Genomic DNA, 115,343 nt, shown 5'->3' on the forward strand with positions numbered 1-115,343 from the left:
ACCGGATGCCAGTGCATTGCTCTCGACCTTCAGCACGTCTTCAGGCGCAATCAGCAGCTTCACCGGCGCAGCTGCCTTGGCCTCCGTTGCCGCCGGTTTGGCAGCACTGGCCGAAGTGCTCGCAGAGGTACTGGCGCTGCTGGCTTGTTGATTCTTATCGGTATCTTTGCTGCAGGCCGTGATCGCAAAGACCGAGACGATAGCGAGGGCCAGATATTTTTGAGTGAGCATAATAGGTCTCTTGCACTGGTGAAATAAAGGGGGGCGACAGGGATGCTGCAGTATTCCTAAATCGTGCAACTGAGACAAGTGACAAGGATTTAAGTTGCAGTTTTGGTAGGATGAAATGCGTATTTCAGGGCATGAAACGCAGCCGGCTGGACGAGTCTACCTGAAAAATGATATCAATGTTGCAATTTATTTATCAGGACTCCGCCTGTGCAATCTGTGGCTGGCGTTGCCATCGGTGACAGCCGACCGGCAGGCTTTACAGTGCGTCAGGCATGTTCCTGCAAGCTGGCCAGCAGGCCTTCGGCAGCATCCTCGATGTAGTCCAGTACGGTATCAAAACCGCGGGCACCGCCATAGTAGGGATCAGGAACTTCCTCTGCTGGCGTGTTGCGTGCATAGTGCATGAACAGGTGCAGTTTGTGCCGGTAAGCGGCCGGACAGGCGGCTTCCAGCAGTTGCAGATTATTTTTGTCCATCGCCAGCACCAGATCAAACCGGATGAAGTCTTCCGCCCTGACCTGACGTGCTTTTTGTGATGACAGATCGAAACCACGCTTAATCGCAAACACATGCGAACGCGCATCCGGCGCCTCGCCCACATGGTAGGCATGGGTGCCGGCAGAATCAATCACCAGCTGATCCAGCAGGCCGGCTGCTTTTGCTTTGGCACGGAATACCCCCTCTGCGGTGGGAGAGCGGCAGATATTTCCCATACACACAAACAGGATAGAGCTGACTTTGGAACTGCACATCGTCGTCGTGGGCAAAATAAATAAGCGGAAACCAGAGTCGCGATGTTAGCACTGATGTGCCGCCATAAACCTGATCAGCACGGTCTGTAAATGTCAAACATGTATAAATCAAATTCAGCGGATTTGCGCTACCGGCAGCAAGCCACGCAACACCGCTGCCGCGCTCTGGCTGGCTGACTTGGCCGTATCCGATACGGCAAAAAAACGAAGGAAAAAATTTCTCTTATTTACATTTACTCACATATTTCGTGTCAACAGAATGCAGAAGCACCGCGTTCTTGGCTTACGTAGACTGACTACGCAAGGCAAGCAAAACCAACTTACTCAAGAACAGGACTCATCATGAAAACGATTATCTCCGCTATCATCGCAACGACATTCGCTATGGGTACAGCGTTCGCCCAGACACCAGCAGCACAGTCGGCACCAGCCGCTCCGGCAGCAACCGCCGCCAAAATGGCTGCACCGGCCGCAGCAGCGCCTGCTACCGCAGCAGATACCAAGGCAGCGACACCAGCACCAGCAAAAAAAGCAAAACATAAAAAGCACGCTAAAAAAGCAGCCAGCGCTGACGCAAGCAGCGATGCAGCAAAAACAGCACCTGCAAAATAAGCGTATTTTTATCAGGGAAGTCACTGACTTCCGGAAAAAGGCACCGTCGAGAGACCGGTGCTTTTTTTTATATTTTTTCCGGCCACGATTCCCGGAATACCTGTCCGGCAGCAGGTGAATGAGGCCGCATGGTATGCATGAGAACGCAGTTTGCCTAGAACGGCAGCCTGATTCGGTTGACATCAAAACGCACCGGCTTAGTCGTATAGAACAAATCTCCTAAACCGGTCGTTTTCAGAAAAACTGCGTCAACACAAGTATGCGGCATCGCGTTCTTGGCTTACGTAGACTGACTACGCAACGTAAGCAAAACCAACTCACTCAAGAACAGGACTCATCATGAAAACGATTATCTCCGCTATCATCGCAACGACATTCGCTATGGGTACAGCGTTCGCCCAGACACCAGCAACAACCACGACAACAGCAGTAACAGCCGCAGCGCCAACTGCCGAAGTCAAAGCAGCCGCAGCGTCTGCCGCAGCCAGCACCGAACATAAAATGCATCAGCACCATGCCGCGATGCATGCCAAAAAAGAGGCTGCAGAACAAAAAGCTGAAGCGAAAACAGAAGTGAAAGCCGATGTGAAAACTGAAGTAAAAGCAGATAAAAAAGCGGAAGCAAAAGCAGCAGTCAAGACTGATGTAAAAGCAGACAACAAAGCAGCACCAGCGAAATAATCGCTGATCATTTCCCAGTCGCCTGTTTCATTCGCGGAACAGGCAAAAAAAAACCGGCGTCGAAGATGACGCCGGTTTTTTTATTTTTACAGTATGGGTCAGAAGCGCTGCATGCACTTCAGCACTTCTTCATCAATCAGGTTTCCATTTTTTTGGCAACTTCGGAGTGGCTTCTTTGTTCCCGTTTCGTTCACAGCGATTTTGACCGGCTGCAGCCACTCACCGGTTTTCGGACGGAAATATCCGTTGGCGGGATTCCAGAAGCGGAAAGGTAATGCCACAATGTGATTATCCTGATTGATCTGTACGACAAAATGCAAGTGAGGCGCACTGGAATAGCCGCTGTTACCAGATAAACCAATTGGTGATCCGGTAGCAATGCGCTGACCTGGTTTGAGTTGAGAAGAGTATTGTTTTAAATGTGCATAGCTCGCCCATGTACCGTCGCCATGCAGGACGATGACATGATTATCTTTCCCCAGAAAACTTTTTTCCAGTCGACCATCATCCGGAAAGTGATTTACATTGGCGATGACGATTCCTTCACGACTCGCCATGATCGGTGTGTCGATCGGCATCAGAATATCCAGTGCATAGTGACTCGCGATATCATTGTGGGTGGATGCAGCACTACCTTCCGCCTGACTTACATATCGCGCCTCCGGCCAGAAAAAAGGCGGCAGATATTTAGCCTGCATATCTGGCCGGGCAGATGGATTTCCAATTCGCAAATCAAACTGATAATGATAAAAAAATGGTTGGCGTGGATTATCTGCCCACAGTTCATTCAATAACACCGTGGAATAAGGGTGAATCAGACGCTTTACTGGCCACGGTAAGCTTGCGGCGGTATTGGTCGATTGCGTAAGTCGGATGTCGATGGTTTGTGCAATTGCACCGCCATTTTTCACGATCAGCCGGTCGCGGCCTTGATATTTTTCAACCTCTACGCTGATCAGCGATGATTGAGCAATACCTGACCCGGGCAGCAAGATTAGTAAGCTAGCTAAAATTTTTTTCACTAATAAAGAATTCATCACTGTTATCAGTTTCTAATTTTCAAATACAGTAATCGAGTCGGAATTTTTTATAACATTCTGGTTCATTCCTGTCACTGACAATGCGATATTTTATTTGTGTTTCCGCATGTAAATCACCCGCGGGCAGGGAATGGCAGCAGATATTTGCGGGCACCAGAACGATACCGTGACTGACCATTTTCGGCAGGAAATTTCCATCAGATCGGGACGGTCGCCCATCCCCAGATTGCAGGTGGATTCCAAAGCGCGGTCTATGCTGTTTCCCTGAAAAAATCCGTAGCCGCTGATTTTGCGCAGCGCATCGGCGGCTTTGTCCGGTGCCACACTGCCTGGGCGCACGATCAGCTCGCGTTCTTTCAGCGCAACGCTGGTTTCGGTCTCGGTGGCATCGCAACGCCATTGACGGCCATCCCGCCCGCACTGCGCCACGTAGTACAGTGGCCTGCCTTGCAATTGTGCGTGCGGACGGCATCTGACATCCGCAAAATGCGCCTGACCATTGGCTTCAAACGCCTGTGCATCAATCGCCGCCACAGCCAGGCCATAGCGTTCACCGCAGACCATTTGTTCGAGTTGTAAGCGTTCCTGACGCGACAGTTTTGCCGGATAAGTGGTTTCTGCCTGCGCCAGTGCAGTTCCGCACAGCAACGCAGACCACATCAGTGCCACAGAAAAGAGAAAATCAGCTCGGTGCATTATCAGTCGACACCATGCCAGTGCAGAGTCAAAGTCAGGTGAATGATTGTAAAACCAATCGTGATGACATAAACAGGATGCAGGCGAAAAGAAAGCAGAAGGGGGAGGTGATTCGCCCGGTGATGCACAGGCTGCATCCGGTATCAGAAAAAACGCAATACTGAACCGTATATCGCGTGGCAAGAACAGTGATGCAACAGCATCGTGGACAGCCACTGACCAGCGATCAGTGACTGCACGCAGATCAGCGGTAAAACGCCTCGACCACGCCCTTGACCTTGATCATCATCGGATTGCCTTTGCGGTCGCGGGTCTTGCCTGCCTGCACGCTGACCCAGCCTTCGCTGATGCAGTATTCCTCGACGTCGGTGCGTTCTTTGCCGTTGATTTTGATCCCGATATCGTGCTGAAACACGTCAGCATTGTAAAACGGGCTGCGCGGATCGATGGACAAACGATCCGGTAATGGGGGGAGTTGTGATGTCGTATTCATGGGGCAGAATTATCCATCAGATAGCCGCCGGGTTCAATGGCTGAATCGGCAAGCCGGAATCACAGTGCGGCAGCTTGCGCCATCAGCGCGCGCAGACGCTGGTGTGCCGCATCTTCATGATCAATTTTCCATTGCTGCTTGGCGCACAGATAATGTCCGGTGAACACATCCAGATAGGCTTCCAGCGTCTGCGCCGCCAGCGTTTCGCCCGCCAGCGCCAGGCACAGCGCGGCGACCTCCGAGGTACACAGATGATCGTCGCGGCGCGAACGGCGCAACTGGTAGCGCGATACCTGCTCCGGTTCCAGACTCAATACCGGAAACGGTAACAGGTAAGGGCTTTTTTTAAAAATCTTCCGGGCTTCCGGCCAGGTGGCATCGAGCAGGATAAATAGCGGACGTTTTGCCGTACCGGACAATGCAGCACCGGCATCACTACCCGCACTGGAAACGGCTGCCGGTATCGCTGGCAGCAATTGCGTAATCACCCGCTCCGGCGCGACAAATTCGCCCGGAAAAACGACGTAAGGTTGCCATTGCGGGTCTGCCAGCAGCGCCAGTAAAGCCGGATCGGTTTCCGTACGCGCCCAGCCAAAGGCCATCGTATCCGGCACCACATCGGCGATCAGCCAGCCGGTATTGCTCGGTTTTAAAGTTTCATGTTCCGCCATCAACAGGCAAAAACCGACATGCGTCGGCACCACACTACGCAGATGGCACAAACAATGACTGAGAATCAGACGGCAACCACCGCAACGCTCACCGTGCGGGCCGCCACGTGCCAGAAATGGTCGCGTACTGCGCGCCAGCCGGGCGGTACGCAGACGGGACACGGCATGAGGAGAATGAATAACAGATGACATCAAAAAAACGGGAAAACGAAACAATCAATCAGCCAATGCAGCAAAGCGTTGTGACGCAGAAAACACCTGACCATGTGTGACAAGGCCATACAAAAAACCACCTGCATGATAGCAGGTGGTCTGCGTAAAAACCGGTGAGTAGCGCCGCTGTTTTATTTCGCAAATTGGGCGTAATACGCCTGCACTGCCGGCAGCGCCGCAATGCGCTCCATATGCGCATTCAGCGCCGGAGCGACCTGCTGTACCAGATCTGTCGGCACATGATCCAGACGACCGGAATTCAGCGCGCGGATATCCACAAATACTTTCAAGTCAGCCACCGTCAGACGGCCATCGGCGAAGTATTCCCCGCCATGAGCGAGCAACTGCTTTTCCAGCCAGCGCAGATACACCGGCATCGACCCATTCACCAGCGTCAGCCGCGCCGCTTTTTGTTCATCACCTGTCATGCGGAAAGTTGGTCCGATTTTAATGCCTGCTTCTTCCACCACGAAACTGACTTCATCGCAGTACAAAGCCTGCAAAGGGTCCGCCGGATATAAGCCTGCCAGCTTACCCGCATAACGCAGCATCGCATCACACTGCGTCACTTTCACACCATCCACCTCCAGCACCGGCACCTGCCCGAACGGCGCAGTTTGCCGCACATCGGCAAATTCCGGATACGCAAAGCGGTGATCCTCAAACGCCACCCCGCCAATCGCCAACGCCAGCCGCACCGGCTCGCCACGACCACCGTGAAAATCGAAATAGGTCAGTTTAAGTTGAGGCATGTTTTCTCCTGAAAGCTTTGATAGATAAAGGCAGACACTCACATGTCTGTGGCGCGAGAATCATAGCATGCGTTATAAACAGAAGTAGATCAGAGACTGGTTTTACTATTAGAAGTCATGCTTGGTAATGGTGCGTATAGATTTTATCGATATGACTATGTGGATAGCAGAATATTTATTTAAATTAATCGGTGTGTATATCTTAAAAAACACATGAACGTTCATGTTCCTGAGTAAGCGTTTTTAAACCAGATTCAAATAATGAGACTTATCGTCCGTAGACCTATAAGTCACATCTCTTCATGATTGCTTACCTGATAACGCGAGGTTAAGCGATGGAGAATCGAGAATTAATTCAATTTGGGCTGCACCTAAAAAAATTAAGAATGGAGAGGGGATTAAGCCAAGAGCAACTTGGATTAATTGCGGAACTTGATCGAACCTATATCAGCGGAATAGAGCGTGGAATACGAAATGTCGGCTTAATCAATATATTTCGAATCGCAAGAGCATTGAATATATTGCCTGCTCAGTTATTCTCAATAGAAGAGAAATAGTCATGTCAAATCGAGCGTTTTATGCTGAGAGTTTGACAGCGTTCATAGCAGAGTCGCCGGATGCGATTGTCGGCAAAATCACACAAAACCATACCCAAGAATTGGTATATCAACAAACTGGCGCGTGGATTACTCAGATCGAAATTTTACAAACGGCTCTACGTGGTTTGGGTGAAGGATATTTATTTTTTGAATTTCAAATACCACGTATGGGTAAACGTGCCGATGTCCTTTTGATATACAAAAACCTTATTTTCATTTTAGAATTTAAAGTTGGTGCACAAGATTACGCAGCGCAAGACATGCGCCAAGCCCATGGCTATGCGATCGATCTGCATCATTTTCATGAAGGTAGTCATGAAAAAATTCTCATACCAATTTTGGTTGCAACCGGAGCGCCACCTAAGAATAATACTTTGACAGACGGCGCTGACGGTGTGTATGAACCACTGCGTGCCAATAGCAATAATATGGCGAGCGTAATTCAGTATTGTGTTGATGAAATCGATCAGCCACCAGTTATCGAATTGCAAGCTTGGCTAAATTCTTCCTATAAACCAACGCCAACCATTATTGAAGCAGCGCAAGCGCTATACGCCGATCACGATGTTAATGATATTGCTCGCAATGATGCGGGTGCGCAGAATCTGCATGTGACATCGCAAGCATTGCAAGAAATCATTCACCAAGCACGGTTGCAACGACGCAAAACTATCTGCTTTGTCACAGGAGTTCCCGGAGCGGGTAAGACCTTAGTCGGATTAAATATTGCCACTAATGTTGGTTCAGATAAAGAAGAGCAAGCGGTTTTTTTATCCGGTAACGGCCCGTTGGTAGAAGTATTAACCGAAGCGTTAGCGCGTGACTCAGTACAACGACATGCACACAAGAACAAAGCCACCGCACTTCGCGCGGCATCTGCATCGATTCAAAATATTCATAAATTCCGTGATGAATACATCAAAGACTTGTCGGCGCCAAACGAGCATGTTGTGATTTTTGATGAAGCACAACGCGCATGGGATCAAGAGAACACGTCAAAGTTCATGATGACCAAACGTGGTCAAAAAAACTTCGCACAATCTGAGCCCGAGTTTCTCATTAGTGTCATGGATAGGCACGAGGATTGGTGCGTGATCATTGCCCTTATCGGCGGCGGGCAAGAAATCAACACCGGCGAGGCAGGCTTACAAGGATGGGCGGATGCGCTGGAGCTACATTTTCCAAATTGGGATGTGTACTACTCAGATAAACTCACCCAAGTTGAATACGCTGGGCGCGATGTGAGTTTTGATCAGGTCTCTAATGCGCAAGCTGTATCTAGTTTGCATTTGGCGATATCGATGCGTTCCTTCCGTGCGGAGAAACTTTCGCACATGGTGCATCACGTCATTCACAATAATCCGCAAGCGGCGATTGAAATTTATCAGTCGTTTAAAGACAAATTTCCTATCGTCGTCACTCGCGATTTACAAGCAGCTAAGGCTTGGATCAAACAACGTAGTCGTGCGAACGAAACCAAAGGCGTCATCGCATCTTCAGGTGCAGTACGTCTCAAACCCGAAGGTATCTTCGTTAAAAATCGACTATCCGCGGCAGATTGGTTTTTGAATGAGCAAGACGATATACGCTCATGCCATTTTTTAGAAGATGTGGCGACTGAATTTGATATTCAGGGGCTAGAGCTTGATTGGTGTTTAGTCGGCTGGGACGCAGATTATCGTTACATCAATGGACAATTTGAACATTGGAAATTCACAGGCACAACATGGAAGCGCCGGCAGCAAGAAGAACAACAACGTTATCTTGAAAATGCTTACCGTGTTTTGCTCACCCGAGCACGACAAGGTATGGTGATTTTTGTACCGCGAGGGGACGCACAAGATGGCACACGCTTACCTCGATTCTTCGACCAGAGTTATGATTATTTATCGAGTTGTGGGATCAATTCCATATATTTAAATAAAGATAAGACACGCATTATTTAATCTATTTTTTATTTATAAATATCTTTGGAAGCGCAAAAAAAGCCCAACAAGCTGTTGGGCATTTTTTTTACTAAATTAAATCAAACGTCAATATTCCCTGCCCTTAACGCATTGCTTTCGATGAAAGCACGGCGGGGTTCTACGTCGTCGCCCATCAATGTCGTAAAGATCTGGTCGGCGGCGATCGCGTCTTCGATTTGTACTTTCAGCAGGCGGCGTACGGTTGGGTCCATGGTGGTTTCCCACAGCTGTTCCGGATTCATTTCACCCAGACCTTTATAGCGCTGTTTGGAGACGCCGCGTTCGGCTTCGTCGCGCAGCCACAGCATGGCGTTGTGGAAGTCCTGCACGGCGATTTCTTTGGCTTTTTCACCTTCGCCGCGACGGATGAAGGCGCCTTCGCCGATCAGGCCTTTAAAGGTGTTGGCGGCATTTTCCAGTACTTTGTAGTCGATACCATCGACAAAATCGGCGTCGATGTTGCTGACCTTGATATTGCCGTGGTGCAGGCGTTCGACGCGCAGGCTGAATGCGCCGGACAATTCGTCGCTGCGCACGACGGCTTTGACGGACTGGTCGCCGATGGCGGCGGTCATGGCGTCGGCAGAGGCCTGTGCATTTTCAGCGCTGTCGAGTTTCAGCGTCACGCCGGTCATGATGGCGGTCAGCGCGGCGCGGTCGATCAGACGGGATAAGCGGGTCATGACTGCGTTGGCCAGGTTGTACTGGCGTACCAGTTCACCCAGTGCTTCGCCCGTGATGGCGTCGGCCCCGGTGGCCGGGATCAGCGCTGCGCCGGTCAGGGCGACGGTCATCATGTATTGTGCTTCTTCGGCATCGTCTTTCAGATAGCGTTCATCGCGGCCGGCTTTGACTTTATACAGCGGTGGCTGGGCGATGTAGATGTGGCCGCGTTCCACCAGTTGCGGCATCTGGCGGTAGAACAGGGTCAGCAGCAATGTGCGGATGTGGGCGCCGTCGACGTCGGCATCGGTCATGATGATGATGCGGTGGTAGCGCAGTTTATCGACGTTGAATTCGTCTGGGCCTATGCTGGTGCCGAGTGTGGCGATCAGGGTGGTGATCTGTTCGGATGACAGCATTTTTTCGAAACGTGCTTTTTCGACGTTCAGCACTTTACCGCGCAGTGGCAGAATCGCCTGGAATTTACGGTCGCGACCTTGTTTGGCCGAGCCGCCCGCAGAGTCACCCTCGACGATGTAGAGTTCGCACAGCGCCGGGTCTTTTTCCTGGCAGTCAGCCAGTTTAGACGACAGACCCAGGCCATCCATCACGCCTTTGCGGCGCGTCAGTTCGCGGGCTTTACGGGCGGCTTCGCGCGCGCGTGAGGCTTCCACGATTTTGCCGCAGATGATTTTGGCGTCGTTCGGTTTTTCCATCAGGAAGTCGGTCAGGGTTTTGGCGACGATTTCTTCTACCGGGCCGCGCACTTCAGACGACACCAGCTTGTCTTTGGTCTGCGAGCTGAATTTCGGCTCCGGTACTTTGACGGACAGCACGCAGGTCAGGCCCTCGCGCATGTCGTCGCCGGTGACTTCGACCTTGGCTTTTTTGGCGTATTCGTGTTCTTCGATGTATTTGTTGATGACGCGTGTCATCGCAGCGCGCAGGCCGGTCAGATGGGTGCCGCCGTCGCGCTGGGGAATATTATTGGTGAAGCAGAGTACCTGTTCGTTGTAGGCATCATTCCATTGCATGGAGACGTCAACGGTGATGTTGGTGCCCTGGTCGGACATGCGTTCGCCGGTAGCTTGGAATATGGTTGGATGCAGCACGCTTTTCGCTTTGTTGATGTATTCCACAAAACCGCGGGTGCCGCCTTCGAACGCAAACAATTCTTCTTTGCCGGTGCGGTGGTCATTCAGTTTGATGCGCACGCCATTGTTCAGGAACGACAATTCGCGGATACGCTTGGACAAAATTTCGTAGTGGAATTCGACGTGATTGAAGATTTCTTCATCCGCCCAGAAATGCACTTCGGTACCGCGTTTATCGGTCTCGCCGGTGACTTTGATGGGGGAGGTGACGACACCATCCACGGTTTCAATTTCACGGTTTTGCACTACGCCTCTGGCAAATTCCATCTGATGCACTTTGCCATCGCGGCGGATGGTCAGCTTCAGCAATTTGGACAGCGCATTCACGCAGGACACGCCCACGCCATGCAAACCGCCGGAAACTTTATACGAGTTCTGATCAAACTTGCCGCCGGCATGCAGCTCGGTCATCACGATTTCAGCGGCGCTGCGCTTAGGATCGTTTTTGTCGTCCCATTTAATGCCAGTCGGAATACCGCGGCCATTGTCGGTAATCGAAATCGAGTTATCCGAATGAATCGTGACATTGATTTCGGTACAGTGGCCCGCTAAGGATTCGTCAATCGAGTTATCCAGCACTTCAAATACCAGATGATGCAAACCGGTGCCGTCTGATGTATCGCCAATGTACATGCCGGGGCGCTTACGCACGGCTTCCAGGCCTTCCAGAATCTGGATGGAGGACGCGCCGTAAGATTGATTTGGCTGCGCTGGAGTGTTGTCTTGGGTGTGATCGGACATGGCTACCTTCTGTTATTTGGTATTACTGGTTCTAACTGATCTGGGGTTCCGGCGCCCTCTTACGTTGACGGCAGAGGGCGGGGAGAGGGGCTGGCGCTTGCAGCTGAAATAAACTGACCAGATTGCATACGCTGATCCAGCACCGGAGACTGGCTGCTGGCGTTGACGCCCCTCGCGGCGCACCTCTGCCGCTGGCAAAAGAGGTGCGCTCAGGCTTCATCAGGCTTAAATGCGCATAGGCATCACGACATATTTAAAGTCAGTGTTGTCTGGAATCGTGATCAGCGCTGACGAATTGGAGTCGCCCAGCGAGATACTGACCTGATCGCATTTCAGGTTGTTCAGCACATCCAGCAGATAGCTGACATTGAAACCAATGTCCACGCTGTCGCCGCCGTAATCGATTTCGATTTCTTCCATCGCCTCTTCCTGATCGGCATTGGTCGATAAAATCTGCATGCTGCCCGGCGTGATGACACAGCGCACGCCTTTGAACTTATCCGAAGTCATGATCGCGGCACGCTGCAAGGAGCGCAGCAATTGCTCACGGCCCAGCGTAAAGCTGTTTTTATAGCCTTTCGGGATCACGCGGTTAAAGTCGGGGAATTTACCTTCGACCAGTTTGGAAATCAGCTCGATATCGGCGAATGTGAGTTTGACCTGATTATTCGCTATGTCGATCTGCACCGGGTCGTCTTTGTCTTCCAGCAGGCGCTGCAATTCGAGAATGGTTTTGCGCGGAATGATGACTTCGTGGCGCGGGAATTCCTGTTCGACCTCAATCTGGCAAAACGCCAGACGATGGCCGTCGGTGGCAACGGCGATCACATTTTTGCCATCCACCACCAGCAGCAAGCCGTTCAGGTAGTAGCGGATATCCTGTTGCGCCATGGAGAAATGCACCATGTTGAACAGATGCTTCAGGGTTTTTTGCGGCAGGCTGACGCTGGCATTGAAATGTTCGGCCTGTGCCACCGTCGGGAATTCTTCTGCCGCCAGTGTCTGCAGCGAAAACCGCGACTTGCCGGACTGCACGCTCATGCGCTTGTTGTCCAGCTTCAGCACCACATCCTGATCATCGGGCAGGGCGCGCAGAATATCGAGCAGTTTGCGCGCCGCGACGGTCGTGGCGATGTTGTCACCACCCGAGCCGATTTCTGCTTTGGTCGTGATTTGCACTTCGATGTCTGTAGAGAGGAAAGATACCTGTTCACCGTCTTTGCGGATGAGAATATTGGCCAGAATCGGCAAAGTGTGCCGACGCTCGACAATACCACTCACAATTTGCAAAGGCCGGAGCAGGGTATCCCGGTGGGTTTTAACCAATTGCATTTGAAATCCTCGCTGTGGTTGTCATTGATCAATGATGCTTTTTGTACTGCTTAATTTCGTACTTCTTAATACTGAACGCTTACTGCCTGCTGTAATGCCGGGTTGCCGGAAATACCTTGTGCGTTGTCAAGAGAATAAAGGCAGGCTTCATTCTGGCACGGCGGTCATTCTGGCAACCTGTTTGCTTCATACCGGTTAACCTTTGAGTGTCTGTTCCAGCACATGCAGCTCGTGATTGCACTCCGGGTTTTTGGTGCGGTCCGCCGCAATCTTGCGGACTGCATGCAAGACCGTGGTGTGATCGCGCCCGCCGAACAGCTCGCCGATTTCCGGCAAACTTTTCTGCGTCAGTTCTTTTGCCAGATACATCGCAATCTGGCGCGGTCTGGCGATATTGGCCGGACGTTTTTTCGAATACATATCCGCGACTTTGATGTTGAAAAAGTCAGCCACGGTTTTCTGGATATTTTCTACCGAGATCTGGCGGTTCTGCACCGACAGCAAATCTTTCAGCGCTTCCTTGACGACATCAATCGTGATGTCTTTGCCGTGGAAACGGGAATACGCCAGAATCTTGCGCAATGCGCCTTCGAGTTCACGTACGTTTGAGCGCAGATGTTTGGCAACGAAAAACGCGACGTCATCCGAAAAATGCACGCCTTCGGAATGGGCTTTTTTGAGCAGAATGGCAACCCGCATTTCCAGTTCCGGCGGCTCGATCGCGACCGTCAGGCCCGAGTCGAAACGCGAAATCAGACGGTCATCCATGCCGGTGATTTCTTTCGGATAAGTATCGCTGGTGATGATGATCTGTTTTTTTGCCGCGATCAGCGCTTCAAAGGCATAGAAAAATTCTTCCTGCGTCCGGCTCTTGCCGCCGAAAAACTGAATATCATCAATCAGCAACAGATCGAGCGAGTGGTAGTAGCGTTTGAATTCGTCGAAACCTTTGCGCTGGTAGGCGGTGACTACGTCGCGCACATACTGTTCGGCGTGGATGTAGCGGATTTTGGCATTGGGGTTATCGACCAGAATCTGGTTGCCGATCGCGTGGATCAGGTGAGTCTTGCCGAGTCCGACGCCGCCATACAGAAACAGTGGGTTATAGGACACACCCGGATTATTCGCCACCTGGATGGCCGCCGCGCGTGCGAGTTGATTCGCCTTACCGGTCACAAAACTGTCGAATGTCAGTTCGACGTTGATGCGGCTCAGGTCGCGCCGCGGCGAGACTTCGGGTGTGCTGCTTTCATTGACAATTTCGACAGAAGCCGTGCCCGGCTCTGTATCCTGGGCGCCATGGCGGACTGTCGCCGGTGCCGGGGCGGCCGCTGGCTTCTTTCCGCCGCGCGGGTCCAGCACGAACTGCACCTCAACCGCATCGTCCCAGTACTGATTGGCCAGCTCGCTGATGCGATTGGCGAATTGCGCCTTGACCCAATCCAGCTTGAAGCGGTTGGGCGCGGCAATGCGCAGCTTGCCGTTCTCGAAATCAAGCGGGACAAGCGGTTTGATCCAGGCGCTGAATTGTTGCGAAGGAAGCTCTTGCTCTAGTTGTGACGAACAGGCTTGCCAGAAATTTTCCATGAATAACTTTACTGTATTAAATGCAAATGCGCGGTCCGCATCTATTCAAACCGTACAGAACCTGGGCAAGTACCGGGAAGCAACCCGGAAGGCAGGATCCGCAACAGTTCTTTAACCTGTCCGGGCAATGATCGAATTTGCCCGGAAAGTTGCCTGAAAGGCATAAACCGGTGCCGCGCTAATCCTCTATTTTAACCGCGACTGACCGAGTTATCCACAGCCGCCGCATTAAATTTATTCTGTGCGCTGCAGCAGCCGGGAAATATGAGGATGATTAAAATTTGCGCTAAGTGATTGACACGTAAGCTAAAAATGGTGTCTAATTCAGGGTTCCCTACCCTCTTTTATTGGATAGTGCATTGCCTCTACGTCTGTATGGGTACTGCAGCAGCCATGAGCAGCGGTTTTGGGGCAGTAAAGGCGAAAGGCCTGACGAAATGCGTGAGCCGAAGTCGTACGCACGACAGCCTTTATCCGTAATTCCGATTTTTTTTATTGCTCAAATAGCGAGACCAACATGAAACGTACTTACCAACCTTCCGTCGTTCGCCGCAAGCGCACTCACGGTTTCCGCGCACGTATGGCAACCCGCGGTGGCCGCGCTGTTCTGAATGCACGCCGTGCCAAAGGCCGTAAACGCCTGGCAGCCTGATTATCAATGTTGGTCTGCGGCGGCCCAGGCTGAAAACGCATGATCAATTATTCAGCTGATTCAGTTCAGGCTGGTGCAGGCAATGCAGATTTTGCCCGTATCCGGCGTATCGTTAAAACGGATGAGTTTTCATCCGTTTTTCGTTTGCGCCCCGTGTTCAGGACATCGCACTTTGTCCTGTATGCCAGAACGAACGATTTATCGCATGCCCGCCTGGGCGTTGTGGCTGCCAAGCGGTTTGCGCCGCGCGCAGTCACGCGCAACACGATCAAACGTGTCACGCGTGAGATTTTCAGGTGCGCTGCGCTGAAAAACGTTGATTGCATCGTGCGCCTGTCCCGGCCGGTCAATAGTAAAGACGGCCCTGCCACGACTGCCCGCCTCAGGCGGGAGTTGAGGGCGGAGATTTTGCGCCTGTTCGCGGCGCCAGCTTGCCAGCAAACGGGTTGATATGAAAACGCTGCTGCTCCTGTTATTGCGCTTTTACAAGTATGCAATCAGCCCTATGCTGGGGCAGAACTGCCGTTTTTATCCCAGTTGTTCCGAATATGCGGCCGAAGCAATCCGGTTGCATGGCGCCGCCAGAGGCAGCTATCTGGCGGGCCGGCGTTTGTGCAAATGCCATCCCTGGCATCCGGGCGGTGTCGATCATGTTCCGCCTGCTGCTGAAAAAACAGAAACCATCCCCACATCCGGCAAGTGTCACCATGAACATCCTGGTGATGCTGGTCATTCTTCACATCTTTCCTGACATAAAAAATGGATATCAAACGTACCGTCCTGTGGGTTATTTTTTCCATGTCGTTGCTGCTGTTATGGGATAACTGGATGCGCCATAACGGCAAATCCTCGATGTTTTTCCCGGCAGCCAGCACACAGCAGGCTAAGCCGGCTGCGGCCTCTGCGACAGGCGCTGCTGGCGTCGCTGCTCCTGCAGTCAATTCCGGCAGTGTTGCCGCCAGTGCTGCGGACACCACTGCGGTTGCCGCCAAAACTGAACTGATCACGATCACGACGGATGTGATTAAGGTGGATATTGATACGCTGGGCGGCGAGGTCAGACGGCTGGAATTGCTGAAATATAAGGATCATCCGGCACCGGAACATTTTTATCTGCCATTCCTGGAAGCGGTCGGCCTGAAAGAAAAAGCTAAAACGGAACGGAATGTGGTGTTGTTTGATGCCGGTGAAACCCGTACTTATCTGGCGCAAACAGGCCTGGCGAATGCAGCTTTGCCGAATCACAAGTCCGTGTTTACCGCCTTGCCGGGCAAGCGCAGTCTTGACGGCGCTGACAGCGTGCAGCTGGTGCTGGAATCGCAGCAGGGCGGTGTGAAACTGACCAAAACGTTGACCTTCAAAAAAGGTGATTATGCGATTGGCGTCAAACACACGGTGACCAATAACACGGCAGCGCCGATTACGCCGGCACTGTACCTGCAACTGATTCATGACGGCACCAAGCCTGCCGGCGGTTCTATGTTTACCGGCCCGAGCGAGTTTTACGCACCGGCAATTTATACTGAGTCAGAGAAATTCCAGAAGCTCGATTTTGAAAAAATCCACAAGGCCGAGCAGGAACAGCCTGGCAGCAGCAATAACAGTCATGTGAAATCGGCAGATAATGGCTGGGTTGCCGTGATTCAGCATTTCTTTGTATCGGCATTTGTGCCTCAGGACAAAGGACCGCGTGAATTCCGTACCGAGAAGGTTCGCGATAACGTGTATTCCGTCAGCACCATTCTGCAGCTGGGTACGATTGCACCGGGTGCGGCTAAAGACAGCGACGCTGTGCTGTATTCCGGCCCGCAATCGACCGCGACGCTGGAGAAAATTGCGCCGGGTCTGGAGCTGGTGAAGGATTACGGTATTCTCGCCATCATCGCCAAGCCTTTGTTCTGGCTGATGGAGCTGATTCATGGCCTGATCGGTAACTGGGGCTGGACGATTGTTGTGTTTACGATCTCGATCAAACTGGCACTGTTCCCGCTGTCGGCTGCCGGTTATCGCAGCATGGCAAAAATGAAGGTCGTCACACCGAAGATGCAGGCAGTGCGCGAACGTTATAAAAACGATCCGCAAAAAATGAATCAGGCCATGATGGAGTTGTACAAAACCGAGAAAATCAATCCTCTTGGCGGCTGTTTCCCTATCCTGATCCAGATGCCGGTGTTCCTGGCGCTGTACTGGGTCTTGCAGGCCAGCGTGGAAATGCGCGGCGCACCTTGGACCGGCTGGATTACCGACCTGACTTCGCCGGATCCGCTGTTTATTTTGCCGCTGATTTATGCAATTTCGATGTTCATCACGACCAAGCTCAATCCGGCGCCGGCTGATCCGGTGCAGGCGAAGATGATGATGTTCATGCCGCTGATTTTCTCGGTCATGTTCTTCTTCTTCCCGTCCGGTCTGGTGCTGTACTGGGTTGTGAACAACATCCTGTCGATTGGCCAGCAATGGGTGATTAACAATAAGCTGATCCCGCCTGAACATAAGGCGTAACAGCCAGCCAAAAAAGCCCGCTGACTGCGGGCTTTTTTGTTTCGGGCACGGTCTCATTCGCAGTCTGTCTGAGACGGCATGAGACATTCAGGGCGGCATCCTGTATATCTGTGGCATTTGCGTCACAGCACCGGTTAAAATTCCGCACCTCCGGAGTGCGGGCAACGATAAAATTTCATCATGATTTACGATCCTGTTCCCATTGCCGCCATCGCTACCGCACCCGGACGCGGCGGCATCGGCGTCGTCCGCATTTCTGGCAGAAATCTGGCACCCATTATCCGCACTTTGTTTGGTGATACGGCGTTGAAACCGCGCCATGCCAGCTATCTGCCATTCCGGCACGCTGACGGCAGCATCATCGATCAGGGGATTGTGCTGTATTTCAACGCCCCGCATTCATACACCGGCGAGGAAGTGCTCGAATTACAGGGGCACGGCGGCCCGGTGGTGATGCAGATGCTGCTGAGCCGCTGCCTGGAGGCCGGTAAAGATGCCGGTTTGCGGCTGGCGCAGCCGGGTGAATTCACCCAGCGCGCTTTTCTGAACGACAAGCTCGATCTGGCGCAGGCGGAAGCGGTGTCTGATCTGATCGAAGCCTCTACCGAAGCGGCTGCCAAGTCCGCATCACAATCCTTGTCCGGTGTGTTTTCCAAAGTGATTCACGAACTGGTCGACAAGGTCGTGCACCTGCGCATGCTGGTCGAAGCGACGCTGGATTTTCCGGAAGAAGAAATCGATTTCCTGGAAAAATCCGATGCGCGCGGCCAGCTCTCGGCAATACAGGCTGCGCTGCAAAAAGTATTCGACCAGGCCGCACAGGGCGCTTTGTTGCGCGCCGGCCTGAATGTGGTGCTTGCTGGTCAGCCGAATGTCGGCAAGTCGTCTTTGCTGAATGCGCTGGCCGGTGACGATGTCGCGATTGTCACGCCGATTGCCGGCACCACCCGCGACAAAGTGACCGAAACGATCCACATCGAAGGCATACCGCTGAATATCATCGATACGGCTGGTATCCGCCATGAACACGATGATGCGGAACCAGGCGGTATCGTCAATGCGATTGATACGGTCGAGCGGATCGGCATCGAACGTACCTGGGCGGAAGTGGAAAAAGCCGATGTGATTCTGCATCTGCTGGACGCCAGCCGGGGGCCGACCCGGGCTGATGAAGCGATTGTGGCGCGCTTTCCCGACGGTGTGCCGGTGATCCGCGTGTGGAATAAAATCGATCTGTCCGGTCATCATCCCAGCGTCGACCGGATGAATGATGCAACGCATATTTACTTGTCAGCCCAGGATCATGCCGGTATTGATTTATTGCGCCAGGAATTGCTGCGCATCGCAGGCTGGGAGCAGACCGGCGAATCACTTTACCTCGCGCGTGAACGCCACCTGATCGCCCTGAAACACGCGCATGAGCATTTGCAAAGCGCTGCGGAATATGCCGCTCAGAACGACCAGTCGCTGGATCTGTTTGCTGAAGAACTGCGCCTGACGCAAGACCGTCTGAACAGCATCACCGGTGAATTCAGTTCCGATGATTTGCTGGGCGTGATTTTTTCCCGTTTCTGCATCGGGAAATAGGAGGTCGCTCAGGGTTTGCTAAGTTGAACAAGCAGATTTTAATTTCTACTATGAGAAATGCAGGTTGTTTGCTTAGTTTGGCTATGGTTATGCGGAGAAGTTGCGCGTGTCTGGGGCTACTTACCAAAATCGAGGGAGGACTTTCCTCCCAAGGAATCGATGTGAAGACCCAACGACCGGCGGAGACCGGCGAGTAGCAGACGATCATGGTAAGTCAAGGATTTAAATGAATAAAATAGTTCTTCAATTTCTATTTTTTGTGGGCAGCATACTTGTCACGGGCGCTGCGCTGGCCGAACGAACGCTTGTGGAAGCAGAGATTCAAATTGACGGGCTGCAGCGACGTTACTACCACTTGCAAGACGTCACGTTAGATGAAAAACCAACACCAATTCTGCTAATCAGCGGTTCAGGCTGTCGCGATTTCGGGCACCGAATCCCGGGTTTTTTTGAACGATATCCCGCACCGGTCAATGTCTACTTCCTTGAAAAGATTGGTATCAACAAGGGAGACGATGGAGAACACTGTTCTGAGATCTACAATTACGCAGATTATTTGGAGCGGCGGGTAAGTGATACCTTAACCTTTATCAAAACTGAACCCTATCTGAAATCGCTTGAGCAGCATAGCTTGGCGATACTAGGCTTCTCCGAAGGCGGTGTTGTTGCCCCAATTGTTGCCTCGCAGAGCGAGAAAATCGGTTGGCTTTCAACTGGTGGCAGCGGCGGATTATCGCAAAGTGATGAGTTTCTGATCTTTAGCGCACGCAAAGTTGAACCTTATGCGAGTTTATATTCCCGTAAGCAATTGCGCGAAATTTACGATGCTATCAAGGCTGATCCGAACAATCTGACCAAGGAGTTTTTTGGCCACCCATACCGCTACTGGAGTTCACATCTGTTTTACGATCCGCTACCAACATACGCGCAACTGAACATCCCAATTGTGGCCGCGATGGGAGAACAGGATGAAAGTGTGCCTATCGAATCGGGCCGAAAGTTACGAGAATATTTTGCCTCACACCCTGATAAGAATTTTACATATATCGAGTATCAGGGTGCTGGGCATGCGCTGCAGGCACCTGATAGAAACCACCTCCTAGACTACATAGCGGGTCTTGCCCAATGGTTCAAAGGCAAACCATTTCAAAAAGCGAATGGGGCCGTAGCAAATTAAGTTAGTTAGCGCTAGTGTTTGAAATAGGATGTGCTTGGAAATAAGTGCGACGGTCGGCAAAGAGGCGAATACTCCAGCAAGATGGCCGGCTACAATCGACCAAATAGCCGACATCAAGGATTCCCTTCAGACAAATGTTCTCTCACCGTGCAGGAATTAACTCATGACACTTGACGAAAAAATCTCCACACGCATCGATGAACTAATTGAACTTGGGCAACAAGTCCTGGCCACGCGAAAACATCCATCGCCAGGCCATATCACGAGTGACTTTGTTGATGTTCAAATCATGAACCGGTGGCTTACTAGTTGTCTTAGTCTGGTGGGACGCGTATTTGGTGAATCAAGTCCGCACTATTTACGACTGCAAGATCAATTCCCCAACTATCCAAAGTGGCCTAATGCGGAACAGGCCTTCGGTGTACTGCTCTCAGTGAAGGATGATTTTGAATCTGGTAGCCTTTTCTCCCTGAGGCGATTAGTTGAAGCAGAATTGTTTGACGAATTTCTTGAGCAAGCTGAGCATTTGCTAGAGGCGGGCTATTTTCATCCATCTGCTATCGTTACTGGGAGTGTGTTGGAAGATGGGCTCCGAAAGCTTTGTGTGGCTAACGATGTATCATTGCCAGTTAAGCCGAAATTGGATTGGATGAACAGTGAACTCGCCAAGAAGGCGATTTACTCGAAATTGGTTCAAAAAAAAATTACCACAATAGCTGACCTACGAAATAGCGCTGCTCATGGGAAATGGGACGAATTCGACGCGTCGGATGTGCGGTCAATGCTCAGGGACGTGCGCGACATCATGACCAAGCATTTCTCTTGACATTCAAGCGAGCGCGCCGTGCATCGTTGGTTCCTACCTGTCTAATATTGTGGAGAAATTCTTTCAGCGAAAGAAATCGCAGGTCCGCTTTGGGGGGAAATCGGACGAGGTGAGTCAGATCAAGTATGAATTACGACTGACTGAGAATGAAGGAGGGGTGGCTAAGTAACCTATAAATAAGCGGTTACATAGCATTAAAGAGAGTCACATCAGTTTTTTAGTACACAAGTTAGTACACAAAATTGAATCATATTTTCAAAACCCTTACTGAGATTAGCTTTTAAGACTCTCTCTAGCTTCTGCATCGAAACTGCCTTCTGTCAATCTTACAGCGTGTTGCTCAGACTGGTATGTACTGATCCGGAAATGCCTTTGACCAGTGCAGAATTTCAACGCTGGCACGCAGACCATGTTGCCAGAATGGGTCAGTGGCGATCAGTGCGCTGACCGCTGATTTGCTGTCTGCCTCGACGATCCAGCAGGCTCCCAGGGGCGCCTGCTCCGGCTCGGTACGCAGTGATCCGGCAACCCGGATTTGTTGCTGATGCTGGCTGAGCCAGTCAAGATGAGCGGCCATGTGTTGCTGACGTATCGCCAGTTTATCCTGGTGGTCGTGAAATAGCAGAATGAAGAGCATCAAAATCCCCGTGCAGGTCAGGACAGCATTTGACCATAAAAAAGTTTGCGTATGTTAAGGTATGCAGATACCGATTTTTCTGTGTGCATCATGTGTCAATTACTAGGAATGAATTGCAATACGCCGACCGACATCGTGTTCAGTTTCACGGGGTTTGCGACGCGTGGCGGGCTGACGGACGAGCATAAAGACGGCTGGGGCATTGCTTTTTTTGAGGGCAGCGGCGTCCGTTTGTTCGTCGATCATCAGCCGGCAATCAGCTCGCCGGTGGCGGAACTGATCAAGCATTATCCGATCAAGTCAAAAAATGTGATTGCACACATCCGCAAGGCAACGCAGGGCGAGGTGACGCTGGAAAACTGCCATCCGTTCGTGCGCGAATGCTGGGGGCGTTACTGGGTCTTTGCGCATAATGGCGACCTGAAAGATTTTGCACTGGTGCTGGACGGCAGCTTTTTACCGGTTGGCAGCACCGACAGTGAACTGGCGTTCTGTTATCTGTTGCAATGTCTGCGTAAACGGTTTGGCACCAGTTTGCCGGATACGGCGGAACTGGCACCGTTTCTGCAGACCATTTGTGCAGAGATTGCGGCTTACGGTACTTTCAATATGATGCTCTCGAACGGTGAAGCGATGTTCGTGCATTGCTCCACCAAGCTGCACTACATCGTGCGCCAGTATCCTTTTCCTACGGCCAGTCTGTCAGATGAGCAGGTCACAGTCGATTTTTCCGAGGTGACGACCCCGAATGACAAGGTGGCGGTGATCGTTACCGAACCGCTGACCCATAATGAACGCTGGACACAGTTTGCGCCCGGAGAATTCCGGGTGTTTACCGATGGCGATATGCTGACTGCGGAGGCGCTATGAGTCAGCGTCCGGCCGATCAGCTCGATACCAATCTGCTGCGTGTGCTGCATACTTTGCTGACGGAACGCAGCGTTACGCGCACGGCGATGAAACTCGGCCAGTCGCAGCCGGCGGTGTCCAATATGCTCAAGCGTCTGCGCGACATCACCGGTGATGCGATTCTGGTGCGCGGTAAAAACGGCATGACGCCGACCGAACGCGGCAACGAATTGCTGCTGCTTGCCAGACAGGGATTGCAGACGCTGGAGAGCATTGCCAGCCCGCCACCGGCGTTTGTTGCCGCCAGCAGTCAGCGGGTATTTCATCTCGGCGCGCCGGATTATCTGAGTGTTTTGCTGATTCCGCGGGTGATGGAAAAAGTCCGTGAACTGGCGCCGCAGGCGGGGCTGGTGGTGCATGCCCTGAGTGCTGGTTTTGATTACGCTGCCGCATTGGAAAGCGGCGAGCTGGACTGCGTGATCGGTAACTGGCCGGATGCGCCGCAGCATCTGCATATTGCACAATTGTCGGAGGATGAGATTGTGTGCATGGTCAACCGCAAGCATCCGGTGGTCAGCAAAGGACTGTCGCTGCGCTATTACCTGGATATGCCGCATCTGGCACCGACTCCCTACATGATGGGACACCGCAGCATCATTGACAGCACGCTGGCAGAGCAGGGCCTGAAGCGGCGGATACAGATGACGATTCCGTATTTTGGCATGGTGCCGTATGTGCTATCAAAGACCGATCTGATTTTTACGACCAGCCGCAGTTTTGCGTTGCAATGTGCGAAGGACTGGCCGATAGAAATTTTACCGGTGCCATTGGCAATGCCATGTATGCAGTTCTTCATGTTGTGGCATGAACGGGTGCATGCGGCGGCGGAGGTGCAGTGGTTCCGGCGGCTCATTGCCGAGGCCGCGGGCGAGGTGTTTTCGGGTACGGGCCAATAACGCTGAAAACCATGCCGGGCATGAAAAAACACCGCATTTCCTGACGGAGCATGCGGTGTTTTTCTGAAGCGCAATGATGCCGGATCAGCTGGGTATTTTGCCTTCCACGCCTTCGACGTAGAATTTGATTTCATGCAGGAATTTGTCGTCGGCGACAGCATCCTTCCCCAGGACTTCCTTGCCGGTATTGTCCCTGATCGGGCCTTTCCAGATCGGTGCGGTGCCGTCGATCACACCCTGACGGCGTTCAGCGATGAGCTTTTTCACATCATCCGACAGCGTGGCGTTGAAAGCCTTCAGATCAATCATGTTTTCTTTCAGACCCCACCAGGTTGAGCCGGATTTCCAGCTGCCATCCATGACTTCGCCGATGCGCTTGATGTAGTAGCCGCTCCAGTCGATGGTCGAGGCAGCAACGTGTGCTTTCGGACCGAATTTGGTCATGTCGCTGTCCCAGCCAAACGCCAGCACACCTTTCTCTTCTGCGGTCTGCACCACGGCAGCGGAATCGGTATTTTGCATCAGGACATCCACACCCTGGCCAACCAGCGTGATCGCCGCTTCGCGTTCCTTGCCCGGATCAAACCATTTGTTGACCCAGACCACTTTCGTGCTGGCTTTCGGATTCACGGAGCGGGCGCCGAGTGTGAAGGAGTTGATGTTGCGCAGCACTTCAGGAATCGGTACCGAGGCTACGACGCCGAGCTTGCCGGATTTGCTCAGTTTACCGGCGGCGACGCCTGCCAGATACGCGCCTTCATAGGTGCGGACATCGTATTGCGCCAGATTGTCGGCAGTCTTGTAGCCGGTGGCATGTTCAAATTTCACATCAGGAAAATCCTTGGCGACTTTCAGCATGGCTTCCATGTAGCCAAAGGTCGTGCCAAAAATAATCTTGTTGCCCTGGGTTGCCAGATCGCGGATCACCCGTTCTGCATCGGCGGCGCTCTCCGGCACATTTTCGACGAAGGTGGTTTTCACCTTGTCGCCGAATTTCGCTTCCACCAGCTTGCGGGCGGCATCGTGAGCATAAGTCCAGCCTGCATCGCCGACCGGGCCGACGTAGATAAAGCCGACCTTCAGCGGTTCGGCACTGGCAGCGCTGACGCCGGCTGCTGCTGCGGGAGCTTCGGTTTTCGCTTCTTCCTTTTTACCGCAGGCGGCAAGGCCAAAGACGGCCAGCGACAGCACGGCTGCCATGGTTTTTCTGCGAGAAATTTTCATATCGGATTTCCTTCTGTGAACAAAATGATTGAAACGGCACGCGGACAACGCTCTATCAGGGGCGGAACGACTTGCCCAGTGAGGCGGGCATATTCAGGCGTATCCAGTCCGGATTGCGCGAAATCAGCACCAGCACCAGTATCGTTGCCGCATAAGGCAGCATCGACAATATCTGGGATGGAATCGCCAGCCCGATTGCCTGAAAGTGAAATTGCAAAATCGTGACGCTGCCAAACAGCAAGGCACCCAGCAACACCCGTGCCGGACGCCATGTCGCAAATGTTGTCAGTGCGAGTGCGATCCAGCCGCGCCCTGACACCAGTCCCTCCACCCACATCGGCGTGTACACCACCGACAGATACGCGCCGGCCATGCCGCAGCAGGCGCCGCTGAACAGCAGTGCCGCATAGCGGATACTGCGTACCGGATAGCCCAGCGCGTGCGCCGATTCGGGTGATTCGCCCACGGCACGCAATACCAGTCCGGAACGGGTGCGGTACAGGAACCAGATCAGCGCAGCACACAGCAACAGGCTGAAATACACCATCCAGTGCTGGTCAAACAGTGCTTTGCCGACGAAGGGCAGATTCGCCAGCCCCGGAATGCCGTGGCTGCCAGCCACCAGGGACTGTCCTACAAAAGACTGGCCGATAAACGCGGATAAGCCGCTGCCAAAAATCGACAGGGCCAGTCCGGTGGCAACCTGATTGGTCGCGAGCACCAGCACGAACCAGGCAAACAGGCTGGCCATCAGCATTCCGGCGATGGCGCCAGCGAGAAAACCGAGTTCCGGGATATGGGTTTGATGCGCCACGGCAAAACCGATGATGGCAGCAACCAGCATCATGCCTTCCGCACCCAGATTCAGCACGCCGGCGCGTTCGTTGATCAGCAGCCCCAGCGCGGCAATCAGCAGCGGCGTGCCGGAATTGATGGAGGCGGCAATCAGAGCAGCAAAATTTTCCATAGTCTTATTGTTTCCAGCGCAGGCGGTAATGGATCAGCGTATCGCAGGCAAGCAGCATGAACAGCAGCATGCCCTGAAACAGGCCCGTCATGGCGGAAGGCAGGCCAAGACGGGATTGCGCCATTTCTCCGCCGAGATAAAACAGCGATAGCACCATGCCGCCGAAAATCGCGCCGACAGGGTTTAAGCGGCCGATAAAGGCAACGATGATCGCCGCAAAACCATAACCGGGAGAAATCGACGGCAGCACCTGACCAATCGGCCCGGTGACTTCAAAGGCGCCTGCCATGCCAGCCAGTCCGCCGGAAATCAGCAGCGACAGCCACAAAGCCTTGCGGCTCGAAAAGCCGGCATAGCGTGCAGCGAGCGGCGCCAGCCCGCCGACAGTCAGGCGGTAACCGGCAAAGCTGCGGTAAATGAAGACAGTCATGCCTGCTGCCGCAATCAGCATCACGATAAAGCCGATATGCAGGCGGCTGTGGAACAGGTGAGACAGCAGAAACTCACTGGAAAAGACCTTGGACTGCGGAAAGTTCATGCCGTCCGGATCTTTCAGCGGGCCGTTGACGGCATACATCAGCAACAGTTGTGCAATGTACGTCAACATCAGCGACACCAGGATTTCATTGGCATGAAAACGGTCCCGCAGCCAGGCTGTGATAGATGCCCAGAATGCGCCGCCTGCCACGCCGGCCACGGTTGCCAGCACCAGTACCGCAGCGCCGGACAAGGTTGCGTCCGGGTGATCGAAAGCCAGCACGGTGGCACCGGCCGCCAGTCCGCCAGCGATTAACTGGCCTTCCGCGCCGATGTTCCAGACGTTGGCGCGATAGCAGACTGATAAGCCCAGTGCGCACAACACCAGTGGCGTGGTTTTCAGCAGCAGCTCGGTAATGGCGGTCTGGCTGCGCAGCGGCTCCAGCAAAAATACCTGTAAGCCAGTCAACGGGTTTTTCCCCAGAGTCAGGAACAGCAATGCACCAAAAAAGACAGTCAGCAGCAATGCCAGCAGCGGCGAAAAATACGCCATCCAGCGTGAGGAAGCCGGGCGTAATTCAAGCTTAAGCATGTGCGTTCTCCGGTTCGGCGGCAGATGCCGGAGCACCGTTCTGATCCCATAATCCACTCATCCACAATCCTATCTGTTCCCGGCTGACCGTTTCTGTCCTGACGGCAGGAGACAGGCGGCCTTTGGCGATCACATGCAGCCGGTCGCATAATTCAAACAATTCATCCAGCTCTTCGGAAATCACCAGCACCGCGCAGCCGCGGTTCCTCAGCTGGCGTATTTCGGCATGAATCTGCGCGGCGGCACCGATATCCACGCCCCAGGTCGGCTGCGCCACGATGAAAATTTCCGGCTCGTGCAGAATTTCACGGCCGACGATAAATTTTTGCAGGTTGCCGCCCGACAGACTGCGTGCCAGCGCGGCTGGTCCGGAGGCTTTGACGCGGAAACGGGTAATGATGTCGCTGGCGGCCTGCATCGTCTGCTGAAAATTGATCATGCCCCGCTGCACAAAGGGAGGCTTTTGCTGTGACAGCAGCATGTTATCGGTCAGGCTCAGCTCCGGTACTGCGCCGCGTCCCAGGCGTTCTTCCGGCACCAGGCTTTGTTTCAGCGCGCGGCGGGCAGCCGGGCCGCTGTCTCCTACCGGGACATCGTTAATCCGGATCATGTCAGGCGCTGCGCGGCGGTCTTCGCCGGACAGGGCGGCCAGCAATTCCTGTTGCCCGTTACCGGATACGCCGGCGATGCCGGTGATTTCTCCGGCACGCAGCGTCAGGCTGATGTTGTCCAGCGCGGTGGCGAAAGCATGCGCTTTGGGCAGGCTCAGCTGTTGTACCTGCAACCGCACCGGGCCGGTCTGTATCGCCGCAGATGCCGGATGCGGAGCCTGTGTGTCACCGATCATGAGGCGCGACAGGCTGGCGGCGGTTTCCTGACGCGGATCGCAATGTCCGGTCACTTTTCCCATGCGCATCACGGTAGCGGAATGGCATAGTTCGCGGATTTCATCGAGTTTGTGGCTGATGTACAGAATGCTGCATCCTTCGGCAGCGATCTGGCGCAGGGTGACAAACAGTTTCTGCACGGCTTGCGGCGTGAGCACGGAAGTGGGTTCATCCAGAATCAGCAATTGCGGTCTGGTCAGCAGCGCCCGCACGATCTCGACCCGCTGCCGCTCGCCGACCGACAAGGTATGCACATGGCGATGCGGTTCGAGTTCCAGTCCGTAGCTGGCGCCGGTTTGCCGTATCTGTGCGGCCAGCTGCTGCATGTCGGTGCCGGCATCCAGGCCCAGCGCAATATTTTCTGCCACGGTCAGGGTGTCAAACAGCGAAAAATGCTGGAACACCATCGAGATACCGAGCCGCCGTGCTGCCTGGGGGTTGCTGATCCTGACTTCCTGACCGTTCCATTGCATGGTGCCGGAATCCGGCTGCACGGCACCGAAGATGATTTTCATCAGCGTTGATTTGCCTGCCCCGTTTTCTCCCAGCACCGCATGAATTTCGCCGGGGGCGACGCTCAGGCTGATATGGTCGTTGGCAATGACGGCAGGGTAGCTTTTACAGATACCGGTCAGCGTCAGCCGGGATAATGCCGGGGCAGCAAAAGAAGTCACGTATACCTTTCCAATCTGGAGAAATCGCCGGGGGCGCGGATGAACCGGGCGGCGCTTCAGGGCGAAGGAGGCCGCTTGCTCAGAATAGCAAAACAAAGTGACAACAAAAGCGACTGCAGACTCAGGTTAGGGAGTATGTTGTGCCGAGAACATCACCAAATGAATATGCTGTGTATTCGGCCGACATTATAAATGCCGCAGCAGAATATTTACAGGATCAGAATCGCTCTGAAGTCGTTGACATTGGTGCGTGTTGGTCCGCTGACAATTAATTGATCCAGGGCAGAAAAATAACCATAGCCGTCGTTGTTTTCCAGCATCAGCCGGGCAGACAGCTGGCGGGCAGCCGCCAGCTGCGCCGAGGCAGGCTCGTAGTAAGCACCGGCGTTGTCCTCTGAGCCGTCAATGCCATCGGTATCGCAGGCCAGCGCATAGATTCCGGCATGACCATTCAAGGCATGCGCCAGACTCAGCAGGAATTCGGCATTGCGTCCGCCGCGTCCTGTGCCGCGCACTGTGACCGTGGTTTCACCGCCGGACAGAATCACACAGGGTTTGTGAAATGGCTGGCCTTTTTCTGCGATCTGGCGCGCCAGTGCGGCATGCATCAGACCGATATCACGGGCTTCGCCTTCGATGCCGTCGGACAGGATATGCGCTGCGACGCCCTGAGTGCCGGCATAGTAGGCCGCGGCATCCAGCGCATGCTGGGCGGTGGCGATGATGTGATGGCTGTGACGGGCAAAGCGCGGATCTTCCGGTTTCGGGGTTTCGCCTGCGCCGGATTCAAGGTGCTGCAGGATGTTGGGCGGTATCCCGATCTGGTATTTGCGCAGGATCGCCAGCGCTTCGGCACAGCTGGTGTCGTCCGGCAGCGTCGGACCGCTGGCGATGATGCGGGGATCGTCGCCGGGGACATCGGAAATCAGCAGCGTGACGACGCGCGCCGGTGCGCAGGCCAGTCCGAGCCTGCCGCCCTTGATGGCAGACAAATGCTTGCGCACGCAGTTCATCTCACTGATGGCGGCGCCGCTTTTCAGCAAGGCTTTATTGATGGCCTGCTTCTGTTCCAGCGTGATGCCTTCGGCTGGCAGCGCCAGCAGCGATGAGCCGCCACCGGAAATCAGGCAGAGTACCAGGTCTTCCCGCTCTAAACCCTGCGTCATGGCGAGAATGCGTTTAGCCGCTTCCTGACCGGCAGCATCGGGTACCGGATGCGCCGCTTCAATGACTTCAATTTTTTCGCAGCGGGCACCGTGTCCATAACGCGTGACAACTAATCCGCTCAGCTCGCCCTGCCAGTGCTGTTCCACCGTTTGCGCCATCGCGGCGGCGGCTTTGCCTGCGCCGATCACGATCGTCCTGCCGGACGGTGGTGGCGGCAGAAATGCCGGCAGGCACTGGCTGGCGCTGACTGCAGCGACGGCGGTCTGGTACAGGGAAAGTAAAAAATCACGCGGCGATGCAATAGTCATGGTGAAAACTCTGTGGGTGAATACAGGTAAGATGATGGCTTCTTTAACAGGCTCAGGCGCCACGGTAGTGCATGCTCAGTCCTGGCGCCGCAACAGCGAACCATCATAAGCGATATGTCCTACGATTTCAGTGAAGTAAATTCAACAATGCAAAAATATGTCGACCGGGAAATCCTGGCCGGCGTATCGACAGCCGTGCTGGCGGGGCGGGAGCTGGTACATCTGCATTGCAGCGGCTGGGCCGACCGCGAAAACGGCATTGCCTTGCGCGAGGATCATCTGTTCCGGGTGTTTTCCAACACCAAACTGGTGACTTCGATGGCCATTTTGTTGCTGATGGAAGACGGGCGGCTGGGGCTGGACGACCCGGTCGAGGACTATCTGCCGCAACTCGGGCGACGGCGCGTGCTGCGGCAGGGGGCCACCAGTCTCGACGATACCGAGCCGGCCCGCTCGTCCATCACCATCCGTCAACTGCTGAATCACACCTCGGGCCTGAGCTACGGCCTGTTGGATCATGGCAGCCTGATGTACAAAGCCTATAACGAACGCAAAGTGCTCAACGCCTTTCAGACGCTGGCGGAAATGATTAATGTGCTGGAAGAATTACCGCTGAGTTTTCATCCCGGCGAAGCCTGGGAATATTCGATTGCCAGCGATGTGCTGGCGCGGGTAGTGGAAGTGGCCAGCGGGCGGAATTTCGAGCAGTTCATCCGGCTGCGCATCTTCAATCCGCTGGGCATGGACGATACCGGATTTTATGTTCCCGAACGTGATCTGGGCAGGCTGACAGCCTACTACGGCGGCAGCGATCCGGCGAATGTGTTGCAGCGGGGCTTGCGCAGACTGGACAAATCGCCTTATCCCGGCGCATTCACGATGCCGGTGGCCCGCTTATCGGGCGGCGGCGGGCTGGTGTCGAGTCTGCACGACATGCTGGCGCTGATGCGCAGTCTGATGCCGGGCGGCGACACGATCATGAAACCGGAGACGATTGATCTGATGATGCAGAATCATCTGCCGCATGGCATGGGAATTCGCTTTCCCGGTGTCGGCGATGTGCCGGGCAAAGGGTTTGGCTTGGGTGGCGCGGTGACTTTGCATGCGTCATCCATTGACCCTCCCGGTTCGGAAGGAGAATTTGAATGGGGCGGCATTGCCGGAACACACTGGTGGATTTCTCCGCGCCACAATATTGCCGGCATCCTGATGACGCAGCGGCTGATGAGTTTTTGGCATCCGTTTTCGTTTGACTTCAAGCGCCAGGCTTACGCCGCGCTGGGCATCCGCTGAGCAGCGCGCCAGCCCGCCTGCGCAGGCAGACTTCATGTAGCTGACATTTTTCTGGATTATGATCCTGTCAGAAATGCATGATTTTTTAATAGGGGAAAATTTTGAACGGACCTTTATTCAGTAGATCTTCTTTTGCTGCCGTCGCCTTGGTGGCTGCGGGTGTGTTGAGCGGTTGCAGCACGACAGCGCCGGAACTGGCAGGGAAAAACCAGCTGCCGGCCGTGGCGTTACAGAATCCTTCCGCCTTGCTGGACACCTGGGTGGTATTGGGCGAGCAGGGGCAGCCGGTGGCGCGCGCCGTGACAAGCGCTGCCGAATGCCCGGTATTGCTGCAGGATGGCACAGCGGACAGCATGCAGGTGCGTGCCCGCCCTGAAACGATTGCCCAGCGCAAGACAGCCAGCAGCCCGGATAATTCCAAGCCATCGGCATTCCCGGTAATGGTATGCGAAGCGCCGCTGAAACCGGGTATCAGCCACGCCAGCATCGCTGGCCGCGAACTGGCCGTGCCGAAGGCGACAGTGCAGAAAATCGTGGTCATCGGCGATACCGGCTGCCGGATGAAACTGGCTGACAATTACTTCCAGTCCTGTAATGACAGCGACAAGTGGGCTTTCCGCCGCATGGTACAGGCAGCCGCCCAGACGCATCCCGATCTGGTGATCCATGTCGGTGACTATCATTACCGTGAAAATGCCTGCCCTGACGGCAATCCGGCTTGCGCCGGCAGCCCGTGGGGATATGGCTGGGATACCTGGAAAGCCGATTTCTTTGATCCGGCAAAAGCCTTGTTGCAGGTTGCACCCTGGGTGATGGTGCGCGGCAACCATGAGTCCTGCCTGCGTGCCGGGCAGGGCTGGTGGCGCTTGCTGGACCCGCGTCCTTTGCAGGCGGGCCGCGATTGCAATCTGGCGGAGAATGACCAGAAAGGCGATTACAGCGCACCCTATGCGGTGCCGCTGGGCAAAGTCGGGAATGAAGCTGCGCAGCTGATCGTGTTTGATTCTTCCAAAGTGCCGAATAAAGTGCTGGCCAAAGAGGATGTTCCTTACCGGACGTATATGGAGCAGTTCAAAACCGTGAATGCGCTGGCAGCCAAAGCGGATTTTAATATTTTCATGAATCACCATCCTATCCTCGGTTTTGGTGTGGAAAAGAAAAAAGACGGTCAGCTGTCTGTCTGGCCGGGCAATGCCGCTCTGCAGGACGTGTTGCAGAATCTGAATGCGATGCAGCTGTTTCCTTCTCAGGTGCAGGCCACCTTGTCCGGCCATGTTCATCTGTTTGAGGCACTGACTTTTTCCAGCGGTCACCCGACGCAGTTTGTCTCCGGCAATGGCGGTTCCTCGCTGGATATGCCATTACCGGCAACTGCCGTGACGGGAAAAACACCGTATAGCGCAGCTGCACTGGAGCATTTCAGCAATTCCAACGACGTGGGTTTCATGACGATGGAGCGTGAGCTGCAGTCGTGGAAGATTCAGGCATGGAATACGCAAGGCAAGCTGATCACCGAATGCCGCATGCAAAACCGAAAAACCGTCTGCCGGGCGGTGAATTCTTAACCTGTGTGCGATAAAACAACAGAGCAGGGGGGAATATGCCCCTGCTTTGTAACGTTGTGTAGAAAGCATATCAATTCATTATCTTGTCATATCGTCTTCCTAGACTTTCCATTTTTCTTACCCAGTTAATAAATGGAAGGCAAGGCAATGAAGCGTAATAAGCAAGCGTTTGCTCGGAACATGATTTCCGCCCACGTGCTGATGGCATTGACTCTGATGGCACATCAGAATGTGCATGCCCAGACCGTGGCCCAAAATGAGACTGCCGCATCCGACTCCGCACTCGATGCGGAAGCGATCAAGTCCAAAGTCGTGATCAGCGGCTCCTCTGTGGGTAATCGTGCACCGGTGCAGAACTCGCTGAAAGCGACGCAGCCACAATCCATCATTACTGCGACCTTCATCGAACAATCCGTCACTGATCTGGCGGATTACAACGCGGTGGCGCGGATTGCCCCGAGTGTCGGTTCCGGTGTTTCCGCCAACGGACCTGGCCTGTCTGAAACCAAGGTCACGCTGCGCGGCTTCCAGGATGGCGAATACAACATGACGTATGACGGCATCCCTTTTGGTGACACCAATGATCCTTCGCATCACTCCACCTCTTATTTCCCGGCCCGCATTATCGGCGGTATGGTGATTGAGCGTGGTCCTGGCAACGCCAGCAATCTGGGCCAGGCAACCTTCGGCGGATCGATCAATCTGTTTTCCAAAGAGTTGTCGCAGGATTTCCATTTCACACCGTATTCCACCTTCGGTTCATGGAATACCCGCATGTATGGTGCGCAGATCGACAGCGGTATGCTCCAGAACTACGGCAACGCCATGATGATGTTCAATGCCTCGCGCATGACGACTGACGGTTACCTGACTTACAGCAGCGTGACGGAAGACAATTATCAGTTCAAACTGCAGCGCCGTCTGGGAACCGATACGACAGTCACCGTATTCTCGACCTACAACAAGATCAACAGCTACACGCCGGATAAGGCTGGTGTCACGATGAGCCAGATGGCGCAGTTCGGTAAAAATTATGCGCTGAACAACGATCCGACCAGTCAGAATTATTACGGTTATAACTTTAACTATAAGACCACGGATTTTGACTACATTCGTCTGCAGTCCAAGCTGGCAGGCTGGAATCTGGATAACACGTTGTATACCTATGCTTACAACAACGACACCTATTCCGGTCAGGATGCCAGCGGTGCGACGGCCAACGGCACCAAAGCGGGTCCTGCCGGTAACAAGGATGTGCCGGGTTATAACAAGCTCAATTCCTATCGCGTTACCGGCGATATTCTGAAAGCCACGAACCAGCTGAGCGCCGGCCTGCTGCGCGCCGGCGTCTGGCTGGAAAGCGCCAACACCAACCGTCATACCTACGACATCGACTGGACGCTGGGTGTGCCGAACCCGAAAGAAGCGACTGCACCGAAAAGCGTTTCTTACGACCAGCGTTCATCCTGGAAGCAGTATCAGCCTTTCGTGGAATTTGAATGGGCAGCAACCAAGGATCTCACAATCACGCCAGGTCTGAAGTACAGCCATTTCACACGCCAGCTGGATGCGACTGTGAACCAGGGCACGCGTATTCCGACCAGTGCCGAGCAGACGTACACATCGACGCTGCCATTCCTGACGGCCAATTACAGCATCAATCAGGAAATGTCCGCTTACGCGCAGATTGCCAGGGGTTTCCTGGTGCCGAATCTGTCCATGTTCTACGTGAATAATCCTTCACTGAGCGCACCGAAACCACAGACTTCAAACAACTACCAGATCGGTGTGGTGCACCAGGCGCGCAACCTGACATTTGATGCCGATGTGTACTACATCGACTTTGACAACAAGATTGCTTCTACCGGCACCGGTAACGATCTGGTGTACTACAACCAGGGCGGTGTTATCTACAAAGGTCTGGAAGCGGCAGTCACTTATTATCTGGGCAGCGGTTTTTCCGTACACGCAAATGGCTCAGTCAACAGTGCAAAAGCCAAGGATACTGGTCTGCAGATCGCCAAAGCGCCTGACAGCACCGCTGCACTCGGGCTGTTGTATAAAGCAAATGGTCTGTACGGTTCGCTGATAGCGAAAAATGTCGGCAATCAGTATGCGAAGGATGGCGAGCCAGCGGCTTACAAAATCCCGGCGTATATGACAACGGATCTGACAGTCGGCTATCGCTGGAAAAACCTGGGCACACTGGTCAAAAACCTCAAAACCCAGGTTGGCATTAATAACCTGTTCGACAAGCAGGATGTGACATCGATCTCTGCCAGCAGCAAAGGCACTGCCTTTGATCAGTACACCTTCCAGCCAGCACGCAGCTGGAGCGTCTCGGTCAGCGCTGATTTCTGATCACGCTTTTATCCGTCAGCAAAAACGGCATGCCTGTTGGCATGCCGTTTTTTTTCAGAAGCTGTATTTATTTAGCCACGGATTTGTAAGATAAAGTGAAATTCTCTGGTAGCTGCGATAGGCCTGATTTACTGTGAAATCATCGGTATATGAAACGTTTTGTATCAGGCAATCTCGTACGGCGCCCCATTTTTAACGGGTTGCTGTTGCACGATTGACCGTTCACCAGTGGCGGATTCCAGACCGGAATAGCGGATTTTCTGAAGGTTTACTCGAAAAATGATGCTTTGAGGAAAAACTTTGCAGGAATAAAATGAAGAAACTTTCAAGGAGATAGCATGAAATTAAAACCTTTTATGGCCTTATTGGCAATGTCTGCGGCGGTGTCTGGTGCCTGGGCGGATGACAGTTCAAATATCACCATCAGCGGTTTTGGTACGGCTGCCCTGACCCGGACCAATACGTCGGACGCGGAATTTGCCCGTCCCAACCAGCTGGCCGGTGTCACGACGGATGCGAAAACCGGCGTTGATTCCAATTTCGGTATTCAGGTGACTGCCAAAGCCAACGACTGGCTGTCTTTCACCGGGCAGGGGCTGGTACGCAAGAACGTGACCGATAACTTCGGTGCCGAGCTGGCATGGGCGTTTGCCAAAGCCAAAGTGAATGACAGCCTGAGCCTGCGTCTGGGACGCGTCGGTCTGCCGGTGTATATGATTTCTGATTACCGTAATGTCGGTTATGCCAACACTATGCTGCGTCCGCCGGTTGAAATGTATACCCAGGTGATTCTGGAAAGCGTTGATGGCATCGACGGTATTTATCAGACGGCTGTCGGCGAAACGAATATTACTGCCCAGTTGTCTTACGGCGTCACCGATTCTGACAGCCGTTCTTCCTACACGGCGAAATTCAAAAAACTGTCCAGCCTGAACGTGGTGCTGGAAAATGGCCCGCTGACGCTGCGTTTTGGTCGTGTCGATACCAATGTCACAGTCGATAATTCCGCCAATCTGAATCTGCTGGTCGGCGGTCTGCGCAAGTACGGCTATAACGCCGCTGCGGACAGCATTGCTGTGCAGGATACCAAGGCTTCATTTACATCGGTTGGCCTGGGTCTGGATTATAAAAACATCGTGGTACAGGCTGAGTACGGCAAGCGTAAATCCGCTAGCCTGGCGATTCCCGAAACATCGTCCTGGTACACCATGTTCGGCTACCGCATGGGTGCCTTCCTCCCGTATGTCGTGCATGCATCCGCCAAGCAGGACAGCCCGCGCACCGTGGCCGGTACGCCAACCGCAGGGCCTTTGCTGGCGTATACCTATGGTGCGAATGCCCTGGCATCGGCTTCACCGATCCAGACCAGCAACAGCCTGGGCGTACGCTGGGACTTCCACAAATCTGCTGCACTGAAATTACAGTTCGACCGCATGTCTCCTGAAAATGGTCCGGGTACGTTTATTAATGCCAAGCCGAACTTTGCCGGTTCTGTGAATGTATTTGCCGCAGCGGTCGATTTTGTATTCTGAGGAGTGAGGAATGAATAACATGTTGCAACGTATCGTACTGGCAGGCTCCATGCTGGCGTTGGCAGCCAGTGTCAGCGCGGCTGAGATTGTGGTGATTGTGAATCCTGCTAACCCGGCAACCGCGATGACAGCTGCGCAGGCATCCCAGTTTTTCCTGGGTAAATCCACCATGTTCACACCTGTGGATCAGGCAGAAAGCGCATCGATCCGGGCGGAGTTTTATAAAAAAGTCAGCGACAAGGATTTGTCTGAAGTCAAAGCGATCTGGTCCAAGCTGGTCTTTACCGGTAAGGCAGCTGCGCCGAAGGAATTGCATTCCAGTGCCGAAGTGAAAAAGGCCGTGGCCGGGAATCCGACCGGCATCGGCTATATTGAAAAATCTGCCGTTGATTCCAGCGTGAAAGTGGTGACAACACTGCCGTAATGCGATCATCAGTGCTGCGTTACAGCAGTGAGCGCGAAGTTCAGGGAAAAGGAAAGCAGATGATTTGCTTTCCTTTTTTTGTATCTGGCTTGCGTTCGTTCCGGTGCAGGCAAATCATCGCAAGACCGATCTTTTCAGTTGGAATGATTTAATCCGTAGTATATTGATTGTCAGGTTTTCGTTGTAATGGCAGGTTCTCAGATACGCGGAGTTTGCCGGCGATATACCGCAATTCGTCAGGCTGTTCTCGCCTGAGCAAGTCGGTGCGCTCTGTCTGCTGTCTTTTGTGCTCCTGCATCCCTGTTATCCGTGTCATCAGCGTTTCATGATTTCCGTTCATCTTGGTCAGTATTATCTGCATTCATCCGGAGTCTGCTATGAAGTTTTTTCATGATCTGAAGATAGGCGTCAAATTGTTGACGGGTTTTGCTGCCTTGTTGTTCCTGACGGCACTGATCGGGATTTTTTCCATGATTGAACTGGCGCGGGTGAATGCCTCCGCAACCAATCTGGGAGCCAACTGGATGCCCAGTGTGAAAGCCACCATGGCTGTGAAGGAGCGGGTTTCCCGCATCCGTTCTCAGGAAGCACAGATGGTATATGCGGAAAATCCGGAAGAGGTGGAAAAATATATCAGCCGTACCAAAGAAGCGATTGCCGGTTTAAAAGAAAACGAAGCGGAGTACGAAAAACTCATCAGCGAGCCTGCAGAACGCGCTTTGTATGGCGATTACCGGAAACTGATTACGGAATACCTGCAGATTACCGACAAAATGATGGCTGAAGTACGTGCCGGCAATGGCGCGGAAGCCGTCACCATGCTGCGCACCGATTCGTCCAGGGTGAACAGCAAAATGCGGGATCTGGTCGATCAGTTGGTAAAGGTGAATACCGAGGGCGGACAAAAGGCTTATCAGGACAGCATAGACACGTATAACCGCTCACGGATTCTGATCAGCAGCGCGCTGGTTGTCAGCATTGTGCTGGGGCTGCTGCTGGCATTCTGGATTTCCCAGCTGGTATCTGCCCCGCTGCGTCATGCAGTGAAGGTGGCGCAGACGGTGGCGGCGGGTGATCTGACCAGCCAGATCACGGTGCGCAGCAAGGATGAAACCGGTATGTTGCTGCAGGCATTGAAAGACATGAATGAAAGTCTGCTCAAGGTCGTGAGCGAGGTGCGTCATGGCACGGAGGAAATCCGGCATGCCTCCACCGAGATTGCGCATGGCAATATGGATTTATCCAACCGCACAGAAACACAGGCCAGTTCACTCGAGGAGACTGCATCGTCAATGGAGCAGATCACTTCGACCATCCATCAGAGTGCCGATAATGCGCGGCAGGCAAATCAGCTTTCACATTCCGCATCAGAAGTCGCGCAGCGCGGCGGTAATGTGGTGGCGCAGGTGGTGGACACCATGGGCTCGATCAATGAATCATCGCGCAAGATCGTCGATATTATCGCGGTCATCGACGGCATTGCATTCCAGACCAATATTCTTGCCTTAAATGCCGCCGTGGAGGCAGCCCGTGCCGGTGAACAGGGACGCGGATTTGCGGTGGTCGCATCCGAGGTGCGCAATCTGGCACAACGTTCAGCCGGTGCGGCAAAAGAGATCAAAGAGCTGATCAATGATTCGGTTGAAAAGGTCGCACAAGGCTCCCGGCTGGTGGATCAGGCAGGCAGCACCATGACGGAAGTCGTGGAAAGCGTGAAGCGGGTCAGTGACATCATCAGCGAAATCACGGCTGCCGGTCTGGAGCAGAGTGCGGGCATCGCCCAGATCAATGATGCGGTCACCGAAATGGATACCCTGACGCAGCAAAACGCCGCGCTGGTGGAAGAGGCGGCCGCTGCTGCGGCATCGTTGCAGGAGCAGGCCGAGCATCTGAGCGATGTGGTCAGCGTGTTCCGGCTGCAGGCAGGTGGCGGCGCGACAGTTGCGCCGGCTCCGGTCAGTGCAGCCGCCCGCGCGGTGCCTTCATTACCCCGTGCAGCCGCCAAGACCAATACGCCAAAGCCAGTGCAGAAATCAGGCGGCGCGACACCTGAGCGACCTGCCAAAAAAACTGCTGCAACGAACGAAACCGGTGACTGGGAAGAATTCTGAATTCAGGTCGCAGTCACCGGGTGGCAAGAAAAAAGCAGGGGGAAATGTCACTCCCCCTGCTTTTACTTTTTGGGCTGGCACACAGGCAGGCTGTGTCTGTCCTGGATTGCATCAGCAGACAATGCTGCGTGCGCCATTGCTTCAGCCCAGTTCGCTTTGCCGGACGATGGTGTGGGAAATCAGGCCGTATTCTTTGGCTTCCTCGGCACTCATCCAGTAGTCGCGGTCGATATCATTCGTGACCCGTTCCAGGCTCTGGCCGGATTCTTTGGCGATCAGTGCCGAGATGCGTTCACGTACTTTCACGATTTCCCGCGCCTGAATCGCAATGTCAGTGGCCTGTCCGCCGCAGCCACCGCTGGGTTGATGAATCAGGAAACGGGTGTTCGGCAGACAGACGCGGCGTTCTTTCGGTACCGACAGAAAGACGTTGACCGCAGCGCTGCCCACCCAGCCTGTGCCGACCATATTCACCGGAACATCGATGAATTTGATCATGTCGTGAATGACGTCACCAGATTCCACGTGGCCGCCGGGTGACGATACCAGAATGGTGATCGGATCGGCGGATTCTGCCGCCAGCGCGATCAGGCGTTTGCTGACTTCAGCTGCCAGCTTGTCGTTAATCGTGCCAAACACGAGCACCGTGCGGGACTGAAATGCTTTTTCTTCCAGAAAACTGCTGCGGTTTGTGTCGTTGTTGTCTTTATCGTCTGCCATGAAATATCTTTTTCGATAGGTTGAATGAAAACTGCTGGGTATGAGTAAATCTCTGCCTGACCATGTCCGGTTTAAATGGCTGCCTGACTGCCTTTTTTCAAGTAGGTTTCTGCCAGCCTGACCCAGTAAGTGGCGCCGAGCGGTAATAAATCGTCATTGAAATCATAACTGGGATTGTGCAGGTTGCAGGGTCCGAGACCATGTCCGGCTGCGCGGTGATCACCGTCACCATTGCCGATAAATACGTAACACCCCGGCTTATGCTGCAGCATGAAAGCGAAATCCTCCGCGCCCATGGTCGGTTCAACGGCAGCATTGACCTGCTCATCCGTGAATATGCTGCGCAATACACCGACTGCAAAATCGGTTTCTCTGGCATGGTTAATCAGCGGCGGGTAATTCCGTTTGAATTCGAAAGTCACCGTGGAATCAAAGGCCGCGGCCGTATGTTCTGCAATGGAACGCATGCGCTCTTCAATCATGTCCAGTACAGCAGTGCTGAAAGTGCGTACCGTACCGACCAGGCGGGCATCATCAGGGATCACATTGGTGGCGCTGCCCGCATGAATCTGGGTAACGGACAGGACGGCGGAGTCCAGCGGACTGGTGTTGCGGCTGATGATGGTCTGCCAGCTCTGTGCAATCTGAACTGCCGTCATGACCGGATCATGGCCTTTTTGGGGCTGGGCTGCGTGTGCGCCTTTGCCGTGCACCGTCACAAAAAATTCGTTGGAAGATGCCATCATCGGGCCGGCAGTCACACCGAAACTGCCGACCGGAATGCCCGGCCAGTTATGCATGCCGAAAACCGCATCCATCGGGTATTGCGTAAACAGGCCGTCATCCATCATTGCGCGAGCGCCGCCGCCACCTTCTTCTGCGGGCTGGAAGATCAGGTACACCGTGCCATCGAAATCGCGGTGCTGCGCCAGGTAACGGGCTGCGCCAAGCAGCATCGCCGTGTGACCGTCATGTCCGCAGGCGTGCATTTTCCCTTCATGGCGGGAAGCGTGGGCAAAGGTATTGATTTCCTGCATTGGCAAAGCATCCATGTCGGCGCGCAGGCCGATTGCCCGGTTGCTGTCGCCTTGGCGAATAATGCCCAGTACGCCCGTACCACCCAGTCCGCGCACGACTTCGATACCCCAGGCTTCTAACTGGCGCGCGACGACATCGGATGTCCGGTGTTCTTCGTAACACAGTTCTGGATGGGCGTGGATATCACGCCGGATTTGCTGGATTTCGTGCTGAAATTGAATAATCGGATCAATAAGTTTCATGCTGGTCTCCATATCGCGTGCAGCCTGTGCCGGTTGACAGGCATCATCCTGGTCGTCAGACAGACGGGCGATGTATGCTCGATATATTCTGATGGGCGGTACAGTGACCGCCGCTGCTGCTTTGTAGGGATAAGATACCAGATTCCTTGCCTGTCCGGCGTATTCGTCGGTTATGGCAGAGGGCAGCAAGGAAACAGCAGGGCGGATGGCGTGCCGAGAGTTGCATAATACAAAGATATTTCGATTGATAATGTCTGGTATACAAAAAAGAAAGCAGCTTTTTTTGCTGCGATGCAGTAAAGTTACACCTGTCTCCTCCAACACCTCCTAAGGTTTGGATTTAACCCGCAACCGCAAGGTCGCGGGTTTTTTTTGCCTTGAGCAATAGCGTGGCTTAGCGCGGCTCAGATGAGTGTATTAATGGCAATGCACATAAAATGCGTTAATCAGATATTTGTTTTGTGAATGGTTGATATGCAAAAATAGTCGTTGGCGTATTTGTTGCGCTGCGATATAGTTACACCTGTCTCCTCCAACACCTCCTAAGGTTTGGATTTAAGCCCGCAAAACTGCGGGCTATTTTTTTGCCCGGAATTTTAGCGTGCCTGCAGTACCCAACTGCCATCCAGCGCGACCTCTTCGCAATTATTTCCCTGCCCCATACGGTCCATCACCAGAAAATCGCTGACGCTGTGCAGCGCGATCAAAGGGTGGTGCCAGACACCTTTGCCATAATTCACGCCTTGCCAGCCGCGTGCGATAAAGGCACGCATTTGCTGAGGTTCGAATTCTCCTGCAGGCGCAACCACGATCAGATAAGCGTGTTCCGGGTCGGTACTCAGCGGTACAAAAGCCTGGCTGCCGAGCGGGTGGCGTTCCATGATGGTGACCGGGAGCGGCAGGCGGCGTGGCTGAGCGCGGAACACGCTCAGGATGGTTTGTCCGCCTTCACTCTGGGTGTCGGCACACGCGAGGGCATGATAGCGTTCGGTGGTGCCCTGGTTGATCGGATAATGGCGCGCACCTTCCAGCATCATGACTTCGCCGTAAGGGGCAAAGGCTGTGCGGCTCAGGGGTTCGGGGATGAGTTGTGGCATCGCGGGCTCCGCTTCATTCTGGCGCTGGGCAGCTCGTATGAGAACGCTGCTGCCCGTCGCGCAGGTAGTGTTATTCAGCCTTGAGCTGGACCAGTTTGCCGAGCAGGCGCAAACGTGACACGCCGCCATCCGGGAAAATATTCAGTCGTATGTGGGTAATCACGCCGAGTGACTGCACTTCACTGCTGTAATAATGCTGATGATCCATTTGCAGTTTTTGCGGTGCCAGCAATTCCGGCCAGAACATCGACTGGGTGATCAGCGAGCTTTCAGTGCCGCCTTGCATGGCGGCTGCCTGGATAGAGCAGTGGTCCGGGTAGTTACCTTTGAAGTGGCAGGTATCGACCTTTATCTGTTCAATCACGCCGGGATGCGCGAGTGCGATGATGCACCAGTCATTGCCAGGCTCACGGCGGCGTCGGGTTTCCCAGCCATCGCCCATATTCACGCCACGGCCAGGCATCAGCAAATTGGATGCGAGTCCGAAATGCTGATTATTGCTGGCCACCACATAGCCGCCATTTTCCATCGCGATCAGATCATGCAGTGCATTCGGGTCTGCCGCCGACCAGTTATTGTCCGGTTGCGCATACACGCGCAGGCGCGCGACGCCGCCATCCGGATAGATATTGAGGCGGATATGGCTGTAAGTCTGCTCTGCATCAATCGCATGATAGTGGTGGCTGTTGCCTTGCAAATTCACCGAGGGCAGTACCTCGTGCCAGACCGTGCCGGCGTCCGGCTCACCGTCGGCCACCAGACATGCCTGCAGGGAAGCGGCGGGTGGATAATTGCCGGTAAAGTGGCTGGTATCGATGTCCACGCCTTTGAGTATGCCGGGACGCGCGAGTCGCACCACACACCAGTCATAGCCAGTGACGCGCTTGCGGCGGGATTCCCAGCCATCCATCCATTTGCCGTTGGTGTCGTATTTGCCGGGGATGAAGACCGCTGGTTCCGGGTTCAGCATGCGCGCCATTTCGGCGAAAAAATCATCGCTGCAACTCAGGGCGCGAGCGCCCAGGCGCGCATCAGCCATATTTGGATAGCGGCGGGAAAATTCCGGTGCATTCGGGTCCAGGGTAACAATAGCCATCAGAAATTCCTTAAGGTTGTGTTGCAGGCCGCTGCTCTGCCCAGTTGGCAATCAGCGCGCGTTCCTGTTCAGTGATCTGGGTGAGATTGCCAAGCGGCATCAGTTTTTGCTGTACCACCTGTTGATAAATCAGTTGCGCTTTGGCTTGTATCTGTTCCGGCGTTTCCAGCAGCAAGCCTTTGGCCGTGCTATCCATCATCGTCGGATGGCTTGAATGACATTGCACGCAGCGCGCCTGGATCACACCCTGCACCTGGGCCAAGGTGGCCGGTGGAACCGCGCTGGCAGCAGTTGGTACGCTGACTGTTCGTGGTGCTATCCAGGCGGCAATTGCTGCCAGCAGAGCGATGGCGATCAGCGGATAAGCCAGCTGATTCTTCCCTTTGTGGCGCAGGATGAAATACTGACGCACCAGCACGCCCGCCAGCATGATGACGACCAGTACCAGCCAGTTGTGCTGTGCGCTGTAAGTCATGCTGTAATGATTCGACAGCATGGCGAACAACACCGGCAAGGTGAAATAGGTATTGTGCACACTGCGCTGTTTTCCACGTTGTCCGTGTACTGGATCGACAGTGTCACCGGCGCGCATGGCAGCTACCACTTTGCGCTGGCCGGGAATAATCCAGAAAAATACGTTGGCGCTCATGATGCTGGCCAGCATGGCGCCGACGATCAGAAAGGCAGCACGCCCCGAAAACAGATGGCAAGCGGTCCAGGCGGTCAGCACCACCAGTGCCACGATAAGCAGGGACAATAATTGCTCTTTTTTCGCCAGCAGACGGCATAGCGCGTCATACACCAGCCAGCCTACAATCAGAAAAGCGAAGGCTGCCGTGATGGCCAGTGCCGGGCTCAGTTGTGCGACCGCAGGATCGATCAGATAGCTGCGCGCATTGAAGATATAGACCAGCAGGAACAGTGAAAAACCGGATAGCCAGGTACTGTAAGATTCCCAGTAAAACCAGTGCAGCTGTTCCGGCAGACGCGGTGGCGCGCCCTGATATTTTTGCGGATTATAAAAACCACCGCCATGCACAGCCCACAACTCACCGCCGACGCCTTTGTCTTTCAACTGCGGATCCTGTGGTGCGGTCAGATGATTATCCAGCCACACAAAATAAAACGAAGAGCCTATCCATGCAATGGCCACGATGACATGCAGCCAGCGCAGCAGGAGATTGGCCCAATCTAGCAGATATGCTTCCATGAAACGTCCTTCAGGGGCGGCAGAATGATGGTTTAACTACCGCGATAGGTCGAGTAAGACCAGGGGGTGCAGACCAGTGGCACGTGGTAATGCGCATTGGCATCGGCAATCGCAAAGCGCAGCGTGACGATGTTCAGAAAGGCCGGTTCCGGCAAGTCCGTGTCCAGCGCTGCGAAATAGCTGCCGATATCAAAGTCCAGCTCGTAAGTGCCGCTCTCCATCGCATCTGCTTCCAGCAGCGGCTGGTCACAACGTCCGTCGGCATTGGTGAGGCGGCTGCAGATCAGCGTTCTGCCATGCGCATGGGGACGGTATAAATGCACGCTGATGCCACGTCCTGGCTTGCCATGGGCGGTATCGAGCACATGCGTGGTCAGCCGTCCGGTCTGTGATCCCATATGCTTCCTTTTTTAAAAATTGTCGACAATCTTAAACTTGCGAATTTCGGCATGTCAAATAAAACCAATTAAAAACAGCTATTTGCAACATTTTTTGAAGTTTTTATATTCGATGTATTTATATATTGTCGACAATCATGATTTAATAATGCGAAATTCCGATTCTGAACATTATGGCTTCTGCTACCCAGATTTCCAGTCCGCCGGTCTTTACCGAAGCGGCTAACGACAAAGAGCAACGCATGTATCGCGACATCTATGACGCCATCATGGATCATCGTTTGCCTGCGCGTACCAAGCTCACTGAGCAATCCCTGAGCCAGATTTACGACATGGCCAGACATGGCGTGCGCAAAGTACTGAGCCAGCTTGCGCATGATGGCCTGGTCGATCTGGAACCCAATCGCGGCGCATTCATTGCCAGTCCGGGTGAAAAAGAGGCGCAGGACATGTTTGAATTGCGCCAGTCACTGGAGCAGCTGGCGCTGGAAAAAGTTTTGCAGCACGCTGCACCGGACGATATCCGGCCATTGTGGCAAATGGTGGAGCGCGAGCGCCAGGCCTATGAGCAGGGTGATCGCCCGCTCTGGATACGCTTATCGGCAGACTTTCATATTGAGCTGGCGCGCCTGTCGGGCAATGATTTGCTGGTCGAGTTGCTGCGCCGCCTGGTGTCGCGCACGACGCTGCTGATTTCCAGTCAGGAGTCGCCAGCACCCCGTCCCTGCTCGTTCGATGAACATTTGCGGGTGGTGGAAGCACTGGAAAAGAAAGATAAAAAAGCTGCCCTGTCAGAAATGGCGCAACACCTGCATCAATGTGCATGCCGTACCCCGAAAAACGCTGGCAAGGGATTTGACCTCAAAGCGGCGCTGAAACCCCGGAACATACAGAGATGAAAACACAGAGATGAAAACGACAGTCGCTTATCCGCGTGATCTGACCGGTTATGGCCGTCACGTCCCGCATGCCAACTGGCCGGGACAGGCCAGAATCGCCGTGCAGTTTGTATTGAATTATGAAGAGGGCGGCGAAAACTGTGTGCTGCATGGCGATGCGACCTCGGAGCAGTTTCTGTCCGAAATCGTCGGCGCTGCTGCGTATGAAGCGCGTCATATGTCGATGGAATCGATCTATGAATATGGCTCGCGCGCCGGTGTCTGGCGTATTTTGCGCGAGTTTGAAAAACGTCAGTTGCCGCTGACCGTGTTTGGGGTTGCGATGGCCTTGCAGCGTCATCCGGAACTGACGCAGGCGTTCGCTGAACTCGGCCATGAAATTGCCTGCCATGGTTTGCGCTGGATACATTATCAGCACATCGACGAAGCCACCGAGCGCACGCATATGCAACAGGCCGTGCAGATACTGCGTGAGCTGACTGGTCAGGCGCCGCTGGGCTGGTACACCGGACGTGATTCGCCGAATACCCGCAGGCTGGTGGTGGAACATGGCGGTTTTGCTTACGATGCCGATTATTACGGCGATGATCTGCCATTCTGGACCGAGGTTGAGACCAGTCAGGGCGAGCGCAAACCGCATCTGGTGGTGCCTTACACGCTGGACAGCAATGACATGCGCTTTGCCACGCCGCAGGGCTTTAATACTGGAGATCATTTTTTCCAGTATCTGAAAGACAGCTTTGATGTCTTGTATGAAGAAGGCGATCCGGCGGGTGACAATGCGCCCAAAATGCTGTCTATCGGTATGCATTGCCGTTTATTAGGCAGACCTGGACGTTTCCGTGCCTTACAACGCTTCCTCGATTATGTGCAGGCGCATGAGCAAGTCTGGATTTGCCGCCGTATCGATATTGCGCAGCATTGGATGCAGCAGCATCCGTATGCTCCCCGGAAAGGCAGCATCGCATGAGTTCGCAGAACCCCATCAGTTTGCAGCATCTGAATCAATGTGCGCCGGCAGAATTTGTGCAATATCTGGGCGGTGTTTTTGAGCATTCGCCGTGGGTGGCTCAAGCTGTGTTGCCGCAGCGTCCGTTTGCCAGTGTCGCGGATTTGCATGCCGCAATGGCAGCGGCAGTCAGGACGGCCGACGCAGCGGCGCATCTGAGGCTGATTCGTGCGCATCCCGAACTCGCGGGAAAAGCCGCCATCCGCGGTGAGCTGACAGCCGAATCGACCCGTGAGCAAAGCGGCGCCGGGCTGGATCAGTGCAGCCCGCAGGAATTTGCGGAATTACAACGATTAAATGCCGAATATACAAAGAAATTCGGATTTCCTTTCATCATTGCTGTACGCGGACATGACCGGCAAAGTATCATCCGGCACTTCACGCAGCGGCTGGCGGCAGAACCTGCTGCCGAGATGCAGGAATGCATAGAGCAGATTGTCCGCATCGGCGGCTTCCGTCTGGCAGATCTGGTCGCGGACGGCACGCCGGACAACTGACGACAGATAGTGTTTCCTTATCTGCCGGCACGGACTGCGGAACAGATTTTTACTACTGATAAGGAAATTCTATGAAATATCCCATGCACCGCGCCGCAACGGCGATCGCTGCCACATTGCTGGCTGGCAGCGCGATGGCGCAATCAAATGTGAGCGTACAGGGCCTGATGGACGTGTATGCCGGTTCTGTGAAATTCAGTGGCGACAGCGGCAGCAAGGCATCGCTGAACAGCGGCGGCATGACCACATCCTGGATGGGTTTTAAAGGCGCGGAAGACCTCGGCGGCGGCTTGAAAGCCGAATTCGCGCTGACCGGTTTCCTGCAGGCTGACACCGGTGCTTCAGGCCGTTTCTATGGCGACACGATGTTTGCCCGTGACGCGAACGTCGCGTTGTCCGGTGCATTTGGCCGCATCTCGCTGGGGCGCGATCTGGCGCCGAGCTTTTTACCGACCGTGATTTTCAATCCGTTTGGCGACTCTTTCAGTTTTTCGCCGCTGGTATTGCATACCTGGGTGCCGAGCGGTGATTTTGGCAAACGCACCTGGGCCAATTTTGCAGCCGGCGATTCCGGCTGGAGCAATGAAGTCATTTACACCACGCCGAATTTCAATGGTCTGAGCGCCAATTTCCATTATCAGTTCGGTGAAAAAGCCGGCGATACCGGTACTAAAAATGCAGGCATGAATGCCCTGTACTTCAATGGCCCGCTGGCACTGAGTGCGTATTACCATCAGGTGCAGGTCGCGAATCCGACGCCGGGTGCGCTGATTGATGCGACAGTCGCGCCGGTGAACTATGCCGCGGTGAATAATCAGAAAACATGGTTTGTCGGCGGCAGTTGCGATCTGACCGTTGCCAAGCTGTATGCCACGTATTCCAGGAGCAAAGACGATACGGCCACTGCTTTAGCGATGGAAGACAAAACCTACAGCCTCGGGCTGAAAGCGCCTGCTGCCGGTGGCGATATTCTGGCGGGTTTTGCCAGCACCAAACGTACCGGTACCCTGGTTGGCGCGGATCTGAAGCGGGATACCCTGACCGCAGGCTATGACTACAATCTGTCCAAGCGGACCGATGTTTATGCACTGGTCATGAGCGATAAACTCAGTACGGCTGACCGTGCAAACAGCATCGCAGCAGGTATCCGCCACAAGTTCTGATGGATTGAGCGGCGCAGGCTGAATACCAAAACCGCATGGTTGTCATGCGGTTTTTTTATGGGGTGATGGATACGATATGATGGTGCTTTCCATATTTTTTCTGATCTCATGAAATCTTCCCTGATCTGCTGGCTCGTCGCTGGCCTGACGTTGTGCGCAGTGCCGGTGTGGGCGGAAGACGCCGCAATTGCGCAGTTATTTGCGCAGGAACATGCCGAAGGAACGCTGGTGCTGACCGCACTGCACGGTGGCCAGCAATATATCCACGACGAACAGCGGGCGCAGCGCCGTTATACGCCGGCGTCGACTTTTAAAATTCTGAATACGCTGATCGCGCTGGAAGAAAAAAAGACCAGCCGCGCGGAAGTGCTGAAATGGGATGGCAGGCAATACGATATTCCTGCCTGGAATCGTGATCAGACACTGGAAACGGCATTCCAGAGATCCTGCGTCTGGTGTTATCAGACCTATGCCCGGCGGATCGGCGCTGCCCGCTACCCGCATTATCTGGAGCAGGCAAATTATGGGGTGTTGCGAACACCGTTTAATGAAACGACTTTCTGGCTGGATGGCGCTTTGCAGATCAGCGCGCTGGAGCAGATTGCTTTTCTGAAGCGTGTGGTTCAGCGCAGCTTACCTTTCAGCCCGGCTGCTTATGAGACCTTGCGCGACATCATGGTCATGGAACGGACGCCCGACTACACCATGCGCGCCAAATCCGGCTGGAGCGGCCGCGCCGATCCGCATATCGGCTGGTATGTCGGCTATGTCGAAACAACGGATGAGATCTGGCTGTTTGCGCTCAACATGGAGCTGGCGGACCCTGCGCGCTTGCCGGTCCGGCAAAAACTGGTGCGGGCAGCGCTGCAGCAGAAAGGCATTCTGCCCTGAGCGCAGTGCCGTGAGTCATCAACATAAACGGCGTCCGCCAATATTGCAGTGAAAAACACGGCAGATCACAGGCGGTTTGCCGTTTTCGTTTATCGTTGATAACCGTTGAAACGCAACCCGGCAACGTTTTTTTATGCGTCGAAATGTCGTTGAGTTACCTTTGATCGGCCTGTTTTTCAGCCCGGACTTTGGTAAATAACCCGGTCGAGTTCCGGCAGACCGTACACATCGGCATAGCTCAGAAAATCGTCAAACGGTCCGACCTTGCTGATTTCTTTTCCCTTGCGGAAGACCAGCTGCAGGCCATCTTCGGCATTCCAGTCACAGTCGCATTCAAACAGAATGTAAATGGCCTGATCGCCGGTATGGCGGCGGCATACCAGCGCTTCCGAACCAAACTGAATATGCTGCCAGACATCTGCCGGTGCGGCAATCTGCACACAGGTTTCGCCCTCGGCTTTGGCGAGGCGCGCGCAATCGAGGTAGTAGTTAAAAATGGCAGTTTCTGCCGCCTGCAATGTCTCGGGCTGTAATCCGATGAATGCTGTGACGGCGTCCGTAAAATCCTGTGGCTGTGAATCGCCGGTATAAGCTTCGAGCAGAAATTCGCAGGCAGTATTCAACGCCGGAATCATCAGGGGCTGACTGATCAGCCAGTCGTTGTCATCATCTCTGGTCAGCGGACCGAGGGGGGAAATATGCATGGGATATCCTGTCTGTGTGCGACTGCCATAGGCTGGCAATACCGATAATACCGGCAGCGTAGCACAATCCTGTGCGATCGCTTTGATCTGCCTCCCGTTTTTGGCAGACTGTCCGGATCAGCCGGATCATGCCGGATGCTGCGCCAGATACTCATCCAGTTCTGCATACCAGATACGCTTCTGCTCCGGACTGACGAACGCTGCCTCGAAACTGTTGCGCGCGATCTGCCCCAGCTCTGCACGGCTCAGTTGCAATGCCTCGGCAGCGGCAATGAAATTATCATTCATATAGCCGCCGAAATACGAAGGGTCATCGGCGTTGATCGTGATGCACAAGCCTGCCCGCAGCATGCGTGCCAGATTGTGATGACGCAGATCCGGCACGACGCACAGCTTCAGGTTGGACAAAGGGCACACCGTCAGCGGCGTGCGTTGTTTTGCCAGGCGTTCCATCAGTGCTGCATCTTCTTCTGCGCGCACGCCGTGATCAATCCGTTCAACCTGCAATACATCCAGCGCGCTGCGGATATAGGCCGCAGGCCCTTCTTCTCCGGCATGGGCGACCAGATGCAGTCCCATCGCCGCTGCAATCGCAAATACATGCCGGAATTTTTCCGGCGGATTGCCGGCCTCAGAAGAATCCAGGCCGACGCCGATCCATACATCCGCATAGTCATCCCGTAACGGCAGTGCGGCTTCCAGCGTTGCCATCGCATCATCCTCGCTCAGATGGCGCAGGAAGCACAGAATCATACTGCCGGAAAATCCCTGCTGGCGCGCATCGCGCAAGGCGCGGGCAATGCCGGAAAAGACAGTGGCGATAGGAATTCCCCGTTCGGTATGGGTTTGCGGATCAAAAAATATTTCGGCATGACGCACATGATCCGCGATTGCCCGCCGGATGTATGCGCTGGTCAGATCATAAAAATCCTGCTCCGTTTGCAGCACTGCCGCCCCGGCGTAATACAGATCGAGAAATGATTGCAGGTCGGTGAAATGGTAAGCCGCCCGGATGGCATCCACCGATGGATAAGGCAGGCGGACGCCGTTTTTCTGCGCTAGTGCAAACATCATTTCCGGCTCCAGCGAACCTTCGATATGCAGGTGCAGTTCGGCTTTTGGCAAACCGCGGATAAAGTCGTGCAAATGGGTGTTCATGTCTGTTCATTCCGTTTCATTAACGGCACAGGAAGTGCCGGTTGTCAGCGCAGGGGCGTGCGACCACATCTGCAATAATTGTGCTGCGATGGACACCGCAATCACGGCGGGCTCTTTTCCGGCAATGCTGGTGAGACCAACCGGACAGACCATGCTGCCCAGGCGTTCTGCGTCGATGCCATGTTCCCGCAGCCGGTGTTCGAAACGTGCTCTTTTGGTGTCTGAGCCGATGAGGCCGAACCAGGCAACATCATTCCGTCGCAAAATATGTTCGCTGAGCCGCAGATCGAGTCCGTGATGATGTGTCATGACCAGAAAATACGCACCGGCGCGGGCTGCGGCAATTACTGCTTCCGGACTGTCGGTGGCTTCCGTCTGGACGGATGCAGGCAGTCCGGCGGGGAATAAATGATCGCGTTCATCCACCCAGATCATGCGGCAGGGCGCGTTTTGCAATACATTGACCAGCGCGCAGCCGACATGACCGGCCCCAAACAGATACAGCAGCGGCAGTTTTTCCAGCTCTTGTATTGCCGTTTGCAGACGTTGCTGCCGTTCTGCCTGGCTCCAGCAATCGGTGCGCTCCAGCAGCAGACTGACGGCGCCGCCGCAGCATTGTCCGAGGCTGGGGCCGAGCGCCAGTTCCAATGTACGGGGGGCGGATGCGGGTGTTGTTTCAGCCAGCCACAGGCGGGCATGGGCAATCGCCTTCCATTCCAGATGTCCGCCGCCGATGGTATCGTATTGCCGGTTCGCAGTCACCAGCATGCGCGTTTCCGCCGTGCGTGGCACAGAACCTCTGGTTGCCGTGATTGTGATCAGGACAGCCGGTTCGGTGACAGCAAGCTGCTGCAGGCAGGTCAGCCAGTTCAGGGGCGCGGGCATGGCAATCAGTCTGGAAAAATGAACATCAGCTTAAGATAGCAGTTTGCCAAACCAAAGATATATGCGGCAGGTGATGCCGCCTATAGCCGGTGCAGAATGCCGGTACCAGGCGTCCTGCTATGTGCCGTTGTCAGTGCAGATAAACCTGTTGACCCATGCAGCCTTCGTATTGTCCGAGAAAATCATCGATTTCTTCGATACTCGGTTCGCTGGCAATCAGTTCGGTCACATCGTTGCGGAAACCGACTGCCATCGGGCCGCCGATAAACCATTCGCGGCGCACGGTTTTATCGGTAATTTCATAGCCGCCAAAACGCAGGGCTTCATGGTCGGTATCGGCGCTATATTCGACGACGCTGTAATGTTCGCTGTTATAAATGAGATTCATTTTTTGCATCCTTTCTGGCTTGGGAAATGTCTTCCCGTTTCAACCGGACATGGTGCTCATTGCAGCGGATTTCAAGTCATACTCAGGCAGGGGTATTCGGGTACTGAATCCGTGTCGTTCAATTTCGCTATTCAATTCAGCCCTTAGTTGCTTTACGACGCAAGCGCTGCCTGACTTTAGTCTACAGGGAAATAAAAGAGTCTGCCAGCAACAGCTGATCGTAAGGGGCTTGCTGTAATGTGTGTTTGAGATTGTCAAGATGCTCCTGGCTGGCCACGCCCAGGTAGAGGAAGCGGGCACCTTGCCGCAACGCCCGGTTCAGACTGACGCGTAAGGGCAGGTGGCCGATGCAGCAGAAGCAGCCGGGAGCAATGCGCTGCACATGCAATGTCGGTAAATCACTGAGAGGCATGCCGCCAGTGGGAAGCCCCTCCAGAATCACGGCAGCCCGGGGATGATGCAGGCAATCTTCCGCAATCCAGCGTTCTCTTTCCGCATAACCGGCACCGCTGACGACGGTCAGCGGTATGCGATCCGCCGGTTTATTCGCCGCGTTTGGCGTACCGGACCGATTCAACGCCGAGCTGCTTCAGTTTTCGGTACAGGTGGGTGCGTTCCAGTCCAGTTTTTTCTGCCACCCGTGTCATGCTGCCGCCTTCGCGGTTCAGGTGGTATTCGAAGTAAATCCGCTCAAACGCATCTCTGGCTTCACGCAGCGGCAGATCAAACGAAAGACTGGCAAACTGGTTCGCAGGCGGTGCGGCGACTGCGCCGGTGCCGGCAAACGGGCGGGTTTCAAATCCGCTGTGTACTGCCGGTGCGGCAGCGCCGGTACTGGCACCGCTGCTGACGGGTTCACTGCTGATCACGCGCAAAGCCGGTGCTGGCGGACGTGCCGGTTCCGGGGTGCGGGTCAGGCCCTGCTGCACGGCTTTTAATAATTTTTGCAGGGCGATCGGTTTTTCCAGAAAATTCAGCGCACCGATACGGGTCGCTTCAACGGCCGTATCTATGGTGGCATGACCTGACATCATAATCACCGGCATGGTCAGCAGGCCATCGCGTTGCCATTCTTTCAGCAGCGTCACGCCATCGGTGTCCGGCATCCAGATGTCCAGCAATACCAGATCCGGTTTGGCTTCCTGTCTTGCCAGCCTTGCCTGCTGTGCGTTTTCAGCCAGCTGCACGACGTGACCCTCATCACCCAGAATCTCCGAGAGCAGTTCCCGGATTCCCATTTCATCGTCTACGACCAGAATGTTTGCCATAAATTTACCCTATTACTGCCCCTATGTTTTGCATTTTTGTACCTGCTTCTCTCTGACGGAGACTTCAGGTGAATTTCTGGTGAATATCAGCACGCTCATGCCGTATTTGAATCCGGTGCTAACTTTAACAGTAAAATCGCCACTTTTGCACCGTTTGTGTCGCTGCGGTTTTGAATATCGATTCTACCGCCGTGTTCGTCAATTATTTTCTTTACCATCGCCAGCCCCAGACCGGTTCCGCGCGGTTTGGAGGTTGCATAAGGTTCAAATGCACGCGCCAGAATCTTGCTGGAAAAACCGGGGCCGTTATCGATAATCGACAGGCGCACCGCCTGGTGTACATCATTGCTTTTGCCGCTGTAGCGCACGACTTCGGTGATGACATCAATCTGCGGCTGGATGTCCGGCGGATTATCGGCCACGGCGTCCTGCGCATTCTGCAGCAGATTATGGATCACCTGGCGCAGCTGGGTTGCGTCCCCCATGATTTTGGGTAGATCCGGCGCCAGACTCAGGCGGATAATATCGCGTCCATCCCCCGCCAGATACAGATGCAGCACTTCGTCAATCAGCTCTGCCAGATTCAGTTGCGACAGCACGGCCGGCGGTGTTTTGGCGTAATCGCGGAAGTCATCGACCATGCGCTTCATCGAAGTGACCTGATTCACAATCGTGGTGGTGCTTTTGTTGAGTATCGCCGCATCGCTGTCGCTGAGCTTGTCCTGCAATTTCATTTGCAGGCGTTCTGCCGAGAGCTGGATCGGGGTCAGCGGGTTTTTGATTTCATGTGCCAGTCTGCGCGCCACTTCGCCCCAGGCGATCGAGCGTTGTGCAGAGATAATGTTGCTGATATCGTCAAACACAATCACATAGCCGTTGCCGGAACCCACCGGCAGGTGAGAGCCGCGCGCCAGCAGCGTGATGCTCTGTTTATCCGCATCAGGCATGGCATCGGAAGCCGGTTCTGCACTGGCGGTGGAGTCATGGCGCGGCACTTCAATCTGCTGTTGCCAGTGCTGTTCCTGCTCGTCTTTGCCGCCTGCGGCAGACTGCGCATGCTGTTCGGAAAAGGCTTTATCAATCGCCTGTCCGAATTCGCGCATCCCTTCAATCTCTGTCAACGGCATACCGATTCTGGCTTCCAGCGGGCGTTGCAGAATCCGTTCCACCGATTCATTGCAGGTGACCAGATGGCCCGTCTGATCCAGCACCATCACGCCTGCTGACATGTTAGCCAGCACTGACTCCAGGTAGGCTTTGGCGTTTTCCAGTTCGTTGCGGTTTTTTTCGACAGCGGCACGGGCGTCGAATAATTGCCGGGTCATGGTGTTGAACGATTGCGTCAGGCTGCCCAGCTCATCGCTGCTGGCCACAATCGGACGTGGCGACAAATTGCCTTCGGTGACCGCCTTGGTGCCCTCTGCCAATAACAATAAGGGCCGGGCAAGTTCACCGGAAATCAGGAACGCGCTGGTGATTGCTGCAAAAATAGCCAGCAGCAGCGTGAGCGTCAGCGTGAAAATGTACATGGTTTTCAGGCTGCCGCGTCCCAGCGAACGCATCTGATATTCGCTCGATGCACTCCGCAACGCTTCAGCATGCGCCGCCAGATTGGCGGGAACTGGCTGTATCAGCTGCAGGTAATAGGTTTCGCGTTGCAGTGACAGGCTGGTATCGCTGGCCTGCATTTGCACCACAACCCGTGAGCGCAGAGTTTTTTCCGGTTCCGGCGTGATGACCGGCCGCTGGCTGGTGCTCGCGGAGTCGTTGCTGTCGGTTTCCGGGAGATGGATTTTTTCATCCGTGGCAGCGTAAAAACGGGCATTGCGCGCCTGCCGGATCATGTCTGCGGTCGGCAGTTCGGGTACCAGCCGTCCCAGATTCTGGCTGGCAGTGGCAATCAGGCGGCCGCGGCTGTTGACGATGGTGGCATCCTGCACCATCGCTCTTTCACGCAAGCGGGAAAGCTGGATGCTGAGCGGCGTTTCCGATGGGGTTGCCAGTTCGCTGGCCATGTCGCGCGCCTTGGCCTGCAGGTCGGCCAGCAGGAAGTCGAGCGCAGCAAGACCAAGATTTTTGCCGGAATCAAGCGCGGATTCCACTTTCACGTCAAACCAGGATTCGATGGAGCGTGTGACAAACGTGACGGAGACCACATAAATGACTGAGCCGGGCAGAATCCCGACCAGCGCAAACAGCAGCACCAGCCGGGTCATGAGGCGTGAGCCGAATTCGCGGTTGCGGTAACGGCTGAACAGGCGCCACAGCAAGGTGACAATCAGTGACAGCAAGGCCAGCGCGACGACGGCATTCGAGCCCAGCAGCCAGCCGTAGTAAGGTTCAAAATTGGCCGAATTATCCGATGCGGTCGTCAGCAGAAACAGCAGGATGCCCATCAGGGCACCACCGATAATCAGCGCGTACCGCAGGAACCGGGTCACTTGTCTTCCACCTTGAACGTAAACCGTTTCCAGTCAGAAGCAAAACGCCAGTCGCTGTCTTTCAGGGAGGTGATCAGAAAGGTTTTTGGCAGATAGCTCAGATCCAGCTTCAGCTTGACCGCCACATTGTAAGTGGCGCCGGCAGTCAGGCTGCCTTTTTCCGCCACGACCCAGCGCCGTGGCCGCAGAACCAGCGCCAGCGCTTCTTCGAGTGTGGGGAAACTTTGCTGCAGGCCGCTGTTAATCGTGGCAGTGTATTGCCGGGTCCAGGTGTTGTAGGCAATTCTGACGGTCTGTACTGAACGGATAGTTTTTTCATCGAACCAGTACCAGCGGGGCCGGGTCAGCTCGATTTCGGTGGAAAACGTCAGCGGAATTTCACGGTTGATCGCGTCAATCAGGCCGTGGCTGAGTTCAAAGCTGAAAGTGGCCGCCAGCCGGTAGCCTTCGTCGCTGTTTTCAATCCGCGCCGAACTCACTTCCGCTTCTGCCGCCTGCGCCGGTGCCGGAATGATGAGCGTAGTCCACAGCGCTAACAGCAGTGTCAGCGCGCAGCGGCACAGAAAATCATTCAGGCGGTCAGGCATGCATTCAGGAAAGATAAAGAGTGAGACTGAATGATAACGTGAAGCCGCCGGTTTCCGTTAGCTTTGCCCCGGTTTTTGGAACAGGGCATAGAACAAACCGTCATGTTCGTTGTGCGCATCGGACGAATTGGCCAGTGTAGGCAATAACTGGCCCGGCGCGTCCAGGCGGATGGCACCGTGTTTTTCGGCAAAGGTAGCAGCCTGTTGCTCGGATTCTGCCGGCCAGATTGAACAGGTGACCATCAGCAGTTTTCCGCCCGGAGCGAGCATCCGCCACAGATTATCCAGAATCCGGGACGACAGCGCGGCCAGTTGGGCGGTATCGGTCTTGCGGCGCAGCCAGCGGCTGTCCGGATGGCGGCGTACCACGCCGGAAGCCGTGCAGGGCACATCCGCCAGAATCCGGTCATACGGTTTGTTGTCCCACCAGCCGGAGCGGCTGGCATCACCGTCTTTGATGGTGCAAAACAGTTTCAGTCGTGCCAGATTGTCATGAATCTTTTGTACCCGCGCCGGATCGGTGTCCAGCGCCAGCAGATCGATGTCGGCAGATTCGAGCAGGTGTCCGGTTTTTCCTCCCGGTGCGGCGCAGGCATCCAGCACCCGCATGCCGTCGTACACATCCAGCAGCGGCGCGGCCAGCTGTGCGGCTGCATCCTGCACCGATACCATGCCTTCTTCAAAGCCGGGAATCTGCTGAACCGGCATCGGTTTGTCGAGCCGCACCGCAGACGGGCCGATCTGGCGCGCACCGATGTGCTGACTGGCAAGTAATTGCAAATAGGCTTCGGTGCTGCTGGCGCGGCGGTTCACACGCAGCGTCAGCGGCGGCGGATGATTGCCTGCGGTCAGGATCGCCTGCCAGTCGGACGGATAGGCGGCTTTCACCTGGTCCACCCACCACTGCGGGTAATTCCAGGCTGCGGCAGGCTGCTTCATGACCAGTTTCAGCAATTCGTCTTTTTCGCGCAGATAACGGCGCAGAACAGCGTTCACCATGCCTTTGGCAAAGACCATGTGGGAATTGGCGCTGGCAGCGGTGACCGCCTGATCGACCACGACAAAATCCTCGTAAGGTGCCGCTTCGCCTTCGTTACTGACCAGTAACGTCAGCGCGCAGCACAGCAAACCGTAGAGCAGGGCAGGTTCCGGCGTTTTGTTGGTCATGGCTTTCAACAGCGCATCGACCCGTCCGACCTGACGCATGGTACGGTAAGAGATGTCCTGAATCGCGCCGCGAGCCTGAGGCAGCGCCTGGGTTTGGGTAAAAACTTTGTTCAGCGCCTGCGGCAGTGCGGTGCCTTCCAGCACATAAGCGACTGCCTGCGCCGCACCCGAGAGGCTGAATGCGAGCGAATCGGGTTTCAGCTCAATCAGGGGTAATGCCGTATCTGCAGCAGGTTCGGTCTGCGCTTTGGCAGACTGGCGCGCTGGCTTGCCAGCAGGTTTTCCGAGGATTTTTCTTGGTTGTTCTTGCATATCAGTGTTTCGTGAGTACCAGTTTGATGCCGAGTCCGACAAATGCCGTGCCGACCACGCGCTCCAGCCACAGGCGGTAACGCGGATTCCGGTTGGCGCGGCGCGCCAGTGTACCAGCGAGAAAGGCCGTACCGCTATTCCAGACCGTGCTCATCACGACAAAAATAGCGCCAAGCAGCAGGAAAGAGGTGGTTTTATGTGGCGCATCGGGATGCACGAACTGGGGGAAGAACGACAGGAAAAACAGGACAACCTTGGGATTGAGCACATTTGTCACGATGGCTTGCCAGAAAATGGTCAGCAGGGGGCGGCGTTCCGGTTCGGTGGAACGGGCAACCAGCGCTGCCGGTTTGCTCAATGCCATGCGAATCCCCAGATAGATCAGATACGCTCCGCCGGCCAGTTTGATGATGGTGAAAGCCAGTGCCGATGTGGCGATGATGGCGGTCAGGCCGAAAGCCGATGCAAATGCGTGAACCAGGCAGCCGACCGAAATACCGAGTGCGGAGATCAGTCCGGCAGTGCGTCCCTGCGCGATGCTGCGTCCGACGATGTAGGCCGTGTCCGGGCCGGGCGTGGCATTCAGCAACAGGACGGCCAGGCAAAACAGACCGAAATTAACGATACCAAGATGTTCCATAACCGTACTTTCCGTCAGAAAAAAAGAGATTTAAGCCGCGACAGACGCCATGGACTGATGCTGGTCCAGCCAGGTGCGCAAATCGTCAAAGACCTGCGTGGCATCCAGTTCGTTCAGGATCTCGTGATAGAACCCGGGGTAATAGTGCGCCTGTACATGGCTGGGGCGGATGGCGGCGGCAAAGCGCTGGCTGCCGGCCGGGTCCACCAGATGATCATCCATGGCGACCAGCAGCAATACCGGCACGCTGATGCCGGAAGCATGGGCATGCGTGAATTCCATCGCTGCCAGCATGCTGTGCAGCAGACGCGCGCTGATTTTCGGATGGACCAGCGCATCGTTTTCGTAAGCCTGAATCACTTCGGCATCATGCGATAAATAGCGGGTTTTGAGGCCGTTCGGCAGGCCCGTGCCGGGAAACAGGCGGGTCGCAATGCGCAACAGCCATTGTTCTGCACCGGACATGCGGATCGCCAGTGCCGGTGACGACAGGATCAGGCCACTGACCGGCGCGATGGCGCCGGCGACAAAGCGGGCCGCAAACAATCCACCCATGCTGTGTCCCATCAGTAGTGGCGGGGCGCACAGCTGGCTGCTGAAATCCCGGATCACTTCTTCGGCATCACGCAGGATGGCGAGGTTATCCGGCACATCACCCGCCGCACCGTCCGACTGGCCGTGTCCGCGGTGATCATAGGTGCGGACAGTCAGACCAAGAGCATTGAAAAAACGGGCAACATGGGCATAGCGGCCGCAATGCTCACCGAGACCGTGCATGATGACGATCCCTTGCTCTGCGGTTCTGGCACCGGCAACGGTGGCTGCAGGCCAGTCGCGGACAAACAGCCGGATACCGTCACTGGTGATGAATTCGGATTCGTTGGTATGCTCGATGTGTGCCGTCATGAATCAGACACCCCAGACGACTTCTTTTTGCATTTTATTGGCGGCATGCAGCATTTCCAGGACGGGAAACACGCGGGCCGCAAAAGAAACCGGTTCCGGGATTTCATGTTCATGGTCGTCGCCTTTTTCGCTGTGGTGTGCATTCACATCCCGGCGGACTTCCTCTGATACCGGATGTGCCTTGCTGTCAGCGATGGCGGCTTCGATTTTGACGATGGCCAGCGGTAATTCCGCCGGGGTGATGATGCCGCGGTCAACATCCTTGTGCAGCAGATCGAGAATGCGGCGGGCGTGTTCTTTGTACATGGTGATCTCTGTTGCGGCTTTGGATTTAAACGTGATCAGCATGGTCTGGTCTCCTTGTTTCGATCGTTCCGGTAGGGACGGCTGGTTCGGGTGCTGCAATCAGGATGGGGCTGTTGAGTCAAGAACGTCCTTGCCTGCAGGCAGCTATTGACTGAAGTCATTTCTATGATAATCCGATTTCCGGTATTGTGGTTTCAGTTTGTCCGGAATGAGCGCATAAATGTATCGATGAGATCCTGATTCAGCTTTTTTTCTGGCCCCAGTGCGATAATCTGATAGATACGCTCACCCTGAATCACGAAGCGCGCCGCCATCAGCACCGGTTCACCGTTGCCCAGTCTGCCATGTATCTGCAGCACATCTCCCGGAATGTGGCTGTCTATCGTGGCTGCCGCCTGAATATTGCGCAGCATGCCCTGTTTCATGGCTTCGGAAACCTTGCCTGCCTGGCCGGCATCGTCCAGTTTCAGGGTGCCAATCGCAAAACTGATTCCGCCGGCTTCAGCAGCCGTCATCTGCATGGTCAGCGACAGCCCTGCAAGCACCACCGGCTTTGACATGCTGGCAGGTTTGCCCGGCATCAGTATGCTGAAAGGCGCATCATTGCCGCGCACTTCGCGCCAGTCAAATTGCGGGCTGCAGGCGTTCAGGAGCAGTGCGCATCCTGCGGTCAGCATCAATCTTGTTATCAGTCGCATTGGTCGTCAAAATCCATCAGTGTGGCTGGGTGCGGAATTCCCGCAGCGCAAATGCCACGCCGGTGCACAGCAGGATAACACCGGCGAGTATCGGCATGGCAGGCAAAGTCTGGCGTAACGCAAAAGCATAAGACAGCGCTGCCAGTGTCTCGAAGACGATCAGCTGCCCGCTGAGACTGGTTGCCAGTTTCTGGCTGGCGTAATTCCACAGCAAGGTTCCCAGCCATGATGCCAGCAAACCCAGCATGAGCATGATCAGTACGAATTTTTCCGGCGTGCTGCCCAGGGGAAACTGGAATGCTGAAGCATCCTGCTGATTGTGGAGCAGACCATAACCGACTAAGCCGGCCAATGCTAGCGGCAAGGTTGCCAGTCCCTGCACGGTCGCCCAGGTGCCGGACGGGATATGCGGATTGTTTTTCAGGAAACGGCTGTTCATGATCGGATACCAGGTCCAGGCTGCCACGGCAACCAGGGCAAGCATAGTACCTTTGACATAATCGTTGATGTTGCGCTGGTGATCCAGATGTTGCAACTCTTCGCCGTTCACCAGCATGATGCCGCTGAAAATCAGGAGCAGTGGAAACAACAGCTTTTTCCACGCAATCGCTTCGGACGGATGGTGCGGCGACCAGTTGGCGCAAACTGCAATCACGACGGGCAGGGTGCCGATCAGCATGGTCGGTAATGGCGCATCCGCCAGTTGAATCGCGCTGGCGAGTGCGGCATAGTAAATGATGTTCCCGATCAGAACCAGTTTCAGCGCACTGATCCAGTCCTGCCGGCGCAGCTGACGGATGCGGTGCCGGTCCAGCCATGCAGGAAACAGCGCAATCAGGCCGAATGCAAAATAGCGGCCAAATGACAGCATCAGACCGGGATAATCAGGCAACAACAGCGGCGTGATGAATACCAGCCCCCATAACAGGCCGGCGCCGAGTGCGGCCATGACTCCGTTGAACATAAGCACTTTCTCAAGAAATGGCATTTTCAGCCGTTCAGCATCCTATGATAATCGGTTTACTGCCGGCATACGCTGCCAGTCCGGATGAATTTGCCGCGGTGCTGGGTTATCATAGAGCGGCATTCGCTGTTGGCGGATGTTTTGCCTGACTTTCCAATAGCTGGGGTTACGATGTCATTGCGTCATATTGTTGTACTGGCGGTTTTTCCGTTGCTGCTGAGTGCCTGCGACCGGCTGGGGATTGCTGATCCGGCCAGGGAAGCAGCGCAGAAAGAGGCGGACGCGCGTGCGACCGGCAGCGCCTGCCGTCATGCCGGCCGCGCCATTGAAGACTGCTATGCGCTCAACCCTGATGCGGCACGTTCTGCGGTGTACGCCGGCTGGAAAGAGATGAATGACTATATGCGCGAAAACAAAATCGAGAACGTGAAACCGGAGATCGCGCATAACGCACCGGTCGCCGATGAAAATGCCAGCGCGTCCGAATCCGCTTCTGCCTCCGAATCTGCTTCTGCTTCAGCATCGGGCAAGTCCAAAAAATAAACGGACAGAGCTGCTGACCTTCGTCCCGCCTGCTCATCAGGCGGGCGATACTGATTTTCTGATTTTCTGAATATGCTCACGATACGACTCATGCAGGAACAAGACCTGGACGAGGTGTTTCATGTCCAGACCCAGACTTATGTCCCGCAAATGGTGGAACCGGTGGCCTTGCTGCGCGAGCGTCTGCAGGTCGCTGCCAGCTGCTGCTGGGTGGCTTGCGATGCTTTGGGGGTAGCGGCTTATCTGATGAGCTATCCTTCCGTGTCCGGAAAAATTTCCCGGCTGGGAGATTCTTTTTTGGTTGCGGCAATGCCTGATACCCTGTATCTGCACGATGTCGCCGTCGGCCAGCGTCTGGCAGGCAAAGGGGCTGGCACGGCTTTGATACAGCAGGCATTGCAATATGCACGTCGGCAGGGGTGGCCGCATGTCGGGCTGGTATCGGTACAAAGTACTCTGACATTCTGGCAAAAACAGGGATTCAGCGTATGTGAAAGACTGTCCCCGGAGCAGGAAGCTGCGTTGCAGACCTACTCAGGGGCAGCGTATTACTGTGAAAGGAAGCTGGATTTTCCGGTCTGAATCAGGAGACCGGAACCGTGATTATTCCTCGGCCTGCTCCTGTTGTTTTTTCCCTTTTTGCTTGTGGTAAATGATTTTCTTTTTACCGCCTTCGCAGACGCCGACAACGCGTAATGTGGTTTCTGTATCTTTCGGTACGGTTTTCAGGGTATAGTCATCGACTCCCTTGCGTTCCAGTTTTGCATGGACTTTTTCTACAATGGCATCACAGGGAGTGACTGCCGCCCAGCATGAAGCGCTGCCAAGCAAAGCAATGGTTACCAGACTTTGGGCCACGAAGTATTTATTCATTTTGTCTTCTCCTGTTCCATGGATGATTTGCTGCTGTTAATCAAAAGCTGGTGGTAAAACCGTATCATTTCTACATAATTTTTAACAGAGATGCGTTCATTGGTTCCATGAAAACGTGGTAAATCGTCACTCGTGGCACGTACCGGCGAAAATTTGAAAATATGCTGGCTGAGTTTTTCAAAATGCCGTGAATCCGTCGCCCCCAGCATCAGGCCGGGAGCAACGATGGTGTCGGCGAACACTTCGCGCACTGTCCGGTTCAGTGTCTGGTAAGCCGCTGAATCCGAAGCGGCCACCTGTGAGGGTTCTGAGTTACCCGGCAAGGCGGTGATATGCAGCGCATCGTTGCCGACAGTTTTTCGGATGTGCTCAATCATGCTGGCCTGCGTATCGCCCGGCAGGGTGCGGAAATTGACCGTTGCATCGATATGACCCGGTAATACATTGTCCTTGTTGCCCGCATGGATAGTGGTCAGCGCAGTCGTGGTGCGCAGCATCGCATTGGTGCTGCCGGTTTTTTCGAGCTGGCTTTGCACCAGTGGACCAAACAGCCACAGATTGGATAACAGCACCCGGTTCACGCCATCCATTTCGGGCGCAATTGTTTCAAACATATCCAGTGCCACGCCGCGTATATTGGCAGGCAGCTGTTTCTGTTCAAGCTGACTTAATGCCGTGCTCATCATGCCGATGGCTGTCTTTTGCGGTGGCATGGAAGAATGCCCGGGCGTCGCATCCAGACTCAGATGGACGCTGGCATAACCCTTTTCCGCCACGCCGATCAGTGCCGCAGCAGGTTTCAGGCCTTTCAGGATACCTTCCGTCACCAGCATTCCTTCATCCAGAATAAAGGCGAATTGCAGATGCCTGCTTTCAAGCAACTGGGCAATGACTTTCGCACCCTGCAGGCCGCCGACCTCTTCATCGTGGCCGAATGCGAGGTAAATGGTACGGCGCGGCTTGTAGCCATCGGCCAGCAGTCTTTCGACAGCCTCCATGATGGCAAACAGATTGCCCTTATCGTCCCAGGCACCACGCCCCCAGATCATGCCGTCTTTGACGACTCCGGCGAAGGGCGGCTGTTCCCATCGCGCTTCCGTTCCCGGCGCGATCGGCACCACATCCTGGTGCGCCATCAGCAGCACCGGCTGGGCGAGCGGATCGCTGCCTTCCCAGCGGTACAGCAGACTGTGACCGCCAATGACTTCCCGCTGCAACTGACGGTGGATCAGCGGGAACGATGTTGCCATGAGCTGATGCAGCTGCCTGAATTCTTCCTGAGCGCTCTGGCCGTCGCCGGCTGAGATGGTTTTGATGCGCAGGGCGCCAGCCAGTCTGCCGGAGAGCGCATTTTCGTCAAGACTGAGCACTGGTGCGGGAGTGACCGGGATTTGGCGGGACGCGTGACGCCATGTATTTCCGGCGATGATTAAAATCAATAACAATAAAATGCCTGAAAGCAATAAAATAATCCGTCTGGTCATGATGATGTCTCTTTATACTGATTAGAATAATTGTCGGATACCACTTCTCATCATTTCACATCTCTTACTTCTCTGGCAACATAAAATGGAGCGAGTGTCGGATGTGAACACAGTCGGCTGGGGCGGGTCTGACAATCTGATAAACCCGAATCTGAGCGATATGATTTTTTGATGAAAACTGCAGGATTACATACTGGCCGGATTGCCAAGGGACTGGCGTTGTGCCTGATCATGGCAATTGTGCTGGCGGCCGGTGCGTTTGTGTATACGCTGCGTTTGCAGGAAATCAGGAAATGGGAAAAACAGACCGAGACCTACAGCATTGTGCTGGCCGAGTCGACCAGCCTGCAGATGGATTTTGCCTACGCTGCGCTGGGCAATATTGCTGAACGGATTCAGGATCGCTGGAGTATCAGCGCCGAATATTTGTCCACCAAGTTGGGGACTTATGATTTTCATCAGTTCCTGAATGAAAAGGTCGCTTTATTTCCGTCGATTGAGGTGATTTCGGTTCTGGATGTGGACGGTCGGGTGATCAGTACTTCCCGCGCTTTTCCGGCGCCGGATTACAGTCTGGATGACCGCGATTATTTTCAGGTGCAGCGTGATAATCCGGTGCTGGGAACGTATCTGAGCAATCCCGTGCGCAGTAAAACGACGGGTAAATGGCTGTTTTTTTTAAGCCAGCGGCTGACAGGCAGTGACGGTGAATTTATCGGGGTTGCGACGCTCGGTATCTCACCGGATTTTTATACCGGCTTTTATCAGAAGCTGGGCTCAGAGGGGCATACTTCCATCAGCCTGCTGCGTAATGATTTCACTTTCCTTGCGCGCTGGCCTGAGAACGATAGCGTGATGGGCAAAAGAAATACGACAGGCAGCACATATCACCTGATTCACGATCTGCAGAAAAATTCCGGTGTACTCATTACGGATAGCGCCCGCATGTCCGATGACGGAGCGATCAGAACCCGTATGGCGGCGATACAGTCGTTGAAAAAATATCCGCTGATCGTCAATTTTTCCATCGACCCTGAATTGTATCTGTCTGACTGGCGCACGATGACGACGGCCATCACCATCGTCGCACTGGCAGCGATTGCCGCAGTCGTTGCTGCGTTCCGGGTACTGATTCAGTTGTCCCAGCAAAAAGACCGTGACATGCAGGTCATGACCGGATTGAAGCGCGAGGCCGATATCATCAATCGCAGTCAGGCCGGATTACTCAATAGCCTGACCGAGCAGCAAAAGGCACTCAAAGATTCATCCGACCGCTTGCAGGCTATTTTCCAGAATGCGGCGGACGGCATTGTGATGATTGATGATGCCGGGACGATTGAGGCGATGAATCCGGCGGCGCTCAGCATTTTGGGTTACAGCCAGGATGCATTGCCTGCCGACAGCAGCCAGTTTTTTTCCAGCCTGCACCAGTTGGATGTCCCGGGTTTATCGGCCTTATCCGCCGAGCTTTCGCAGAGCAGTCCGGTGCGGATGGAAACGGAGTGTCTGCGCAAGAATGGCACGCTGTTTCCGGCTGAATTATCCGTCAGTGAATATCGCCTGGCGGGGCAGCGCAAGATCATGATCACCATGCGGGATATTTCTGAGCGCCGCAAGATCGAGCGCATGAAGAATGAGTTCATCTCAACCGTCAGCCATGAGCTCCGAACACCGCTGACCGCGATACGCGGCGCACTGGGTTTGCTGACAGGCGGTGCTGCCGGAGATATCCCTCTCACATTGTCGCCGCTGATTTCGATAGCGAACAAGAACAGCGAAACTCTGGCGCGCCTGATTAATGATTTACTGGATATACAGAAAATCGAAGCCGGGAAAATGGATTTCAGTTTCGAACGGCTGAATGTGCTCAATTTGCTGGACAATGCCGCGCACAATAATCAAAGCCTTGCGGAGAGTCAGGGCGTTCGTATTGAGCTCGACACAGATCCGGCGATGCCGCCGGAAACGGCTGTCCTGGTGGATTATGGCCGTTTTCAGCAAGTGATGGCGAATCTGATTTCCAATGCCTGCAAGTATTCACCTTCCGGCAGCAAAGTCCGTTTAATGGCGATGCTGACTGGCGCGCGCAATCTGCGGGTGGCGGTGTCGGATCAGGGTGAAGGCGTGCCGGATAATTTCCATGACCGGATATTCAATAAATTTTCGCAGGCAGATTCTTCCGACACCCGCGCGAAAGGCGGCACCGGGCTGGGGCTGGCGATTTCCAGATTGCTGGTACAACAGATGCATGGTGAAATCGGCTTTTATAACCTGCCTTCCGAACAGGGCGGCGGCGCCTATTTCTTTATTGATTTGCCAGTCGCTGATGCTGAATCCGCCTGAATCAGAGTAGACCGATTTCTTTGGTGCGGACGCCCTGAAAAACGGTATTGAGCTGCTGGCTGTTCAGACCGTACAGGCGGCCAAACAATCCGCCGAGGACGGCGCGGTACTCGTTTAAGACAGGGTAGTCACGGTTCTGGAACAACTGCCCCGGAGTCAGGCTGATCTGCTCGCCCAGTATCTGGCCACCGCGCACATTACCGCCCATGACCCAATAAACGCTGCCGTGTCCGTGATCTGTGCCGCGTTTGCCGTTTTCGCGGAAAGTGCGCCCAAATTCACTGATGACCACCACGGTGGTTTGTTGCCACTGACTGCCCATGCCATCGCGGAAAGCGGTCAGGCCGCGGCCAAGCTCATCCAGTTTCCCGGCCAGCATGCCTTTGGCAGCACCCTGATCGACATGGGTATCCCAGCCGCCGATATCAACGAAGCCCAGAGTATATTTGTCCCGCATCATTTTCGCAATGCGTTGTGCTTCCAGCGTGAAACCCTTGGTGGTAATGGCGTTACGGTTGGCGGCATCCATTTCTTCCTGCATTTCGCGTGCGACTTCCTGCCGGACCGTAAAACCTTCATTAACCTGCTGCGCCAGTCCGGTCTGGCCGTACATTTTCTCAATCAACTGGCTTTGCCGCGCATCGAGGTTCTGACGGGAGAGATTTCTGACGGCCGTATTCACGACTTCCGCCTGGCCTTGCATGGTCAGCGGCAACTGATCGGTAAATGCCATGGCGGGCACCGGGCGGCCGCCGCTATTCAACACGGCAGCCAGCCGGTTCATGAAGCCGGAATGGAAATCACGGCGGCCATTTAATGGCTGCCCCAGTTCGATACTGTCCTGCGTTTCAAAATGGCTGCGCGACAGATCATCGGTACCGGCAAATGGAACAAAGGCGATTTCTTTCTGCTGAAACAGCGGATAGATGCTGTCGCGCAGTGCCGGATGCAGGCCCCAGTCGGCATTCAGTGCCAGTGCCGAATCGGCGCCAGTGCCCGGACGGGCGATGGCAATGTTGGGGCGGGATTCGTAGTAGAAGCTGCTCGCGGTCGGCACCAGCAGATGACAGGCATCATAGCCGCCGCGCAGAAAAACCAGCAACAGCTTGTTCTGTACCGCCGGTGCGGCCAGCAACTGACTGCTGTAGTTCAATGCCGGCAGGGCTGTCAGGGCAGCCATGCGTTGCAGGAGTTGACGACGATCCATACATTATCCTTTGATTGGTAAAAATCAGCGCCGCATCATTTCGGGCGATGCCAGAAACAGCATATTCCACTCTGCCGGTGTTTTTGCCTGTTGTAATGTTTGCTGGGTGTCTTTCCCTAAGGTCTGACTAAGCGTTTTGACATACATGGAATTGGCCAGCGCCGGTGCTGGCGGTTTTTCCAGCGTAGTCTGATTATCGGCCTTGAACAGTGCCGGTGTGCCGGCAGATAACGCCCGTGCGACATCAAACCGTGTTGCCATCTGGCCGGGGCTGGCCCAGGCGCTTTCCGTCATAGCATAACCGTCTGGTGTCTGTCTGCCATTCAGCGGTTCACCCATCATGTTCAGCCAGTTCAGGATGGGGCCGGTATTGACGATGCAATTGCCGTCGTATGCCAGACGGATCGACGAGACGGTGTAATGCAGCGGGTCTTTAAATTTATTACCGAGCGAAGCGATAAATTCCTGCGATTCAAACATGGTCAGCAAAGTGCGCGGAATATTGCCGTCGCTCTCCAGAAAACTTGTTGCCATGCTTTGTATCAGCGCTTCGGACGGTGTGTCGGACACAAAGTAAACCGCCAGTTTCTGGCTGATGTAACGGGCGGTTGCAGGCTGTCTGCTCAGCAGGGTCAGCACATCTTCCAGTTCGTTTAACCCCCGTCCCGGGATGCGGGTTCCCAGAATCTGCTTTTCGCCGAAATCATGGCGCTGCGGATTAAATTCAAACAAGCCGCGGCGCACATAGGCGCGGCTCAGCTCGGGGCGAATTTTTGGGGTGTTTTGCGTGAGATTCACGCCAACGCCGGTCAGTACCCGCGCCAGTTCCTGCACATCGCGCTGGGTATAGCCGCTGTTGACGCCCATGGTATGCAGCTCCATGAGCTCACGCGCGTAGTTTTCGTTGATGCGGTTGACGGCATTGTGCTCGTTGTCCAGGTAACGCAGCATCGCGGGGTGATAGACCGTTGCTTTCAGCAGATCCCGGAAATTGCCGAGCGCATGCGGGCGGATGGCGTTTTCTTCAAAATCACCCAGCATGGCGCGCAGATTATGCTTGCCACTGTGGATGTTGAAATGATTCATCCAGAACCAGGTCATCTGTTCCTGCAACTGGTTTGGAGAATAAATATCGCGTAACAGGGAACGTGTCATCGCTTCGCGCGCCAGGCGGTTCAGTTCCTGCTGATAATCTTTGCGCAGGCTGTCGTCGGTGCCTTTTTGCTGTTCTGCGGCGATCCGTTTTTTCTCCAGCGCAAAAATCATCTGATCCAGCGGCTGCTGCGAAATCGTCATGGCGCTGATCTGCGCCTGCACCACTGGCGGAACCACCGTCGCACGCCCCCACAATTGTTGGTGCAAAAAGAGATCTGTTCCGACGGCCTGTAACTGTTGATAAGTAGAAAAATTACTGCCCCAGGTCACGCGATTTAATAGTTGTTCTGGCCTGACTCCTGCCTGACTGAGCACCTTGCTGGCGGGGGGCGGCGCTTTGTAAGTTGCTGTATTCGTACTGGAGGGTGGCTGATGGGCACAGGCAGCCAGCAGGAACACAAATCCTGTGGAAACGAAACGCGAAAGAGGTGCAGCGGTTAACATGAGAATTCATTTCTCCGGACACAATCAACGGACGTCAGCATACAACGGATTACTCGGTGTATGGATGACCGTGGCAGGAAAAATAGTCTGCTGACAGAGCCTTCTCATCCTGCGTTTCCTCAGGGAAACACAGGCGATGTTTCAGAGGATATCGCTGTCGTCGCTGATACTGGCGTCGGTATCGGTGAAGTCCGTCGTGAAATCCGGTGAGCTGGCAGGTTCCGGATTTTGTGAAAAATAACCGGGGATCATGCCGCCTTCATTGGATGTCAGTTGCTGATTCATGGACTGGTCGGCGAGCGCGGAGTGCTGCGACCCGCCACCCATCAGATGGCTCAGACCCTGATACAAAAAGGCACCGGCAGCGACACCGGCCGCGGTCGCTGCCACATTACCCAGCAGGCTGCTGCCCTGACTGCCGAAAAAACTACTGCCGGACTGCGGGATGGCTGTTGCCGCAACAGGTGCGCTGGCGACAGCGGTTCCGTAGGCAGGCAAAGGATTACCGGTAACGGATGTTGCTGCTGGCACATTCACTGCGGCAGTGGCCGGGGCAGGATTCAGCGGGCGGGTGCTGGCGCTGTTACCCCAGGCACTGCTGGCCGGATCAAGAAAGGGTGTCGCAGCAGATGACGCGGGCAGGGCATTCAGTGCTTTTTGCTCGCGCAGATCGGCTTGCAGGCTGCTGATCTGTGTATTGGCGGCGGCCAGCGCCTGTTCCAGCAGCAGCGCACGCTGTACCAGCAGATAAGCGGCGTCAGGCTGACGGGTCACCGCCTGGCTGATCAGTGCTGCTGCCTGTGGATCTTTGCTGACGCCTTGCACTTGTACCAGCTGATCGAGAAAATTTTGTAAGACTTGCATTTCCTGAGGGGACATTGCTCTCTCCAGTCGAGGGTGATATGCCCCTATCTGGTCATGCTGTGATGATTTTCAATAGTCCCGCAGGGCGCGCCGGTATTGAATGGCTTCGGCGACATGCGCCAAGCGGATGTCAGATTCTCCGGCCAGATCGGCAATGGTGCGGGCAACCTTCAGAACCCGGTGATAGGCGCGTGCCGACCAGTTGAATTTTTGCATCGCCTGTTTCAGCATCTGGGCTGCTTTTTCTTCCGGTTGGCAGAGTGTGTCGATGTCGCTGGTGGTCAGCAGATTATTCGGTTTTCCCTGCCTGCGTTGCTGGCGCTGAAATGCCTGCTCGACCCGCTGCCGGATCTGGATACTGGTCTCACCGGCTTTTTGCGCCTGCAAATCTTCATATGGCAGCGCGGCAACCTGTATCTGCAGGTCAATCCGGTCCAGCAACGGGCCGGAAATCTTGTTCTGATAACGCGCCACCATGTCGGGCGTGCAGCGGCACTGACCATTGCTGTGCCCCAGATAGCCACAGGGACATGGATTCATGGCGGCGATCAGTTGAAAGCGGGCCGGAAAATCGGCTTGCTTTGCTGCACGGGAAATCGTGATGTGTCCGGATTCCAGTGGCTCGCGCAAAACTTCCAGCACCTTGCGGTCGAACTCCGGCAATTCGTCGAGAAACAGCACACCGTGATGCGCGAGCGAGACTTCGCCGGGACGCGGTGTACCACCGCCGCCAACTAATGCGACTGCGGATGAAGTATGGTGCGGTGCGCGAAATGGGCGGGATTTCCAGCGTTGCACGGAAAACCCCGAAGTCAGCGACTGGACTGCCGCCGATTCGAGTGCCTCCTGATCGGTCATGGCCGGCAAGATGCCCGGAAAGCGCGATGCCAGCATGGATTTTCCGGTGCCCGGTGGGCCGACCATCAGGACAGAATGATTGCCGGCAGCGGCAATTTCCAGTGCCCGTTTTGCCTGCAGCTGACCTTTGACATCTGCCAGATCGGCATAGCTGGTATTTCCGCAATGCAGCGTGGAGCGATGCGGTACCAGCCTTGCACTATCGTCGGTAGCGGCAAAGTGGGCGCATACCTGCAACAGCGAGTCGGCCGGATAAATCGTGGCATCGCTGACCAGCGCGGCTTCGCTTGCATTCTCACGCGGCAGGATAAATGCTGCCTGCTTTTGCGGGGAATGCTGACAAATGGCGAAGGTCATGGCCAGCGCTCCGCGGATCGGGCGCAACTCTCCGGAGAGCGACAGTTCGCCGGCAAATTCATACTGTTCGAGCTGATCGGCGCACAACTGTCCGGAAGCGATCAGGATACCCAGCGCGATCGGCAAATCAAAGCGGCCTGATTCTTTGGGTAAATCCGCAGGCGCCAGATTCACGGTGATCCGTTTGGCGGGAAATTCAAACCGCGAATTCTGCAGCGCTGCCCGCACCCGGTCTTTTGATTCCTTGACTTCTGTTTCTGGCAAACCAACGATCGTAAAGGCAGGCAAGCCATTGGCCAGATGCACCTCGACCGTGACCTGCGGGGCGTGCATGCCGTTTAAGGCACGGCTTTTGAGAACGGCCAGCGACATTTATTTATCAGACAGCTGCTCTTCCATGGCGGCGATGCGTGCTTCCAGCGCCTCCAGTTTGGCGCGGGTTTTGGCCAACACCTGTGCCTGAATATCAAATTCTTCCCGTGTCACCAGATCCAGCCTGGAAAAGCCTTGCGTCATGATAGCTTTGACATTTTTTTCAATGTCGCGCGCCGGTGAATTCTCCAGCGCCTGGCTGATTTTGGATTGTATGTCGTTAAAAAAATTGGATTTATCCATGAGTTTTGCCTGAAATGGTGATGACCAGCAACGCACACGTCACATATGCACGCAACTGGTGCGAAACTGAAATGGGTAACAGGTTGCTGAATTTTTACGCATCAAAACGGTGCGACATATATTCTCTGCACCAGATCGGTTCTGTTGCTACTTAATTTGTTTATATCTGCCAGAAATCATAGCGCAAAGCGCAGCGGCTGCCCATTGGCATCGTGATTTTCTTTGTGCCGTGACAGGCGGTATCCGGAATATGAGCGCTTATTGCCCTGTTATTGGCCGCTTTTCCGGTTGCTGCCACAGCTGGCACGACTCCTGCTAATACCTGGTTAAACATCTTTTAGGGTTCATTTCCGACATTGCCACGAACGATCTTCTGGCAATGCGCACCGGTGACCGATGAAGTGGGTTCAGTTTAGTTTCTTATTCAAAAACCAGGTTATACAGATAAAAGAAGGGGAAGCGTAATGAAAAAATCCGTACTCGCCGCTGCAGTTGCCACGACATTGCTGAGTGGCTTTGCCTATGCTGATGAACCGAAGCCAGATAATGAACTGAGTTTCAATATCGGCGTTGCCAGTGAATACCGTTATCGCGCCATCGCGCAGTCACGTCTGGAGCCTGCTTTGCAGGGTGGCGCTGACTATACCAATAATCCGACCGGATTGTATGCCGGCACCTGGCTGTCCACGATCAAGTGGATTAAGGATGCCGGTGGCAGCGGCGATCTGGAATGGGATATTTACGGCGGCAAACGCGGTGAAATCACCAAGGATGTCAGCTATGACGTCGGCGTGCTGAGCTATGTGTATTTGTCGAACGGTCTCGATAAAGTGCCGGGATCTGCAAATGCGAACACCACGGAGATTTACGGCCAGGTCGGTACCGGGCCGTTTTATGCGAAGTACTCGCATTCCGTCACCAATCTGTTCGGATTTGTGAACAGTAAAAACAGCGGCTATCTGGATCTGGGCGCGAATATTGAATTGCCGGAGGCGTACACACTGAATCTGCACGTTGGGCGGCAGACGGTTAAAAATAATTCGGCCTACAGCTACAATGACTGGAAAATCGGTCTGACCAAAGAATTCTTTGGCGTCTCTTTCAGTCTGGCAGCACTGGGTACCACGGCTGACAAAAACCTGTATGTGACACCGGCAGGAAAATTTACCGGCAAAACGACTCTGGTGCTGACAGCCGTTAAAACTTTCTGAGATGAGAGAACACTATGAAACTGATTACCGCCATCATCAAACCCTTTAAGCTCGACGAAGTCCGCGAAGCCTTGTCGGAAATGGGAGTGCAGGGTATTACTGTCACTGAAGTCAAAGGCTTTGGCCGTCAGAAAGGACACACCGAGCTGTACCGTGGTGCCGAGTATGTGGTCGATTTCCTGCCTAAAACAAAAATTGAAGCAGCCGTGGATGACGCGATCGTCGAACGCGCCATCGAAGCGATTGAGAATGCCGCCCGGACCGGAAAAATCGGTGATGGCAAGATTTTTGTCTATGACCTGCAACAAGTTGTGCGTATCCGTACCGGTGAAACCGGTAACGATGCACTCTGATTCGCCTACGAGGGAGTTCACATGAAAAAATTATTCAAGAACATACTGATCGCAGGCGTCCTGCTTGCATCGGTGGGAGCAACATCCATGGGATGGGCGGATGAGATGCCGGTGAAAGCCGATACGGCAGCCGCCAGCCAGGCGGGCACCGCTTCCGCAACGGCCGCCACCCCGGCAGCTCCGGTTCCTGCTGCGGCAGCATCGGTCACATCGGCTGCACCGGCAGCGGTCGCCGATGCAGTTGCCGCATCCGCCGCGGCGCCGGCGCCGGTAGCCAACAAGGGCGATACCGCCTGGATGCTGGTGGCTACCTTGCTGGTCATCCTGATGACGATTCCGGGTCTGGCATTGTTCTACGGCGGTCTGGTGCGTTCTAAAAACATGCTGTCGATCCTGATGCAGGTATTCATGATTTTTGCCGTCATCATTGTCCTGTGGTGTATTTACGGTTATTCGCTGGCATTTACCGAAGGCGGTAAATTCATCGGTTCGTTCGACCGCGTATTCCTGAACGGAATCTGGGATCCTGCCAAAGCCACATTCTCCACTGCAGCAACTTTCAGTAAGGGTGTCGTGATTCCTGAATTTGTCTATGTGGCTTTTCAGGCGACATTTGCGGCAATTACCTGCGGTCTGATCATCGGTGCTTTCGCCGAGCGCGCAAAGTTCACGGCTGTCCTGCTGTTTGTCGTCCTGTGGTTCACTTTCAGCTACCTGCCTGTGGCGCATATGGTCTGGTTCTGGACTGGCCCGGATGCGATCAAGGATGCGGCAACACTGGCGACTGAGACAGCAAAAGGCGGTTATCTGTGGCAGAAAGGCGCGCTCGATTTTGCAGGCGGCACAGTGGTGCATATCAATGCGGCGATTGCCGGCCTGATCGGTGCCATCCTGATCGGCAAGCGGGTTGGTTATGGTAAAGAATCCATGGCGCCGCACTCGCTGACGATGACCATGATCGGCGCATCGCTGCTGTGGGTGGGCTGGTTCGGCTTCAATGCGGGCTCCGCGCTGGAGGCGGCAGACGTGGCTGCGCTGGCGTTCGTGAATACATTGCTGGCAACGGCTGCGGCAACTGTTTCCTGGGTGTTTGGCGAGTGGATGTCGAAAGGCAAGCCTTCCATGCTGGGCGGCGCTTCCGGTGCAGTGGCAGGTCTGGTCGCGATTACGCCGGCATGCGGTTTTGTCGGTCCGATGGGGGCGCTGATCATTGGTCTGCTGGCCGGCATCGTCTGCCTGTGGGGTGTCAATGGGCTGAAACGCCTGCTGGGTGTGGATGATGCGTTGGACGTATTTGGTGTGCACGGCGTCGGCGGTATTCTGGGCGCATTGCTGACCGGTGTGTTCGCGGCACCATCTTTAGGCGGTCAGGGCATTTTCGACTATGTGACCAACAAAATGTCGGCAGACCCTTATTCCATCATGGATCAGGTCATCACACAGGCGACGGCTGTCGGTGTGACGGTAGTCTGGTCGGCAGTGGTCTCGGTGATTGCGTATAAGCTGGTGGATCTGGTTATCGGCCTGCGTGTTCCTGAAGATGAGGAACGTGAAGGTCTGGATATCACCAGCCACGGTGAATCTGCTTATCACTCCTGATCTGTGAATGCTTCACCGGTTTTAGCAAAGTCTTGATGTTGTAAAGCTAGTATCCTCAGTACATGAGCAGAGCGCATGGCACTGATTCCGCGGTTCAGCCTCAGGCTGAGCCGCTTTTTTTTCAGGTCACGGTTGCTGGGTGTGACGGGATTTTTACCGATAAAAAAACACCGGCAAGCCGGTGTTTTTCAGGGGTGCTTTCCGGATCAGTGCTGTGTGTTACAGATGGCTCCGGAAGCGTCTGGTGCAGGATTACTTGGTTTCCGCCTTGCGGACATATAACCACAAACGTCCCAGATCGGCAGTACCATCTGCAGCTTGCAGGGATTTGAAGATTTCTGCAGCCTTGTCGCGGTTACCGGATTGCAGATAAGCCATGCCGAGGTGCAGCCTGGCTTCATCGGCGGATTTCAGTCCGCCCTTGGCGATTCCCTGCTCCATCAGGTTGATCCCTTTTTCAGCCTGATTATTGATCACATAGTTGTAGCCGATATTGACCAGACCCGTACCGGTCTTGGCATTTTTCGCAGCAGTTTCACCGGCATCCAGCGATTTGATATCTTCCGCAGCCTGTTTGTAGACGCGGTCTTTCAGCTGCTTGTGTTTTGTTGCTTCCTTGCCGGCTCCAAGCAGGTTTGCGGCATAGCCGGCATCCACCGCAGTTTTGGCTTCCGATGGCAGACCTGCCAGCAGGGCGAGTTCGGCCATTTCCACGTATTGGGCAGCATCGTCCATATTGTTGGTTGCCAGCAGCAGGCGGTACAGGTCAAGACGCAGGCGATCCGAGAAGCCGGGTTTATGTTCGACCCGGTAAATCAGGTCGCCCCAGTATTCACGGGTCGGATAATGCTGAACCACGCGCTCCAGCACGGCGGTGTAGCCTGCATTGTCTTTGAGCTGCTGGTAGCTGCTGGCCAGCAGGCGCAGGTTTTCTTCGGTGGTGATGCGCTGTGCTTTTTCATCGTCAGCCAGCATGGTCTTCAACTGAGCAATCGCATTCTGGAAATCACCCTTGAGGTAATAGCAGCGTGCCAGCAGATTGTTCATCTGCGGATTGGCGTTGCTCTTCTCGATATAGCGTTTGGCCCAGACGATGGCTTCAGCATAATTTTTTTCGTTGTAATAGGTGCCTGCCAATCCCTCGATCAGACGCAATTTCTCATTGTCTTTGAGAAATTCGGAATTGATCATTTTGTCAAAGGAAGCAGCCAGCAGCGGCGTGTTGTTGGTGCCGGAAGCAACGACTGCGCGCATGCGGCTCAGGGCGAATACTTCGTAAGGCGTTTTATTTTCCATGTTGTCGAGCGCATTGATTTTTTCATTCGCTTCGGCAAACTGCTTCTTGTCCAGCAATTCCTGAATTTCAGTCAATGGTTTGCCCATTTCTTTGCGCACCACCATTTTTTTAGCCAATTCGGCTTTGTCTGCTGCTTCATCTGCGTAAGCGGTTCCGGTAGTGACAGGCAGCACGCCCGAGCCGAGTGCTGCAAACATCATGGCAGCGAACAGGAAAGAAATTTTTTTCATGGGATATCCGGTAAAAAATGAAGATGACCGCACGAGCGCGGGTTCGTCACAAAACGCTCAGCCATCGGCATCTGTTGACTGCTAATGGGCGGAAGCGGGCATTATAACTGAGTCGGCAGGCAGAACCTGCGGTCAGGCTTTACCACTTACAACCGGTATCCACCACGGTACTGACCGCCAGGGGAATCAGCCCGAGCAGTCCGATGCCGGAATACGCTTTCAGGCAGTCTTTCCGCTCCGCCTTGCGGGTGCCGTCGGCCAGCTGTTTTTCCAGGCTTTCATCGCGCCGGTGGCTTTGCTGGATTTGCTCGATGGTACCCGGCTGGCGCTGGCGGTCGATGGCCAGCGCGCTGCGTTTCAGGCTGTCCAGATCGAGTGCAGGAGCCTGACCGGGGAGCGCGGCTTCCTGAGGTGATGCACTGCTGGCCGGTGCGGGGATATTCATGCTCTGCATCGCCACGGCAGGCGGTGGCGTGACCGGTTGCCGGCGGCTGATTCGCGGCGTTACGCCGCTCGTTGCCTGTTGTGGTGCAAGAGATGGTGCAGGCTTGTTGTGCGGAGTGTCCGGCGTCAGCGGCAGCAGTTGCAGGTAGTGGATTGCAGCCTGTTTGTCAGCCGGACGAAACCACGACGATTGCTGAATGATGAGAATCACGAATCCGAGATGCAGCGCCGCAACAGCAAGGATGGATGCTGTGCGTGCAACAGGGATATGGGCAGGGGAAGTGCGCATCGCTAACCTGATTGTCATTGAGACCACGTTTCAGACCGGATGTTTTGGTAAAAAGTTCAACACTTCCCGTTGTTGCAAATGGCTGGCGATGATGGGTGCAGGACATCATCGCCATCAATTGCGTCATATCAGATGCGCAATAGCAATGTAATAGGAATTTAATAGCGATGGCTTAATGCATGTCGGCAGCTACGCCGGTTTCCGGCTGGTATTGCACCAGAATCCAGGGCTTGACGACCACCGTCCAGACCTCCAGATCCAGGTCCAGCCAGTTCTGCGCCTGCTGATCGCTCATGCGGGCAATTTTTCCTGTATGCAGCAAGGCCTGGATTTCACTGGCACGGTCTTCGGCCATCAGGCAGGCGACGGCCACCAGGTCCAGATCATGCTGGACTTCAATCACGGTACCGGAGGCGAAATATTTCAACAGATCGCGCCAGGGGTAACGGGCTGTTTCCTGATTGATCTTGGTTGGTAAAGAGGCGTTGTCGGTCATGGTTTTGAATGGGATGAGGTGCAGAAAAATGCGATCTGTTGATTTACTGTGGCGCTGTCCCGGCGTCGTCTGAAATGGCTATATTACCTTTCAGTAGTCCGGTCAGTTCGTCCAGAATTGTCGCACAGTGCTTTTCTTTGAGACGGAATTGCAGGCGCGCACGATCGCTGTAATCGACATGCAGCACCTGCGCTTCGTATTTGTCCAGTAAACGCCGGACAGCCGATTCATCGGAAAAATCAATGCTGATAGTGAGCGTGTTCATGAGCTCGACGGCGATCAGCTGTGCCAGTTTGCAGGTTTCCGAAATAGCCTGGCCGTAAGCGCGGGTCAGACCGCCGGCGCCCAGTTTGGTCCCGCCCCAGTAGCGGACGACCACCGCCAGCACGTTAGTAATTTCTTTGTGCACCAGCACGTTATACATCGGTCTGGCAGCGGTGCCCGAGGGTTCGCCATCGTCATCCAGCCCGGAGTCACCGGCGCAGATCAGCGCCCAGCAAACATGCACAGCACCCGGATGCGCTGCCCGTATCTGCGCCAACTGCTGCCGTGCTTCCGCTCTGCTGTGCAAGGGATACAGCTGCCCCAGAAAACGGCTTTTCTTGATTTCAATTTCCGCAAAAGCGGGGACGGCCAGCTGGAACATCAGAAAAAATACAGAAAAAAGGTGAAGCTGCGCGGACAGCCGGCAGGGCTCAGAGCCTTGTCAACCGGGGCTGTTGCGCAGAAAGAGAATGAAGAATGATGTACGCTGAAAGCAGTTACTGGATGACGAAATTGACGAAAAACACATCGGTCACACCGTCATGTTCTTTCAGTCCCAGCACTCCATTCAGGCGTTCCTTGATTTCATCAATCAGCGCATGCTTGCCTTCGGAATTCTGAATCTGCGAAGACTCTTTGCCACTCAATAACATAATCATCGAATGCCGGACAACGGGCATATACAACTTGATTTTGTCCGCAGCCTCGGCGCTGGCGACCTGCAGCGTGATATTGATCTGCAGGTAACGGTCAAAGCTGGACAGGTTGACGGTAAACGGTTCCAGCACCGCAGTCGGCGCGCCGGCGTTGGCACTGGCTTCTTTTCCGCCTGAATTGGCCAGTGCAGAACCCGATTGCAGCGCGGACAGCAACAAGATCGCCGTCAGCAAGGTTTTCAAAGAAGTGATGTTCAGCATGGCAGGGCACTCCGGTTATTGCCTGTTCTAGTCATAAACTGGTTGCAGGGCAGGGCAGGGCGGGTGGCCTGCGTTGCACACATTGCCACTGCGCCCTCTCCCAGCATCTGATGATTAAACGCTCAATGGTTTGTAGCGGATGCGTTTTGGTTTGGCACCTTCTTCACCCAGACGTTTTTTCTTGTCGGCTTCATATTCCTGATAGTTGCCGTCAAAGAAAGTTACCTGAGAATTGCCTTCAAACGCCAGAATATGCGTCGCGATACGGTCGAGGAACCAGCGGTCATGCGAGATCACCATGACGCTGCCGGCGAATTCCAGCAAGGCGTCTTCCAGCGCGCGCAGGGTTTCGACGTCCAGATCATTCGATGGTTCATCCAGCAGCAGCACATTGCCGCCCTGCAGCAATGTCTTTGCCAGATGCAGACGGCCACGCTCACCGCCGGACAGATTGCCGACGATCTTTTGCTGGTCGCCGCCTTTGAAGTTAAAGCGCCCCAGATACGCACGCGATGGCATTTCAAAACGGCCCACGGTCAGAATATCGGCGCCATTCGCGACATCTTCAAACACGGTCTTGGTATTGCCGAGATCCTCGCGTGACTGATCGACCAGCGAGATTTTGGCGGTCTGGCCGAGCACCACCTCGCCGCTGTCCGGCTGTTCCAGACCCTTGATCATTTTGAACAGTGTGGATTTACCGGCACCGTTCGGGCCGATGATGCCGACGATCGCGCCGGGCGGGATGCGGAAGCTGAGGTTGTCGATCAGCAGGCGGTCGCCGAAGGCTTTCGAGACATTTTTAAATTCAATGACCTCATTCCCCAGACGCTCAGCCACGGGAATGAAGATTTCCTGTGTTTCGTTACGCTTCTGGTATTCATGCTCGCTCATTTCATTGAAGCGTGCCAGACGCGCCTTGCTCTTGGCCTGACGCGCTTTCGGATTCTGACGCGACCATTCCAGTTCTTTCTGCAGCGCTTTCTGGCGTGCCGATTCGGTCGCTTCTTCCTGCTTCAGACGTGCCTGTTTCTGATCCAGCCAGGAGGAATAATTGCCTTTCCACGGAATGCCGGCGCCACGGTCGAGTTCCAGTATCCATTCGGCGGCATTGTCGAGGAAGTAGCGATCATGCGTGATCGCGACGACGGTGCCGGGGAAGCGCAACAGGAATTGCTCCAGCCAGTCCACCGATTCCGCGTCCAAATGGTTGGTTGGTTCATCAAGCAGCAGCATGTCGGGTTTTGACAACAGCAGACGGCACAGGGCGACACGGCGCTTTTCACCGCCGGACAGGACGCCGATCTTGGCATCCCAGGCGGGCAGGCGCAATGCGTCGGCCGCCATTTCCAGCTGCAACTCCACGTTGTCACCGGCAGAGGTGGAAATGATGGCTTCCAGACGTGCCTGCTCCTCGGCCAGCGCATCGAAATCAGCGTTTTCATCGGCATAAGCGGCATACACTTCTTCCAGCCGTGCTTTGGCGGCAAACACTTCGCCCAGTGCCGACTCGACGGCTTCCCGCACGGTCTGCTCAGGATCGAGCTGCGGCTCCTGCGGCAAGTAGCCGATATTCAGATTCGGCATCGGGACGGCTTCACCCTGAATATCGGTGTCCAGACCTGCCATGATTTTCAGCAGCGAGGATTTACCGGAGCCATTGAGCCCAAGCACGCCGATCTTGGCGCCCGGGAAGAAGGAGAGGGAGATATCTTTCAGAATCTGGCGTTTGGGCGGCACGATTTTGCCGACGCGGTTCATGGTATAGACGTAATTAGCCATTTTTGCGATGTTTTAGATGGAAAACAGAATGACCGCAAGGATACCTCAAGCAAGGGCGGGGCGGCGGCTTTTACCCGATTTATCGCAGATTTGTGCTGCGCAATAATTTTGATATAGCTCAAATAGTAAGAGTCTGCGAAGACTACACTTGGTTCATCAACTTAGACAACCAAGGAAAACAAAATGAAAAAAATCGTTATTGCGCTCTCTTTAGCAACTATCGGCCTGACAGCGACTCAGGCAATGGCTCAGCAAAGCCCATGGATGGTGCGTGCCCGCGTTGTGAACATCAGCCCTGCGAATGGTTCTGACCCGGTTGGCGGCGTTGGCGCAGCGGATCGTATCGCGGTCAGCAACAAAACCATTCCTGAAGTGGATATTTCTTATTTCGTGACACCGAACTGGTCTGCCGAACTGGTTCTGACTTACCCGCAAAAACATGATGTGACGCTGGATGGCGCCACGATCGGCAGCTTCAAACACCTGCCACCGACACTGACCGCACAGTATCACTTTACGCCTGATGCGGCGTTCAGCCCTTATATCGGCGCCGGTGTGAATTACACCCGCATCTCGGATGTGAATTTGCTCAAAGGTGCAGCTGATCTGGAGAAAAGCAGTGTTGGTTTTGCCGTGCAGGCTGGTGTGGATTTCAAACTGGACAAAAACTGGTCTTTGAACCTGGATGTGAAAAAAGTGCAGATCCGCAGCGATGTGACTGCCGGCGGTACCAAAATCAGCGCAGTCAAGGTTGACCCATGGCTGGTGGGCGTTGGCGTAGGCTACCGCTTCTGATACGGAAAGTTGTTGGAGTGGGGGAAGCCGGTCTGTGACCGGCTTTTTTTTTGTACAAAATGTCCTGACCGGGCCAGTCTGCGCAGGGTCATACGCGAAACAGTCAGCCGTCCTATAATCTGTCCCGCTGTCAGGCAATGCTGCCTGTCTGCCTAACCTGATTTGACGGAGAACCACCATGACGATTTCTATGTATGCCGCCTCGGTACCGGTATTGACACAAATGCTGGATAGTCTGAGCGATGTGCTGCACAAAGCGGCGGCACATGCCGCAGCCAAAAATATTGCTCCGGAAGTATTGCTGCAGGCGAGGCTGTTTCCCGATATGTTTCCGCTGCTGCGGCAGGTACAGATTGCCGGTGATTTTGCCAAGGGCATTGCCGGGCGTCTGGCGCAGACTGAATTACCCGCTTACGAAGACAATGAGCAGACTTTTGCCGACCTGCAGGCACGGATCGCACGCACCCGGGATTTTATCCAAAGCATCAATGCGGCTGACATGACGGACAGCGAGACACTGGAAATCGTGCTGCGTCCCGGCACGCCGAAGGAGCAGCGCCTGAGTGGTCAGAATTATCTGTTGCATTACGGGTTGCCGCAGTTTTTCTTCCACATCACCACGGCCTATGACATCCTGCGCCACTCCGGCGTGGAGCTGGGCAAAAAAGATTACATGGGACGGTATTGAACACCCGGCACCGGCTGCCTGAATACACCGCCCATTTCAGGGACGGTGGTTCTGGCTGGTGCTGTATTTGTACGCAGCACGGTGGGCTGTAAGTCGCAATTTTGACACTTAATTGCGGTGACTTTTAACTGCCAGATAGGTGTCGAGTGGCTCAGAAAATGAAGAGAGCGGTTCTGATTTAAAAAGTTTTTTCATTAACCGTGGCATGAAGTTATGTGGGGATGTCACAGATAGTGAAAAGATTCGGAATTTGTGCCACGATTAATGAAGATTTAGTGGAAAACCGTAAGGTTTGTCCCAATTTTTTTGAACACACTTGGAGAACATTTATGACCATAAATCAAAACGACGCCGCGCATAGTTACATCAGCCGTTTCGAAGAAGATTTTGCAACTTACATAGACGAGATCGCATCAATCATCGTTCAAACCGACCCTTCGGCTGGCAAACATCCTATTCAAGCCTTAGTCAACGCCTATCACGACCTTGGCAAGACACTGGGCCCTACTGAAATACCTAATTTCAACACATTGACGATGTTAGTCCGTATTACGGGGGCGACAATGGAGCATTCCGGGCAGAATGAAAGTTTAGCCATCCTTGAATATGCAAAATCATTGATCACTAATTGACGCGAATGGTGGTTCTCCCAGCTCGGCTAAGGAAAAAGTCTCGTTCTTCAAAGCACAAAAAAATTTCACTTCCTGTGCCACTACTTTTTCACTAACTTGGCACATTTCATTTTCCGTGTCATTCGACAGGAGGGTGCTTATGGGCGGATATGCACAATGTCCCGCTTCATGGGCGCCAGCCTGGCGATCAGCCGGTTTTGCAGACGCGACGGGATACCAGCCTGCTCCATGGCGATCTGTAAATCTTCTGCCAGCGCGTTGAACTGGGCGGATGTGATCTGCAGACCTGCATGCGTTTCCTTCATACCGTCGCCGCTATACCGGCACGGGCCGTCGCTGAGGACGCAAAATTGTTCCTTGATCAGAGCCGCCAGACGTTTCAGATTGCTGTCCCGGAAGCTGTCTTTGATGCGCGTATCCTGCAGCGCCAGTGCCAGCATGTGATCGACAATCTGGCTGATACCTGCGTTTTCTCCCAGTTCTGCATACAGCGTGACAGCTGCGGGAGATTCCTGTGCCAATGCTGGCTCTGGCCGGGTAAGCTGTGTCATCGTCAACAACAGGGCAAGGCCAGACAGGCAAGGTCGCAAACGGATTCGCATCATCAGTTCCCCATTTGTACGGAAAGATACCAGCCACGCTGATTGACCGGATTGAATACCGTGATATCGCCCAGTCTTGCATAAGCCAGGGTCACCGAGAGATTTTTATTCGGAAACCATGCCAGAAACGCATCGTAGTAGGCTTTTTCATGATCGACGGAGAGATTTTGCGGCTTGCGGCGATATTCCACACCCACTGCCAGTTTGCGGTTCAGCAGATAGGCTGCGGACAGCTCCGGCATCAGCTGATAGTGATTATTCAGATCGCCGCCAAAACCCAGTAAGCCCATCTGGTTGGCTTTGGTTGCGCGCAGTGTGCCATTCAGCAACAGGCTTTGCGCCAGGAATAATTTGCTGGCTGCCACGTAATAATCGATACCATGATCGTCTTTGGCACCCAGCTGTCTGACGCTGGTGATGCCCAACCCTTCCAGTCCCTGTACCGGCTGGCTGCGTTTATACATGGCGCCAATGGCAAGCTGCGGTTTCCAGTTGTCCTGATCGGCAATCAGGTCGCCGCTGATTCGCAGTTTGATTCCGGCGATGTCCTGCCGGAGCGACAACTGATTCAGCGGTGCTTTGCTGCCGCTGAATTCCTGGCTAGCAAGTGACAGCTCCAGTTTGTCGCAAATGCCGGCGGCAACGCCATACGCCTTGAGCCTGTAATCCTGCGTGGGCAGCACCGTCAGATGCGCATTGACGCCATAACTGTCCTCGGTGCCGTAACTGGTGATCAGCGCCCACGGCACAATACCCCCGCCGCCTGCTCCCTCCACCTGTTTCACGCCGCCAGTCGCCAGTAATTTTCCGCTGTCGGGTGCGGCAGGCAACAACTCTGCCTGTGCCTGTGCCAGCGGCAGCAGCATCCACGCGAGGAAAAACGGAAGCAGATCACTAGTCTGTAGGCGCATAGAGATTCCATTCAAAAGAGTGAGCACAGGTGTTGCTAGGCAGATGCAGTGAACATCGTATTTTCTCTATTGTATGCACTTTTATACCGGAGTAAATATAAAGAATCATAAGATGAGCGGGGATGAAACTGCTGGCTGATGCCAATAAATAAAGTTGTTGCAAAGAATTGAGTGGCCGGGAGTGTTCATTTTTGGAACACCCGGATCGATATTTGCTGAATAGATACCGAGCGCTACTTCTACTGAACAGGATTACGGAGATGAAACGCCGTATTATGCTTACCAATCTCTTTGAAATCGTCGTACATACTGGTAAGCTCGGTAGCATGGCGGCGAATAAATCCGGCTTTTTCAGAATGATTGCCCGGTAGCCGTAAAGGCGTGGTATTCCGTCAGCTTTTTCGTAGATTAGTTTTCGCTAATATGAGTCGTTCTTCTTTGCGTCGTGAGCTGGTCATCCCGATTACCATTCTGGTCGTCGGTGTTTCCGCAGCCATTGGCTGGGTATCGATGAAAGCGAGTACCGACGCAGTACAGACACTCACACAGCGCGTGCTGATGGATATGGTGAACCGTATCAACAGCGCCACGGAAAAGCACCTCGACGGTGCCCTGATTGCGCTCGATGCGGTGGCACCTGCCGCTAACCGTGTGCCGCGCGAGCATCCGTTCGTGACCGATATGTATGCGCTGGAAGACAAATTCTGGAGCGCCAGCGGATTGTTCATGGATGTGAACAATTATGTTTATTTCGGTGGCAAGGATGGCCGCTTTGTCGGTGTGTACCGGATCTCCAAAAATGAAGTCCAGCTATTCTGGCGCACGCCGGAGGCCGATCACCGCGATGTCTACCGTGTGACTTCAATCGGTGACCGCTCCAACCTGATCCGCAAGGACGAATTCGATCCGCGCAAGCGCCCCTGGTATCAGGCGGCGATGAATTCGGAAACGCCGGTCTGGTCAAAAATTTACAACAATTTCTCGTTTCATTATCCGACCATCACATTGGCGAAAGCGGTTTTTCAAAAAAACCATGAGTTCGCCGGTGTGGTTGCGACGGATGTGACGCTGAAGGAACTGTCGAATTTTTTACGCAAGCTGGAAATCAGTAAAAACAGCGTTGCTTATATTGTTGACGCCGATGGTTACATTGTGGCGACCTCCGGTAAGGAATTGCCGGAGCGCACCATGAACGGTTTGCCGGAACGCATGCGTGCCGTTGATATGAAAACTGCGCTGATCAGTGAGACATTTTCCCATATTTCGAACACGGTGCTGAACCAGGCAGAGAACGGCACCCGCGAAATGGAACTTAGCATCGGCACCGTCGATGTGGCGATTTCCCCGCTGGGCAATGCACAGGGCCTGAACTGGCAGACTATCGTCGCTGTGCCGCGCGCCGATTTTATGAGCAGTATCAATCAGGGATTCATGCAAAGTATCGTGATCGCCATTGCCTGCATCATTTTTGCACTGACCATCGGGCTGACGATTGTTGAACGTGTGATCCGCGATATCCGCAAGCTGACAGCAGCGGCAAACCTGTTCGGTAATGGCGAACCCATGCCCAAACTGGATATCCGCCGCTCGGATGAAATCGGTATTCTGGCGCAGACCTTCACTGAAATGGAAAGCAAGCTGCGTTTCGATAAACTCACTCAGGTGGCGAACCGCGAATCCTTGTTTGCGCAGATCACCCATTTGCAAAAGGAGGCGCGCCGGAATCCGGGCAGCTCAGTCGGCTTTACTTTGCTCTTCGTCGATCTCGACCGCTTTAAAATGGTGAATGATACTTATGGTCATGATGCGGGCGACAAGGTGCTGATTATCACTGCGGCGAGATTGCGCTCAGTGATCCGTGATACTGATGAGGTGGCGCGTTATGGCGGTGATGAGTTTGTGCTGCTGCTGAAAGAAACCAAAAATTCGATTGATATCCATCAGATGGTGGACAAGATTTCTGCGCTGGTCGAACAGCCCATTTCGCTGGAGCATGCGGTAGTCGACATCGGCGCTTCAATCGGCTGGGCCAGTTTCCCGGAAGACGGCAATGATTACATGCGACTCATCAAAATTGCCGACAGCCGCATGTATAACCGGAAAAGAGACCGCAAATCCGGTCAGATCATTCAGATCGTCTGATTCTGAATCCATTCGTTCAGCCAGGCTGGCAGATCACTGGCTGGCATGGGTTTGGCAATGTGATAACCCTGTGCCTGATCGCAGCCCAGTTCAGTCAGCAGGCTGATGACTTCCGCATTTTCAACACCCTCCGCCACCACCCGCAGTCCCATGTTGTGACCGAGGTCGATGGTCGATTTGACGATCTTGGTGTCGTCGGCATTTTTTTCCATTTTCAGCACGAAGGATTTATCGATTTTCAATTCATCGACCGGTAACCGTTTCAGGTAAGCCAGAGAAGAATAGCCGGTGCCAAAATCGTCGATCGATAATTCCATTCCCATGGCGTGCAGGCGGTCGAGTGTCTGATGCGCCCGCACCGGATCGTCCATGATGGCGCTTTCGGTAATTTCCAGACAAAACGAAGAAGTCGTTACCTGATGCTGTTGCAGGATGCGGGCAAATTTCGCCGGCAATTCCTGATCCAGCAAATCGCGGGTGGAAATATTCACGGACAGCTTGATGTCCAGCCCTGCCTGTTGCCAGTCGCGGCAGGCGGCGGCAGCGGCATTCATGACCCAGTGCGTCAGCTGGCGGATGAAACCGGTCTGTTCGGCAAAGGGAATAAACTGGTCCGGAAAAATGAAGTTGCGTTCCGGATGTATCCAGCGCACCAATGCTTCGGCTGCAACGATCTGACCGGTGTGCAGCGAGAGCTTGGGTTGCACATACAGACGGAATTGCTGACGTTCCAGCGCTGCCCGCATATCGCTGAGCAGGGAAAGGCTTTGCTGGCTGGATTTGTCAATGTCGGGTGAATAGATGACGGCGCCATTCTTGAGCTGCTTGGCGACATACATGGCTACTTCGGTGCGACTCAGCAGACTGGCTGTATCGCCGGCGTGTTCCGGATATCCGGCGATACCGATGCCTGCACCGATATCGACGGTCTGCTCTTCAATGGTGATCGGCTTTTCCAGTGCCAGCAGGATTTTTCCGGCTACCTGCATGGCCTCATCCTGACTGACGCCGGGCAGCATCACTGCGAATTCATCGCCTCCCAGGCGGGCAGGTTTGATGTTGCCTGCTCCCAGTTCGCTGTGGAGAAGTACCGCCACCTGCTGCAGCAGCAGATCACCGAAGCGGTGTCCCATCACATCGTTGACATGCTTAAAGCGGTCCAGGTCCATCATCAGCACATAGCAGGTGCTGGCGCGCGTGCTGGCCTGACGGATGGCATCGTCCAGCATGTTGGTAAACAGTGTGCGGTTTGGCAGATTGGTCAGCGTATCCCAGTACGCCAGACGGCTGATTTCTTTTTCGCGCTGTGCAATCGCATCCCGCATCTGGGAGAAACTGGTGGCCAGGTCGCCAATTTCATCTTTGCGCTGAATATTGATCGGAGTCTGGTAATCACCGGCACCCAGCCGGCGCGCCCGGTCTGCCAGCTGCCTGACCGGGCCGGTAATCCGCCCGGCAGTGACTGCGCTGATGACGGTGGCCAGAATGCCGCCCAGAACAGTCAGGATCAGCAGATTTCTCTGCAACTGTTTGTAAGGCGCAACCGCCTCGCTGATGGAAATTTGCAGCACAGCGATGGTTTTACTTTTTTCATTCTGTACCAGCGGTAATATGCTGGCGCTGTAATAGCTGTCACCCAGTTCAAAATCACGCAGGATTTCGGTGCGCCAGCTGTTGGCAGGCAGCATTTGTGCCAGTGCATTGGCATCGCCTTGGCGGAGGGTGGAAATGTGCGAAGTCCAGGCCTGGCCATTGACAGACGTCAGCAGACTGATCTGCAGCTGGCTCAATTCACGCATGTCGTGAATCAGTTTACTATCAACGGGAATCGCCATCGCGACCCAGCTGATCGTGACCGGCGCCAGGATCGGCACCATCACCATCTGATAGGGTTTGCCGTCCACCATGTCGATGCTGGAGGCATTTCCTTGCTTTCCTGCCTGTTGTATCAGTGCCGACACCGATTTTTGCAAGCCATGTGCCAGCGTATCGCTGCTGGCAGCGGTGATTTTTCCTTCCAGATCGACCAGCATGGTCAGGTCGGCTCCCAGGCGCTGACCGTGATTCAGCAGGGTCGATACGATGGTTTCGGTGTCATGTGTACCGATCGCTTCCCGGAATGCATAGTCCTTGGAAAGCAGGGTAGCGCCCTGAATCAGCTTTTGTGCGTTTTGCTCCAGCAGGCGGGTAAAGACTTTTCCACTCAGCCGCAGTTCTTGGCGGATCGCGTTGCGCGCATTGCTGTCGATGGCATTGCCAATCGCAAAATAACTGACCAGCTGCAAGGCCAGCAATAAACTGATGAACAGAAAGACAATCCTGTTTTTCAGGCTATGAAAACGCATGTGAACGAGCCTTTCATGTTTCATTCCCCGCAGGGAAACAAGAATGTGAATGACAGTGACAAACTCTGTTCCGTTTGGCTCAGAGTGGCAGTTTAATCAGCAGTGGCGCGGTGTCCGTACCGGCCTGCCACGCTCGTTCATGCACCGGACTGCCGGCGGCCTGCTGGTAATGCCAGACTTTGAGCGTGTATTTTCCCGCCGGCATGGCAGGTAACTGCGCTATGCCTCTGGCGTCTGTTTTGGCGAAGTAAGGCGTATTCACAATCTGGATATAGGCAACCATCTGATCATGGATATTGCAGCCGACCACCACTGTGCCGGGCTGGTCAAACACGATCGGGGCGGAAGGCTTGCCGGAGTACAGTTTCAGCTCAAACGGTTTTGGCGCGGAAAAGGAATAAGCATGATGCTTGACAGTGTCATTGTTTGGAAACGATACCGAAGTGCCGGTTTGTATGACGGACACCAGCGGCAGGAATTTCCGGTCTTTTTGCTGGATTTCGGCATTGCCGGGTTTCGGCAGAACCGTGCCTGCAGCAGGCTCGGCGTACACGACCGCATTTTCCAGATCACCTCCCTGCGCATTCACCACATGCACAGCTGGCCGGTCCGGCGCGGCGTGGGTTGCCGGGCTGGCAGCCAGTAAGCCTGACAGTAAAACGGGCAGAAAAAACGAATACACAGTGAACCGCAGGGCGCGCATAGAGAACCTCGTGAGCTGAATGCAGGAGATTCATCTTACTCTGTTTCCCCGTGCTGTTGCAGATATCCGGTGCACCGGGGAGTGCTGATCCGGCGGCTTTTCTCGGCGATGTTCCTGCCAGTGCAGCAACCCGCCGGAGCGGCACTTCAGCTGGAGCGCTGAACCCGGCGCGTTGTGGTCAGCACCACCACGCTGCCCAGGATGATGGCCATCGCCAGCATCGCCTTGGCGGATAAATGCTCACCGCCGAATACCACACCCAGCGTCACGGCAATCACCGGATTGACATAAGCGTAACTTGCCGCCAGCCCGGTATGCACTTTGGACAGTAAATACATATATGCCGTGAATGCCAGTAAGGATCCGGCGATCACCAGGTAAGCCCAGGCAGCGAATGCGGGCATGGTCAGCGGGCCATTCATGTGCTCGCCGCGCAACAGACTCAGAATGACCAGAAACAGGCCGCCGACCAGCATTTCACTGGCAAAACCCATGCCGCCTGTTGCCATCCTGAGTCTTTTCTGCGACAGGATGGAGCCGACATCCCAGCTCAGAATCGCACCCAGCAACAGGATAACTCCCATCGGCTGCGCTGCAAAGCCGTGATCGGATGCCAGCAGCATGGCACCGGCAAAACCGGAGACGATGCCTATCCATTCGCGCCGTTTCGGCCAGTCGCCGAACAGACCTGATAATCCCGATAAAATCATCGGCGAGCAGGCGATGAATACCGCTGTCAGACCGGACGACACATATTGCTGCGCGCACGCCGTCAGGCCGGTGCCGCCGCCCAGCATCAGAATGCCGATGATGCCGCCGTCACGCCATTCGCGCAGTGTTGGATTGGGCGCGCTGTGCCACTTTTGCCACAGATACAAAATCGCTCCTGCCACCAGAAAACGGGTGCCGATCATCAGTAAAGGCGGAAACGCCGTCAGCGCGACCTGTATCGCAAAATAGGTGGAGCCCCAGACGATGTACACCGTCAACAGGGCAGTCAGTACGGATTTCGGTAAATGGCGCATGGCGGTTTTTTCTGTTTGGATCAGATCACAGTGTAAGCCAGCGAAACCCGATGATGAATGGATGATTGAAGGTAAATCAGTTATATTCCTTTTGAATTAAACGAAAAAGGCAGGTTTTTCCATGAAACCAGAATTAGATCTGATGGATGCCCGAATCCTCGATATCTTGCAGTCAGACGCCCGCGTGACGCTGGCTGAAATCGGCCGCCGCATCCATCTGAGTCAGCCCGCTGTGGCGGAGAGAGTGAAACGCATGGAAGCGGCGAACGTCATCACCGGCTACCATGCGCATGTGAATCCGGAAGCCCTGGGTTATGGCATCACCGCGTTTGTGCGTATTGCCAGCCGTTCCAGCGATATTCCCGTGGTCAAGATTGCCGAGCAGGTGCCGGAAGTGATTGAATGTCATGCGATTACCGGCGAAGACTGCGTGATCGTCAAAGTAGTGGCGCCGTCGGTCAGAGAGCTGGAGCGGGTGATTGCCAGCCTGGCGCGCTGTGGCGTGACCTCGACCTCGCTGATTCTGTCGTCGTCGATAGAGCGGCGCTCAATACAACCGGTGGGCTGAGTCATGGAACTGCGCCAGCTCCGCTATTTTGTGGCCATCGTCGATCATGGCTCCCTGTCCCGCGCAGCGCGTGTCCTGCACATCGTGCAGCCTGCACTGAGCCAGCAGATCCAGCAGCTGGAAGACGAGCTGGGCGCAACCCTGCTGCACCGTTCGGCGCAGGGCATGCAGGCGACCGATGCCGGCAAACTGTTTTATGAACATGCACAGGCGATTCTCAAGCAGGTCAGCGATGCCCGAACCACCGTTTTACAGTCGACCGGTAAGCCACGCGGTACGGTGGCACTGGGGATACCGCAAAGTGCCTCTGGCGCACTGGCTTTTCCATTACTCAAAGCGGTGCGTGAAACCTATCCCGATATTCATTTTCAACTGACCGAAGAATTGACCGGAAACCTGACCGAACAGTTACGCTCAGGGCGCCTGAATTTGGCGATTCTGTTCGATGATGGTCAGCTTAATGGTTTTCATTGTCGTCCTCTGGTTCATGAGGAAATGATGTACATCACCCGCAGCGGTTCGCAATTTGCCTCTCGTCGTAAGAGTATGAAACTCGACCAGGTATTACAGGTGCCGTTGATTTTGCCCAGCCTGCAGCATGGGGTGCGGCCGTTGATTGAGCAGGTAGTGCGCGATCATGGCCGGCAGATCAGTGAGGTGATCGACATCACCTCGATTGCGATCCTGAAGTCGGCGCTGATGGCGGATATGGGGGCAACCATTTTGCCGGTATCACCCATGTTGTCGGAAATTCAGCGCGGTGAAATGCTGGCTTTGCCGATCAGCGATGTCCGCTTGTCGCGCACGGTCAGTCTGTGCGCATCCAAAAATATCCCGCTCACCAATGCAGCGCTGGCGGTCGAAAAATTGGTGATCGAGGTGAGTCGCGAACTATGCCAGAGCGGAGTCTGGATCGGAACCCGTCTGACGGATGAACCGCACTGAACCGGATGATTGCAAGCGCAATACTGTACAAGAGGGTGTCGGCTCCTGAACAATAAGTCACTCGGATGGCTGCTGCCGGTGTAAGGCAGACAGCCCGATCAGGGCGGGATAGGCTTCGGTGATCACATACACAGGAATCGCCGCCAGATAATTACGGAAACGCCCTTTTTCTTCAAAGCGCGCACGGAAGCCGGATTGCAGCAAATAGTCGCCCAGGCGCGGCACAATACCACCACCGATATAGATGCCGGCGCGTGCGCCCAGGGTGATTGCCAGATTGGCGGCCATGGTGCCTAGCATTTCACAGAAGCAGGCCAGCACCTCAACGCAGATGGCGCATTGCTGATGCAATCCGCGTTGCAGGATATCGGGGGCTTCCAGCGGTGGTACCGCGGTCTGATGCAGTTCAGCCAGCGCCCGGTAAATCAGCACCAGCCCGGGCCCGGATAACAGGCGTTCGGCGGATACATGCGGGAATTCACGCCAGGCGAATTCCAGAATCGCGACTTCTTTTGTATTTGCCGGGGTAAAGCTGGCATGTCCTCCTTCGCTGTGTAGCGGCAGCCATTTGCCGCCGGCCGGAATCAGACCGGATACGCCGAGTCCGGTGCCCGCACCAAGCAGTCCGATCGCGCTGCCAGCTAAGGGTTGCTTGCCACCGACCTGGAAATACTGGTGCGCTTGCAGATGCGGCAAAGACAGTGCCAGTGCGGTGAAATCATTCACCACATTCAGGCGTTCAAAGCCGAATTGACTGCGGGTTGCGCTAATGGAGAATTCCCAGTGATGGTTGGTCATGCGAACCTGATCACCATGCACCGGATTGGCAATCGCGATACCGGCATGGCGCACCCGGCCGGCACCGGCTGCCATACTTGCGCTGTCCTGCAGATAGCTGTGCAGTGCGGCTTCCAGGCTCGGATAGGCGGCGCAAGGCAGCACTTTGACTGCCTGCAGTTCAGTGTGAGCGGTCTCGATGGCAAAGCGTGCATTGGTGCCGCCGATATCTGCCAGCAGCAAGGGATAAGATGAAGAATTCACAGGGGACGATAGCATTAACACACTCCGTTTATTTCAGGCTTTGTTCCGATACCGGATCGAAGAACACGGCCTTGGACAAATCGAACGCCAGACGCATAGGCTGACCCGGCATCGCGGCTGCACGCGGATGGGTGCGGCAGGTCAGACGGGTGGCATTGAAGCTGGAAAATACCAGCGTGTCCGGCCCGGTTGGTTCGGTCAGTTCGACGATGCAGTCGACTTCGGTAGGATGATGCGCATCGCTGTATGTTTCGCTGTGTTCGGCCCGTCTGGCGCTGGCGGCATCGGTCACATGTTCAGGCCGGATACCGAGTACGATCTCGCCATTGGCCGGTGCCAAACGCTGTATCGCGGCAGCCTGCTCTGCCGGTATCGGCAGCAGCGTGGAGCGACCCTGATGTTCCAGCACAAAATGCAGTTGCTGCTGTTCCTGCAGCACTTTGCCACGCATGAAATTCATCGAAGGTGAGCCAATAAACCCGGCCACAAACATATTCGCAGGCCGGTCGTAAATATCCTGCGGGCTGCCAAACTGCTGGACTACGCCATCGCGCATGACCGCAATTTTGTCACCCAGCGTCATGGCTTCGACCTGATCATGCGTGACATACACGGTGGTGGTTTTCAGGCGCTGATGCATGAGTTTGATTTCAGCCCGCATTTCCACCCGCAACTTGGCATCCAGATTGGATAAGGGCTCGTCAAACAGGAACAGCGAAGGATTGCGGGCAATCGCGCGTCCCATTGCAACGCGCTGGCGCTGACCGCCGGATAAATGCGCCGGTTTGCGATCCAGCAAATGTGTGATCTGCAAAGTCTCAGCCACCCTGTCCACGATTTTCTTTTGTTCGGCAACCGGTACCCGGCGTATGCCCAGACCGAAAGAGATATTTTCACGTACCGTCATGGTCGGATACAAGGCATAGGACTGAAAAACCATTGCGATATCGCGCGACTTGGGCGGCACATCATTGACGCAGCGATCGCCGATATAAATGCCGCCTTCGGACACCGTTTCCAGACCGGCGATCATATTCAGTAATGTGGATTTGCCGCAGCCGGAACCACCGACCAGAATCAGGAACTGACCATCTTCGATATCGAGATTAATTCCTTTCAAAATCTCCGCACCATTCGGGTACACCTTGCGCACATCGCGGATAGATAAGCTTGCCATAAATTCAGTCTCCTTCAGATCTTGCTTTGTTTATTCAGTCTGCATCACATTGCGTGGTAGCTCTGCAGTTCAGCCTTTGACTGCACCGGCAGTCAGGCCGCGTACAAAATATTTTCCAGCCAGCAGATACAGCCCCAGTGTGGGCAGTGCTGCAATGATGGCGGCCGCCATATTCACGTTGTATTCAGTGACACCGGTCGAGGTATTGACCAGGTTATTCAGCGCCACGGTGACGGGTTGGGCATCGGTGCCGCCAAACACCACGCCGAACAGGAAGTCATTCCAGATCTGGGTGAATTGCCAGATAAAGCAGACCATGAAAATCGGCAGCGACAAAGGCAGGATCACACTGCGGTAAATCCGGAAAAAACCTGCACCATCGATGCGTGCCGCTTTCACCAGTTCATCCGGCACGCTCACGTAATAATTACGAAAGAACAGCGTGGTGAACGCGATGCCGTAGACGATATGAACGAACATCAGTCCTGCCGTGGTATTCGATAGACCGGCCAGTCCGAGCAGACGTGCCATCGGCAGAATCACCACCTGAAATGGGATGAAGCAGCCGACCATCAGCGCCGTAAACACGATTTCCGAACCACGGAATTTCCAGTGCGCCAGCACATAGCCATTGACGGAACCGATCAGGGTGGAGATCAGCACTGCCGGCACGGCCATTTTTACCGAGTTCCAGAAGTAAGGCGCCAGTCCTTCGCAACGCACACCGGTACAGGCGCCATTCCAGGCTTTTTGCCAGGCATTCAGATTGATCCGGGCGGGAAAATCGAGCAGATTGCCGGCCCGGATCTCGTCCAGAGTTTTGACCGAGGTGGTCAGCATCACATACAGCGGCGCCAGGTAATACAGCGCACACAGGATCAGCAACATGTAGATCAACAGGCGGCCAATGCGGCCTTGGGATTCAGCGTGCACGGCCAGCCTCCTTGGTTTCCAGATAAATCAGCGGCACCAGTACCGCCAGTACCGTCATCAGCATCATCATGGCCGATGCCGCGCCCAGACCCAGTTGTCCGCGTGTGAAAGAAAACTGATACATAAAAATCGCCGGTACATCCGAGGAAGTGCCAGGGCCGCCCGCAGTCAGCGCCATGACCAGATCGAAACTCTTGATCGCGATATGACTAAGTACCAGCAAGACACTGAAAAACACCGGACGCAGCGCCGGAATCACGATCTTCCGGTAGATCGTCGGCAGGCTGGCGCCGTCGACCATGGCGGCTTTGATGATGCTGTCATCCACACCGCGCAGTCCTGCCAGAAACAATGCCATCACAAATCCTGAGGATTGCCACACACCGGCAATCACCACGGTGTAGATCGCCATATCGGAATCCACCAGCCAGTCCATCGAAAACTGGGTATAGCCCCAGTCATGCACCATTTTTTCCAGACCGAGGCCGGGATTGAGTATCCATTTCCAGGCGGCGCCGGTCACGATGAAAGACAGTGCCATCGGATACAGATAGATGGCGCGCAGCGCACCTTCCAGACGGATTTTCTGGTCCAGAAAGACCGCCAGCAACAAGCCGGTGATCAGGCAGATCAGAATGAATAAACCGCCGAAAATACCCAGATTGGCGGCGGATACCCACCAGCGGTCAAGATCGAATAAGTTGCTGTATTGCTCCAGACCGGCGAAGCTGTAATCGGGCATCAGACGCGATTCGGTCAGCGACAGATAGGCAGTGAATGCAATAAAGCCATACACAAACAACAGGGAAGCAAACACCGTAGGGGATAACACCAGCCTGGGTAGCCAGCGATCCCCCAGATGTGCCAGACGCCGTGTCAGCGGTACGCTGGCTGTGGGTAAAACAGGGGAAGACGGGTGGTTGACCGACATACTCAAATTCTCCGGGACTGTAGCGGCACATCAGCTCTGCGAGTCTGTAACTGACAGTATACTGAGGCGATGCGCGGATACATCAACTGATGATTGCTGCTGCCGCACGGGCGACAGCAGCGGGACCTGCTTATTTGGCTTTTGCGGCTTTGACCAGGGCCAGAGCTGCTGCCTGTGATGTCATCGTGGAGTTCATGAAGCGGGCCACCACGTCCTGAATTGCACCGGCTTTGGCTGAGTCGATCGCCATACCATGCGCGAAACTCGGTACCAGTCCGCCAGACTTGCTGGTCGCATCCATGTCATCCATGGATTTCAGTGCGCAGCTGTCAAACTTGGCGCGTGATACACCGGCACGCGCCGGGATAGAGCCTTTGTTCAGGTTGAATACTTCCTGAAATTCCGGACTCATCACGGTGTTGGCCAGCGTCAGCTGGGCTTTTTGCTGATCTGCGCCTTTGACAGTGAACATCGCCAGCGAATCGATATTAAAGGTAAAGGCTTTGTCTGTGCCAGGTGCAGGCAGACACAGGTAATCCTTGCCCGGCTGTTTGCCGGCTGCGCTGAATTCACCCTTAGCCCAGTCGCCCATGAACTGCATACCGGCTTTGCCATTGATGATCATGGCCGTTGCCAGATTCCAGTCGCGTCCGGCTGCATCTTTATCGATATAGGTTTTGATTTTTGCCAGTGTATCGAAGGCCTTGATCATGGTCGGGCTGTTCAGGCTGGCAGGGTCGAGTTGTACCAGTGCTTTCTGATAAAACGCGGCGCCGCCCACACCCAATACCACGGATTCAAACACGGTGGCGTCCTGCCATGGCTGGCCGCCATGCGCGACCGCGATCAGACCGGCTTTTTTGATCTTGTCGGCAGCGACAAAGAATTCATCGAAATTGGTCGGTGCAGTAGCACCGGCTTTTTTCAGCACTTCCGGATTCACCCACAGCCAGTTGACGCGATGAACATTGACCGGCACCGCCACATAATGGCCTTTGTACTTCATGACGTTCGACACCACTTTAGGCAGGCTGGCATCCCATTTGCCTTCTGTCGCAGCGACATCGATATTGGCCAGTACGCCTTCCTTGCCCCATTCCTGTATCGATGGGCCTTTGATCTGCGCTGCGGTCGGTGCGCTGCCTGCGATCACGCGCGCCTTGAGCGCGGTCATGGCATTTTCACCGCCACCACCGGCCACGGCGAAGTCTTTCCAGCTCACGCCTTTGGCTTCCATGAGTTTTTTCAATTCAGCGGCGGATTTGGCTTCGCCGCCGGAAGTCCAGTAATGCAGCACTTCGACTTCTGCTGCTATGCCGGACAGCGGGAAGGCCAGCAGACTGCCGGCTGCGAGCGTGGCTTGTACGATTTGTTTGAGTTTCATGGAACGGTCTCCAAGTGTGGGCATCCTGGGTGGATGCGCCTTTGTAGTGTAAGGGGCGCCGGATGAATGGCGCCAGAGTCAGATGCTTAATTGTGGCTTTGTGGGTCTTTATCTCAGAACCAGGTTTCCAGCTGGATGCCGACCGAGGTGCCGCTGGTATTGTTGCCATATACCGGACCGGAGTTATTGCTGGCGTTGACGGCGGCGGTCGCTGCATTATTCCATTTTCCGTAAGTAACAAAGGCACGTAGTTCAGGACGTGACCAGTAGCTTTCGCCCATTGCGATAGTCGGCGCGATGGTGAGTTTGGTCAGTTGCAGTGCTTCGCCGCCATTGGCCTGGGTGACGCGGCTGGTACCGAGTTCTGCCTGTAGTTTCAGATTTTGCGTGAACGCATAGACTGGACGTGCGCCTAAGGTGGTCCAGGTGGAAGAACCACCGGCATTGGATTTATCACGCTGCATCAGTGCCACGAATTCCATGCTGAACTGACGGGTAGGCTGGATCACCAGATCATTAAAAATGCGCAGACGGGTGACATCCGAACCGAGCAGGGTACTGCCTGAGCTGCCGATACGGTCGCAGCAAGGGCCGCCGACGCCGGTACCCGGACCCACGCCATATTGAATGCCGAAGGTATTGCTGCCGCCGAAAACCTTGTCCTGTTTATGAAAGACCGACAATTGCCAGCCATTGTGGCGGTCGCTGCCCTGTGCACTGATCAGTGACAGCGCCATGTCTATCGTGCCGTCCTGATTGACTGGTAAGCCTTCATAGGTCAGATTCTGACGCAGTGCGGCATCGCTGCTCAGCTGCTTGCCGGTTTTTGCATCGAATACATTGCTGTCATTGTCTTTGAAAATCGCATAGCTGAATTTTCCCGGGCCCAGACCGATTTTGTCGAAACCGCCGCCGGTACCGTTCAGATTGATGTATTGCAGGTCCAGCATATGAATATCCGGACGGAAGTAGTAACGCTTACCGACCCAGGCCACACCGCCATTCAGGAAATCCAGCCCCTTGGCTTCGACATAGGCTTTGGCGATTTCAGGTTTGGCATTGCCGAAGTCCGAACCGTTTTTATACGCATCCAGCCACAGTGTGCCAACGAAGCTCACGCCATTGGCGGACTTCGCCAGTTCCTTGGTATAGCCGCCTTCGAAATAGCTGTCGCATTCATTGCCGAGGCGGTATTTCATGGTATTGCCGCCGAGGTCGAAGCAGCTTTGCGGACCTTTTTCTGAACTGCTGCCGACACCGGCGCGCAGGTAGCCGTGGAATTCACCTTCTGCTTCGCTGGCCTGTGCCATGCCTGCGCTCAGGGCGAGCGCGACCAACGCGGACATACCGCGCAGTTTGCTGTATTTCATGTTGTCTCCGTCTTTTTTATCTATGTGTTTTGGGTATGCCACAACATGCGGAACGTAGGAATAGAGAAGACCGCATGCTGATTTTGTTGTGGCAGGCAGACATTAACAGCGTGATCAATGTGATACCAGCTGGCCGTTGTGTAATCTGGTGATTAAGGTTAAGTGTATGATTTTTAAGGAAAAATAAAAAATATAACAAATTATCTGCTTACATAACTTTACAAAGCGCTGGCTGTTTAGCTGGTGGTTTAATGAAGGAATTGACTGTGCGACACAGGGGGAAATGGTATTTGCTGCGGCTGAAATGCTTCGCAAGCTATGCTCACACTTCTTTACAAAGACCTATGCTTTTTTACCTCGGTAAGCAGACGGAGTTGCGCTATAGTTTGTGCCGAGACAAAGAAGGATCCGAACGGTGCAAACAGAACAACAAGATTTCTTGCCCGCGGAGGACGATATATGCGTACAGAAGCTCAGGCCCGGCAGCTGGAGCCATCTGTTCATATCATGTCTGCTGGCAGTCAGCTGCACGGCAGTACAGGCGCAGTCAGTGCAGGTTCTGCACTGGTGGAAATCCCTCAGCGAGCAACAGGCAGTCAATCTCCTGACCATGAAGCTGGCGCAGGATAATCTGCAATGGCGCGATGGACTGGTTCCCAGTGGCTCCGGCGTCGGTGCCAGTATTGTGCTCAAGAGTCGCATACTGGCTGGCAATGCGCCAGAAGCGGCACAACTCAATGGCGTGCTGATATCCGAATGGGCCGATTTGGGTTTGTTGCTGGATATCGATAGTGTGGCGCAGTCTGGAAAATGGGAAAAAAATCTGTTTCCCAAAGTCTGGAATCTGATCCAGGTGAAAAATCATGTGGTGGCGGCCCCGCTGGGGATTCATCGTATTAACACCCTGTTTTATAACAAAAAAATCTTCAGCAAGCTGGAACTGGAGCCACCTTCGGACTGGGAAGAATTCGACCAGATTGTGCGCAAACTGCAGCAGGCCGGGATCACGCCACTCGCGCAAAGTAGCGAGATCTGGCAGGTCGCCACGCTGTTTGAATCGGTATTGCTCTCCGTTTCCAGCCCCGCCTTTTATCAGGATATATTCGTCCGCAAACAAGCATCAGCCTTTATGGATGCGCGCTTTGCCAATGCCTTGAAGCGACTGCGTCTGCTGAAAAAAGCGATGCCGAATCCGGTTCCAGATAAGCTGTGGATGGATCTGAGCCGTCAGTTGGCAGATGGACAGGTGGCGATGCTGATCATGGGCGATTGGGTCAAGGGTGAACTGAATATACTGGGGCAGAGCACCGATGTGGGTTTTTCCTGTGTGGCCGTACCAGGTACTGCGGCCTACCATATTTATGATGTGGATACCCTGGTCATGCTGGCCAAAGACAGCAGCAAACGCGGTGCGCAGGAAAAGCTGGCGCAGTGGGTGGTCTCACCGGCTTTGCAACAGGAATACAATCAGGTGAAAGGTTCGATTCCGGCACTGAAAAATCCTGATCTGGGCAAAATGGATAGCTGTGCCAGATCAGCCTGGAAAGTGTTTTCCAGCAGCACCAGTGCACAGGTACCCAGCTTTGCACACCGGATGGCGACCGATGAGATTTCCAGAGATGCGATGATGGATGAGATACATCGTTTCTTTATGGATGATCAGATGACAGTGGGGGAGGCACAGAAGCGCATGGCGACCATGATGCGTTCACTCCCGAAAAATAGAGCAGGAAATGATGCGCAAGATATTAATCGTTGATGATGACCAGAAGACCCGCAGTTTATTGAAAACCTATCTGGAAAAAAATCAGTATGAAGTCAAACTCGCCCATAACGGCGAGTCGTTTTTGACCGAATTTCAGCGTTACAGCGAAGAGTTATCACTGGTGATCCTGGATGTGATGCTGCCGGATACTGATGGCTTCGCGTTGTGTAAAACCGTGCGGCAAAAATCGAATCTTCCAATCATTATGCTGACTGCCAGCTCGGACGATACTGACCGTATCGTTGGCTTGGAACTGGGGGCGGATGACTATATCGCCAAACCATATAACCCACGTGAATTACTGGCGAGGATCAAGGCAATACATCGCCGGGTCGGCTCTGAGACTGCCGGTGCACCGCGCCTCTACCGGTTTGCCGGGTTCACCATGGATACGGTGGAACGTTCGGTGGTTGATGCCGACGGTGAACTTATTGCCCTGACCGGTATGGACTTTCAGTTGCTCAAATACTTTGTTGAGCATCCGGGCGATATCCTCGATCGCAATATACTCAGCGAAGAAACCCGGGGCCGCGATGCCGGGCCGCTGGATCGTTCCCTTGATGTGCAGATCAGCCGTTTGCGCCTGCGTCTGCATGATGACGGCAAACAACCGCAACTGATCAAGACGGTGCGCGGTGCGGGCTATGTATTTTCTGCCGATGTCACGGCCGGTAGCGTAGCGTGAGCCGTCCGGGTAGTTTCAGTATGCGATTACAACAAAGACTGCTGAGCTGGATTCCGCAATCGCTGTTGGGGCGACTGAGTCTGGTCATGCTGGCTGGCGTGATGCTGGTGCAGTTTGCCGGGAATGCGATCTGGGCTGCGCAGATGCGCAGAGAGGCGCGTACCGAAGTGCGTACTGCAGCCGAACATCTAGGACACAGTGCCGCCAGCAGTCTGCGTTACTTCCTCAGTTTACCGGTGAATTATCGCAGTCTGGTGATACAGCAATTCCGTGAAATGGGCGGCACCCGTTTCTTTGTCAATCTGACCGATGGACCGGTACAGATGACGCCATTTGCTGAGGAAGAATTATCGACGCTGGCGGTGCAGCAGGTGCACAAAGTGATACAGCAGGAAATGCCGGCGATCCGGCAATTACAGGTCAGCTTCGCATGGCCGCAGGATGTGCGTTTTTCGCAGGATGGCAGCGGTATCAGCGACGTACCGGATAAATGGGTTGAACATATTTTAGTCACCCGGCCTAAGCCCGCGCCCATCATGGTGATTCAGGCTGAACTGGAAAGCGGGAGCTGGCTGTATCTGGCAACGCTGATGCCGAATCCTTACTTCCTGAATGACGGCGATCCGTTTTCCGGCGACCGCGTGTTATTACAGCTGCTGACTTTGCTCGCGGTGTTTGTGTTGTCGTTGCTGGTGGTGCGCTGGATCACCCGCCCGCTTGCCGCTTTGTCGTCAGCGGCAGATGCGTTTGGTCAGGGCGGCAGCATACCTGCCTTACCGGATACCGGCAGTAAGGAATTTCTGAATACGGCCCGCGCCTTCGCCCTGATGCGTGAACGTATACAACGCTATATCGAAGACCGCGAACGTTTGTTTGTCTCGATTTCACATGACTTGCGCACACCCATTATGCGTTTGAAATTGCGTGCCGAATTGCTCGATGATGATGTGACGCGCAGTGAATTCCATGATGACCTGGATGAACTCGATATGATGGTCAAGGGCGCGTTGCAATGCGTGAAAGACAGTGATATTCATGAAAACCCGACCGCCATCCGGCTTGATGTGCTGATCGGACGCATGGTCAGGGATGTGAAACTGAGTGGTCACGCCATCGCTTTTGAACCATCCGGCATCGAGGTGATCGCCAAGCCACTCGCCCTGAAACGGGCAATCAGTAATCTGCTCAATAACGCACTGCATTATGGCTGTCAGGTCAGCATCAGCGTGATTCAGACTAAACAATATGTGGAAATTGCGATTCGCGATCATGGGCCCGGTGTTCCGGAACAGGCCCTGGCAACCCTGTTTGATCCCTATGTCAGACTGGAACATGGCCGCCAGAGTAATCAGTCCGGTATGGGGCTGGGGCTGGGCATTGCACGCGACATCGTGCAGGCACATCAGGGTGAACTGATCCTGCAGAATGCGCCGGGAGGCGGTTTTCTGGCTTGCATACGATTACCGGTGCAGGTACTGCCGGATAACGTGCTGCACGATTTTTCTTAAGTTCAAGACATATGCGCAACGCCCCCGCTGCCTCGTTGCAATTATTTCCGGGTAATTGCCCATCGAGAGCGTTTGTCTATTTTCTCAATGAGAATATTAGGGTATCAGAAAAAATGATATCCCTATTCAAATTCCGTATTTTCGCCAATTGCCCCGCTCGTCTACACTGTAGTCACAGCAGATTTCAAAGGAAGTCGGGAAAGCGCTGCAGCGAATATTTCGAAAGCTTTCTTTGATATCTCTTTGATCTGGCCTTCAATCAATTCAGTGGCGGATTTCAGATGTCGGTGTTGAGACGTGTTTGATGCCATTCATCGCAGACTGATGATGTCTTGCTATCGAATTTTGGGCCGGATTCGAATAAAATGGCTGCTATCACAGCCAACGCAACGATAACCTGTACCCGATACCTCGCTACAGGAAACGAACAGACTTGTGTCTTACCGGATGCAACGCATGTTCTTTGCGATCAAAAATCACAAATTTTGGAGCCACTATGTCAACCGACACCACGATGGAGTCTGCTGGACTCTCGTCCGCGCCTGCCGCGCAACACAGCACAACAACATCCCCTTCCCCTGCTTTGCATGATGTCAGCCTCGACGATAAATATACGTCGAACAGCGGAACGATTTTCCTTTCCGGCATCCAGGCCTTAGTCCGTCTGCCGATGATACAGCGCCAGCGCGATCTGGCTGCGGGTCTGAATACAGCAGGTTTTATCTCCGGGTATCGCGGTTCCCCGCTAGGTGGTCTCGATGAGACATTGTGGAAAACCAAAAAATTATTAGAACAAAATCATGTCCGGTTTGTGCCGGGCGTGAATGAAGACCTTGCCGCAACTGCCGTCTGGGGCACCCAGACCGTCGATCTGATCGGCCCGGCCAAGTACGATGGCGTGTTTTCGATGTGGTATGGCAAAGGCCCGGGTGTGGACCGCTGCGGCGATGTGTTCAAGCACATGAACCATGCAGGAACCGCCAAGCACGGCGGCGTGTTGCTGGTGGCTGGTGACGACCACGGCGCTTATTCATCGACCCTGCCGCATCAGTCTGACCATATTTTTTCTGCCTGCATGATCCCGATGCTGTATCCCTGCAATGTGCAGGAATACCTGGATCTCGGCCTGCATGCCTGGGCCATGTCGCGGTTTTCAGGCTGTGCGGTTGGCTTCAAGGCGCTCGCAGATACGGTGGAGTCTACCGCTTCGGTCGATGCCGATCCTTTCCGTCTGAAAATCGTGTATCCGGAAGATTTCGTGATGCCGGAAGGCGGTCTCAACACCCGCCTGTCGCTCGATACGCTGGGCATACAGGCGCGTAAGCAGGAAGCGCTGATGCAGGATTACAAAATCTATGCCGCTCTGGCTTATGCGCGTGCCAACAAACTCAATCACACCACCATCGACAGCCCGAATGCCAAACTGGGTATCGTCGCCTCCGGCAAATCGTATCTGGACGTGCTGGAAGCGATGGAAGAACTCGGCATCGACGAAAAATTCGCCGCCGACATCGGCATCCGTCTGTATAAAGTAGCGATGCCCTGGCCGCTGGAGCCGGATGGCATCCGTGAATTTGCGCAAGGTCTGGATGAAATTCTGGTGGTGGAAGAAAAACGCCAGATGGTGGAATACCAGCTCAAAGAACAGCTGTATAACTGGCGCGATGATGTGCGTCCGCGCGTGATTGGTAAGTTCGATGAAAAAGGCGAATGGGTACATCCGCGTGGTGAATGGCTGCTGACTTCTAAGGCAGATTTTTCTGTGGCGCAGATTGCGCGTGTGATTTCTTCGCGGATTGCGCGCTTCCACACCAGCGACCTGATCAAGGCGCGCCTGGCCTTTCTGGAAGCGAAAGACGTGGTGCTGACCAAGCAGGTCAATACCCCGGCGCGTCCGGCTTACTATTGCTCGGGCTGTCCGCACAATACCTCGACCAAGGTACCGGAAGGCAGTCTGGCGCTGGCCGGTATCGGTTGCCACGTGATGGCAACAGCGATTTATCCTGAGCATAATAAGCTCACGACCCACATGGGTGGCGAAGGGGCACCGTGGATAGGTCAGGCGGCGTTTTCGGCGCTGCCGCACGTGTTCCAGAATCTGGGTGACGGTACCTATTTTCACTCCGGCTATCTGGCGATCCGCGCTGCTGTTGCAGCGAAGGTGAATATCACCTACAAAATTCTGTACAACGATGCAGTCGCGATGACCGGTGGCCAGCCTGTGGACGGTACGATCACCGTGCCGATGATGGCGCAGCAGATGGCGGCCGAAGGCATCCAGCGCATTGCGCTGGTAACCGAAGATTTGTCGCGCTATGCCGATCGCTCGGCGCTGCCGTCCATCGTCACGCTGCACGACCGTAAAGACATGGATGCGGTGCAGCGCGAATTGCGTGAAGTATCCGGTTGCAGCGTGCTGATTTACGACCAGACCTGTGCCGCCGAAAAACGCCGCCGCCGTAAAAAAGGCGAATTCCCCGACCCGGATCAGCGCATGTTCATCAACGATGCCGTATGCGAAGGCTGCGGTGACTGCGGCGTGCAATCCAACTGTACGTCCATCATGCCGCTGGAGACAGAATTCGGCCGTAAACGCGTGATCGATCAGTCGTCCTGCAATAAAGATTATTCCTGCGTCAAAGGCTTTTGCCCCAGCTTTGTCACGGTCGAAGGCGGCAAGCTGCGCAAGTCGAAAACCGGCACTGCAAAGAATGATGATTTCGGTGCTTTGCCGGAACCGCAACTGCCGGCCTGTGACAGCGCTTACAACATCCTGCTCAACGGTATCGGCGGCACCGGTGTGATCACCGTCGGCGCCTTGCTCGGTATGGCGGCGCATCTGGAAGGCAAGGGTGCATCGGTGCTCGATATGACGGGCATGTCGCAGAAAAACGGCTCGGTGACTTCGCACATCCGTATCGTGCAACAGGGCAGCAAGCTGCGCGCGCAGCGCATCGCGACCGGTGAGGCTGACCTGATTCTGGGTTGCGACATCCTGACCGCTGGTGCCCATGATGCAATTTCCAAAATGCGCGCCGGTCGTACCCGTGCGGTGGTGAATACGCATGAACAGCCTACCGGTGCGTTTGCCAAAAATGCAGACTGGCAGTTCCCGCTGGAATCGACCGAACATCTGATCAGCGAATCGGTGGGCGGCAAGGTCGATTTCATCAACGCCACCCGTCTGGCGACAGCGCTGATGGGCGACTCGATTGCGACCAATCTGTTCATGCTGGGTTTCGCCTATCAGAAAGGTGCGATCCCGGTATCGGAAGCAGCGCTGATGCGTGCGATTGAACTCAATGGCGTGGCGATTGAGTCCAACAAAAAAGCCTTTCTCTGGGGCCGTCGCGCTGCGGTCGATCTGGCGCGTGTGGAAGCGATCGCCATGCCGGCGCAGAAGATGGTGCTGCAGATGCCACAAAGTCTGGACAGTCTGATCAAACGCCGCGTGGATTATCTGACCGCTTATCAGAACACCGCCTACGCCGCGCAGTACAGCGATCTGGTCAGCCGTGTGCGCAGCGCAGAAAACGGCTTGGAGCAGGGCAACCGCCTGAGTACGGCGGTGGCGAAATACTATTTCAAACTGATGGCGTACAAAGACGAGTACGAAGTCGCGCGTCTGTACACCAATGGCGAATTCACCGACAAACTCAAACAACAGTTTGAAGGCGATTTCAGTCTGCAATTCCATCTGGCGCCGCCGCTGCTCGCCAAAAAAGACGGGCAAGGCCACTTGCTGAAAGCGCAATACGGCTCCTGGGTCTGGCAGGCATTCAAATTGCTGGCGAAATGCAAAGGCGTGCGCGGTACGGCACTGGATATTTTCGGTTATACCGCAGAACGTCGTTCCGAACGCGCCCTGATTACCGATTACCGCGATCTGATCCTGAACCTGATTGCGCGTCTGAACAAAGACAATCTGGAACAGGCTGTCGCACTGGCCAGTCTGCCGGAGCACATCCGTGGTTTCGGGCATGTGAAGGAAAAATCAGTGCAAACGTACTATGCTGACAAAGCCGCGCTGCTCGATCAGCGGAAAGCGACAGTGACCGACATTTCCCGCGTCGCCTGAAGCTGGCAGCCGCAGCAAACCACTCCCGCTGGAGGGCGTGGTTTGTTGTGCAAAGGAAATGAATGGGGCTAGGGTGAATATTTTTCAGGCACTGAGTCTGTATCAGCTTCCTGCCTCATTTCCGGCCCGTAAGCCGCGCCAGTATTGGATGTGCCATTTAACACATGCTGACATATACTCATTGACGTTTACGTTAACGTCATATAACTTAGCTGCATAATTCATCAGCAAAGGAAAACCCGCGCCCAGAGCGCAAGCCTTTGCCATACCTTGTTGAGGAAGACATGACTGACCTGTCCGTAGCCCAGAACCTGACTGAATACAAACCTGCACACAAAGTCCGTTTCGTCACAGCCGCTTCGCTGTTCGACGGCCATGATGCCTCGATCAACATCATGCGCCGCATCCTGATGGCGAATGGCGCCGAGGTGATTCACCTGGGGCACAACCGCTCAGTCGAAGAAATCGTCACCGCTGCCTTGCAGGAAGATGCGCAAGGGATTGCGATTTCTAGTTATCAGGGCGGGCATGTCGAGTATTTCAAATACATGATCGACCTGCTGAAACAGCGTGGTGGTGCGCATATCAAGGTGTTCGGCGGCGGCGGCGGGGTGATCGTGCCGGAGGAAATCGCCGATCTGCATGCCTACGGTGTGACGCGCATTTTCAGCCCGGAAGACGGCCAGCGTATGGGTCTGGTTGGCATGATTCTGTCGATGATACAGGCCTGCGATGTGGACTTGTCCGGCTATGCACCGACCTCGCTCGATGTGCTGACGGAAGGCGATATCACGACCAAGCACCGTCCGCTGGCGCAACTGATTACCGCGCTGGAAAACGACAGCGTCAAACCGGAATTGCGCGCCGAATTATTGAAAGCGGCACAGCAAACCACCGTGCCAGCGTTCGGCATTACCGGTACGGGCGGCGCAGGTAAATCCTCGCTGACCGACGAGCTGATCCGCCGTATCCGCCTCGATCAGGACGATCAACTGAATATCGCACTGATCTCTATCGACCCTTCACGTCGTAAATCCGGCGGTGCCTTGCTGGGCGACCGCATCCGCATGAATGCGATCAACCCGTGGGCGGGGCAGGTGCGCGTGTTCATGCGCTCGCTCGCCACACGCGAAGCCGGTTCGGAAATTTCCCAAGCCTTACCGGATGTGATTGCCGCTTGCAAAGTGGCAGGTTTTGATCTGGTGATTGTCGAAACATCGGGCATCGGTCAGGGCGATGCGGCCATCGTGCCGCATGTCGATGTATCGATGTATGTGATGACGCCGGAATTCGGTGCCGCTTCCCAGTTGGAAAAAATCGACATGCTGGATTTTGCCGATTTTGTGGCGATCAATAAATTTGACCGTAAAGGTGCGCAGGATGCACTGCGTGATGTCGCCAAGCAATACCAGCGCAATCGCGAACTGTGGAGCAAAAAGCCGGACGAGATGCCAGTCTATGGCACGCAGGCATCGCGCTTTAACGACGATGGCGTGACGGCGCTGTATCAGGGCTTGTTGCCAGCGCTGACCGCGCGTGGTCTGAAAACTATCCCCGGTAAACTGGCGCCAGTGACGGTGAAATTTTCCAGCGCCAAAAACGTTATCGTGCCGCCAGCCCGTAGCCGTTATCTGGCTGAAATTGCCGACACCGTGCGCGGCTACCACAAACATACCGGCAAGCAGGTGGTGCTCGCACGTGAACGTCAGCAGCTGCACGAATCGGCACGCATGCTGCATGAGCATCTGCATGCAAGCGGCCGCGCTCCGGTGCTCGTTCGTTCACAGGCAGAGCAGGCCGGGTCAGGAGAATTGCAATCCCGCCTGCGTGAGAACGATATTTTGTTTGAACTGAATCAGCTTGCCAGCGACAAAGACGCGCAGCTCGATGCCGAATCCAAAAAACTGATCAGCATGTGGCCCGACATGCAGCAGGCGTATTCCGGTGATGAGTATGTCGTTAAAATCCGCGACAAAGAAATCCGTACCCGCCTGACTTACAAATCCTTGTCTGGCACGACGATACGCAAAGTGTCCTTGCCGCGCTTTGCCGATCACGGTGAAATCCTGCGCTGGCTGATGCTGGAAAATGTCCCCGGCTCTTTCCCCTACACCGCCGGTGTGTTTGCGTTCAAACGCGAAGGCGAAGACCCGACCCGTATGTTCGCTGGTGAAGGCGACCCTTACCGCACCAATCGCCGCTTTAAACTGGTGTCACAAGGCATGGATGCCAAACGTCTGTCGACCGCGTTTGACTCGGTCACGCTGTATGGTGCCGACCCAGCGATTCGCCCTGATATCTACGGCAAAATCGGTAACTCCGGCGTTTCCGTTGCCACGCTCGATGATATGAAAGTGCTGTACGACGGTTTCGATCTGTGCGATCCGGCGACTTCGGTTTCGATGACGATCAATGGCCCCGCACCGACGATACTCGCCTTCTTCATGAACACCGCGATTGATCAGCAAATGGATAAATTCCGCGCTGATAACAAGCGCGAACCGACTGCTGACGAAGCCGCCAAAATCCGTACCTGGGTCTTGATGAATGTGCGTGGCACGGTACAGGCCGATATTCTGAAAGAAGATCAGGGTCAGAACACCTGTATCTTCTCGACCGAATTTTCACTCAAGGTCATGGGCGATATTCAGGAATACTTCGTCCACCATCAAGTACGTAATTTCTACTCGGTGTCGATCTCTGGTTACCACATCGCCGAAGCCGGTGCGAATCCGATTTCGCAGCTCGCATTCACGCTGTCGAACGGTTTCACTTTTGTTGAAGCCTACCTCGCACGCGGCATGCACATTGATGATTTCGCAGCGAATCTGTCCTTCTTCTTCAGCAATGGCATGGACCCGGAATACACCGTGCTGGGCCGCGTGGCGCGTCGTATCTGGGCAGTGGCGATGCGCGACAAATACGCCGCCAATGATCGTAGCCAGAAGCTGAAATACCATATCCAGACATCGGGTCGCAGTCTGCATGCACAGGAAATCGACTTCAACGATATCCGCACCACGCTGCAGGCGCTGATCGCGATTTACGACAACTGCAACAGCCTGCATACCAATGCTTACGATGAAGCGATCACCACACCGACCGATGAATCCGTGCGTCGCGCGCTGGCGATACAACTGATCATTAACCGTGAATGGGGTCTGGCGAAAAACGAAAACCCGATACAGGGCAGCTTCATCATCGAAGAACTGACCGATCTGGTCGAAGAAGCCGTGTTACAGGAATTCGAGCGCATCGCCGAACGCGGCGGTGTCCTGGGTGCGATGGAAACCGGCTATCAGCGCGGTAAGATACAGGAAGAGTCCATGCATTATGAACACCTGAAACACGACGGCACCCTGCCTATCATCGGCGTGAACACCTTCCGCAATCCGAAGGCAAACGATACGCCGCAAAAGATAGAACTGGCACGTTCGACCGATGAAGAAAAGCAGTCGCAGTTAAACCGTCTCGCTGATTTCCATCAACGCCACGCCGACGTCGCACCACAAGCGCTGGCAGCGTTGCAGCAAGCTGCGATCAACAATGAAAACGTGTTTGCCAAACTGATGGATGCCGCACGGGTCTGTTCACTCGGCCAGATCACCACAGCCTTGTTTGAAGTGGGCGGGCAGTATCGACGGAATATGTGAGTCCAATGGCGGACTTTGCACACCGATAAAAAATCCCGGACTGGCTCCGGGATTTTTTTTATTGAAGCAAACGGTTCAAGCTAGCGCCTGGCTACCAGCATAGTCAAAAACGCTTTCACTTCAGGTGCGGCCAAGTCTCTGGGATGGCGCAATCCAGGATCAGCGTATGGAAAATCAGATCCAATAGAGATACAGTTTTTCAGTCGATAAGCTGTCATGCTGATAACGCCAACGTTCACGCACCTGATCCGGCAAACGCGGTTTTTGAGGGATGATGTTTTTATTTTATTTTTTATACTGCATGAATTATCAGTTTCAAAAATGTAGTCAATGTTCATGCGGTTTTCAAGGGGCTTTGAGCATGTTGACTGTTTGATCATTGATGGTTAATGTTGCAAAATGAAAATTAAAACACGTTAGGCCTCAAAAAATGCCATTTCCTACCGCCATAGTAGCTCGGCTCATATCGACTTACGAAGAACTCATGTGGCTAGCCAATCGGCCTCATGTCACTCCTCAACAAGCACGTGCTTGGTATTCGCAGGTGATCGCGATTCCATTAGCACCGAAGGTCCGACGATTCACTGGAATGGTTTCGCGCAAAGCAATTGAAAACATTCACGAAAGGCTAGTCCTGGAGCATTACAACAGGCTCTCGCATTCACTCTCTCGGCTGATCGAGACGCACGTTGAGCAACAAATCAACGATCCGACGCCATTCCTCGCGCTGATTGAGCAGTGTGAGCAGGTCAACATCACAACCGATGAAGAGAATCATCGGGTTCAGGAGGCAGCCGGTGACTACAACGCGGCCAATATCCAGCTGGTCGAATGGGAGAGTTTGTCGACCCAAGATAGAGCATTCCTCTGGCAAAAAAAGCTCAGAGGGAAGGTCAGTAATGCTTCCGACTATGCTCCGCGACCTGAGGCCTAATCAGTCGCTCGAGTCGACTCACGTCGGCAAGCTGCCGCTCGCGGCTCAGCTTCAACGTTAAGCCCCGACACCCATGGAAAGCTCAGCCGATCAAATCAAGCAGAACAACATCGCTCTAATGGGGGGCGATCTTGGCGCAATCTACAGCGAGCTATGGCAAGAAGTTGGCCGCATGTACAGCAACTGGCAAGAATACGTATCTCTGTACGGGACAAATCCCGGACGTATAGCTCTGCTCAACAATACCGCAGGACACTTCTTTCGCACCGTTCAAGATGGCCTATGGGAAAGGACACTACTTCACCTTTCTAGAATAACTGATCCGGCACAACAAGGGAAAAAGAGAAATTTGTCAATACATAGCCTTACTGATGCGATATCTGACATAGAACTTAAATCGAAAGTCACCGCTAGTATTGCGCGCGCGTCGGAAAAGTGTGCATTCGCACGGGACTGGCGCAACAGATTCATTGCCCATGCTGACTTTGACCTCGCCTTAGATGACTCAGCAAAGCCGTTGGCAACTGCATCTCGCCTGCAAGTACGCGAGGCGCTAGAAGCAATAGAAGAGGTGCTGAACACCGTATCCATGGCGTTTCATAATTCAGCGACGCGATTCAGCGACATGGCAATATTGAACTCGGGCGAAGATTTGATATACCTCCTCGAATTTGCCCTCCGCAAGAAAGAAGAGCAAGAAGGACGCATAACGTCTGGTCAATACACGGAGGAAGACCTTGCAGATCTTCACCCACGCTCCATCTAATTTCAAAAATGACCTAACTGGTTGATCAAGCGGACGCCAACACAGGCCATGCTTTCGGCATTTTCATGACCTGTGTTGGTGCCCTACGCACCTTCGGTGCTCCGGCGCCGCTTACCTTGCGGCGTAAGGCCACGCGTGTCATTCAGTGTTACAGCTGAAACAATAGTCGAAGCAGTAATGCAGTTGATCTGTTCTGGAACCGCATGGCTGATTATCCCCATCTTTACTCCCGGAGGATTTTATGTTGAGCCATCGCCGCTGCGGGCGTTTGTAAAGTCCGGTCTTTATTCGTCCATTTTCATGGCCTGAACTGTTAGCGAGCTTCACGTCTAGCCTCAGTCGGTGCGGCATACACACGTCCACGCCGTGTGCGCCATTGGAAAAAGGCGAATAACTCAAAAGTAGAATTACCTGAAAATATGGCGCGCGTCGCTTATCCTGCATTGCTTGATCCCATTGATAAAAGATGGCATTGTGGCAAACTTCGGAAGGAAATCATGCCGGCATTAGCTGTCTCTTTAACAGGATAAAAATAATGGAAAAACAATCTGCATCCCGCGCTGGCGCTGCTGTCGGCGCCATGATTTTTTCGGTCTTCGGCTCAGGCTGGTTGTTGTTCTGGGCTGCCAGAAGTTTTACACAGGCTGCTGTGCAGTGGGCGTTGATTGGCGGCTTGGGGCTGGCTTTGTTTATCACGGCTTTCCGGCAGTACCGGCGCAATCGCGAGGCGCATGCGGCTGTTGTTGAGACGCCTGAAAGTAAAAAAGGGAAGCGCATTTTTAACATCGTTAATATTGGTCAGGGGCTCGCCATTTTTTTGGCCTTGAATATTGTGAATAATATCGGGCACCCTGAATGGTTTGTTCCTGTCTTTATTTTTATCGTCGGTGCGCATTTCATCCCGCTGGCGAAAGTGTTTCACAACAAACGACATACGGTGACCGGTGTCGCGATGATGGTTTTGGCATTGACATATCCTCGGCTTGCGCAGGGTGGTGCTGCTGATCCGGTCGGCTGTCTCGGCGCGGGTCTGATTCTTTGGGCAAGCGCTCTTTCTGCGCTGTTATTCCATACTTCTGCGCAGGCTGACGCAGCCGCTGTACGGTAATGTGTGGATGTCAGACTTGCTGCAGGCAGATTGTGAGCGAGGTATTTCTGTTTTTTTTGATCGGTGCTGCATTGCTGACCCTGTTGTATTTTCTGGGGTACGACGATGCGCAGACTTACTTACAGAAAAAATGTGGACGGCGGCCACGCTGCTCATCAGGCTGCGCATCAGCTTTCACAAGGAGCAAGGAATGAAAAATTTTCTCGTGGTATTTACCGGTTCGCGTGAGGCGACTGAGCGTTCCGGCTGGAATGCACTGACAGAACAGGAACAGCAGGAGCGGACGCAGGCTGGTATGCAGGCGTGGTATGCCTGGATGCAGGATCATGCAGAGCGTGTTGTTGTGCCGGGTGGCCCGGTTGGCGTCGCAAAGCGGATATCTGGTGCGGGTATTGAAGACTGGCACAATAATATCTGTGGTTATCTGGTTGTGGCCGCAGAGTCGCAGGAGGCTGCGGCAAAGTTGTTCCAGGGGCACCCGCATTTTGCGATTTTCCCGGGGGAAGCTGTGGAGCTCATGGAATGTCTGCCGGTTCCTGGTGCATGAATTGCCTGTGCGGGCTGTCTGGTTGCCGGGTTCTGTTGTGCTGATGCATGAGGAAGATTTTGATGACGAATAAAGCGATGCCTGCTGCTGTGCTGGCGAATGCCGTGCCCGAAGCACTGGTCCAGACCAGATACCCTGAACCGTTTGCATCCATGGTGCGCGGAAGGGTGAAGCGGCGCTTGGGCGATTTTTTTGATCTGCAGGGTTTTGGTGTGAATCTGGTGCGGATCGCACCGGGTGCGGCATCGTCCGTTCCACATCATCATTCCGCAGAGGATGAATTCATCTATGTGTTGTCGGGCACGCTGATATTAATGACTGACAATACGGAAACAGTCCTGCAGGAAGGAATGTGTGCCGGTTTCAAGGCAGGCAACGGGATTGCGCATCAGATCAGGAATCAGTCGGATGCGGAAGCCGTTTTTCTGGAGGTCGGTTCACGGCTTGAGTCCGATACCGTGGAATATCCCTTTGACGATCTGGCGCTGCAACAGACAGAAGACAGCTGGGTATTTACGCACAAGGACGGTTCCCCTTACTGAGCTGGCTTCACCGCTCCTCAGGAGCAGCGCGGGGATGTGGCTTTTGGTTCAGGCGCTGGTGCTGAACAGGCTGCCGACGGTGCTGCTGCCCTGAATATTGGTCGCCACCAGTTGCAGGAAAGATTGCAGGCTGGTCTGATCGGGATTGCCGCCGCTGTTTTGGATCAGGTTATTAAATGACTGCTGCAGGTTACCGAAGTCGGTTTCCGTGTTACTGCCGTTACTGCTGTCCAGATTCGAGATCAGTTGCTGAATGCTGGTTTGCAGTTTGATGGTGGCGCTGTTCTGATCGAGTTGCACCGCA

The 115,343-nt window shown here is 54.4% G+C and carries 107 protein-coding genes (2 of these 107 only partly in view); 46 read left to right on the plus strand and 61 right to left on the minus strand.

What is annotated here, in order from left to right; translation table 11 throughout:
- Window positions 1-231 carry the 5' end (the start) of an efflux RND transporter periplasmic adaptor subunit gene (locus H8K27_RS00895; RefSeq protein WP_186861357.1) on the minus strand. It extends 999 nt beyond the left edge of the window, so 231 of the gene's 1,230 nt are visible here — the first part of the coding sequence; it begins with the start codon at window positions 229-231; its stop codon lies beyond the left edge, outside the window.
- Window positions 232-497: 266 nt separating this feature from the next.
- Window positions 498-983: a low molecular weight protein-tyrosine-phosphatase gene (locus tag H8K27_RS00900; protein WP_186861358.1), complete on the minus strand. Its 486-nt coding sequence runs from the start codon at window positions 981-983 to the stop codon at window positions 498-500.
- Between the two features lie 342 nt (window positions 984-1,325).
- Between H8K27_RS00900 and H8K27_RS00905 the strand changes: the two genes are divergently transcribed.
- Together H8K27_RS00905 and H8K27_RS00910 are read left to right on the plus strand one after the other, a co-directional pair.
- Complete coding sequence (locus tag H8K27_RS00905) at window positions 1,326-1,595, plus strand: hypothetical protein (RefSeq protein WP_186861359.1); 270 nt, start codon at window positions 1,326-1,328, stop codon at window positions 1,593-1,595.
- Between the two features lie 339 nt (window positions 1,596-1,934).
- The gene (locus tag H8K27_RS00910; RefSeq protein ID WP_186861360.1) at window positions 1,935-2,276 is read left to right on the plus strand and encodes a hypothetical protein; all 342 of its coding nucleotides are present in this window, start codon (window positions 1,935-1,937) and stop codon (window positions 2,274-2,276) included.
- 98 nt (window positions 2,277-2,374) lie between these two features.
- Here H8K27_RS00910 and H8K27_RS00915 read toward each other — a convergent pair whose 3' ends face one another.
- The 5 genes from H8K27_RS00915 to H8K27_RS00935 form a co-directional block, all read right to left on the minus strand.
- Complete coding sequence (locus tag H8K27_RS00915; RefSeq protein WP_186861361.1) at window positions 2,375-3,313, minus strand: M23 family metallopeptidase; 939 nt, start codon at window positions 3,311-3,313, stop codon at window positions 2,375-2,377.
- Between the two features lie 93 nt (window positions 3,314-3,406).
- A complete protein-coding gene (locus tag H8K27_RS00920; protein ID WP_186861362.1) occupies window positions 3,407-3,976 on the minus strand; it encodes a hypothetical protein in 570 nt (189 codons plus the stop codon).
- Between the two features lie 280 nt (window positions 3,977-4,256).
- Window positions 4,257-4,505, minus strand: a complete 249-nt coding sequence (locus H8K27_RS00925; RefSeq protein ID WP_186861363.1) for a DUF3297 family protein — start codon at window positions 4,503-4,505, stop codon at window positions 4,257-4,259.
- 59 nt (window positions 4,506-4,564) lie between these two features.
- Window positions 4,565-5,368 carry a tRNA-uridine aminocarboxypropyltransferase gene (locus H8K27_RS00930; protein ID WP_186861364.1) on the minus strand — a complete coding sequence of 268 codons (804 nt, stop codon included), beginning with the start codon at window positions 5,366-5,368 and terminating at the stop codon, window positions 4,565-4,567.
- Between the two features lie 152 nt (window positions 5,369-5,520).
- A complete protein-coding gene (locus H8K27_RS00935) occupies window positions 5,521-6,141 on the minus strand; it encodes a glutathione S-transferase (RefSeq protein ID WP_186861365.1) in 621 nt (206 codons plus the stop codon).
- A gap of 335 nt (window positions 6,142-6,476) precedes the next feature.
- Here H8K27_RS00935 and H8K27_RS00940 point away from each other — a divergent pair, with 335 nt between their 5' ends.
- On the plus strand, window positions 6,477-6,698 hold the full coding sequence (locus H8K27_RS00940; RefSeq protein WP_186861366.1) for a helix-turn-helix domain-containing protein: 222 nt from the start codon (window positions 6,477-6,479) through the stop codon (window positions 6,696-6,698).
- A 2-nt stretch (window positions 6,699-6,700) separates the two neighbouring features.
- The gene (locus tag H8K27_RS00945; protein ID WP_186861367.1) at window positions 6,701-8,686 is read left to right on the plus strand and encodes a DUF2075 domain-containing protein; all 1,986 of its coding nucleotides are present in this window, start codon (window positions 6,701-6,703) and stop codon (window positions 8,684-8,686) included.
- 80 nt (window positions 8,687-8,766) lie between these two features.
- Here H8K27_RS00945 and gyrB read toward each other — a convergent pair whose 3' ends face one another.
- The 3 genes from gyrB to dnaA all read right to left on the minus strand — a co-directional run bounded on the left by gyrB (window position 8,767) and on the right by dnaA (window position 14,184).
- Complete coding sequence (gene gyrB, locus H8K27_RS00950) at window positions 8,767-11,265, minus strand: DNA topoisomerase (ATP-hydrolyzing) subunit B (protein ID WP_186861368.1); 2,499 nt, start codon at window positions 11,263-11,265, stop codon at window positions 8,767-8,769.
- Window positions 11,266-11,490: 225 nt separating this feature from the next.
- The gene (dnaN, locus tag H8K27_RS00955; protein ID WP_186861369.1) at window positions 11,491-12,597 is read right to left on the minus strand and encodes a DNA polymerase III subunit beta; all 1,107 of its coding nucleotides are present in this window, start codon (window positions 12,595-12,597) and stop codon (window positions 11,491-11,493) included.
- Window positions 12,598-12,792: 195 nt separating this feature from the next.
- Window positions 12,793-14,184, minus strand: coding sequence for a chromosomal replication initiator protein DnaA (gene dnaA, locus H8K27_RS00960; protein ID WP_186861370.1), 1,392 nt, complete (start codon window positions 14,182-14,184; stop codon window positions 12,793-12,795).
- Window positions 14,185-14,701: 517 nt separating this feature from the next.
- Between dnaA and rpmH the strand changes: the two genes are divergently transcribed.
- The 7 genes from rpmH to H8K27_RS00995 all read left to right on the plus strand — a co-directional run bounded on the left by rpmH (window position 14,702) and on the right by H8K27_RS00995 (window position 20,928).
- A complete protein-coding gene (rpmH, locus tag H8K27_RS00965; protein ID WP_061535510.1) occupies window positions 14,702-14,836 on the plus strand; it encodes a 50S ribosomal protein L34 in 135 nt (44 codons plus the stop codon).
- Between the two features lie 39 nt (window positions 14,837-14,875).
- Window positions 14,876-15,286, plus strand: coding sequence for a ribonuclease P protein component (gene rnpA / locus H8K27_RS00970; protein ID WP_186861371.1), 411 nt, complete (start codon window positions 14,876-14,878; stop codon window positions 15,284-15,286).
- Window positions 15,287-15,341: 55 nt separating this feature from the next.
- A complete protein-coding gene (yidD, locus tag H8K27_RS00975) occupies window positions 15,342-15,587 on the plus strand; it encodes a membrane protein insertion efficiency factor YidD (protein WP_408058412.1) in 246 nt (81 codons plus the stop codon).
- 8 nt (window positions 15,588-15,595) lie between these two features.
- Window positions 15,596-17,338, plus strand: coding sequence for a membrane protein insertase YidC (yidC, locus tag H8K27_RS00980; protein WP_186861373.1), 1,743 nt, complete (start codon window positions 15,596-15,598; stop codon window positions 17,336-17,338).
- Between the two features lie 180 nt (window positions 17,339-17,518).
- Window positions 17,519-18,925: a tRNA uridine-5-carboxymethylaminomethyl(34) synthesis GTPase MnmE gene (gene mnmE, locus H8K27_RS00985; protein WP_186861374.1), complete on the plus strand. Its 1,407-nt coding sequence runs from the start codon at window positions 17,519-17,521 to the stop codon at window positions 18,923-18,925.
- A gap of 226 nt (window positions 18,926-19,151) precedes the next feature.
- Entirely contained in the window at window positions 19,152-20,102 is a 951-nt protein-coding gene (locus H8K27_RS00990; protein WP_186861375.1) for an alpha/beta hydrolase family protein, read from the plus strand.
- Window positions 20,103-20,265: 163 nt separating this feature from the next.
- On the plus strand, window positions 20,266-20,928 hold the full coding sequence (locus H8K27_RS00995; protein WP_186861376.1) for a DUF4145 domain-containing protein: 663 nt from the start codon (window positions 20,266-20,268) through the stop codon (window positions 20,926-20,928).
- 340 nt (window positions 20,929-21,268) lie between these two features.
- On the opposite strand, the gene H8K27_RS01000 is transcribed toward H8K27_RS00995, so the two are convergent.
- Window positions 21,269-21,565 (minus strand): YciI family protein, encoded by a 297-nt coding sequence (locus H8K27_RS01000; protein WP_186861377.1) that lies wholly within the window; start codon window positions 21,563-21,565, stop codon window positions 21,269-21,271.
- A 90-nt stretch (window positions 21,566-21,655) separates the two neighbouring features.
- On the opposite strand from H8K27_RS01000, the gene H8K27_RS01005 reads away from it, so the two are divergent.
- Both H8K27_RS01005 and H8K27_RS01010 read left to right on the plus strand, forming a co-directional pair.
- Window positions 21,656-22,435, plus strand: coding sequence for a class II glutamine amidotransferase (locus H8K27_RS01005; protein WP_186861378.1), 780 nt, complete (start codon window positions 21,656-21,658; stop codon window positions 22,433-22,435).
- Window positions 22,432-23,370 (plus strand): LysR family transcriptional regulator, encoded by a 939-nt coding sequence (locus H8K27_RS01010; RefSeq protein ID WP_186861379.1) that lies wholly within the window; start codon window positions 22,432-22,434, stop codon window positions 23,368-23,370. Before H8K27_RS01005 ends, H8K27_RS01010 begins: the two co-directional genes overlap by 4 nt.
- An 84-nt stretch (window positions 23,371-23,454) precedes the next feature.
- On the opposite strand, the gene H8K27_RS01015 is transcribed toward H8K27_RS01010, so the two are convergent.
- The 5 genes from H8K27_RS01015 to H8K27_RS01035 all read right to left on the minus strand — a co-directional run bounded on the left by H8K27_RS01015 (window position 23,455) and on the right by H8K27_RS01035 (window position 29,666).
- Window positions 23,455-24,594 (minus strand): BMP family ABC transporter substrate-binding protein, encoded by a 1,140-nt coding sequence (locus H8K27_RS01015; RefSeq protein WP_186861380.1) that lies wholly within the window; start codon window positions 24,592-24,594, stop codon window positions 23,455-23,457.
- Between the two features lie 55 nt (window positions 24,595-24,649).
- Window positions 24,650-25,561: an ABC transporter permease gene (locus H8K27_RS01020; protein ID WP_186861381.1), complete on the minus strand. Its 912-nt coding sequence runs from the start codon at window positions 25,559-25,561 to the stop codon at window positions 24,650-24,652.
- A 4-nt stretch (window positions 25,562-25,565) separates the two neighbouring features.
- Complete coding sequence (locus H8K27_RS01025) at window positions 25,566-26,630, minus strand: ABC transporter permease (protein WP_186861382.1); 1,065 nt, start codon at window positions 26,628-26,630, stop codon at window positions 25,566-25,568.
- Window positions 26,623-28,191 carry an ABC transporter ATP-binding protein gene (locus H8K27_RS01030; RefSeq protein ID WP_329604323.1) on the minus strand — a complete coding sequence of 523 codons (1,569 nt, stop codon included), beginning with the start codon at window positions 28,189-28,191 and terminating at the stop codon, window positions 26,623-26,625. Before H8K27_RS01030 ends, H8K27_RS01025 begins: the two co-directional genes overlap by 8 nt.
- A 209-nt stretch (window positions 28,192-28,400) precedes the next feature.
- Window positions 28,401-29,666, minus strand: coding sequence for a glycerate kinase type-2 family protein (locus H8K27_RS01035; RefSeq protein ID WP_186861383.1), 1,266 nt, complete (start codon window positions 29,664-29,666; stop codon window positions 28,401-28,403).
- Window positions 29,667-29,780: 114 nt separating this feature from the next.
- On the opposite strand from H8K27_RS01035, the gene H8K27_RS01040 reads away from it, so the two are divergent.
- The 6 genes from H8K27_RS01040 to H8K27_RS01065 all read left to right on the plus strand — a co-directional run bounded on the left by H8K27_RS01040 (window position 29,781) and on the right by H8K27_RS01065 (window position 38,952).
- The gene (locus H8K27_RS01040) at window positions 29,781-30,959 is read left to right on the plus strand and encodes a serine hydrolase domain-containing protein (RefSeq protein WP_222610559.1); all 1,179 of its coding nucleotides are present in this window, start codon (window positions 29,781-29,783) and stop codon (window positions 30,957-30,959) included.
- A gap of 101 nt (window positions 30,960-31,060) precedes the next feature.
- Window positions 31,061-32,524: a metallophosphoesterase family protein gene (locus H8K27_RS01045; RefSeq protein WP_186861384.1), complete on the plus strand. Its 1,464-nt coding sequence runs from the start codon at window positions 31,061-31,063 to the stop codon at window positions 32,522-32,524.
- Between the two features lie 147 nt (window positions 32,525-32,671).
- A complete protein-coding gene (locus H8K27_RS01050; RefSeq protein WP_186861385.1) occupies window positions 32,672-34,885 on the plus strand; it encodes a TonB-dependent receptor in 2,214 nt (737 codons plus the stop codon).
- Between the two features lie 338 nt (window positions 34,886-35,223).
- Window positions 35,224-36,417 carry a hypothetical protein gene (locus tag H8K27_RS01055; RefSeq protein ID WP_186861386.1) on the plus strand — a complete coding sequence of 398 codons (1,194 nt, stop codon included), beginning with the start codon at window positions 35,224-35,226 and terminating at the stop codon, window positions 36,415-36,417.
- Window positions 36,418-36,436: 19 nt separating this feature from the next.
- Window positions 36,437-36,841, plus strand: coding sequence for a type 2 periplasmic-binding domain-containing protein (locus H8K27_RS01060; protein WP_408058413.1), 405 nt, complete (start codon window positions 36,437-36,439; stop codon window positions 36,839-36,841).
- Between the two features lie 377 nt (window positions 36,842-37,218).
- A complete protein-coding gene (locus H8K27_RS01065) occupies window positions 37,219-38,952 on the plus strand; it encodes a methyl-accepting chemotaxis protein (RefSeq protein ID WP_186861388.1) in 1,734 nt (577 codons plus the stop codon).
- 141 nt (window positions 38,953-39,093) lie between these two features.
- Here H8K27_RS01065 and H8K27_RS01070 read toward each other — a convergent pair whose 3' ends face one another.
- From H8K27_RS01070 to uraH, 6 genes are all read right to left on the minus strand, one after another.
- Window positions 39,094-39,672, minus strand: coding sequence for an ATP-dependent Clp protease proteolytic subunit (locus tag H8K27_RS01070; RefSeq protein WP_186861389.1), 579 nt, complete (start codon window positions 39,670-39,672; stop codon window positions 39,094-39,096).
- A 71-nt stretch (window positions 39,673-39,743) separates the two neighbouring features.
- Window positions 39,744-40,952: a M20 aminoacylase family protein gene (locus H8K27_RS01075; RefSeq protein ID WP_186861390.1), complete on the minus strand. Its 1,209-nt coding sequence runs from the start codon at window positions 40,950-40,952 to the stop codon at window positions 39,744-39,746.
- A 596-nt stretch (window positions 40,953-41,548) separates the two neighbouring features.
- Window positions 41,549-42,049 (minus strand): ureidoglycolate lyase, encoded by a 501-nt coding sequence (locus H8K27_RS01080; RefSeq protein ID WP_186861391.1) that lies wholly within the window; start codon window positions 42,047-42,049, stop codon window positions 41,549-41,551.
- Window positions 42,050-42,119: 70 nt separating this feature from the next.
- Complete coding sequence (gene alc, locus H8K27_RS01085; protein WP_186861392.1) at window positions 42,120-43,145, minus strand: allantoicase; 1,026 nt, start codon at window positions 43,143-43,145, stop codon at window positions 42,120-42,122.
- 10 nt (window positions 43,146-43,155) lie between these two features.
- Entirely contained in the window at window positions 43,156-44,355 is a 1,200-nt protein-coding gene (locus H8K27_RS01090; RefSeq protein WP_186861393.1) for a urate hydroxylase PuuD, read from the minus strand.
- Window positions 44,356-44,387: 32 nt separating this feature from the next.
- Entirely contained in the window at window positions 44,388-44,753 is a 366-nt protein-coding gene (uraH, locus tag H8K27_RS01095; RefSeq protein WP_186861394.1) for a hydroxyisourate hydrolase, read from the minus strand.
- Window positions 44,754-44,926: 173 nt separating this feature from the next.
- Between uraH and H8K27_RS01100 the strand changes: the two genes are divergently transcribed.
- The 5 genes from H8K27_RS01100 to blaOXA all read left to right on the plus strand — a co-directional run bounded on the left by H8K27_RS01100 (window position 44,927) and on the right by blaOXA (window position 49,212).
- Window positions 44,927-45,652, plus strand: a complete 726-nt coding sequence (locus tag H8K27_RS01100) for a GntR family transcriptional regulator (protein WP_186861395.1) — start codon at window positions 44,927-44,929, stop codon at window positions 45,650-45,652.
- A 10-nt stretch (window positions 45,653-45,662) separates the two neighbouring features.
- Entirely contained in the window at window positions 45,663-46,622 is a 960-nt protein-coding gene (gene puuE, locus H8K27_RS01105; RefSeq protein WP_186861396.1) for an allantoinase PuuE, read from the plus strand.
- Window positions 46,619-47,158, plus strand: coding sequence for a 2-oxo-4-hydroxy-4-carboxy-5-ureidoimidazoline decarboxylase (uraD, locus tag H8K27_RS01110; RefSeq protein ID WP_186861397.1), 540 nt, complete (start codon window positions 46,619-46,621; stop codon window positions 47,156-47,158). The genes puuE and uraD overlap by 4 nt, the downstream gene beginning before the upstream one ends.
- Before the next feature lie 71 nt (window positions 47,159-47,229).
- Complete coding sequence (locus H8K27_RS01115; protein ID WP_230418801.1) at window positions 47,230-48,321, plus strand: porin; 1,092 nt, start codon at window positions 47,230-47,232, stop codon at window positions 48,319-48,321.
- A 108-nt stretch (window positions 48,322-48,429) separates the two neighbouring features.
- Window positions 48,430-49,212 (plus strand): class D beta-lactamase, encoded by a 783-nt coding sequence (gene blaOXA, locus H8K27_RS01120; protein ID WP_186861398.1) that lies wholly within the window; start codon window positions 48,430-48,432, stop codon window positions 49,210-49,212.
- Between the two features lie 176 nt (window positions 49,213-49,388).
- Here blaOXA and H8K27_RS01125 read toward each other — a convergent pair whose 3' ends face one another.
- The 14 genes from H8K27_RS01125 to H8K27_RS01190 form a co-directional block, all read right to left on the minus strand.
- Complete coding sequence (locus tag H8K27_RS01125; protein WP_186861399.1) at window positions 49,389-49,916, minus strand: DUF6985 domain-containing protein; 528 nt, start codon at window positions 49,914-49,916, stop codon at window positions 49,389-49,391.
- A 126-nt stretch (window positions 49,917-50,042) separates the two neighbouring features.
- Window positions 50,043-51,074, minus strand: coding sequence for an adenosine deaminase (locus tag H8K27_RS01130; RefSeq protein WP_186861400.1), 1,032 nt, complete (start codon window positions 51,072-51,074; stop codon window positions 50,043-50,045).
- Window positions 51,075-51,080: 6 nt separating this feature from the next.
- Window positions 51,081-51,959 carry a xanthine dehydrogenase accessory protein XdhC gene (xdhC, locus tag H8K27_RS01135; RefSeq protein WP_186861401.1) on the minus strand — a complete coding sequence of 293 codons (879 nt, stop codon included), beginning with the start codon at window positions 51,957-51,959 and terminating at the stop codon, window positions 51,081-51,083.
- Window positions 51,960-52,089: 130 nt separating this feature from the next.
- The gene (locus tag H8K27_RS01140; RefSeq protein WP_186861402.1) at window positions 52,090-52,347 is read right to left on the minus strand and encodes a BTH_I0359 family protein; all 258 of its coding nucleotides are present in this window, start codon (window positions 52,345-52,347) and stop codon (window positions 52,090-52,092) included.
- A 181-nt stretch (window positions 52,348-52,528) separates the two neighbouring features.
- Window positions 52,529-52,924 (minus strand): GTPase, encoded by a 396-nt coding sequence (locus tag H8K27_RS01145; protein WP_230418803.1) that lies wholly within the window; start codon window positions 52,922-52,924, stop codon window positions 52,529-52,531.
- Window positions 52,890-53,615, minus strand: a complete 726-nt coding sequence (locus H8K27_RS01150) for a response regulator (protein WP_186861403.1) — start codon at window positions 53,613-53,615, stop codon at window positions 52,890-52,892. The genes H8K27_RS01145 and H8K27_RS01150 overlap by 35 nt, the downstream gene beginning before the upstream one ends.
- 95 nt (window positions 53,616-53,710) lie before the next feature.
- Entirely contained in the window at window positions 53,711-56,056 is a 2,346-nt protein-coding gene (locus tag H8K27_RS01155; protein ID WP_186861404.1) for a sensor histidine kinase, read from the minus strand.
- Window positions 56,053-56,643 carry a DUF4390 domain-containing protein gene (locus tag H8K27_RS01160; protein WP_186861405.1) on the minus strand — a complete coding sequence of 197 codons (591 nt, stop codon included), beginning with the start codon at window positions 56,641-56,643 and terminating at the stop codon, window positions 56,053-56,055. The genes H8K27_RS01155 and H8K27_RS01160 overlap by 4 nt, the downstream gene beginning before the upstream one ends.
- A 57-nt stretch (window positions 56,644-56,700) precedes the next feature.
- The gene (rsmB, locus tag H8K27_RS01165; RefSeq protein ID WP_186861406.1) at window positions 56,701-58,122 is read right to left on the minus strand and encodes a 16S rRNA (cytosine(967)-C(5))-methyltransferase RsmB; all 1,422 of its coding nucleotides are present in this window, start codon (window positions 58,120-58,122) and stop codon (window positions 56,701-56,703) included.
- Window position 58,123: 1 nt separating this feature from the next.
- On the minus strand, window positions 58,124-58,762 hold the full coding sequence (locus tag H8K27_RS01170) for a LysE family translocator (protein WP_186861407.1): 639 nt from the start codon (window positions 58,760-58,762) through the stop codon (window positions 58,124-58,126).
- Window positions 58,763-58,792: 30 nt separating this feature from the next.
- On the minus strand, window positions 58,793-59,668 hold the full coding sequence (locus H8K27_RS01175; RefSeq protein ID WP_186861408.1) for an alpha/beta hydrolase: 876 nt from the start codon (window positions 59,666-59,668) through the stop codon (window positions 58,793-58,795).
- Between the two features lie 3 nt (window positions 59,669-59,671).
- On the minus strand, window positions 59,672-60,016 hold the full coding sequence (locus H8K27_RS01180; protein ID WP_186861409.1) for a DUF1840 domain-containing protein: 345 nt from the start codon (window positions 60,014-60,016) through the stop codon (window positions 59,672-59,674).
- Window positions 60,017-60,168: 152 nt separating this feature from the next.
- Window positions 60,169-60,672: a hypothetical protein gene (locus H8K27_RS01185; RefSeq protein WP_186861410.1), complete on the minus strand. Its 504-nt coding sequence runs from the start codon at window positions 60,670-60,672 to the stop codon at window positions 60,169-60,171.
- Window positions 60,673-60,688: 16 nt separating this feature from the next.
- Window positions 60,689-61,636 carry a DMT family transporter gene (locus H8K27_RS01190; protein WP_186861411.1) on the minus strand — a complete coding sequence of 316 codons (948 nt, stop codon included), beginning with the start codon at window positions 61,634-61,636 and terminating at the stop codon, window positions 60,689-60,691.
- 171 nt (window positions 61,637-61,807) lie between these two features.
- On the opposite strand from H8K27_RS01190, the gene H8K27_RS01195 reads away from it, so the two are divergent.
- Both H8K27_RS01195 and H8K27_RS01200 read left to right on the plus strand, forming a co-directional pair.
- A complete protein-coding gene (locus H8K27_RS01195; RefSeq protein WP_186861412.1) occupies window positions 61,808-62,179 on the plus strand; it encodes a hypothetical protein in 372 nt (123 codons plus the stop codon).
- 90 nt (window positions 62,180-62,269) lie between these two features.
- Window positions 62,270-62,761 carry a GNAT family N-acetyltransferase gene (locus H8K27_RS01200; protein ID WP_186861413.1) on the plus strand — a complete coding sequence of 164 codons (492 nt, stop codon included), beginning with the start codon at window positions 62,270-62,272 and terminating at the stop codon, window positions 62,759-62,761.
- A gap of 21 nt (window positions 62,762-62,782) precedes the next feature.
- On the opposite strand, the gene H8K27_RS01205 is transcribed toward H8K27_RS01200, so the two are convergent.
- Together H8K27_RS01205 and H8K27_RS01210 are read right to left on the minus strand one after the other, a co-directional pair.
- On the minus strand, window positions 62,783-63,052 hold the full coding sequence (locus H8K27_RS01205; RefSeq protein ID WP_186861414.1) for a DUF1161 domain-containing protein: 270 nt from the start codon (window positions 63,050-63,052) through the stop codon (window positions 62,783-62,785).
- Entirely contained in the window at window positions 63,049-64,536 is a 1,488-nt protein-coding gene (locus H8K27_RS01210; protein ID WP_186861415.1) for a M20 family peptidase, read from the minus strand. The genes H8K27_RS01205 and H8K27_RS01210 overlap by 4 nt, the downstream gene beginning before the upstream one ends.
- 171 nt (window positions 64,537-64,707) lie before the next feature.
- On the opposite strand from H8K27_RS01210, the gene H8K27_RS01215 reads away from it, so the two are divergent.
- A complete protein-coding gene (locus H8K27_RS01215) occupies window positions 64,708-66,879 on the plus strand; it encodes an ATP-binding protein (RefSeq protein WP_186861416.1) in 2,172 nt (723 codons plus the stop codon).
- A 1-nt stretch (window position 66,880) separates the two neighbouring features.
- Here H8K27_RS01215 and H8K27_RS01220 read toward each other — a convergent pair whose 3' ends face one another.
- From H8K27_RS01220 to H8K27_RS01240, 5 genes are all read right to left on the minus strand, one after another.
- A complete protein-coding gene (locus tag H8K27_RS01220; RefSeq protein WP_186861417.1) occupies window positions 66,881-68,086 on the minus strand; it encodes a DUF1501 domain-containing protein in 1,206 nt (401 codons plus the stop codon).
- A 24-nt stretch (window positions 68,087-68,110) separates the two neighbouring features.
- Window positions 68,111-69,685, minus strand: a complete 1,575-nt coding sequence (locus tag H8K27_RS01225; RefSeq protein WP_186861418.1) for a DUF1800 domain-containing protein — start codon at window positions 69,683-69,685, stop codon at window positions 68,111-68,113.
- Between the two features lie 141 nt (window positions 69,686-69,826).
- Window positions 69,827-70,564, minus strand: coding sequence for a DUF2076 family protein (locus H8K27_RS01230; protein ID WP_186861419.1), 738 nt, complete (start codon window positions 70,562-70,564; stop codon window positions 69,827-69,829).
- Window positions 70,565-70,618: 54 nt separating this feature from the next.
- Window positions 70,619-72,136, minus strand: a complete 1,518-nt coding sequence (locus H8K27_RS01235) for a YifB family Mg chelatase-like AAA ATPase (RefSeq protein ID WP_186861420.1) — start codon at window positions 72,134-72,136, stop codon at window positions 70,619-70,621.
- Window positions 72,137-72,379, minus strand: coding sequence for an accessory factor UbiK family protein (locus H8K27_RS01240; RefSeq protein ID WP_186861421.1), 243 nt, complete (start codon window positions 72,377-72,379; stop codon window positions 72,137-72,139).
- Window positions 72,380-72,843: 464 nt separating this feature from the next.
- Between H8K27_RS01240 and H8K27_RS01245 the strand changes: the two genes are divergently transcribed.
- Genes H8K27_RS01245 through H8K27_RS01255 form a run of 3 tightly spaced genes read left to right on the plus strand, consistent with a single transcriptional unit; the run spans window position 72,844 to window position 75,542 of the window.
- Window positions 72,844-73,590 (plus strand): TorF family putative porin, encoded by a 747-nt coding sequence (locus tag H8K27_RS01245; RefSeq protein WP_186861422.1) that lies wholly within the window; start codon window positions 72,844-72,846, stop codon window positions 73,588-73,590.
- 14 nt (window positions 73,591-73,604) lie between these two features.
- Window positions 73,605-73,943, plus strand: coding sequence for a P-II family nitrogen regulator (locus H8K27_RS01250; RefSeq protein ID WP_176803253.1), 339 nt, complete (start codon window positions 73,605-73,607; stop codon window positions 73,941-73,943).
- Between the two features lie 21 nt (window positions 73,944-73,964).
- Window positions 73,965-75,542, plus strand: a complete 1,578-nt coding sequence (locus tag H8K27_RS01255) for an ammonium transporter (RefSeq protein ID WP_186861423.1) — start codon at window positions 73,965-73,967, stop codon at window positions 75,540-75,542.
- A gap of 252 nt (window positions 75,543-75,794) precedes the next feature.
- On the opposite strand, the gene H8K27_RS01260 is transcribed toward H8K27_RS01255, so the two are convergent.
- The 6 genes from H8K27_RS01260 to ettA all read right to left on the minus strand — a co-directional run bounded on the left by H8K27_RS01260 (window position 75,795) and on the right by ettA (window position 81,261).
- Entirely contained in the window at window positions 75,795-77,069 is a 1,275-nt protein-coding gene (locus H8K27_RS01260) for a tetratricopeptide repeat protein (protein WP_186861424.1), read from the minus strand.
- 139 nt (window positions 77,070-77,208) lie between these two features.
- On the minus strand, window positions 77,209-77,820 hold the full coding sequence (locus H8K27_RS01265; RefSeq protein ID WP_186861425.1) for a hypothetical protein: 612 nt from the start codon (window positions 77,818-77,820) through the stop codon (window positions 77,209-77,211).
- Window positions 77,821-77,974: 154 nt separating this feature from the next.
- Window positions 77,975-78,298 carry a DUF2288 domain-containing protein gene (locus tag H8K27_RS01270; RefSeq protein WP_186861426.1) on the minus strand — a complete coding sequence of 108 codons (324 nt, stop codon included), beginning with the start codon at window positions 78,296-78,298 and terminating at the stop codon, window positions 77,975-77,977.
- Between the two features lie 43 nt (window positions 78,299-78,341).
- Complete coding sequence (locus H8K27_RS01275; protein WP_186861427.1) at window positions 78,342-78,944, minus strand: IMPACT family protein; 603 nt, start codon at window positions 78,942-78,944, stop codon at window positions 78,342-78,344.
- A gap of 115 nt (window positions 78,945-79,059) precedes the next feature.
- Window positions 79,060-79,479: a flagellar basal body-associated FliL family protein gene (locus H8K27_RS01280; protein ID WP_186861428.1), complete on the minus strand. Its 420-nt coding sequence runs from the start codon at window positions 79,477-79,479 to the stop codon at window positions 79,060-79,062.
- 114 nt (window positions 79,480-79,593) lie between these two features.
- Complete coding sequence (gene ettA, locus H8K27_RS01285; protein WP_186861429.1) at window positions 79,594-81,261, minus strand: energy-dependent translational throttle protein EttA; 1,668 nt, start codon at window positions 81,259-81,261, stop codon at window positions 79,594-79,596.
- A 183-nt stretch (window positions 81,262-81,444) separates the two neighbouring features.
- Here ettA and H8K27_RS01290 point away from each other — a divergent pair, with 183 nt between their 5' ends.
- From H8K27_RS01290 to H8K27_RS01300, 3 genes are all read left to right on the plus strand, one after another.
- Window positions 81,445-82,056: an OmpW/AlkL family protein gene (locus tag H8K27_RS01290; protein ID WP_186861430.1), complete on the plus strand. Its 612-nt coding sequence runs from the start codon at window positions 81,445-81,447 to the stop codon at window positions 82,054-82,056.
- Window positions 82,057-82,234: 178 nt separating this feature from the next.
- On the plus strand, window positions 82,235-82,744 hold the full coding sequence (locus H8K27_RS01295; RefSeq protein WP_186861431.1) for a DUF1993 domain-containing protein: 510 nt from the start codon (window positions 82,235-82,237) through the stop codon (window positions 82,742-82,744).
- Window positions 82,745-83,073: 329 nt separating this feature from the next.
- The gene (locus tag H8K27_RS01300; RefSeq protein WP_186861432.1) at window positions 83,074-83,376 is read left to right on the plus strand and encodes a hypothetical protein; all 303 of its coding nucleotides are present in this window, start codon (window positions 83,074-83,076) and stop codon (window positions 83,374-83,376) included.
- Window positions 83,377-83,513: 137 nt separating this feature from the next.
- On the opposite strand, the gene H8K27_RS01305 is transcribed toward H8K27_RS01300, so the two are convergent.
- Window positions 83,514-83,981, minus strand: a complete 468-nt coding sequence (locus H8K27_RS01305) for a group I truncated hemoglobin (RefSeq protein WP_186861433.1) — start codon at window positions 83,979-83,981, stop codon at window positions 83,514-83,516.
- Window positions 83,981-84,844, minus strand: a complete 864-nt coding sequence (locus H8K27_RS01310) for a DUF3034 family protein (protein ID WP_230418879.1) — start codon at window positions 84,842-84,844, stop codon at window positions 83,981-83,983. The genes H8K27_RS01305 and H8K27_RS01310 overlap by 1 nt, the downstream gene beginning before the upstream one ends.
- Before the next feature lie 468 nt (window positions 84,845-85,312).
- Here H8K27_RS01310 and H8K27_RS01315 point away from each other — a divergent pair, with 468 nt between their 5' ends.
- Complete coding sequence (locus H8K27_RS01315) at window positions 85,313-87,031, plus strand: diguanylate cyclase domain-containing protein (RefSeq protein ID WP_186861435.1); 1,719 nt, start codon at window positions 85,313-85,315, stop codon at window positions 87,029-87,031.
- Here H8K27_RS01315 and H8K27_RS01320 read toward each other — a convergent pair.
- The 3 genes from H8K27_RS01320 to yedA form a co-directional block, all read right to left on the minus strand.
- The gene (locus tag H8K27_RS01320) at window positions 87,019-89,376 is read right to left on the minus strand and encodes a bifunctional diguanylate cyclase/phosphodiesterase (protein WP_186861436.1); all 2,358 of its coding nucleotides are present in this window, start codon (window positions 89,374-89,376) and stop codon (window positions 87,019-87,021) included. The two genes, H8K27_RS01315 and H8K27_RS01320, sit on opposite strands and share 13 nt — an antisense overlap.
- 79 nt (window positions 89,377-89,455) lie before the next feature.
- Window positions 89,456-90,079, minus strand: a complete 624-nt coding sequence (locus H8K27_RS01325) for a methylamine utilization protein (protein WP_186861437.1) — start codon at window positions 90,077-90,079, stop codon at window positions 89,456-89,458.
- A gap of 146 nt (window positions 90,080-90,225) precedes the next feature.
- Window positions 90,226-91,104: a drug/metabolite exporter YedA gene (yedA, locus tag H8K27_RS01330; protein WP_186861438.1), complete on the minus strand. Its 879-nt coding sequence runs from the start codon at window positions 91,102-91,104 to the stop codon at window positions 90,226-90,228.
- 121 nt (window positions 91,105-91,225) lie between these two features.
- Here yedA and H8K27_RS01335 point away from each other — a divergent pair, with 121 nt between their 5' ends.
- Together H8K27_RS01335 and H8K27_RS01340 are read left to right on the plus strand one after the other, a co-directional pair.
- Entirely contained in the window at window positions 91,226-91,672 is a 447-nt protein-coding gene (locus tag H8K27_RS01335) for an Lrp/AsnC family transcriptional regulator (RefSeq protein ID WP_186861439.1), read from the plus strand.
- Between the two features lie 3 nt (window positions 91,673-91,675).
- Window positions 91,676-92,617 (plus strand): LysR substrate-binding domain-containing protein, encoded by a 942-nt coding sequence (locus H8K27_RS01340; RefSeq protein ID WP_186861440.1) that lies wholly within the window; start codon window positions 91,676-91,678, stop codon window positions 92,615-92,617.
- A 57-nt stretch (window positions 92,618-92,674) separates the two neighbouring features.
- Here H8K27_RS01340 and H8K27_RS01345 read toward each other — a convergent pair whose 3' ends face one another.
- From H8K27_RS01345 to H8K27_RS01370, 6 genes are all read right to left on the minus strand, one after another.
- Window positions 92,675-93,673, minus strand: a complete 999-nt coding sequence (locus H8K27_RS01345) for a glucokinase (protein ID WP_186861441.1) — start codon at window positions 93,671-93,673, stop codon at window positions 92,675-92,677.
- Window positions 93,674-93,686: 13 nt separating this feature from the next.
- Window positions 93,687-94,835 (minus strand): ABC transporter ATP-binding protein, encoded by a 1,149-nt coding sequence (locus H8K27_RS01350; protein ID WP_186861442.1) that lies wholly within the window; start codon window positions 94,833-94,835, stop codon window positions 93,687-93,689.
- A 69-nt stretch (window positions 94,836-94,904) separates the two neighbouring features.
- Window positions 94,905-95,723, minus strand: coding sequence for a carbohydrate ABC transporter permease (locus H8K27_RS01355; RefSeq protein ID WP_186861988.1), 819 nt, complete (start codon window positions 95,721-95,723; stop codon window positions 94,905-94,907).
- Window positions 95,724-95,757: 34 nt separating this feature from the next.
- Window positions 95,758-96,699: a carbohydrate ABC transporter permease gene (locus tag H8K27_RS01360; protein WP_186861443.1), complete on the minus strand. Its 942-nt coding sequence runs from the start codon at window positions 96,697-96,699 to the stop codon at window positions 95,758-95,760.
- A gap of 130 nt (window positions 96,700-96,829) precedes the next feature.
- The gene (locus H8K27_RS01365; protein ID WP_186861444.1) at window positions 96,830-98,083 is read right to left on the minus strand and encodes an ABC transporter substrate-binding protein; all 1,254 of its coding nucleotides are present in this window, start codon (window positions 98,081-98,083) and stop codon (window positions 96,830-96,832) included.
- A gap of 113 nt (window positions 98,084-98,196) precedes the next feature.
- Window positions 98,197-99,453: a maltoporin gene (locus H8K27_RS01370; RefSeq protein WP_186861445.1), complete on the minus strand. Its 1,257-nt coding sequence runs from the start codon at window positions 99,451-99,453 to the stop codon at window positions 98,197-98,199.
- 415 nt (window positions 99,454-99,868) lie between these two features.
- Here H8K27_RS01370 and H8K27_RS01375 point away from each other — a divergent pair, with 415 nt between their 5' ends.
- From H8K27_RS01375 to H8K27_RS01420, 10 genes are all read left to right on the plus strand, one after another.
- On the plus strand, window positions 99,869-101,212 hold the full coding sequence (locus H8K27_RS01375) for an ABC transporter substrate-binding protein (protein WP_329604324.1): 1,344 nt from the start codon (window positions 99,869-99,871) through the stop codon (window positions 101,210-101,212).
- Complete coding sequence (locus tag H8K27_RS01380; RefSeq protein WP_186861446.1) at window positions 101,187-101,903, plus strand: response regulator; 717 nt, start codon at window positions 101,187-101,189, stop codon at window positions 101,901-101,903. The genes H8K27_RS01375 and H8K27_RS01380 overlap by 26 nt, the downstream gene beginning before the upstream one ends.
- A gap of 20 nt (window positions 101,904-101,923) precedes the next feature.
- Window positions 101,924-103,411, plus strand: coding sequence for a sensor histidine kinase (locus H8K27_RS01385; RefSeq protein ID WP_186861447.1), 1,488 nt, complete (start codon window positions 101,924-101,926; stop codon window positions 103,409-103,411).
- 496 nt (window positions 103,412-103,907) lie between these two features.
- Entirely contained in the window at window positions 103,908-107,489 is a 3,582-nt protein-coding gene (locus H8K27_RS01390) for an indolepyruvate ferredoxin oxidoreductase family protein (RefSeq protein ID WP_230418805.1), read from the plus strand.
- 284 nt (window positions 107,490-107,773) lie between these two features.
- A complete protein-coding gene (locus tag H8K27_RS01395) occupies window positions 107,774-111,142 on the plus strand; it encodes a methylmalonyl-CoA mutase family protein (RefSeq protein ID WP_186861448.1) in 3,369 nt (1,122 codons plus the stop codon).
- Between the two features lie 484 nt (window positions 111,143-111,626).
- Window positions 111,627-112,076 (plus strand): hypothetical protein, encoded by a 450-nt coding sequence (locus H8K27_RS01400; protein WP_186861449.1) that lies wholly within the window; start codon window positions 111,627-111,629, stop codon window positions 112,074-112,076.
- A 73-nt stretch (window positions 112,077-112,149) separates the two neighbouring features.
- Window positions 112,150-112,842 carry an AbiU2 domain-containing protein gene (locus H8K27_RS01405; protein ID WP_186861450.1) on the plus strand — a complete coding sequence of 231 codons (693 nt, stop codon included), beginning with the start codon at window positions 112,150-112,152 and terminating at the stop codon, window positions 112,840-112,842.
- Window positions 112,843-113,377: 535 nt separating this feature from the next.
- Entirely contained in the window at window positions 113,378-113,950 is a 573-nt protein-coding gene (locus tag H8K27_RS01410) for a DUF7010 family protein (protein WP_186861451.1), read from the plus strand.
- A gap of 190 nt (window positions 113,951-114,140) precedes the next feature.
- Window positions 114,141-114,497 (plus strand): hypothetical protein, encoded by a 357-nt coding sequence (locus tag H8K27_RS01415; RefSeq protein ID WP_186861452.1) that lies wholly within the window; start codon window positions 114,141-114,143, stop codon window positions 114,495-114,497.
- Between the two features lie 62 nt (window positions 114,498-114,559).
- Window positions 114,560-115,039 carry a cupin domain-containing protein gene (locus H8K27_RS01420; protein WP_186861453.1) on the plus strand — a complete coding sequence of 160 codons (480 nt, stop codon included), beginning with the start codon at window positions 114,560-114,562 and terminating at the stop codon, window positions 115,037-115,039.
- Window positions 115,040-115,087: 48 nt separating this feature from the next.
- On the opposite strand, the gene H8K27_RS01425 is transcribed toward H8K27_RS01420, so the two are convergent.
- Window positions 115,088-115,343, minus strand: partial view of a hypothetical protein gene (locus H8K27_RS01425; RefSeq protein ID WP_186861454.1) — the 3' portion only. 347 nt of this gene lie beyond the right edge of the window; only the last 256 of its 603 coding nucleotides appear in the window; the start codon falls outside the window, past its right edge — the gene reads right to left on this strand; its stop codon occupies window positions 115,088-115,090.

The sequence above is a fragment of the Cognatundibacterium griseum genome, assembly GCF_014284195.1.
Taxonomy (GTDB): domain Bacteria; phylum Pseudomonadota; class Gammaproteobacteria; order Burkholderiales; family Burkholderiaceae_D; genus Undibacterium; species Undibacterium griseum.

Coding starts and splice junctions, on each gene's coding strand:
- H8K27_RS00900 (WP_186861358.1), bottom strand. CDS start 983: ATGTGCAGTTCCAAAGTCAGCTCTATCCTGTTTGTGTGTATGGGAAAT.
- H8K27_RS00905 (WP_186861359.1), top strand. CDS start 1,326: ATGAAAACGATTATCTCCGCTATCATCGCAACGACATTCGCTATGGGT.
- H8K27_RS00910 (WP_186861360.1), top strand. CDS start 1,935: ATGAAAACGATTATCTCCGCTATCATCGCAACGACATTCGCTATGGGT.
- H8K27_RS00915 (WP_186861361.1), bottom strand. CDS start 3,313: ATGAATTCTTTATTAGTGAAAAAAATTTTAGCTAGCTTACTAATCTTG.
- H8K27_RS00920 (WP_186861362.1), bottom strand. CDS start 3,976: ATGTGGTCTGCGTTGCTGTGCGGAACTGCACTGGCGCAGGCAGAAACC.
- H8K27_RS00925 (WP_186861363.1), bottom strand. CDS start 4,505: ATGAATACGACATCACAACTCCCCCCATTACCGGATCGTTTGTCCATC.
- H8K27_RS00930 (WP_186861364.1), bottom strand. CDS start 5,368: ATGTCATCTGTTATTCATTCTCCTCATGCCGTGTCCCGTCTGCGTACC.
- H8K27_RS00935 (WP_186861365.1), bottom strand. CDS start 6,141: ATGCCTCAACTTAAACTGACCTATTTCGATTTTCACGGTGGTCGTGGC.
- H8K27_RS00940 (WP_186861366.1), top strand. CDS start 6,477: ATGGAGAATCGAGAATTAATTCAATTTGGGCTGCACCTAAAAAAATTA.
- H8K27_RS00945 (WP_186861367.1), top strand. CDS start 6,701: ATGTCAAATCGAGCGTTTTATGCTGAGAGTTTGACAGCGTTCATAGCA.
- gyrB (WP_186861368.1), bottom strand. CDS start 11,265: ATGTCCGATCACACCCAAGACAACACTCCAGCGCAGCCAAATCAATCT.
- dnaN (WP_186861369.1), bottom strand. CDS start 12,597: ATGCAATTGGTTAAAACCCACCGGGATACCCTGCTCCGGCCTTTGCAA.
- dnaA (WP_186861370.1), bottom strand. CDS start 14,184: ATGGAAAATTTCTGGCAAGCCTGTTCGTCACAACTAGAGCAAGAGCTT.
- rpmH (WP_061535510.1), top strand. CDS start 14,702: ATGAAACGTACTTACCAACCTTCCGTCGTTCGCCGCAAGCGCACTCAC.
- rnpA (WP_186861371.1), top strand. CDS start 14,876: ATGATCAATTATTCAGCTGATTCAGTTCAGGCTGGTGCAGGCAATGCA.
- yidD (WP_408058412.1), top strand. CDS start 15,342: ATGCTGGGGCAGAACTGCCGTTTTTATCCCAGTTGTTCCGAATATGCG.
- yidC (WP_186861373.1), top strand. CDS start 15,596: ATGGATATCAAACGTACCGTCCTGTGGGTTATTTTTTCCATGTCGTTG.
- mnmE (WP_186861374.1), top strand. CDS start 17,519: ATGATTTACGATCCTGTTCCCATTGCCGCCATCGCTACCGCACCCGGA.
- H8K27_RS00990 (WP_186861375.1), top strand. CDS start 19,152: ATGAATAAAATAGTTCTTCAATTTCTATTTTTTGTGGGCAGCATACTT.
- H8K27_RS00995 (WP_186861376.1), top strand. CDS start 20,266: ATGACACTTGACGAAAAAATCTCCACACGCATCGATGAACTAATTGAA.
- H8K27_RS01000 (WP_186861377.1), bottom strand. CDS start 21,565: ATGCTCTTCATTCTGCTATTTCACGACCACCAGGATAAACTGGCGATA.
- H8K27_RS01005 (WP_186861378.1), top strand. CDS start 21,656: ATGTGTCAATTACTAGGAATGAATTGCAATACGCCGACCGACATCGTG.
- H8K27_RS01010 (WP_186861379.1), top strand. CDS start 22,432: ATGAGTCAGCGTCCGGCCGATCAGCTCGATACCAATCTGCTGCGTGTG.
- H8K27_RS01015 (WP_186861380.1), bottom strand. CDS start 24,594: ATGAAAATTTCTCGCAGAAAAACCATGGCAGCCGTGCTGTCGCTGGCC.
- H8K27_RS01020 (WP_186861381.1), bottom strand. CDS start 25,561: ATGGAAAATTTTGCTGCTCTGATTGCCGCCTCCATCAATTCCGGCACG.
- H8K27_RS01025 (WP_186861382.1), bottom strand. CDS start 26,630: ATGCTTAAGCTTGAATTACGCCCGGCTTCCTCACGCTGGATGGCGTAT.
- H8K27_RS01035 (WP_186861383.1), bottom strand. CDS start 29,666: ATGACTATTGCATCGCCGCGTGATTTTTTACTTTCCCTGTACCAGACC.
- H8K27_RS01040 (WP_222610559.1), top strand. CDS start 29,781: ATGTCCTACGATTTCAGTGAAGTAAATTCAACAATGCAAAAATATGTC.
- H8K27_RS01050 (WP_186861385.1), top strand. CDS start 32,672: ATGAAGCGTAATAAGCAAGCGTTTGCTCGGAACATGATTTCCGCCCAC.
- H8K27_RS01055 (WP_186861386.1), top strand. CDS start 35,224: ATGAAATTAAAACCTTTTATGGCCTTATTGGCAATGTCTGCGGCGGTG.
- H8K27_RS01060 (WP_408058413.1), top strand. CDS start 36,437: ATGTTGCAACGTATCGTACTGGCAGGCTCCATGCTGGCGTTGGCAGCC.
- H8K27_RS01065 (WP_186861388.1), top strand. CDS start 37,219: ATGAAGTTTTTTCATGATCTGAAGATAGGCGTCAAATTGTTGACGGGT.
- H8K27_RS01070 (WP_186861389.1), bottom strand. CDS start 39,672: ATGGCAGACGATAAAGACAACAACGACACAAACCGCAGCAGTTTTCTG.
- H8K27_RS01075 (WP_186861390.1), bottom strand. CDS start 40,952: ATGAAACTTATTGATCCGATTATTCAATTTCAGCACGAAATCCAGCAA.
- H8K27_RS01080 (WP_186861391.1), bottom strand. CDS start 42,049: ATGCCACAACTCATCCCCGAACCCCTGAGCCGCACAGCCTTTGCCCCT.
- alc (WP_186861392.1), bottom strand. CDS start 43,145: ATGGCTATTGTTACCCTGGACCCGAATGCACCGGAATTTTCCCGCCGC.
- H8K27_RS01090 (WP_186861393.1), bottom strand. CDS start 44,355: ATGGAAGCATATCTGCTAGATTGGGCCAATCTCCTGCTGCGCTGGCTG.
- uraH (WP_186861394.1), bottom strand. CDS start 44,753: ATGGGATCACAGACCGGACGGCTGACCACGCATGTGCTCGATACCGCC.
- H8K27_RS01100 (WP_186861395.1), top strand. CDS start 44,927: ATGGCTTCTGCTACCCAGATTTCCAGTCCGCCGGTCTTTACCGAAGCG.
- puuE (WP_186861396.1), top strand. CDS start 45,663: ATGAAAACGACAGTCGCTTATCCGCGTGATCTGACCGGTTATGGCCGT.
- uraD (WP_186861397.1), top strand. CDS start 46,619: ATGAGTTCGCAGAACCCCATCAGTTTGCAGCATCTGAATCAATGTGCG.
- H8K27_RS01115 (WP_230418801.1), top strand. CDS start 47,230: ATGAAATATCCCATGCACCGCGCCGCAACGGCGATCGCTGCCACATTG.
- blaOXA (WP_186861398.1), top strand. CDS start 48,430: ATGAAATCTTCCCTGATCTGCTGGCTCGTCGCTGGCCTGACGTTGTGC.
- H8K27_RS01125 (WP_186861399.1), bottom strand. CDS start 49,916: ATGCATATTTCCCCCCTCGGTCCGCTGACCAGAGATGATGACAACGAC.
- H8K27_RS01130 (WP_186861400.1), bottom strand. CDS start 51,074: ATGAACACCCATTTGCACGACTTTATCCGCGGTTTGCCAAAAGCCGAA.
- xdhC (WP_186861401.1), bottom strand. CDS start 51,959: ATGCCCGCGCCCCTGAACTGGCTGACCTGCCTGCAGCAGCTTGCTGTC.
- H8K27_RS01140 (WP_186861402.1), bottom strand. CDS start 52,347: ATGAATCTCATTTATAACAGCGAACATTACAGCGTCGTCGAATATAGC.
- H8K27_RS01150 (WP_186861403.1), bottom strand. CDS start 53,615: ATGGCAAACATTCTGGTCGTAGACGATGAAATGGGAATCCGGGAACTG.
- H8K27_RS01160 (WP_186861405.1), bottom strand. CDS start 56,643: ATGCCTGACCGCCTGAATGATTTTCTGTGCCGCTGCGCGCTGACACTG.
- rsmB (WP_186861406.1), bottom strand. CDS start 58,122: ATGCAAGAACAACCAAGAAAAATCCTCGGAAAACCTGCTGGCAAGCCA.
- H8K27_RS01170 (WP_186861407.1), bottom strand. CDS start 58,762: ATGGAACATCTTGGTATCGTTAATTTCGGTCTGTTTTGCCTGGCCGTC.
- H8K27_RS01175 (WP_186861408.1), bottom strand. CDS start 59,668: ATGACGGCACACATCGAGCATACCAACGAATCCGAATTCATCACCAGT.
- H8K27_RS01180 (WP_186861409.1), bottom strand. CDS start 60,016: ATGCTGATCACGTTTAAATCCAAAGCCGCAACAGAGATCACCATGTAC.
- H8K27_RS01185 (WP_186861410.1), bottom strand. CDS start 60,672: ATGCGACTGATAACAAGATTGATGCTGACCGCAGGATGCGCACTGCTC.
- H8K27_RS01190 (WP_186861411.1), bottom strand. CDS start 61,636: ATGTTCAACGGAGTCATGGCCGCACTCGGCGCCGGCCTGTTATGGGGG.
- H8K27_RS01195 (WP_186861412.1), top strand. CDS start 61,808: ATGTCATTGCGTCATATTGTTGTACTGGCGGTTTTTCCGTTGCTGCTG.
- H8K27_RS01200 (WP_186861413.1), top strand. CDS start 62,270: ATGCAGGAACAAGACCTGGACGAGGTGTTTCATGTCCAGACCCAGACT.
- H8K27_RS01205 (WP_186861414.1), bottom strand. CDS start 63,052: ATGAATAAATACTTCGTGGCCCAAAGTCTGGTAACCATTGCTTTGCTT.
- H8K27_RS01210 (WP_186861415.1), bottom strand. CDS start 64,536: ATGACCAGACGGATTATTTTATTGCTTTCAGGCATTTTATTGTTATTG.
- H8K27_RS01215 (WP_186861416.1), top strand. CDS start 64,708: ATGAAAACTGCAGGATTACATACTGGCCGGATTGCCAAGGGACTGGCG.
- H8K27_RS01220 (WP_186861417.1), bottom strand. CDS start 68,086: ATGGATCGTCGTCAACTCCTGCAACGCATGGCTGCCCTGACAGCCCTG.
- H8K27_RS01225 (WP_186861418.1), bottom strand. CDS start 69,685: ATGTTAACCGCTGCACCTCTTTCGCGTTTCGTTTCCACAGGATTTGTG.
- H8K27_RS01230 (WP_186861419.1), bottom strand. CDS start 70,564: ATGTCCCCTCAGGAAATGCAAGTCTTACAAAATTTTCTCGATCAGCTG.
- H8K27_RS01235 (WP_186861420.1), bottom strand. CDS start 72,136: ATGTCGCTGGCCGTTCTCAAAAGCCGTGCCTTAAACGGCATGCACGCC.
- H8K27_RS01240 (WP_186861421.1), bottom strand. CDS start 72,379: ATGGATAAATCCAATTTTTTTAACGACATACAATCCAAAATCAGCCAG.
- H8K27_RS01245 (WP_186861422.1), top strand. CDS start 72,844: ATGAAAAAATCCGTACTCGCCGCTGCAGTTGCCACGACATTGCTGAGT.
- H8K27_RS01250 (WP_176803253.1), top strand. CDS start 73,605: ATGAAACTGATTACCGCCATCATCAAACCCTTTAAGCTCGACGAAGTC.
- H8K27_RS01255 (WP_186861423.1), top strand. CDS start 73,965: ATGAAAAAATTATTCAAGAACATACTGATCGCAGGCGTCCTGCTTGCA.
- H8K27_RS01260 (WP_186861424.1), bottom strand. CDS start 77,069: ATGAAAAAAATTTCTTTCCTGTTCGCTGCCATGATGTTTGCAGCACTC.
- H8K27_RS01265 (WP_186861425.1), bottom strand. CDS start 77,820: ATGACAATCAGGTTAGCGATGCGCACTTCCCCTGCCCATATCCCTGTT.
- H8K27_RS01270 (WP_186861426.1), bottom strand. CDS start 78,298: ATGACCGACAACGCCTCTTTACCAACCAAGATCAATCAGGAAACAGCC.
- H8K27_RS01275 (WP_186861427.1), bottom strand. CDS start 78,944: ATGTTCCAGCTGGCCGTCCCCGCTTTTGCGGAAATTGAAATCAAGAAA.
- H8K27_RS01280 (WP_186861428.1), bottom strand. CDS start 79,479: ATGCTGAACATCACTTCTTTGAAAACCTTGCTGACGGCGATCTTGTTG.
- ettA (WP_186861429.1), bottom strand. CDS start 81,261: ATGGCTAATTACGTCTATACCATGAACCGCGTCGGCAAAATCGTGCCG.
- H8K27_RS01290 (WP_186861430.1), top strand. CDS start 81,445: ATGAAAAAAATCGTTATTGCGCTCTCTTTAGCAACTATCGGCCTGACA.
- H8K27_RS01295 (WP_186861431.1), top strand. CDS start 82,235: ATGACGATTTCTATGTATGCCGCCTCGGTACCGGTATTGACACAAATG.
- H8K27_RS01300 (WP_186861432.1), top strand. CDS start 83,074: ATGACCATAAATCAAAACGACGCCGCGCATAGTTACATCAGCCGTTTC.
- H8K27_RS01305 (WP_186861433.1), bottom strand. CDS start 83,981: ATGATGCGAATCCGTTTGCGACCTTGCCTGTCTGGCCTTGCCCTGTTG.
- H8K27_RS01310 (WP_230418879.1), bottom strand. CDS start 84,844: ATGCTGCTGCCGCTGGCACAGGCACAGGCAGAGTTGTTGCCTGCCGCA.
- H8K27_RS01315 (WP_186861435.1), top strand. CDS start 85,313: ATGAGTCGTTCTTCTTTGCGTCGTGAGCTGGTCATCCCGATTACCATT.
- H8K27_RS01320 (WP_186861436.1), bottom strand. CDS start 89,376: ATGCGTTTTCATAGCCTGAAAAACAGGATTGTCTTTCTGTTCATCAGT.
- H8K27_RS01325 (WP_186861437.1), bottom strand. CDS start 90,079: ATGCGCGCCCTGCGGTTCACTGTGTATTCGTTTTTTCTGCCCGTTTTA.
- yedA (WP_186861438.1), bottom strand. CDS start 91,104: ATGCGCCATTTACCGAAATCCGTACTGACTGCCCTGTTGACGGTGTAC.
- H8K27_RS01335 (WP_186861439.1), top strand. CDS start 91,226: ATGAAACCAGAATTAGATCTGATGGATGCCCGAATCCTCGATATCTTG.
- H8K27_RS01340 (WP_186861440.1), top strand. CDS start 91,676: ATGGAACTGCGCCAGCTCCGCTATTTTGTGGCCATCGTCGATCATGGC.
- H8K27_RS01345 (WP_186861441.1), bottom strand. CDS start 93,673: ATGCTATCGTCCCCTGTGAATTCTTCATCTTATCCCTTGCTGCTGGCA.
- H8K27_RS01350 (WP_186861442.1), bottom strand. CDS start 94,835: ATGGCAAGCTTATCTATCCGCGATGTGCGCAAGGTGTACCCGAATGGT.
- H8K27_RS01355 (WP_186861988.1), bottom strand. CDS start 95,723: ATGTTGCTGATCCTGTGTGCGCTGTATTACCTGGCGCCGCTGTATGTG.
- H8K27_RS01360 (WP_186861443.1), bottom strand. CDS start 96,699: ATGTCGGTCAACCACCCGTCTTCCCCTGTTTTACCCACAGCCAGCGTA.
- H8K27_RS01365 (WP_186861444.1), bottom strand. CDS start 98,083: ATGAAACTCAAACAAATCGTACAAGCCACGCTCGCAGCCGGCAGTCTG.
- H8K27_RS01370 (WP_186861445.1), bottom strand. CDS start 99,453: ATGAAATACAGCAAACTGCGCGGTATGTCCGCGTTGGTCGCGCTCGCC.
- H8K27_RS01380 (WP_186861446.1), top strand. CDS start 101,187: ATGATGCGCAAGATATTAATCGTTGATGATGACCAGAAGACCCGCAGT.
- H8K27_RS01385 (WP_186861447.1), top strand. CDS start 101,924: ATGCGATTACAACAAAGACTGCTGAGCTGGATTCCGCAATCGCTGTTG.
- H8K27_RS01390 (WP_230418805.1), top strand. CDS start 103,908: ATGTCAACCGACACCACGATGGAGTCTGCTGGACTCTCGTCCGCGCCT.
- H8K27_RS01395 (WP_186861448.1), top strand. CDS start 107,774: ATGACTGACCTGTCCGTAGCCCAGAACCTGACTGAATACAAACCTGCA.
- H8K27_RS01400 (WP_186861449.1), top strand. CDS start 111,627: ATGTGGCTAGCCAATCGGCCTCATGTCACTCCTCAACAAGCACGTGCT.
- H8K27_RS01405 (WP_186861450.1), top strand. CDS start 112,150: ATGGAAAGCTCAGCCGATCAAATCAAGCAGAACAACATCGCTCTAATG.
- H8K27_RS01410 (WP_186861451.1), top strand. CDS start 113,378: ATGGAAAAACAATCTGCATCCCGCGCTGGCGCTGCTGTCGGCGCCATG.
- H8K27_RS01415 (WP_186861452.1), top strand. CDS start 114,141: ATGAAAAATTTTCTCGTGGTATTTACCGGTTCGCGTGAGGCGACTGAG.
- H8K27_RS01420 (WP_186861453.1), top strand. CDS start 114,560: ATGACGAATAAAGCGATGCCTGCTGCTGTGCTGGCGAATGCCGTGCCC.